Here is a 112628-nt window from a genome sequence, read left to right on the forward strand (position 1 = left end):
GCGGCCGATCAGCACATGATCCGCGCCGGCGATACCCTGTTCGGGCATCAGGTCGCGGGCGAGTGCACGCAGCCGGCGCTTCATGCGATTGCGCACCACGGCGTTGCCGATCTTCTTGGTGACGGTGAAGCCGACCCGAATCGTCTCGTCATCGTCGCTGCGCGGATGCACAAGCAGCACAAAGCCGGGCATCGGCACCCGACGCCCGGCGTTCGCGGCTAGAAATTCCGATCGCCTCGTCAGCCGCGCAAGCGGCCGGCGACTCAGGCCGACAGCTTCTTGCGGCCGCGCGCGCGACGCGCCCGGATCACCGCACGACCGCCCACCGTCGCCATCCGCGAACGGAAGCCGTGACGGCGTGCCCGCACCAGGTTGCTCGGCTGAAAGGTCCGCTTCATCGCTCATTCCCGAATCTGAAAAACTAAAGGCCGTCACGCAAGGACGGCCCGATTGGTGCGCCGCATAAGCCAATGACGGTTTCAAGTCAACGCGATCGCGTTTGCGGGTCACGGGCCTGCTGCGCGGCGCGGTTGCGGGCGTGGCGGCGCAGCGCGCTCGGCCGGCGCATCGCGCGGTCGACGAGATGCCCCGTGCGCGGCCATCGGCGCTTCAGCCGCGCCCAGCGCACCTGCGCCCAGCGCGAATTGCGCAGGATCAGGATCATTCCGCCCGCGAACAGGAAGACGCCGCCGGGCCCCGGCAGCGGCCCCAGCACCGCCGCGCCGATCAACAACAAGCCGCCAAGCGTAAGCTGGATAATCCGGGAGACGGGGTGGCGCTGTGGCATGGCGGGCATTTGGGGCAGGTCCGCCAAGAGCGCAAGCCGGTGGAAGGGAGGTTTTCGTTCGTGCGGAACCCGTTATGAGTGATGGCTTACGGGGGTAAGATGGCAGCATTGGTCGCGACGGTGGCGTATCTCGGGCTGGAGCGCGGGGAGTGGAGGTGCAGGTGCAGCTCATCCCGGGCCTGCCGGCGTTCAATCTCGTGGGATTGGCCGACAAGGCGGTAGGTGAAAGCCGCGAACGGGTGAGGGGGGCGATCGCCGCGATGGGACTGGCGCTGCCGCCCAAGCGGATCGCGGTTAACCTGTCGCCCGCCGATCTGCCCAAGGAAGGCTCGCACTTCGATCTGCCGATCGCGCTGGGGCTGCTCGCCGCGATGGGCGTGGTCGATGCGGAGGCGCTGGCGGATTATGTGATCGTCGGCGAACTCACGCTCGACGGTCGCCTCGCGCCGTCGCCCGGCGTGTTGCTTGCGGCGCTCCACGCGGCGGAGACGGGGAAGGGGCTGATCTGCCCCGCCGCGCAGGGGCCGGAAGCGGCGTGGAGCGGATCGATCGAGGTAATCGCCGCGACAGACCTCATCTCGCTTATCAATCATCTGAAGGGTCACCAGTTGCTGGCGGCGCCCGCGCCCGGCGACGTTGCCGAGGCGCGGCACGGGCCTGATCTGCGACAGGTGAAGGGGCAGGAAACGGCCAAGCGCGCGCTGGAGATCGCGGCGGCGGGCGGCCACAATCTGCTGTTCGTCGGCCCGCCGGGCGCTGGCAAGTCGCTGATGGCGGCGTGCCTGCCGGGTATCCTGCCGCCGCTCGATGCGGCCGAGGCGCTGGAGGTGAGCATGGTTCAGTCGGTGGCGGGCACGCTCACCGGCGGCAAACTGACCCGGATGCGTCCGTTCCGAAGCCCGCATCACAGCGCCTCGATGGCGGCGCTTACCGGCGGCGGGCTGCGCGTGAAGCCTGGGGAGGTGAGCCTCGCGCATCTCGGCGTGCTGTTTCTCGACGAACTGCCGGAGTTCCAGCGCGCGGTGCTCGATTCATTGCGGCAGCCGCTCGAATCGGGCACGGTCAGCGTCGCCCGCGCCAATGCGCACGTCACCTTTCCGGCCCGGGTTCAGCTTGTCGCGGCGATGAACCCGTGTCGCTGCGGTCATCTGGGCGACGCGAGCCTCGCTTGCGCCCGCGCGCCGAAATGCGCGGCGGATTATCAGGCGAAGGTTTCCGGCCCGCTGCTCGATCGCATCGATCTCCATGTCGAGGTTCAGGCGCTCACCGCGGCCGATCTCGTGATGCCCGCGCCGGCGGAAGGGTCGGCGGAGGTCGCCGGGCGCGTTGCCGCCGCGCGCGCAGTGCAGGCGGCGCGCTATCGCGAGGATGCGGCGCGCACCAATGCCGACGCTGACGGCGCGCCGCTGGACCTTCATGCGACGCCCGATGACGCGGGACGGGCGCTGCTCGCGCAGGCGGCGGAATCGATGCGGCTTTCCGCGCGCGGCTACACGCGCGTGCTGCGCGTGGCGCGGACGATCGCGGATCTTGCGGGCGCCGAGCAGGTGGGCCGCACGCATGTCGCGGAAGCGCTGAGCTATCGGCGGCGCGCGCCGGTGAACTGAGGCGTCAGGCGGCCGTTACCGGCTTGCCAACGCCCAGCTTCTCGCCGTGGGTGACGATCACCGTGTCACCAAGTTTGACGGCGTCGAACAGCTTTTTCGCAAACGGCCTGGGCACGCCGATGCAGCCATGGGTCATATAGCCATCGCGCACCTCGCTGGCATGGATCGAGATGCCGTCGTTGGTCAGGCGAAGCATATATGGCATCGGCGCATCATAGATGTTTGATACGTGATCTGCGTCTTTCTGCGTGATCGGATAGACGCCGGTTGGAGTCGGCTTGGCGTCGGCGCCGTAGAGCACGGCCGCGGTGCCGATTTCATAACCGTCGCGAAAGATGCTGATGACCTGTGCGACGAGATCGACCGTGATGACGATCCGCCCGTCCCTGGGCGCGCCGCTTTCGTCCCAGTGGAAATCGCCCATGCGCATCGCGCCCTTGATCGGCAGGACGTGCTTGATCGTATAGGCGGCTGGATCGCGCGACCGATCGGGCAGCGGCGCGATCGGCGGCACCGCCTGCGATATCAATATCCGCGGCGCCGGCGCGCGGGTTGTCGCCAGTGTCACCGACGTAGCGGCGCAGACCGCTGCAACACCGAGCGCGATATAGGAGGGGTGAACCATCGCGCCCGCCTTATCGCACAGGGGTTTCCATTCCGCTACCAGGGGCGAGGCGCGTCACGCCCCGGCGTTGGTGAGAAGGGCGAGCTGATCGGCCGAAAGCGCCAGCGTCGTCGCCGGCAACAGCTCGTTCAGTTGCGCGAGGTTTCGTGCGCTGGCGATCGGCGCGGTGACGCCCGGTTGCGCCATCAGCCACGCCAATGCGATCTGCGCGAGATTGGCGCCGGTTTCCGTCGCCACCGTATCCATCGCGGCAAGGACGGTCGCGCCTTTACCGTCAAGCAGGTCGCCCATGCGTCCGCCGCGCACGCTTTTGCCCAGATCGTCGCGCGTACGGTATTTGCCCGTCAGAAAGCCCGATGCGAGCCCGTAATAAGGCGTGACGCCGATATTGTGCTCGATGCAATAATCCTGAAGCTCGCCTTCAAACCTGTGGCGGCTGACGAGATTATATTCCGGCTCGAGCACGTGATAACGCGGCAATCCCGCTTCTGCCGCCGCCTCGTTTGCGGATTTCAGTCGCGCGGCCTGGAAATTGGATGCCCCGATCACCCGCACCTTGCCGGCGTCGACGAGCTTGCCGAAAGCCTCCATCACCGCAGCCTGCGGGGTCGCCTCATCGTCGCGATGCGCGAAATAAAGGTCGATGCGATCGGTGCCGAGCCGCTTCAGCGATGCCTCGCACGCGGCGACGATCCGAGCAGGAGCGAGCTTCTCGCCGCCCTCGCCCGAGAGCATGCCCACTTTCGTGGCTATCAATATGCGATCACGCTTGCCGCTGGCGCGCAACCAATCGCCGATAACCGTCTCGGATTCCCCTCCGACGTGGCCCGGCGCCCAGGCGGAGTAGGCGTCCGCCGTATCTATCATCGTGCCGCCCGCATCCACGAACGCGTCGAGCACTGCAAAGCTGGCCGTGCGATCCGCCGTCCAGCCAAACACGTTTCCGCCTAGCACCAGCGGAATGGTCTCAAGATCAGTCGAGCCGAGGCGACGTGGGGTCATTGTTGCCGATCCTCATTGCGGGCGACTTCCGCCGCACTGACGCTGTTAGCATCGAGCATCGCTGCTGCCTCATTCAACTGACGGTCTTCATCGATGCTCACCGCGCCGGGTGGGGCGGGTTGAGAGGAACAGGCGGCGAGCAACGCAAGCAGCGCGCCCGCCGCGAGCCGATCGATCATTGCTTCTCGATCGCGTTGCCAGCGTCCTTCAGCGCCTTGCCAGTGGCATCACGCGCTTTGTCGGCACCGTTCTCGATCGAATCGCCGGCCTTGTCGAGCTTGTGATCGAGCGAATGATCGGCCTTTTCAGCGCCGGCCTTCATCCTGTCACCGGCATTGTCCAGCGTGGCGCCCGCGCTGTCGAGCGCGTGATCGGTGGCGGCCTGCACGTCATCCACCGCGTTTCGCGTGGTGGCGGAAATATCCGCGCCAATCGCATTGGCGGCGTCCGCGCTTTGATCCTGCGCATTCTTGCTGCAGGCGCCGAGGCTCATGGCCATGCCGAGCGCGACCGCGCCTGAAAAGATAGTTTTCATGTGGTCATTCCCTTTCCCGGATCTGGAGCGGTAAACGTGGCGCAGCCTTCTTTGCTCCGCAAGACGGCTAAAACTGATCGTGCGTTGACCTGATATAAAGATATCTTTATATCTTAATCTCGATGATGGACGCACTCGAAATATTCCGTGCTCTGGCTGATTCCTCTCGGCTTCGTATCGTGCGGCTGTTGCGCACGATGGAGCTTTCCGTGGGCGAGCTGGCGCAGGTGCTGGGGCAGAGCCAGCCGCGTGTTTCGCGCCATGTGAAGATCCTGTGTGATGCGGGCCTTGCTGAACGTCGCAAGGAGGGAAGCTGGGTGTTCGTCGCGCTTGGCGCGGCGCAGGCGGTGGCGCCGATCGCGGCGGCACTGGACGCCTGGGAAGCGGCCAGCCCTGACCGGCAGACGGCGGCGGACGTGGCCCGGCTGGCCGCGGTGCGCGCGGATCGCGCGGCATCGGCGGCAGCGTGGTTCGAGGCGAATGCCGGGCAATGGGATGCGATCCGTTCGCTCCATGTCGCGGAGGAGCAGGTGGAGGCCGCGATGCTCGCCGCGCTCGAAGATGCGCCGATGCGGCGGCTCATCGATATCGGCACCGGGACCGGTCGGATGATCGAACTGTTCGCGCCGCGTGCCAAAACCGCGCTCGGCATCGATCGAAGCTCGGAAATGTTGCGGCTCGCCCGCGCCAAGCTGGGCGAGCAGGGGCTGGCCAATATCGAGCTGCGCCAGGCGGACCTGTATGCGTTGCCGATGGGCGATGGGGAGGCGGACGTCGCGATCGTTCATCACGTTCTCCATTTCGCGCAGCAGCCCGGGGCCGCCATCGCCGAGGCGGCGCGGGTGCTCGCGCCGGGCGGGCGGCTGCTGATCGCGGATTTCGCGCCACACGATCGCGAGGAGTTGCGGGCGCGGGATGCGCACACCCGCCTTGGCTTCTCCGACGCGCAGATCGAGCGCTGGTTCGCCGCAGCGGGATTGACGATGGCACGGATCGAGACGCTCGCGGGGGGTGAACTGACCGTGAAATTATGGCTCGGTGTCCGTCAGGGCGCGGCGTTACGTGAGGTGAAGGCGGCATGACTCTATCGCTCAACCAGCTCGAGGAGGCGCGCCGCGCGCTGGATGGCCCACTTTATGCCGATGTGGCGGGCGATATCGATGTGAGCTTCGAATTCTTCCCGCCCAAGACGGAAAAGATGGAGGAGACGCTGTGGCGATCGATCGATACGCTCGCGCCGCTCGGCCCGCGTTTCGTTTCGGTAACCTATGGCGCGGGCGGCTCTACCAGGGAGCGCACGCATGCCACCGTCGCGAGGATCGCGCGCGAAACGACTATTCCGGCGGCCGCGCATCTTACCTGTGTCGAGGCGACGCGCGAGGAGATCGATGCGGTAGCGCGGGAATATTGGGCGGCGGGCGTGCGTCATATCGTCGCGCTGCGCGGCGATCCGCCGGTGCAGGGCGCGCACTATCAGGCGCATCCGGGCGGCTATGAGAATGCCGCCGCACTGGTCGCCGGGCTGCGGCGATTGCATCCGTTCGAGCTGTCGGTGGCGGCTTATCCCGAAAGCCATCCCGATTCGGCCGATCCGGTCGCCGATCTCGACAATTTGAAGCGCAAGGTGGATGCCGGCGCGACGCGGGCGATCACGCAATTCTTCTTCGAGCCCGAGACGTTCTTCCGCTACCGCGACCGCGTGGCGGCGGCGGGGATTGGCGCGGAGATCGTGCCCGGCATCATGCCGGTGTCCAATTTCGCCGCAGTGCAGCGGATGAGCGCGCTGTGCGGCACCGAGGTGCCGCCATGGATGGGGCGCCTGTTCGCGGGGCTGGACGATCTGCCGGAGGCGCGCCAGCTCGTCGCCGCTACGCTGACGGCGGAGTTGTGCCGCAAGCTTTACGCGGGCGGGGTGAAGCAATTCCACTTCTACACGCTCAACCGCGCCGAACTCTCCTTCGCGATCTGCCATCTGCTCGGAGTACGTGCGAGAAATGATGCGCAAGCCGTTGCGGCATAGGGAATCGTCATGAACATCCGCGAAATCTTCAATGCCGAAGCCGCCAAACGAATCCTGATAACGGATGGCGCATTCGGCACCGAAATCCAGAGCTGGAAACTGTCCGAGGCGGATTACGCCGGCGATCTTGGCCTCGCCCGCGATCAGAAGGGCAACAACGACATCTTGGCGCTGACCAAGCCTGAAGTGCCCGAATCGATTCATCGCGCCTATTTCGCGGCCGGCGCGGATATCGCGGAGACCAACACCTTTTCCGCCAACCGCATCAGTCAGGCCGATTATGCCGCGGAGCATCTGGTGCGCGAGATCAATGTCGAAAGCGCGAAGATGGCGCGCCGTGTCGCGGACGAGTTTCAGGCGAAGGACGGGCGCCCGCGCTTCGTCGCCGGGGCGATCGGGCCGACCAACAAGACGCTCTCACTCAGCCCGGACGTCAACGACCCCGGCTATCGGGAGATCGACTTCGATCACCTTAAAGACGTGTATCGTGAGCAGATCGATGCACTGGTCGACGGCGGCGTGGACTTCGTACTGATCGAAACCGTGTTCGACACGCTCAACGCGAAGGCCGGGATCATGGCCGCGATCGAGGCGGGGGAAGCGCTTGGACGCGATCTGCCGGTCATGCTGTCGATGACGCTGACCGATCTGTCGGGGCGTAACCTGTCCGGCCACACGGTCGAGGCGTTCTGGCATGCGGTGCGCCACGCCAAGCCGATCACGATCGGGCTGAACTGTTCATTCGGGGCTGAGCAATTACGACCGCATGTCAAATCGTTGAGCGAGATAGCTGATACGCTTATCATGGTTTATCCCAATGCCGGGCTGCCCAACGAACTCGGCGCATATGACGAGGCGCCGATGACCACCGCCGGCCTGGTCGGCGAATGGGCGAATGCGGGGCAGGTCAACGTGCTGGGCGGCTGTTGCGGATCGACCCCGGCGCACATCAAGGCGATCGCGGATGCGGTCCACGGGCTCCCCGCGCGCGTGATCCCCACCCCGGCCGTGCGCACCAGGCTCGCCGGCCTTGAGCCGTTCACGATGGCCGCATGATGCCGGCCGCTCCCCCTCTTTCCAGTTCGGAACTTTCGTGACCACTCCATCCTCCACCTTCTTCGTCAACGTCGGCGAGCGTACGAACGTCACCGGGTCGGCGGCGTTCAAGAAACTCATCATGGCGGGCGACTACACTCGCGCCGTCGAGGTTGCGCGCCAGCAGGTGGAGAACGGGGCGCAGGTGATCGACGTCAACATGGACGAGGGTCTGCTTGACGCCGTGGAGGCCATGACGACCTTCCTCAAACTGATCGCCGCCGAGCCGGATATCGCGCGCGTGCCGATCATGATCGACAGCTCGAAATGGGAAGTGATCGAGGCCGGTCTGAAATGTGTCTCCGGCAAGCCGATCGTCAATTCGATCAGCATGAAGGAGGGGGAGGAGCCGTTCCTCGCCCATGCGCGCAAATGCATGGCTTATGGCGCGGCTGTCGTCGTGATGGCCTTCGACGAAAAAGGGCAGGCCGATACGCAGGCGCGCAAGATCGAGATCTGCGAGCGCGCGTATAAGCTGTTGACCGGGATCGGCTTCCCGCCCGAAGATATCATATTCGATCCCAATGTGTTCGCGGTGGCGACGGGGATCGAGGAGCACAACAATTACGGCGTCGATTTCATTGAGGCTACGCGCGAGATCAGGCGGCGCTGCCCGCACGTTCATATTTCGGGTGGCCTCTCAAACCTGAGCTTCTCGTTTCGCGGCAACGAGCCGGTGCGACGCGCGATGCATTCGGTCTTTCTGTACCATGCCATTCCGGCGGGGATGGACATGGCGATCGTGAACGCCGGACAGCTGGACGTTTACGATACGATAGACCCCGAACTTCGCACGGCATGTGAGGATGTGGTGCTCAACCGCGATCCCGATGCCGGGGATCGGCTGGTCACGCTGGCGGAGCGTTTTCGCGGCACCGATGCGGCGGCGGAAAAGGCGGCGGAGGAATGGCGCGGCTGGTCCGTCACCAAGCGGCTGGAACATGCGCTGGTGAAGGGCATCGACGCTTATGTGGTCGAGGATACGGAGGAAGCACGGCTTGCCGTCTCCCGCCCGATCGAGGTGATCGAAGGCCCGCTGATGGACGGGATGAACGTCGTCGGCGACCTCTTCGGATCCGGCAAGATGTTCTTGCCACAGGTGGTCAAATCCGCGCGCGTGATGAAGAAGGCGGTGGCACACCTCCTCCCTTTCATCGAGGCCGCGAAGGAGCCGGGAGCGAAGGGCAAGGGCAAGATCATCATGGCGACCGTGAAGGGCGACGTGCATGATATCGGAAAGAACATCGTCGGCGTCGTGCTTCAGTGCAACGGGTTCGAGGTGGTGGACCTTGGCGTGATGGTGCCCTGGTCGACCATTCTTCAGGCCGCGAATGAGAATGATGCGGACATGATCGGCCTGTCCGGGCTCATCACCCCCAGCCTGGACGAGATGGTGACGGTGGGCGAGGAAATGGAGCGGGCCGGCATGAAGATGCCGCTGCTGATCGGCGGCGCGACCACCTCGAAGGTCCACACCGCGCTGCGCATCGCCCCGGCCTATTCCGGGCCCGTGGTGCATGTGCTCGATGCGAGCCGGGCGGTGGGTGTCGCGACCACGCTGGTGAGCGATACGCAACGCGACGATTATGTGACGAAGATGGCCGACGAATATGCCGCCGTCCGCGCCGCGCGAGAGGGCAAGGGGCAGAATGATCTACTCCCGCTTGAAAAGGCGCGCGCCAACGAATTCAAGGCGGATATGGCGTTGAAACCGGCAACTCCGGTGAAACCGGGGGTCCATGTATTCCGCGACTGGGACCTGGCGGCGCTGCGCGACTATATCGACTGGACGCCGTTCTTCCGGGCCTGGGAACTGGCGGGCAATTTTCCCGCGATCCTGAACGATGAAGTGGTGGGCGAAAGCGCGCGTTCGCTTTATGACGACGCGCAGAAGATGCTCGATCGCATCGTCGCGGAGAAGTGGCTCTCCGCGCGCGCTGTCACCGGCCTGTGGTCATGCGCGCGAAACGAGGATGATGTGATCGTCGATCTGAAGGGCGATTTCAACGCGGAGGAATTGCGCGGGCTCGATCTTCTTGACCTTGTGGAGGGGACGGACGTGGTACGCCTGCCGTTCCTGCGCCAGCAGATCGTCAAGCGTGAGGGGAGGCCGAATATGTGCCTTGCCGATTTCGTCGATCCGAAGGGCGACTGGATCGGCGGTTTCGCCGTATCGATTCACGGGATCGAGCCGCATCTCGCGCGGTTCAAGGCGGCGATCGACGATTACAGCGATATCCTGCTCAAGGCGCTGGCAGATCGGCTGGCCGAGGCGCTCGCGGAGGCGCTGCACAAGCACGTCCGCACCACGTTATGGGGCTATGCGCCCGACGAGCAACTCGACAATGAGGCGCTGATCCGCGAAAAGTATCGCGGCATTCGCCCCGCGCCGGGCTATCCGGCCTGCCCGGAACACAGCCTCAAGACGCAATTGTTCGAGATGCTCGACGCGCACCGCGCGACCGGGATCAGCCTGACCGAAAGCTTCGCGATGCTCCCGACGGCGGCTGTATCGGGCTTCTATTTCGGGCATCCGCAGGCCGAATATTTCGGCGTGGCACGGATCGGGGACGATCAGGTCGCGGATTACGCAACGCGGCGCGGCGTCGACCTTGAACGGGCAAGGCGATTGCTGCGACCAAATCTGGACTAGATCAGCCCCTTCGAGCGCAGGCTCACATGCCCGCTCGCGCCAATGACGATATGATCGTGAACCGTGATCCCAAGCCCGCGGGCGGCGGAAGCGATCGCGCGCGTGATCTCAATATCGGCGCGGCTGGGCGAGGGATCGCCGGAAGGGTGGTTGTGGACGAGGATGATGGAGGCGGAGCCAAGGTCGATCGCGCGGCGGATCACCTCGCGCACATGCACCGGGGCGGTGTCGATCGACCCCTCGCTCATTACTTCGTCGCGGATCAGCATGTTTCGCGTGTTGAGATGCAGCACTCGAAACCGCTCGATCACATGATGCGTCATGTCGGCGTGAAGATAATCGAGCAACGCCTGCCAGTTCGCTAATACCGGGCGCGCGTTCACCTCGGCCTGGAGCAGGCGCAGCGCGGCGGCATGGGCGATCTTTATCGCGGCGGCGGAGGTTTCGCCCATGCCGGGCACGCGCGTCAGCGCCTCGGCGTCGGCGGTCAGCAAACCACCGATCCCGCCGAACTCTCTCAACAACGCCTTTGCCAGCGGCTTGGTGTCGCGGCGCGGAATGGCGAGCGTCAGAAGATATTCGATCAGTTCGTGATCGAGCAGGGCATCCCCGCCGCCGCGCGCCAGCAGCCGGCCGCGCAGGCGCGCGCGGTGGCCGGCGGCATCGGAAGCGGGAGGGTCGCCGTCGGCCATTGTGATCGAGCGTAAGGCCGCGCACGGCTCCATGCAATTGCTTGCGCGTTGTATCGGCGGCTATGGATCAACCATCGAACGAATGGAAAGGGTTGCGGGCGGCGGTGGAGGAAGGTGAAGCGCCACCCCCGCGCGCGTTGCGCGGCCGCAGCGTACGCCGCGTCGGCATCGCGCTGGGCGCGCTTGGCGTCACTCTGACGGGCGTTGTGTGGCTGGAACGCGTGCCGATCGCGACCGACTTCATCGATCGGGAATTAGCCCGCAGGAATGTTGCGGCAAGCTACCGGATCGCCGATCTGGGGCCGCGCACGCAGCGGCTGACGCATGTGGTGATCGGTGATCCGGCGAAGCCGGATCTCGTCGCCGACTGGGTGGAGACGCGGATCGCCGTCGGCATCGCGGGGCCGTATATTGCAGGGATTCGTGCTGGCCGGGTTCGAATGCGCGCGCGGCTGGCTGACGGCACATTCTCGCTGGGCGCGATCGATCGCTTGCTGCCGAGCGGGTCTGGCGGCGAAAAATTCGCGCTGCCTGACATCGATGCCCAAATCGAAGATGCGCGTGTCCGTCTGGAAACCGATCATGGCGTAATCGCCGCGAAGATCAGCGGAAACGGGAGGCTTAGCAATGGCTTCCGTGGAACTGTTGCCGCGCTTGGCGAAGAGATCTCTGCCAACGGCTGCGCGCTGACGCGCCCTACCGCCTTTGTGAAAATCGCGATCGGGCGCGCGGGGCCACGGTTCACCGGGCCGGTGCGGATCGCCCGGGCGCGTTGCGGTCCGGCGACCTTCAACCTGGCGCGCGCCAACGTCGATATGCTGCTGGGGCCATCGTTCGATCGCTGGTCTGGCCGCGTAGCCGTGCTCGTGGGCGCCGCCAGCGGTGCGGGCGTACATATCGCAAACCTTGGCGGAAACCTCGATTTTGCCGGCACCGCCCGCCGGACCGAGGGGCGTGCCGACCTGGCCAGCAGCGCATTTTCTTTGCCTTCGGCGATGGGGGAGCGGCTTGGCTTCAAGGGAAATTGGCGGATCGTCGATGGCCGGCCGGTAATTGCAGGCTCGGCCCAGGCGCGGGGGATGGCGCTGGATCGCGTGATGCTTACCCGGATTGCGAGCGGCGCTGCGGCGGCGAACGGCACGCCGCTCGGCCCGATCGCGCAAGCTCTGGCGTACGCGGGTGAGGTTGCGGCGCAGCGTTTTGATGTGAGGGCGGAGGCAGGGCTGGCGGGCGATGGCCTGCTGACGCTATCCAGTCTCGATGCGGAGGCGGCAAGCGGGGCGCGGCTGACGTTCGGGGATGGCGCCGGGATCGTACTGGGCGCTCCCGCCGGCATGCTGATCGACGGCGTGGCGAGCATTTCGGGCGGTGGTTTCCCCGCGATGCGGATCGCGGCGCGGCAGCAAGCTGCTGGCGCGACACTGACGGGCGACGCGACGATGGCGCCCTACGCCACGCGCGACGCGCGGCTGTCTGTCACCCCGATTGCGTTCACGCGGAGACGTGGCGGCCCGATCTCGATCCGCACGATCGCCACGCTCTCCGGCCCGCTGGGTGATGGGCGAGTGGAGAACCTGCGCATCCCACTGACAGCGCTCGTCAGCGCTGGGGACGTGGCTCTCAACCCGGACTGCTCCCCGCTTGCATTCGATCGACTTTCGACGGGCGGGCTGGCGCTCAACCAGACGCGGCTGACCTTGTGCCCAACCGGTACGGCGCTGTTCCGCTCGATTGGCGGGCGCGCCGCTTATGGTGCACGGATCGTCACCCCCCGGCTCGTGGGGCGCCTCGGCTCCAGCCCACTCGACCTGTCCGCGTCCGCGCTGACCGCAGGCACGACCGGCTTCGCGGCCGAAACGGTGCGAGTGAGGCTGGGTGAACCATCTGGCCAGACGACGCTGAATTTGGGCAGGCTGGCTGGCGGGTTCGCCGGAGGCGACTTTGCCGGCAGTTTCGCCAGCGGTAGCGGGCAGATCGGGAATGTCCCGCTGCGACTGACCGACGCGGTGGGCCGCTGGCGATTCGGCGGGAGCGTGCTGAATATAGCCGGGGGGCTGACGGTAAGTGACGAGGCGGCGAACGCTCGTTTCCGGCCGCTCGCCGCGCGCGACGTGGCGTTGCGGCTGGCCGACGGGGTTATCACCGCCACCGGTGCGCTGCGCGAACCGAAGAAGGGCGTGAAGGTCGCGGATGTGGCGATTCGCCACGTGCTGTCGAGTGGCGCCGGCGACGCTCGGCTGGTCGTGCCGGGGATCACTTTCGGCAAGGAGTTCCAACCGGAGGAACTCACACCGCTGACGTTCGGCGTGATCGCGGACGTGAACGGCGCGGTCAGCGGCGAGGGCGATATTTCGTGGAATGCCGGGGGCGTGGCGTCCACCGGAACCTTCCGCACGGCCGGAATCGATCTTGCCGCGGCGTTCGGTCCCGTCACGGGCATCAAAGGCGAAATCCGCTTTACGGATCTGCTCGCGCTGGAAAGCGCGCCGGGGCAGGTGATGACAGTGGCGTCGATCAATCCGGGCGTGCCGGTCAACGACGGGCGCGTCACCTATCAGACGCTCGCAAACACGCGCGTACGAATCGAGGGCGCGCGCTGGCCTTTCGCAGGCGGCGAACTGACGCTCGATCCCGGCCTGCTCGATTTTGCGGCGCCCGAGGCTCATCGCCTTACCTTTCGGGTGAAGGGCGCGGAGGCGGCGCAGTTTCTCCAGCAGTTCGATTTCAAGAACCTCGACGCGAGCGGCGTTTTCGACGGGGTGTTGCCGATCGCGTTCGACCAGTCCGGCGGCCGGATCGAGGGCGGGAAGCTCGTGGTGCGCGAGGGCGGCGGCGGTATCGCCTATGTCGGTGAACTGACCGAGAAGGATCTTGGCACCTGGGGAAATATCGCGTTCCAGGCGCTGAAATCGCTGCGCTACCGCAACCTCGATATCGTGATGAACGGCCCGCTCGCCGGCGAGATGGTGACCGAGGTGCGCTTCGCCGGGGTATCGCAGGGGCAGGGGGCGAAATCCAACTTCCTCGTCCGCCGTCTCCAAAAGCTGCCGTTCGTGTTCAACATCCACATCAAGGCGCCGTTCCGGGGATTGCTCGATTCGGTATCGTCCTTCTACGATCCCCGGCGGCTGATCGAACGCAACCTGCCCACCCTGCTCGAGGAACAGAAGAAACGCGCCAAACCGCCCATGCCCGTTCAGCCCCCCGCAAGCGAGAAACTGCCATGACGATGATGGAACTGACGAAGCAAAAGAGGCAATCGCGCTGGCGCACGATGAAGAGAGTGACGGTGATCCTGCTGGCCGGCGGCACCTGTGCGTGCGTCAATGTGTCCGCGCCGGACAAGCCGATCGTGATAAATCTGAACATCAATGTGACGCAGGAAGTGGTATATCGCCTCGATGGTGAGGCGAAATCACTCATTAAGCAGAATCCGGGGATATTCTGACCATGACCAAAATGGCTTTGCTGATGGTTGCCGGCGCACTTGCGCTGACCGGGTTTTCAGCGACCGCGTTCGCGCAGCGCGACCCCGCCTATGCTGCTGCTCGCGCCGCCGGGAAGGTGGGCGAACAGCCGGATGGCTATCTGGGCGTCGTGGGGGCCGGGACGCCGGATTTGCGGGCGCTGGTCAACTCCATCAACATCCAGCGCAAGGCGGCATACACGCAAAAGGCGCAGGCTTCCGGCGCCACCGTTGAGCAGATGGCGTTTACCTCGGGCTGCAATCTGATCCTGCAAACCTCCGCCGGGGAAAAGTACAGGACACCCGGCGGCGCCTGGGAGACGCGCGGATCCGGCGCACCCCAACGCGATTCTCGCTGCATCTGAATGCACAAGTGGTCGATGGTTCACATTGCCGGGGGCGTGACGAAGTGTTGACACCCCCGGACCCCCCGGCTAACCGGACCCGGCCTTGGCGGGCTCGCCTTTTGGCCTGACAGCGCCTGCCCGTCGCACGGGAGAGCGCAAATGGCCGAAAACGATTCCGCACCGGAAAACCTCGGCGAAGATGCACGCCTAAGGTCGCTCGACGAGCGGCTTCGAGCAGCGCGGAACGACGAGGCGCTTCGGACAGGGGCGGGCAAGGCGACGGCGACGAACGATGCGGGCTACCGTCTCGGCAATCGTGTGCTCGCCGAGCTTGTTGGGGGTATGGCGGGCGGCGCCTTGATCGGTTGGGTGATCGATCGGTTCGCCGGCACTTCCCCTTGGGCCCTGCTGGTGATGCTCGCCCTCGGGACGATCGTTGCCTTCAGGAACATCATTTGGATTTCACAGCGCCCGAAGTGACTTCGGGCGCTTTGTTCAAGGATTGAGCGTAGTGGCAGCCGGCGGCAAGATCGATCCGATGCACCAGTTTCTGGTGGAGCCGTTGTTCGGAACCCAGGACTGGTCGATCGCGGGCTACAATGTGGCCTTTACCAATTCTGCGGCGTGGATGTGCGTCGCGGTGGTGGCGCTGATCGCGTTCATGTCGATGGGTACGCGCGGCGCAATGATCCCGGGCCGCGGTCAGGTGATGGTGGAGGGCTTCGTGCGCTTCATCGATAACATGCTGTCGGCCAACGTCGGGCCGGAGGGGAAGCGTTACGTGCCGTACGTTTTCTCGCTGTTCATGTTCATCCTGTTCGCGAACGTGCTCGGCCTGTTGCCGCTTGGCCTGTTCGGCATCCATCCGTTCACGTTCACCAGTCATTTCACGATCACCGGCGTGCTGGCGATCATGAGCTTCTCGATCGTGCTGATCGTGGGCTTCTGGCGGCATGGTCTCCATTTCTTCAGCCTGTTCGTGCCGCACGGCACACCGATCTGGCTGCTGCCGCTGATCCCACTGATCGAGTTCGTCTCGTTCATGGTGCGTCCGTTCAGCCTCGGGCTGCGACTTTTCGTGGCGATGACGGCAGGCCACGTCCTCCTGAAGGTGCTGGCGGGCTTCATCATCAATTCCGGCACGGCGGGGCTGGCGCCCGGCCTGTTCGTCGGCATCCCGTCGTTCGTGCTGATGATCGGCATATCCGCGCTGGAGCTGCTGGTGGCCGGAATCCAGGCCTATGTTTTTGCGCTGCTGACCTCGCTCTACATCAATGACGCGGTCAACCTGCACTGAGTTTTCGTATAGTTATCAACCATTTCAAAACTGGAGTTAAAACTATGGATCCCGCAGCCGCCAAGCTCATCGGTGCTGGTCTCGCCGCAATCGGCGCCGGCATGGCCGCCATCGGCGTCGGCAACGTCTTCGGCTCATTCCTTGAGGGCGCGCTGCGCAATCCGGGCGCTGCCGACGGCCAGCAAGGCCGTCTGTTCATCGGCTTCGCCGCCGCCGAGCTTCTGGGCCTGCTGTCGTTCGTCGTCGCGATGATTCTGATCTTCGTCGCGTAACGAACCGGCTTTTCCTTGGGCGGCCCGGCGCGTTGTCTCACACGCGCCGGCCCGCCGAGGCAGGAAGAACATGCCACAGATATCCCAGCTCGCCGCTACATACGCATCACAGATCTTCTGGCTGTTGCTGACGTTCGGCATCATCTTCTTCGTCGTCGGTCGCGGAATGCTGCCGAAGGTGCAGAAGACGATCGACTCGCGCGACCGGTCGGTCGCTGACGATCTCGCCGCCGCGTCCCGTGCGCGTGACGAGGCCGACAAAGCGGAAGAAGCATGGCGCCAGCGCGACCATGCGAACCGTGAGAAAGCGCAGGCGCTCGTCGCCGAGGCGCGTGGCCGGGCCGCAAAGGCGACCGAGGCGACGCTCCATGCCGCCAATGCCGAGCAGGCGACGAGAATCGCGTCCGGCGAGGCCGACATCCGCGCAGCCACGGCGCGCGCGCTCGGGGAGATCGAGGCCGTCGCGGCCGAGGCCGCGCAGGAAATCGTCACCCGAGTGTCGGGCGCAAGTGTTACGGTGGACGAGGCGAAGGGGGCCGTGAAGACGGTGATGGCGAATGGCTGATCTGGTTCTTCTATCCGCCGCCGCAGCCGAAGGCGCCGAGCATGCTGCTGATCCGGCGCTGTTCGGCGTGCTGAACAGCACCGTGTGGGTTTCGATCGCGATGGCAGTGTTCATCGCCATCGTTCTTTGGAAGGGCGGCGCGCGCGTCGTGGTGGCGATGCTCGATCGGCAGATCGCCGAGATCCGCAAACAGCTTGCGGAAGCAAAGAAACTGCGCGCCGAGGCCGAGGCGTTGCGCGACGAATATGCCCGCAAGATCACCGATGCGGAGAAGAGCGCGGCGGAGATGGCGACGCAGGCCGAGCACGAGGCCGAGGCTCTCGTCAGCCAGGCCCGGGCCGATGCCGCCGAACTGGTGCAACGCCGCGCGAAGATGGCCGAGGACAAGATCGCCGCGGCAGAGCGCGCGGCGATCGCCGAGGTGCGCGCCAAGACCGCCGATGCGGCGGCAAAGGCAGCCGCAGCGCTGATCGCCCAGCGCCATGGCGCGGATACCGACAAGGCGCTCGTCGATCGGACGATCGCGGGACTTGGCCGGCCGCACTGAGCGCCACGGCCGGGCTGGATATGAATGCGGGGCGGCCTTGCTGGTCGCCCCGTGTCGTTTGGGCGAGCTTGGACCGGTAAGGACACCCCCATCGGATGAGGTTCCGGGCCAAGCCTGTGCATGCGCTACGCACGGCGCTAGACGGGGTGCATGACAGACCCACGCGAATCGGGCCTTGCCTTTGATCCGAAATATGATGGCAACGGGCTGGTCACGGCGCTTGTCACCGATCGTGTCAGCGGCGACGTGTTGATGGTCGGCCATATGAATGCCGAAGCGCTGGCAGCGACGCTGGCCAGTGGGGAAGCGACCTTCTGGTCGCGCAGCCGCGGCCGGCTGTGGAAAAAGGGCGAGACGTCCGGAAACGTGCTTCGCGTTGTCGAAATGCGGGTCGATTGCGATCAGGACGCGCTATGGCTGATCGCCGATCCGGCCGGGCCAGCCTGTCATACGGGCGCGACGAGTTGCTTCTATCGTCGTGTCGCGGGCGGTGCACTGGAGCGGATCGATTGAGACGGTCTGCGATGGTGCTGCTTTCGGCCTTTGCGATGCTGGGGTGTGGCCGCGCGAGGGATGAAGTTACAAGCGATCGCAACAGCGCGGGCGCTCGCCTCGAACAGGCGGCGGCTGCGGCTGGGATAGTGGCCGACCCGCAGCGGATCGATCCGGTTGGCGCTTATGGCTCCGAGACGGATCGCGCGTGCATTGTGCGCGCTGGCGCCGGTTATCGGATCGGGGCCAGCGTGGATTATGGCGAAGGCCATGGTTGTACCGCCCGGGGTATCGCGAAGGGTGCGGGAAGGCTCAAGGTGTCGCTTGGCCAAGGCTGCCGGTTCGAGGCCCGATCCGATGGCGGAAAGCTCGTCTTCCCGCCGATACTGCCCGATGGCTGCGACCGGATGTGCACCGGGCGCGCGTCGCTCACGGCGCTGGTGGCGGAACGGCTGAGCGGGGCTGAATCCGAGGCCGCTGCGCTGCGCGGACTGGATGGGAGACCATTGTGTTCGTGATTTGCCCAGTTGACGTTAACGTAAGGCGATTGTAGTTTCGCTCAATGTCGAGCGTTGCCGCCTATGCCACGATTCCGTCACTGCCCGATCGCACCAGCTTTACCATCGCCGATCTTGCGAGTGAATTCGACGTTACCGCGCGGGCACTCCGTTTTTACGAGGACGAAGGGCTGATTTCGCCGGAACGGCGCGGCACAGCGCGCATCTATTCGCATCGCGATCGTGCCCGGCTGGCGTGGATATTGCGCGGCAAGCGCGTGGGCTTCAGCCTGGGCGAAATCCGCGAGATGATCGACCTCTATGATATCGGCGACGGCCGTCACACGCAGCGCGCCGTCACCATCGAGCGTTGCCGTGCGCGAATGGCAGCGCTGGACGCGCAGAAAAAAGATATCGACGCAGCGATCGAGGAACTGGGCGAATTCGTTAGCCTGCTCGAATCGGGCGAAACCAAGGAAGCCTGAACAATGCCACAATATGTGCCCCCGGTGCGCGACACGCGCTTCGTGCTCGATCATGTCGTGAAGCTTAACGGCTACACCAATCTGCCCGGTTTCGAGGCTGCGACCCCTGATATGGTCGATGCAGTGCTGGAAGAAGGCGGCCGCTTTGTCGCCGAGGTGCTTTTCCCGATCAACCAGTCCGGCGATCTGGAAGGCTGCACCCGCCATCCGGACGGGTCGGTGACGACGCCGAAGGGTTTCAAGGAAGCCTATGCCAAGTTCGTGGAATCCGGCTGGGGCACGCTCGCCGCGCCGGGGGAGTTTGGCGGGCAGAATATGCCGCACGTCGTTTCCACCACGTTCCAGGAGTATATGATCTCCTCGAACATGGCTTTCGCGATGTATCCCGGGCTGGCGCACGGTGCGATCGCGGCGTTGCTGGTGAAAGGCTCGCCCGAGCAACAGCGGACCTATCTGCCGAAGATGATCGCCGGCGAGTGGGGCGGGACGATGAACCTGACGGAGCCGCAGTGCGGCACCGATCTCGGCCTCATCAAGACGAAGGCCGAGCCACAGGCAGACGGGTCGTACAGCATCACCGGCACGAAGATTTTCATCTCCGCAGGCGAGCATGACCTGACCGACAACATCATCCACCTCGTCCTGGCCAAGACGCCGGGCGCCCCGGACAGTTCGAAGGGCATCTCGCTGTTCGTGGTTCCCAAGGTTCTGGTCAACGCGGACGGCTCCCTCGGCGACCGCAACGCGGTGTCGTGCGGATCGATCGAGCACAAGATGGGCATCCACGCCAACGCCACGTGCGTGATGAATTATGACGGCGCGAAAGGCTGGCTGGTCGGCGAGGAGATGAAGGGCCTGGCCGCGATGTTCATCATGATGAACGCCGCGCGGCTGGGCGTGGGGCTGCAGGGCCTGGCGGTGGCCGAAACCGCTTATCAGAACGCGGTGCAATACGCTGCCGACCGCCGACAGGGTCGCGCGCTGACCGGTGCGGCCGAGCCGAGCGAGAAGGCTGATCCGCTTTTCGTCCACCCCGATGTTCGCCGGATGCTCATGCATGCCAAGGCCTGGACCGAGGGGCTGCGTGCGCTTTGTCTGTGGGGCGGCCTCCAGGTCGATCTGGAACATGCCGCGGGCACGGAGGAGGAGCGCCAGTCCGCCGCCGATCTGATCGGGCTGCTCACCCCCGTCATCAAGGGTGTCGGCACCGACAAGGGTTATGAAATCGCCACCAACGCGCAGCAGGTCTATGGCGGGCACGGCTACATCCAGGAATGGGGGATGGAGCAATATGTCCGCGATGCGCGGATTGCGATGATCTACGAAGGCACCAACGGCGTCCAGGCGATGGATCTCGTCGGTCGCAAGCTGGCGTCGAACGGGGGGCGCGCGGTGCAGGCCTTCTTCGCGCTGGTCGCGGGCGAGTGTGCGGCGGCGAAGGGGGATGCCGCTACCGCCGAATTCGCAACCCGGCTGGAAAAGGCGCTGGGCGAACTTCAGGCGGCGACGATGTGGTTCATGGGCAACCTCGCCAACCCGAACAACATCGGCGCGGGGGCGGTGCCCTATATGCACCTCACCGGGCTTGTCGCGGTCGGGTTGATGTGGCTGCGCATGGCGACCGCGGCGAGCGAGCTGAAGACGGCCGGGGAGGGCGACGCGGCGTTCCTCGACGCCAAGCTGGTTACCGCGCGATTCTTCGCGGAGCGCATGCTGCCTGAGGCTGGCTCGCTTCGCCGCCAGATCGAGGGCGGCGCGGACGCGGTGATGGCGTTGCCGCCGGAAATGTTCCGCGCGGCGTGAGTGCTGTGGCAAGAGGCGGCCGCTCTGCGGCTGCCTCCTGCCCAATGGTCGATGCACCGCGACCGGGTCGCAGGCATTATTTGCGCCCCGGCAGGTCAGCCGTTGTGTATCGATGCATGGCTTGTCATGCCTCGCGATGACGCGCGCCAACGTGTCACGCCACTCGCGCACGGCGTGGTGCCGGGGACGGGCAATTTTTCCAGCGTTTTCGTTCTCATGCGCGTCAGATGAGGCGCGTATCGTTTACCGTTATGCAGGATCGGCTGGCGCGTCCTTCACTTGGTCAAGCGGCACGAGCAGGGGCTTCCCACCCGCCGTTCCCCGCCATGCTGTAATGCCGTAAACCTTGGCCAGCATCGCATCGGTCAGGACATCGGCGGGTCGCCCGTCGCCGATCAGCCGCCCGTGATCGATCATCAGCAGCCGGTCGCAGAAGCGCGCCGCAACGCTCAGATCGTGGAGGACGACGATCACAAGCGCGCCGCTTTCGGCATGCGCGCGCAGAAGCGCCATGATCTCGAGCTGATGGCTGGGATCCAGCGAGGTCAGCGGCTCGTCCGCGATCAGCGCCTTCGCTTCCGTCGATAACGCCCGGGCCAGCATCACGCGGGCCAGTTCTCCGCCGGAAAGCTCGGTCGCCGTGCGGTTTGCCAGATGGGTCGTGCCGGTGTCTCGCATCGCCTGCTCGATCGCGGCCCGGTCGATTGCGGTGATCCTCGAGAAAGGGCCAAGATGGGGCAGCCGTCCCAGCCCGACCAGACGCGCCACCGTGATCGGCCAGTGGACGGCATAAGCTTGCGGAACGTAAGCTATTCGGCGGGCGAGGGCCGCGGCGGGGATGCCCTCGATATCCTGCGCATCGAGCGTCACGCGGCCGGCGGCGCGGGGAACGAGACCCACCAGCGACCGGGCGAACGTGGATTTGCCTGCGCCGTTGGGGCCGAGGACACCGATCATTTCGCCCCCCGTCATCGACAGGGTGATCCCCTCGATGACCGAAACGCCGCCAAGTCTTACAGACAGCCCCTCCGCCGTCAGCATCACCACAGCCTGCGCTCCCGCAGCAGATGATGAACGAAAACGGGCACGCCGAGAAAGGCCGTCAGTACGCCGAGCTTGAGTGGTGTCGCGGACGGGATGGTGCGGGTGCCGAGATCGGCAACAGTCAGAAGGACTGCTCCCGCCAGCGCAGACGGGATCAATATCGCCGACGGGCTGCGATCTGTAAGCGGACGGATCAGGTGCGGAACGATCAGCCCGACGAAACCGATGCTGCCCGCCACCGCCACCGCCCCGCCGATGCCGATAGCGATCCCCAGCATCAGACGTAGGCGCGTCCGCGCCAGATCGACGCCGAGCGTTTGCGCGGCATCCTCACCCAGAGACAGAGCGTCGAGCGCGCGGCCGTCCCACAACAGCAACGCGAGGCCCAAGATGACGCATGGCAAGGCGATCCACACATCTGCGTAGGACCGATCTTCAAGGCTGCCAAGCAGCCAGGTCGTGATCTCCATGGCGGCAAACGGATTGGGGGCAAGGTTCAGCGCCAGGCTGATCCCGGCGCTGCCCAGCGTACCCACCGCGACCCCGGCCAGAACAAGACTGAGCGTGCTTTCCCCGCGTCGAGACAACCAGGCCAGCGGGAGGAGCGCGATCAGCGCGCCCGCGATCGCGATCATTGGCAGCACGAGCGGGTGCGCGTCCGCAAGCCGCCAGTAGATCACGATCACCGCGCCCAGCGCTGCGACACTCGACACGCCGAGCACACCGGGATCCGCCAGGGGATTGCGGAGATAGCCCTGCATGGCGCCACCACTTGCCCCCAGCATCGCGCCGATCAGCAGCCCGAGCAGCGCGCGCGGCATGCGGAGTTGCAACAGGATCGCGCGGACGACCGGATCGCCGTGCCCGGTCAGGCCTGCCCACAAAGCCGTTGCGGAAAGGTGCGCCGGGCCGAACAGCAGCGAGAGAATTCCTGAGACGATCGTCGCTGCGATCAGCATGGGGATCAGCCACGCCGGATTGCGCGCAGGCGTCTGGTCGGGCACGTGCGGCCTCGTAAGATCGGTCATGCCCGTCACGTTCGTGTCCCGGGCGCATGAGCGAGCCGTAGCGGCGTTGCCGAAGGAAGCCTAGTGCGCATTGCCCATGTCCTGATCGCTGTCGGAGGCCTTGTCTCGATTGGTGCCGGCGCCCCGGCGCCAGTGCCCCAGCGCATCGTTTCGCTCAACATGTGTGCTGACCAGCTGCTGGTCGCACTTGCCGATCCGGGGCAGATCGCCGGTCTCACGGAATGGGCGCGCGATCCGGAGCTTTCGGCGGTCGCCGCGCAAGCCCGGTCGCTGCCGTTCACGCGCCACAGCGCGGAAGAGGTGATGGCGTTGCATCCCGATCTCGTCATCGGCGCGCCATTTCGCATCAAGGCCATTCTGTCTCCAGCGAAGGGGCGTGGCATCAGGATGGTGGAGTTCCCACAGACCGAGCAGGTCGGTGAGATCGAGGCGGCGATCCGTATCATCGCCGACGCCGTGGGCCATCCACAGCGAGGCGCGAGGCTGATCGCACAGATGCGTCGCGATCTTGCCGCGATCGGGCCGCCGCCCGGGCGCGGTCGTGTGGCGGCTTATTACCAGCGACAGGGTTATCTTACCGGAACCGGCACTCTCGTGGATGACATGATGCGACGCGTCGGCCTGGTCAATCTTGCCGGCAGGCTCGGGCGTCCGGCCCTGTCGAGATTGTCGCTTGAGGAATTGGTGCTCGCCAAGCCGGCGTTCGTCATCATGGATAGCGGCACCGGCGTTGCTGCCGACCGCGGTTCGGCTGCGTTGCATCATCCGTTGCTCAACGCTGCGATCCCCGCCGGGCGACGGCTGCACATCCCCGAGGCGTTGATCGTGTGCGGCGGACCGGCATACCCGCGCGCCGTCGCCTTGCTTGCCAGGCAGGTACGGGCTGCCGACCAGCTCGCTCGATGAGGTGAACGACAACGAAAGTCACGCGGGGCGAGCGCGGCAGGCATGATGACATGCATAACGCGACATCCAGAAAACGTGGCCGACCATGCAATCGCAAAAATGGTCGGCCACTGGGGGATCAGAAACGCACCTTCACGCCGCCGTATGCCGCACGGCGCGAGGCGTTGAACGTGAACACCTCCTGGTATTTCGTGTCGAGCAGGTTCTCGACCCGCCCGAACACCTGGATGTGGCTGTTCAGATCATAAGCAGCGTTGAAGTTGACCAGCGTGAACGCCTTCATCGATACCAGCAGCCGGCTGTAATTCGCGTTGAACGCATAGTCGCGCTGACTGCCATTATAACGCACCGTGAGCGTCGCCGTCAGTGGCAGGGCTTCCGGGGCATAGCTGACGTTGACCGAGGCGGTGTTCTTCGGCCGCCGAACCGCCTGCGTGGTAATCGGCACGGGCGATTGGAAGCCGCCGTTGGCGGGCGCCGGCCCGGCAAGCGCATTGATCGTCTGGGGCGCGTTCAGATATGTGTAAGCCGCATCTAAGCGGAAGTCGCGGACCCTGGCCGTGGCGTAAACCTCGACCCCCTCCTGCGTCGTCCTGACGTTATTGTTGTAGCTTTGCTGCAGATAGGCGCCCGTCGCCTGGACGAAAACATAAGTGGTGTCGATTTGATCGATGAAGCGGTTGCGGAAGTATGTGGCTCCGATTTTAGCCGCCGAACCGATAAAGCTCTGCTCGACGCCCGCCTCCCAGCCTTCGGATTTTTCAGGCCGGAGATTGGCATTGCCGATATAGATGCCGTCGGAATAGCCGAACAGTTCCGCCGCAGTCGGCGCCTTGATGCCGGTTCCGTACGCGCCGTGAAGGCGTGTTCCGGTGGGCAGAAGATAGCTGGCGGTGGCACGATAGGTCGCGGCATCCTGGAACAGGCTGTAATGATCGATGCGGGCCGATGCGCCCAGCGCGAGCCGCTCATCGATCGTGACATCATATTGCGCTACATAGCCGGTCGTATCCAGCGTGTGCTTGCTGTTATCGGAAAAGCCGCCCGGCGTCGTATTGCGGAATTCCTGCCGCTCCCAGTCGGCCGCCAGCGTGAAGCGGTTCTTCACCCGCTCATTGCCGAAGCGCACCGTGCTGTTGAACGAGGCGCGATACCGCCGGCCGACATCGCCAAAGGCACGACCGGAAAGTCCGTAGCTGTCTCGCGTGGTGTCGCTCAGCGCGCCGGAGAGTGAATTGCTCCATGCGTCGTCAAACAGCGACCAGCTCGCGCCGACCAATCCGTACCAGCCTTTGTTGCGATATCGGTTCCCCGGCGTGTCAACCGCGGTAATGACCGGATATCCCTGCACGATCGGGGAGGTGGGCGCAATCGCCTGATCATCCAGATCGGCTCTGGTGAGGCTATAACGGCCCACCGCCGTCAATTTGAAATTCGGTGCCGGGGTCCAGTTCACCTTGCCGGTTGCGCCAAGGCTGTCGGAGCCGAGATCGCGGTTGCCTCCGGGCGCGACAGGATAGCCGTCGGTTCGATAATAGGACGAGGATAGCGCATAATCGACGGTGTCACCGACGATTCCCGCAGCGCGACCGCCCGCGGAAATCGTCCCCATCGATCCCCCCTCAATGCGCGCGACGTAACCCGGCCTCTCGCGCCCGGAAAGAGTAGTGTAGCTGATGACGCCGCCGATCGCGTCCGATCCGTAGAGCGAACTCTGCTGGCCGCGCAGCACCTCGATGCGGGCGGCCTCGTCGTTCAGCAGCGTGCCGAAATCATATTCGCCGCTATATGGATCGTCCGCCTTGATCCCGTCGATGAAGACGAGCGTGTGATTGCTTTCCGCGCCCCGAATGCGGACCTGCGTGAGGCCGCCCACGGCGCCGTTGCGGTTAACCGCGACCCCGGGCACGTCGCGCAGTGCATCTGACAGGATCCGGGTTTGCCGGGCCTGCAGATCTGCATCGGTGATGACCGTGACGGACGAGCCGACAAGATCGAGCGGAATGGCATCGCCGGAGCGCGTTGCCGTCACTACGACATCGCCATCGCGCGTTATCGTATCGGTGGTGGAGCCTGCCGCATTATCGTCGGCTGGTGGCGTCTGTCCGCTCTGGGCGTTGGCCTGACCCGCGATGGCGAGCGCGAGCATGGAAACAAGAATGATCTTCATAGGATACCCCCGCGTCGAATTGGCGACGCGGCGGGGCCGTTCTCGCATGCGCGAACGCCGACGAACGCAGGGCGAACGGACGCTCTGTCCGACCTGCGCGCGCCGTTGCGGCCCCAGCCGCACGGTTCGTCGCTCGAACGGAGTAACATCCGTGCTCTGGCCAAACCTTGGACCACAGCATGAGCGACAGCGCCGGAAGGTCTCCTGGCTTGCGGGTCACCGCGCGATGCACGCCTTCCCAGGCTCGAAACCAGCCCAGTGGCTGTCCGGCATCGGCCGGACATGTGCGTCGCGCTATCCGCTCACAGTTGCAAGGACAGCCACGGATTTGGATGGCAGGCCACCCGCACCGCGTTCCGCTTTTTCAGCCTCTTTCAAGGCACCGGCGCGATCTCGGAAACCAGGCTTTCGCCGGGCTTCCGGGGCGCGCACTATCCTAATAGACAACGGGTGCCAATCGATTTCGCGGAAGGGCGCCGATCACGCGTGCAGCGCGATACGCCCGGCATCCGGCCCATCCTCAATAACTACGTGGAAGGCCCAGGACGTGTTCCGCCAGGAACGACAGGATGAGGTTCGTCGAGATCGGCGCGACCTGATAGAGACGCGTTTCGCGGAATTTGCGCTCCACGTCATATTCCTCGGCGAAGCCGAAGCCGCCGTGCGTCTGGATGCAGACGTTCCCCGCCTCGACCGAGGCATCGGCGGCGAGCATCTTCGCCATGTTCGCCTCCGCGCCGTTGGGCTTGCCCGCCTCGTACAGTCGCGCGGCCTCATGCACCATCAGCTCGGCCGCGCGCATGTTGGCATAGGCGCGCGCGATCGGGAAGGAGATGCCCTGGTTCTTGCCGATCGCGCGGCCGAACACATGCCGTTCGCCGGCATAATCGACCGATCTCGTCGTGAACCATTTCGCATCGCCGACGCATTCCGCCGCGATCAGCACGCGCTCCGCGTTCATGCCCGAGAGGATATAGCGAAATCCCTTGCCCTCCTCGCCGAGCAGATTGGCGGCCGGAATGCGCATATTGTCGAAGAACACTTCGGTCGTGGCGTGGTTCATCATCGTGCGGATCGGGCGGATGGTGAGCGATTTGCCGACCACCTCGCGCATGTCGACGATGAAGGTGGAGAGGCCGTCAGTTTTCTTGGCCACCTGATCGCGCGGCGTGGTGCGCGCCAGAAGCAGCATCAGATCGGAATGCTCGGCGCGGCTCGTCCAGATCTTCTGGCCGTTGACGATATACTCATCGCCGTCGCGCACCGCCGTGGTGCGCAGCGCGGTGGTGTCGGTTCCGCTGGTCGGCTCCGTCACCCCGAACGCCTGCAGGCGCAGCTCGCCGGTGGCGATCCTGGGGAGATAGGCGCGTTTCTGCTCCTCCGATCCATGGCGCAAAATCGTGCCCATCGTGTACATCTGCGCATGGCACGCGCCCCCGTTGCAGCCGGCGGCCTGAATCGTCTCCAGGATCGCCGCCGCTGCCGACAGTCCCAATCCGGAGCCGCCATATTCCTCCGGGATCAGCACCGAGAGATAGCCCGCCTCCGTCAGCGCGCGGACGAAGGCGGTCGGATATTCGCGCTTCTCGTCCAGCCCGCGCCAGTATTCGCCGGGAAAATCGGCGCAGAGCTTGCGGACGCCTTCGCGGATCTCAGGGAAGTTCTCTTCGTCAAAGGGGCTTAGGATCATGTGGCGTTATGGCTTTACGAACTTGTAGATGAACTGATCGGTCTTGCCGCGGATCGCGGGATCGAACACCGTCGCGGTGTGCGGATCGGCCGGATTGGCATAGAGCGAACTGCTGGCGGCGAGCCGGAAACCGACGCCGGTGATTTCCTTCTTCGTTGCCTCGGCATCGCCGCGATGCAGCGCTTCGGCAGCGGAGAACGGCGTCTTGCCCGCGCTGCCCACGTGATCCACCACGAGCAGCACCCCGCCTGGCTTCAACGCGTCGAAGAGTTTCTTCGCGATCGTCGCGCCGGCGCCGGCCGGCGATTTGGCAAGATGCAGATCGTGCCAGTTCTCGACGGTGATGATGGCGTCCAGATCCCTCGGAAGTGTAAAGCTCGCCAGCGACTCGCGCACCGCCACAGCATTGGCATAAGGCTTGACCGCGGCATCCTGATCGGTGCCGTAAGCCGCTTTGTAGGCGATGAATTCAGTGGGCTGATAGGCATAGACCTTGCCCTTATCGCCAACCGTCTTCGCCAGGATGCGGGTCCAGTAGCCGCCGCCCATGATGAAATCGGCCACCTTGTCGCCGGGCTTTATGCCCGTGAAGGCGAGCAGTTCGGCGGGATGGCGAGCGGCATCGCGCTCCACATCCTTGGCGGGCCGCGCGGGATCGGCGAGCGCGGCGTGCACCGCGTGATCGCCCATGTTGTGCGTCTCGTGCTGGGCGAAAGCGGGCGCGGCGAGCAGCAGCGCGGCGCAAGCGGTGGCAGTGGCGAATCGCATCGGGATTATCCTCTCCTGTCCTGAGCCCGCTCTATCACATTGCTGGCGACGGCAAGCGCCCCTAGATTCGGTGCGATGTCTTCTTATGGCCCCCCCGATCGCTTCAATGAGGAAAAGGCGACCTACGCCGTTCGCGGCGCGGATGCGCCCGATCTGGAGGGCGGCGTCGCGGCGATACGCAATGTGGTGCAGACGCTGCCGCAGAAATCCGGCGTCTATCGGATGCATGATGCGCGCGGCGACGTGCTCTACGTGGGCAAGGCCCGTGCGCTGAAGAACCGCGTGTCCAACTATACGCAGGTCGAGCGGCTGCCGCGCCGGTTGCAGCGGATGGTCGCGCTCACCCGGTCGATGACGATCGTGACCACGAATAACGAGGCTGAGGCGCTGCTGCTCGAGGCGCAGCTCATCAAGCGGTATCGCCCGGCCTATAACGTGCTGTTGCGCGACGATAAATCATTCCCGTTCATCCTTTTGCGTGCCGATCATGAGTTTCCGCGCATCCAGAAGCATCGCGGTGCGCGGCGCGCGAAGGGGGATTATTACGGCCCGTTCGCCAGCGCCGGCAGCGTCAACAACACGCTCAACGCGCTCCAGAAGTTGTTCCTTCTGCGAAGCTGCACCGACGGCTTCTTCAAGACGCGCGACCGTCCATGCCTCCTCTATCAGATCAAGCGCTGCTCGGCGCCGTGCGTGGGGCGGATCGATCCAGCAGGTTACGCCGAGCTGATGGCGGATGCGAAGAAGTTTCTCTCCGGCAAGACAACCGACGTTCAGGCCAAGCTCGGCGCGCAGATGACGGCCGCAGCGGAGGCGATGGACTTCGAGCAGGCCGCTGTACTGCGCGATCGGCTGAAGGCGCTTACCTTCATTCAGGGCAGCCAGTTCATCAACGCCGAGGGGGTGGGCGACGCGGATATATTCGCGTTAGCCAGTCATGAGGGGGTGATCGGCATCCAGGCGTTCTTCATTCGTGGCGGGCAGAACTGGGGCCACCGCAGTTTCTTCCCCACGCATACTGCCGACGTGCCCGAAGACGAGGTTCTCCAGCAGTTCCTGATGCAATTCTATGAGGAGGTGCCCCCGGCGCGCAATGTTCTGGTCGACCGGGCGGTGCCGGAAGCGGCACTCCTGGCGGAGGCGCTGACCGACGTCGCCGGCCGCAAGGTGGTGATCGAGGTGCCGCAGCGCGGCACCCGGCGACGGCTCATGGACCAGGCGAAGCGAAATGCGGAGGAGGCGCTCGAACGCCGGCTCGCGGAGAGCACGACGCAGGCGAAGCTCAACCGCGAGGTCGCCGAGCTGTTCGGGCTGGCCGAGCCGCCGCAGCGCATCGAGATCTACGATAACAGTCATATCCAGGGCACGAACGCGCTGGGCGCGATGGTGGTCGCGGGCCCGGAAGGCTTCCGCAAGGGGCAGTATCGCAAGTTCAACATCCGCGACAAGAATACCGTCCCCGGCGACGATTTCGCGATGATGCGCGAGGTGCTGACACGCCGCTTCGCCCGCGCGCTGGAGGAAGATCCCGATCGGGACGGCGAAACCTGGCCGGATCTCGTGCTGCTCGATGGCGGGCGCGGGCAACTCAATGCGGCGAAGGCGGTGCTGGAGGAACTCGGAATCGAGGATATCTGCATGGTCGGCATCGCCAAGGGGCCGCATCACGGGCGGGAGGGGCGCGAGGTTTTCCATCTTATGGACGGCCGGGAATTCACCCTGCCGGTGAATGCGCCGGTGCTATTCTATCTCCAGCGTCTCCGCGACGAGGTGCACCGTTTCGCGATCGGCGCACATCGCGAAAAACGCGCAAAGGCAATGGGCGCGAGCCCGTTGGATGAGGTGCCGGGCATCGGCCCGGCGCGGAAGAAGGCGCTGCTGATGCATTTCGGCACCGGGCGGGCCGTGCGCAACGCGAGCCTTGAGGATCTTCAGAAGGCGCCTGGTGTGTCAGCTGCCGTGGCGAGGCAGGTATATGATTTCTATCATGCGAAATAGCGCCGCCGCTGGCCACGCCATTGGGCCGGTGTGCACCTTTGCGGTTTGTTCATCCCCGGAACATATATCCCGCGCAGATGCACGTTTTCCTGACGATCGACACCGAGTTGAGCTGGCGGCATCACGCCGCCGGGCTATCGGCTGCCGGCGTCGTGATGCGCTCGCTCGAACCCGCCGATGTAGGCATCACGCACCAGCTCGATGTGCTGGCGCGGCACCGGCTGAAGGCGACATTCTTTGTCGATCCGATGCCGGCGCTGGTCTATGGCATCGAGCCAATCCGCACGGTGGTGAAGACGATCCTCGCCGCCGGGCAGGAAGTGCAGCTTCATCTTCACCCTAACTGGCGCGGCGCCTCGCTCGACGATCGTGAGCGGCACGGCGGCTTCGAGTTGAGTGGCTTTTCCCGCGAGGAGCAGCGCGCCCTGATTGTCCGCGCGATGGCGCTGCTGGTCGAGGCCGGCGCGCCGATGCCGATCGCCTTTCGTGGCGGCAGCTACGCCGCGAATGACAATACACTGGCGGCGCTGGCGTCCCTCGGGTTCGCTTATGACAGCAGCCACAATGGTGCCGAGCATCCGTGGCCAAGTGCGATCGATCTTCCGCCGATCCAGATCGCGCCGGTCGCCCGGCTCGGTATTGTCGAGGTGCCCGTCACGGTGATCGAGGATCAGCCGGATCAGCGCCGCCCGTTTCAGGTGTGTGCGCTGTCGATCCGCGAGCAGACCGCCGCGCTCGATCATGCGGTGGCGGCCGGGCATGTCGCCACAACCATCGTCGGCCATAGTTTCGAACTCGCGGTGCGCAATGGCACGCGGCCAAACATGATCCATGCGCGCCGGTTCGCGCAATTGTGCGAACTGCTGGATGCGCGCCGTTTGGAGGCGCCGACGGTGCATTTCCGTGATCGTCCTGACATGCCGCTCGGCCGGCCGGATCAGCCGCTTCCCCCGCATTACAGCCGTCGTCGCCTGCGACAGGTGGAGCAGGCGTGGTCGAACATCATCGAGGAGCGCGCGGTGTGAGCGCCAGTGCGCTCCGGCTCCAGATCGGTGCCCGCACCATTGCCGAAGTGCCGCGACGCTTGCGCCGGGTGGCGCTGTCGCTCGATCAGGCGCTCGGGGCGGAGCTGCCCGAACTTCCGCCGCTTGATAGCGCCGAGCATGGTTATCTGCTCACCTCACTGCCGGATGCGCTGTCACCTTCGTGGCCGGGCATCGCGTTCGTCCGCCAGCGCTACATCCGCTATTTTGTCGATCTCCGGGCGGGCGAGGCGGCGTGGCTGGCGGGACTGTCCGGCAACGCCCGCGCGACGATGAAGCGCAAGGAAAAGAAGCTCGCGGCCGCGAACGGCGGAACGCTGGACGTGCGCCGCTACCGTACGCCTGCCGAGCTGGCCGAATGTCATCCACTGGCGCGAGCCGTGTCCGAAACGACTTATCAGGAACGGTTGCTCGGTTCCGGGCTGCCCGCCGATCCGGCGCACGGGCAGGCGCTGGCGGCCGAAGACGGGGTCCGCGCGTGGCTGCTGTTCCTGCGTGACGTACCGATCGCGTATCTCTGGTGCGGCGCGGATGGGAATACGTTGCGCTACGATCATGTTGGGCACGATCCGGTGCACGGCGCACTTTCTCCCGGCAGCGTGCTGATGGCGGTCGCGCTGGCGGATCTGTTCGGCGATCGCTTCCGCCGGTTCGACTTCACCGAGGGCGAGGGGCAGCACAAGCGCGCGTTCGCGAGCGGCGGCATCCGCTGCCGCGATCTGCTGCTGCTGCGACCCACGCTCGCCAATCGCGCGGTGGTCGCAGCGGTTAGCGGGTTCGACACCACGATGCGGCTCGCCGCGCGCGCCGCGCGGACGCCGGCACTCGCCAGGATCGCGCGCCGCCTCCGACGCGCCTGAGCGATGGCGCGGTGCGCCGCGCCGTCTTACATATCGCTGATGCACCTGGTTGCCGATGCCATCGTTCTCGCCGTTCGTGCTCATGGCGAACATGGTGCGGTCGTACGTGCGCTCACCGCGTCGGATGGGGTTCAGCCCGGCTATGTGCGCGGCGGGCGCTCGCGGCGGATCGGGCCGGTGCTCCAGCCGGCGAACCTGATCCGTGGCGAATGGCGCGCGCGCAGCGATGACCAGCTTGCCGCGCTGACCGTGGAACTGCTGCACAGCCGCGCCGGATTGTTCGCCGCGCCGCTGCCCGCCGCCGCGATCGAGTGGCTGAGTGCGTTAACTGCGGTGACGCTGCCTGAGGCGCAACCCTTTCCCCGTCTTCACGATGCGCTTGCCGGGGTATTGGACGCGATCGAGGCGGCCCCGGCCGCGCGCGGTTGGGCGGGGAGCGTTGCACGGTATGAGCTATTGCTCCTCGCCGAGCTCGGCTTCGGCCTGGATCTCTATCGGTGCGCGGTGACGGGGGAGGCGGGTGATCTCGCCTTCGTCAGCCCGAAAAGCGGCGCGGCGGTGAGTCGTGCGGCGGCGACCGGCTACGAATCGCGGCTGTTCGCGCTGCCGCCATTTCTCCGCGAGGGCGGCGAGGCAGGGTGGAGCGATGTGCTCGCGGCACTTGACCTGACCGGCCATTTTCTGGCGCGCGACATTCTCGTCGATCGCCGCGCCGAGCTCCTCGTCGCACGCGGGCGCCTGCTCGATCGGCTGAAAAGGGTGGTTGCCTGATCGCACGCAGCGCCTAAGAGCACGCGCGAACGAAAGGGACATTCATGGCAGTGATCGCGATCCTCGCCGGCGACGGCATCGGCCCCGAAGTGACCATCGAGGCGAGGCGGGTGATCGAGGCACTCGGGCTCGGGCTTTCGTTTGAAGAGGCGCTGGTGGGCGGTGCCGCCTATCATGCGACCGGCCATCCGTTGCCGTCCGAAACGCTGGCGGTGGCGCGGCGCGCGGACGCGATCCTGTTCGGCGCGGTCGGCGATCCCGGCTGCGACGGGCTGGAACGTCATCTGCGCCCTGAACAGGCGATCCTCGGGCTGCGCAAGGAGCTCGCCCTGTTCGCCAATCTGCGCCCCGCCAAGCTGTTCGCCGGGCTGGAGGATGCGTCCGCGCTCCGCCCGGAAGTGGCGCGGGCGATCGATCTGCTGATCGTTCGCGAACTGAACGGCGATGTATATTTCGGCGAGAAGGGCATGCGCACCACGTCGGCCGGCCTGCGCCAGGGATATGACGTGATGAGTTACGACGAGGCAGAGGTGCGCCGTATCGCGATCGCGGGATTTGAAGCGGCGCGCCGGCGGCGCAACAGATTGTGCTCGGTGGACAAGGCCAATGTGCTCGAAACGTCGCAGCTCTGGCGCGATGTGGTGATCGAGACGGCGGCGGATTACGCGGATGTCGAGCTGACGCACATGTATGTCGATAACGCGGCGATGCAGCTTGTGCGCAATCCCGGACAGTTCGACGTGATCGTCACCGGCAACCTCTTTGGTGATATCCTGTCCGATCAGGCATCGATGTGCGTGGGGTCGATCGGGCTGCTGCCGTCGGCCTCCCTCGATGCAGCCGGCAAGGGGCTGTACGAGCCGATTCATGGCTCCGCGCCGGATATCGCGGGGCAGGGGAAGGCGAACCCCTGCGCGGCGATCCTTTCCGCCGCGATGATGCTGAGGCACTCGCTCAAACTGGCGGATGCGGCCGATCGCGTCGAGGCGGCGGTGGCGAAAGCGCTGGCGGCTGGCAAGCGCACCGGGGATATCGGGGGCGCCTGCTCCACGCGCGAAATGGGCGATGCGGTCGTGGCGGCGCTGTAACCGGGGTCAGATCCAGGACGGCAGCCATGTCCAGTAATGGAAGGCCGCCGGGCCGCTGAGCGCCGTCGCCGATAGCACGGGAAAGAAATAGACCGCCATCGCGAGCGCCGCCATTGCAAAACGCCGGTCCCACCGCGCGCGCTGCGATCGCCAGTGATCGAAGGCGGCGGCGATGGCGATGACGATGAAGATGCTCGAAGGGTAATAATAATAATAGAAGCCCAGCGATTTGGGAATGATCGCGAAGATCCCGACGCTAGCCACCCACAACGCGAAAGCGGCGAGCAGCCGGGTGTCACGCTTTTTCATCCAGCCCCACAGGCATGCCGCCACCGCGACCAGGCCGCCCCACATCACCACCGGATTGCCGATCATCAGGATGCCACGCTGCGCGCCATCTACCGGTTCGTAAAGATACCAGATCGGGCGGATCAACAGCGGCCACGTCCACCAGCTCGACTGGTATATGTGCGAAGGCAACACCTGAACCTGCTGCGCAAACATGTATTTCTGAAGCGGTAGCAGACCTCGCCACGACAGCGGCTCCACGGCGAAGTGGAAGAGCGGCAGGAAGGTCGCGAAATAAATGACGACCGAAATCGCGCCGAGCGTCGCGAGCGCGGGCAGCGCATGGAGCCCCGGCCAGCGCCGCGCATCCCCCCGCTTCAGCACCAGGAAAGCGATGCCGGCGAACGCGACATAGGGCGCAGCGGCCCATTTGCATGCGGTCGCCGCACCCAGCAGCGCGCTTCCCGCCATCCACTTTCCCCAGCCGCCGCGCCGCATCGCCCAAGCGATCATGGCGATCGCGGCGGTCAGAAATGCCGCCATGAAGCCGTCCAGCGTGGCGACTCTGGCCTGCACGAAGATGGTGAAGTTCAGCAGCGCCAGCACGCCTGCGAACAGGCTGGCACGCAGCCGTCCCGTCATCAACTGGACGATCGCGAAGACCGCCACCACCGTCGCCGTGCCGGCAAATGTGGACATGAAACGCCACCCGACCGGCGTATCGCCCAGCATGTGGATGCCGAGCGCGATCAGTTCCTTTGCGAGCGGCGGATGCTCCAAATTGAGCAAGCGCGACTGTTCGAGGAACGTCCGAGCCGCCGGCACATAATAGATTTCGTCGAACACCATCTTGTGCGGCACCGCGACACGCACGAGGAACAGCGCCTCCGCGACGGCGCCGAGCAGGATGGCGACCGGCACGGGGCTTCGGGGAAACCACGAAGGGCTTGCACTGCGGTTTTCGCTCATCGGCGCCGGTCTAACGCCGTGTATCGCATCGGCAAGCCCGTGGACCTTGCGGTGGCCAATGGTTGTCGGGCAAAGGGCTGGCCATGAAACGCCGCTCCGGACAAGACCGCTCGATCACCGCCAACTGGCGCCCCGCTACTCGCGCGATCCGTGGCGGCACGATGCGTTCGGAATTCGGCGAGACATCCGAAGCCTTGTTCCTCACCTCCGGCTACGCTTATGACTGCGCCGGGGATGCCGCCGCGCGTTTCGCCGGCGAGCAGGAGGGGATGACCTATTCCCGCTTGCAGAATCCCACCGTGCAGATGCTCGAAGAGCGCATCGCGCTGCTGGAAGGGGCAGAGGCGTGCCGCACGATGGCGACGGGCATGGCCGCGATGACGGCCGTTCTGCTCTGCCAGCTTCAGACCGGCGATCATGTCGTGGCCGGTCGGGCTGCGTTCGGCTCGTGCCGCTGGCTTGTCGATTCGCTCCTGCCGAAATTCGGCATCGCGACCACGGTGGTGGATGCGCGTGATCCGCAGGCGTTCGTCGATGCGGTGCGCCCGGAGACCAAGCTGTTCTTCTTCGAGACGCCCGCCAATCCGACAATGGATATCGTGGATCTGCGCGCGGTGTGCGGGATTGCGCGCGAAAGGGGGATCACCTCGGTGGTCGACAACGCTTTCGCCACTCCGGCGCTCCAGCGGCCGATGGAGTTCGGCGCGGACATCACCGCCTACTCCGCTACCAAGATGATGGATGGGCAGGGCCGCGTCCTGGCGGGTGCGGTATGCGGGACGAAGGATTTCGTCGAGAATACGCTGCTGTCCTTCACCCGCAACACGGGGCCGACGCTCTCCCCGTTCAACGCCTGGGTGGTATTGAAGGGGCTTGAGACGCTCGATCTGCGTATTCATCGCCAGTCCGAAAGCGCGGTGAAGGTTGGACGTTTCATGGAAGGGCGTGTGCCGCGTGTCCTGCATCCGGGGCTGAACAGTCACCCGCAGCATGATCTCGCCATGTCGCAGATGGACGCGACCGGCCCGATATTCGCGTTCGAGGTCGATGGCGGCCGCAAGCAGGCGCATGCCCTGCTGGATGCGCTGCAACTGATCGACATCTCGAACAACATCGGCGATTCGCGCTCGCTGATGACCCATCCGGCCTCGACCACGCACAGCGGCCTCGCTGAGGATCGCCGGGTGGAGATGGGCGTGACGGAAGGGATGCTCCGCGTGAATGTCGGGCTGGAGGATGTGGACGATCTGATCGAGGATCTCGATCAGGCGCTGAGAGCGGCCGGCCTGTGAAAGCGCTATTTCCCCATGACGAGACGACCGATGGGGTGACAGTGCGTGTCGCCGTCAGCTATCTGCCCGAACAGTCGGAGCCGTCGCGGGGGCGCTGGTTCTGGGCGTATCACATCCGCATCGAAAATGCCGGCGGGCGAAACGTGCAGCTTCTGTCGCGCCACTGGGTCATCACCGATGCGCGCGGCGCGCGCCACTCGGTTGAGGGGGAGGGTGTGGTCGGGGAGAAACCGGTGATCGCTCCCGGCGCCAGTTATAATTATGTCTCCGGCTGCCCGCTGGCCACCTCGTCTGGGGCGATGCAGGGCAGTTACCGTATGATCGGGGAGGATGGCGTGATGTTCGATGTCGCGATCCCGAAATTTGCGCTGCTGGCGCCGGCGGTGGGCGCATGAAGCGGACGCATCTGCCGTTGAACGGGCTGCGCGTGCTCGATGCGGCGGCGCGCCATCTGTCTTTCACCCGTGCGGCGGATGAACTCGCGGTCACGCCGGCGGCGGTAGGCCAGCAGATACGTGCGCTGGAGGATACGCTCGGCGTCGTCCTCTTCCGCCGCACCACCAAGGGCCTCGAACTCACCCCGGAGGGCGAGGCAGGGCTGGTGGCGCTGCGCGACGGCTTCCTCCATTTCGAGGAATCGGTGCGCGCGATGCAGGCGGGCCAATCGTCCAAATCGCTCACGATTGCCGCGCCACGCGACGTGACGCAGAAGTGGCTGATGCCGCGCCTTGCTGAAATCGCACGGAGCGATGGCGAGATGCGCTTTATCCTCGTCGCCGCCGATGATGTGATCGATTTCACCGAAGCCAATCTCGATCTCGCGGTGCGTTGGGGGGAAGGCCCCGGCGCGCATGAGGGAGAAGCGCTCGAAAGCGAAGGGATGATTACGGTCGAGCGTCCCGGCGGCGCGGCCAGTGATGTGCGTATCGGCTGGGCGGGCTGCGGCGCGGAGGATGCCTCCTCCCCGGTTCGCGTCGCTGATGCCGGGCTGGCGATCGATGCCGCCGCCGAGGGGCTGGGCCGTGCGACCGTGCCGGAATTGCTCGCGGCGCGGGATCTCGCCGCCGGGCGCGTGGTACGCGTGGGCGAGGCCAGATTGTCGCGGCTTGGTTATTGGCTCGTCGCGCCGTTGCCCCAATGGCGGCAGAGGAAGGTGCAGGCGCTCGTCGACGCGCTCACCGCCTGATGACCCCTCAAATTTGAAGCCGGCGCCGCGTTGGGCTATCGCGCGGGCAAACCCGGCACCTGAACGGATACCATGACACTTTATTCCCGCTTTGCCGCTCATATTGATGCGGCGCTCGACGCTTTGGTTGCTGCCGGCGCGTTGCCGGCCGATCTCGATCGCCGCAACGTGACCGTCGAGCCGCCCCGCGATCCCGGCCACGGCGATCTCGCGACCAATGCGGCGATGGTATTGGCCAAGGCCGCCACGGCAAATCCGCGCGCGCTGGCCGAGCGGATCGCGGGCGAATTGCGCCGGCTGGATGAAGTGGCGGCGGTCGAAATCGCCGGCCCCGGCTTCATCAATATGCGGCTTACCGACGACACGTGGCGCGCGGAGCTTTCCGCGATCCGCGATGCGGGTGGCGATTACGGCCGCTCGCAGCGCGGGCACGGCACGCGCGTCAACGTCGAGTATGTTTCCGCCAACCCTACCGGGCCGATGCACATGGGGCATTGCCGTGGCGCCGTGGTGGGCGACGCGCTGGCCGCGCTGCTGGAGTTCGCCGGTCACGAGGTGACGCGCGAATATTATGTCAACGACGCCGGCGGCCAGGTCGACGTGCTCGCCCGGTCCGCGCACCTGCGTTATCGCGAGGCGCTGGGCGAGGAGATCGGCGCGATCCCCGAGGGGCTGTATCCGGGCGATTATCTCATTCCGGTCGGGCGCAAATTGGCCGACGAATTCGGCGATCGTTTTGTAAACGCGCCGGAAAGCGACTGGCTGGCGTTGTTCCGCACCCGTGCGGTCGATGCGATGATGGCGCTCATCAAGGCGGATCTCGCGCTGCTCGGCATTCATCACGCGGTTTTCGCCTCCGAGGCGGCGTTGCAGGCGGCTGGCAAGCCGGAGGCGGCCGAGCAATGGCTGCGGGAACGCGATCTTGTTTACGACGGGGTGCTGGAAGCGCCGAAGGGCGAGACGCCGGAGGATTGGGAGCCGGTGGAACTGCCGCTGTTCCGCTCCTCGAAATTCGGCGACGATCAGGATCGCCCCATCAAGAAGTCGAATGGCCAATGGACTTATTTCGGTGCCGATCTCGCCTATCATTTCCAGAAGGCGCAATCGGCGGACGAACTGATTGACATCTGGGGCGCGGATCATGCTGGCACAGTCAAGCGGATCACCGCCGCCGTCGCTGCGCTTACCGAGGGCAAGACGCGCTTCGACGTGAAGCTCGTTCAAATGGTGCGCCTGTTGCGTGGCGGCGAGCCGGTGAAGATGTCCAAGCGCGCCGGAAATTTCGTAACGCTGGCGGATGTCGTGCGCGAGGTCGGGCGCGACGTCGTGCGGTTTACCATGCTCACGCGGCGTTCCGACGCGCAGATGGACTTCGATTTCGCCAAGGTGGTGGAAGCATCGAAGGACAATCCGGTCTTTTATGTCCAGTACGCCCATGCCCGGATCGCTTCGCTGCATCGCCGGGCGGCGGAAGCGGGGATCGACGCGTCCAGCCCCGATCTGTCCCGTCTTGATACGGAAGAGCTGGCCCTCGTGAAGCTGGCGGCCCAGTTTCCGCGCGTTGTGGAAACGGCGGCAACGGCGCGGGAACCGCACCGTGTTGCCTTCTATCTCTATGATTTGGCGGCCGCTTTCCATTCATTGTGGAATGTTGGTAATGATCGGCCCGATCGCCGCTTTCTCGTCCCGGAAGATGCGGAATCGAGCGCTGCACGACTGCTCTTGGCGGACGGGTGTGCGCAAATTATCCGGAACGGGTTGTCCATCATGGGGGTGGAGGCAGTCGCGGAGATGTAGGCCATGACGGGCATTGAGAAGGTCGATCACAGCAATCTCGATCGACTGCCATGGTTGGAGTCGGCAGAGCTTGAGGATGACGGTGGCCCGGGAGCTGTGCGGACCATCGGGTACGTCGCCCTGGGTCTTGTGCTGCTCGCGGCGCTGATCTTCGGCGTGTACAAGGTGCAGCATCGCGCAGCATCCGTTGATGGCAATGGCGCTCTCATCAAGGCCCCGGTCGGCGATTACAAAATCAAGCCGGAGGAGCCGGGTGGCCTGAAGGTGAGCGGCGAGGGCGATTCGGCGATTGCCACCAGCGCCGGCGCGAATTCGTCCGCGGCGATCGATCTGAAGGCTGTGCCCGAAACGCCGATCGATGGGCACCGGACCGAGGCCAGGCCCGTACCGGAATCGACTGGCGGCGCGCGCAAGATCGCCAGCGAGATTCCACGTTCCGCGCCGAAACTGAAAGCGGCCGAGCCGGTCTCGGCGCCGCGGGCCGCAGTGCCGGGCGAGGGTTCGGGCGGGGCGCTTGTCCAGCTGGGCGCTTTCCCGAGTGAGGCCGTGGCGAATGCGGCCTGGAGCGCGCTCGCCAAGCGGTTCGGCTATCTCGCGACGCTTGGCAAGTCGGTGCAGGCTGCGGATGTGAACGGGCGGAAGGTATACCGGCTGCGCGTCAACGCCGGCAGTGCGGATGCCGCTTCCGATATCTGCGGCCGGCTCAAGGTAGCGGGTGAGCGCTGTTTTGTGACGAGCTGAGGCGGGGTCGGCGCTATCGCCGCTTCCCCGGCACGGGTGGCGGCGGTATCGATCCATTATGAAGCCTGTGATCTTCGGCCTTTCAGGGCCGACCCTGACCGATGACGAGCGCGCCTTCTTCCGTGAGGCGCAGCCCGCCGGCTACATCCTGTTCAAGCGCAATGTGGTCGACCGACAGCAGCTGCGTGCGTTGACCGATTCGCTGCGCGGCCTGGAAGGGCGCGGCGATGTCGCAATTCTCGTCGATCAGGAGGGCGGCCGTGTCGCCCGGCTCGGCCCGCCGGAATGGCCGGCATTTCCCGCCGGGCCGCTGTTCGACGCGCTTTACGAGCGGGCGCCGATCTCCGCGATAGAGGCGGCGCGCGCCAATGCGCATGCGATCGGATTGATGCTGGCCGAAGTGGGGATCACCGTCGATTGCCTGCCGCTGCTTGATATCGCGCGTCAGGGGACGACGGAGGCGATCGCGTCGCGCGCCTATGGCCATGAGCCCAAGCGGGTCGCAGCGATGGGGCGCGCGACGCTGGAGGGGCTGGCGGCCGGCGGCGTCGTCGGTGTCGTCAAGCACATGCCGGGCCACGGGCGCGCGATCGTTGATTCGCATTATGATCTCCCGCGGGTCGCCGCGAGCGATGCAGAACTCGATGAGGATCTAGCCCCTTTTCGCGCGCTGGCCGGTGCGCCGATGGGGATGACCAGCCATATTGTGTTCGACGCATGGGATCACGAACGCCCGGCGACGCTTTCGCCGATCGTCATCGAAGAGGTTATCCGTCGCCGCATCGGCTTCGACGGGCTGCTGATGACCGACGATATCGATATGAAAGCGCTCTCCGGCACGGCGGCCGACAAGGCCGCGGGGGCGATCGCGGCGGGATGCGATATCGTGCTCGATTGCTGGGCGCGAATGGATGAAATGGTCGATATCGCCGGCCGGCTCGGCGAGATCGCGGACTCGTCACGCATCCGGCTAGACCGGGCTATGGCCAGCGTCGGAAGCGCTGAGGGCGACATACCGACGCTGCTGGCCAAGCGCGACGCATTGCTGGAAATCCTCGGCGCGGCGTAACGGCACGCGCCGTCGGTCAGATCGCTCCCGAGAACGTATCGCATTGCGCCGGATCGCCTGAATCCAGACCCCGCTTCAGCCAGGCCTGGCGTTGCGCGGACGTGCCGTGGGTGAAGCTGTCTGGCATCACGCGGCCTTGCGCTTCCTTTTGCAGCGTATCGTCACCGATCGCCTGCGCGGCCGTCATGCCTTCCTGCACGTCGCCGGGATCGAGCCGGTCGCGATTTTGCGCGGCCCACACGCCGGCATAGCAATCCGCCTGCAATTCAAGCCGAACCGACAGGCGGTTACCCTCCACGTCGCTCGCGCGCGCTTGCTGCTGGCGAACTTGCTCGGATGTGCCGAGCAATTTCTGGATATGGTGGCCAAATTCATGGGCGATCACATAATCCTGCGCGAAATCGCCCGCCGCGTGAAAGCGATCCTGCAATTCGCGGAAGAAGCTGGTGTCGAGGTAGATGCCCTGATCGGTCGGGCAGTAGAAAGGGCCCATCGCCGATTGCGCGGCCCCGCAGCCCGATTGGCCACGCCCCGAATAGAAGACCAGCGTGGGCTGCTGGAAACGCTCACCGGAGCGCGAGAAGATCGCCGCCCAGGTCTTGTCCGCCGAACTGAAGGCGTTGCAAGCCGAGCGGCTCGATTCGTCGAGCGAGCAGGCTGTGGTCGCGCTTCCCGAGCCGGAAGAGCGCGCGCCTGTCTGTATCTGGGCTGTGCCGCCGACCCCGCCGCCCAGCATCGAGCCGAGGTTGCCCAGCCCGCCAAACACCGCAAGCAGCAGCAGCACGACGACGATGCCGCCGCACCCGAAGCGGCTGCCGATCAGCGGCAGCAACCCCAGCAGCAGCCCGCCACCGCTACCGCCTCCGCCGCCGAAGCTCTGGCCGCGCTGATCCTCGACATTGATGTTCGGATCGAAATCGTCGAGCCGCATCGCGCCTTCCCCTTTTGTTTCGGCCTTCCGCGACCATGAATGCGCGAGATGGACGGGCGGTTGCAAGCGTCGCGCTTGATCGCGGGCGCGGGGCCGTGCAGGAACGTGGCATGGCCGATATGGAATCCCGCCGGCGCCGCGCGCGGGCATTGCCGCTGCCCGATACGGTGGCGCTGGTGCTTCAGGGCGGCGGCGCGCTCGGCAGCTATCAGGCCGGGGTGATCGAGGCCCTGTCCGCCGCCCAGATCGAGCCGGACTGGATCGCCGGTATCTCGATAGGCGCGGTTAACGCGGCGATCGTCGCGGGCAACCCGCCCGAACGGCGGGTGGAGCGGCTGCGGCAGTTCTGGGATCAGGCTACGAGCTGGCTGCCCAGTTTTCCGATCCTGCCCGATGACATGGTACGCGAGTTGATTCACGAATGGTCGGCCGGCTTCGTGGCGATGGCGGGCGTGCCGGGCTTTTTCGGCCCGCGCTTCCTGCCGCCCTTCATGGCGGTGCCAGGAACGCCGGAGGGGATGAGCTTCTACGATTCGACCCCGCTGAGGGACACGCTCGACGCGCTGGTCGATTGGGAACGCCTGAACGACGGCCCGATCCGGCTATCGGTGGGCGCGGTCGATGTTGAGAGCGGCAATTTCCGCTACTTCGACACGGAGGATGAGCGGCTCGACGCGCGTCACATAATGGCATCGGGCGCGTTGCCGCCGGGGTTGCCCCCCGTCGAGATCGACGGGCGCTGGTATTGGGATGGGGGCCTCGTATCGAATACTCCGCTTCAGCACGTGCTCGATAACCAGCGTGAGGAGATGGTCGTCTTTCAGGTCGATCTCTTTTCCGCTGCCGATAAACGGCCGCGCACCATCATGGATGTGCTCGCGCGCGCCAAGGAGATCACCTTCTCCAGCCGCACCCGCCAGATCACCGATCAGCTGATGAAGCTGCGCAAGGAACGCGAGCTGGTGCGGCGCGTGCTCGCCAAGCTGCCGGCGGAGCTGCGCGACGATGCCGAGGTGGAGGCGCTGACGGTGATGGCGGCCGAGCAGCCGGTGAGCCTCGTCCACCTGATCTATCGCGCGAATGCCTGGGAGGGCGGGGCGCGCGATTTTGAATTTTCCACCCGCACGATGCGCGAGCACTGGGCGGCGGGGCAGGCGGCAGTAGAGGCGACGATGGCCAATGCAGAGCTGGTCGCCGAGAACATTCTTACCGGCCGAACGGCGGCCTTCGATCTGGCGAGATAGGAGTAATCATGTTTCTGAAGGGCAAGAGCGCGATCGTCACCGGATCGACATCCGGCATCGGCCTCGCGATCGCCAAGGCGCTCGCGGGTGAGGGGGCAGCCGTGGTCATCAACGGTTTTGGTGATGCGGCGGCGATCGAGAAGGAGCGCGCCGGCCTGGAAGCGATCAGCGGTGCGCAGGCGCTCTACGACGCGGCCGACATGACAAAGCCCGACCAGATCGAGGCGATGATCCAGCGCGCGCATGAAAAGCTTGGCGGCCCGGACATCGTCGTCAACAATGCAGGCATCCAGCATGTCGCGCCGGTCGATGAGTTTCCGATCGAGAAATGGGATGCGATCATCGCGATCAACCTGACCAGCGCGTTTCACATGATGCGTGTTGCGGTGCCCCTCATGCGCGCAAGGAAATGGGGGCGGATCATCTCAACCGCATCGGCGCACAGCAAGGTCGCCAGCCCCAACAAGTCGGCCTATGTCGCCGCCAAGCACGGCATCGACGGGCTCACCAAGACGGTGGCGCTGGAAACCGCGACCAGCGGCATCACCGTCAATTGCATCTCCCCCGGCTATGTCTGGACCCCGCTGGTGGAAAACCAGATCCCCGATACGATGAAGGCGCGGAACATGACGCGTGAGCAGGTGATGAACGATGTGCTGCTTGCCGCTCAGCCGACCAAGCAATTCGTCACGCCCGAGCAGGTCGGCGCATTCGCGTTGTTTCTGTGTCGCGAAGAGGCCGCGCAGATAACCGGCGCGAACCTGTCGATCGACGGCGGCTGGACGGCGGCCTGAACAATGGGATTGCTGGTCGCTCTAGCTGCCGTCGCGGCTTGCCAAGCCGGTGCCGTCGGCGCGGTGCAAATCCCGCCGCAAGAAGCCGAAGCGGTAGTGCGGGAACATACCCTTCCCGATCGCGCTGCCAAGTGCGGAGGCGTGGAATCCGCCTGGCGGCAAGCATCGACGCAGCGCGATCGTGAGCGGCTGCGCAACTGGCGCACCACCTGGCTCGATGCGGTGGCACGCGCCAAAGCCGGTGGCGGGGGCGAGGCGATCGCGCGCGATGAAATGCTCTACGATCCGGATCGCGCGCTCGACAACCCGATCATCCCCGCCGGAAATTATCGTTGCCGCATCATAAAGCTTGGCGCGAAGCGGCCGGTGAACCGGAATTTCGTGGAGCTGCCAGCCGCACGTTGCACGGTTGGACAGGATGACGGCGAGACCTGGTTCACCGTCAATGATGGCACGCAGCGGCCGATCGGGCGCTTCTTCGCCGGGCCGCCCGGACGCGGCGTTTTCCTGGGCACGCTTGAGCTAGGCGACGAACGCCTGCCGCTCGAATATGGCGTCGATGCGAAACGCAACATGATCGCGTATCTCGATCGCATCGGCGAGGCGCGCTGGCGCCTGATCGTGCCGGAGCCGCAATTCGACGCAGTGGCCGAACTGGTGGAGATCACCCCGGAACGCTGAGCGATCGTGCCGCCGCCTGATCGGTGGCGGCGCGCTATTGCCCGAACCCGGCGGCGCTCGCCTCGGCGATCGCCTCGCGCGCGGCGGCGATCAGCGCGCCCGCCTTCGCCTCGCACTCGCGCTGCTCATAAACCGGATCGGAATCGGCGACGATCCCGGCACCAGCCTGCATGTGGATCGTCCCGTCCTTCACCACCGCCGTGCGTAGCACGATGCAGGAATCCATCGATCCGTCGGGGGAAAAATAGCCGACGCCACCGGCATAGGCGCCGCGCTTTTCCTGTTCCAATTCGGCGATGATCTGGCATGCGCGCACCTTGGGCGCGCCGCTGACCGTGCCGGCGGGAAAGCCGGCGAGCAACGCGTCGATCGCGTCATGCGCCGGATCGAGCCGGCCGACGACGTTCGAAACGATGTGCATCACATGGCTGTAGAACTCGACCATGTAGCTGTCGGTCACCGTCACGCTGCCGGCGGAGGCGACGCGGCCGACATCGTTGCGTCCCAGATCCAGCAACATCAGATGCTCGGCGCGTTCCTTGGGATCGGCGAGAAGGCCGGTGCGGTTCGCCTCGTCCTCACTCGCCGTCTTGCCGCGCGGTCGCGTGCCGGCGATCGGACGGATCGTGACCTCCCCGTCGCGTGCGCGGACAAGAATTTCCGGGCTTGATCCGGTCAGCGCGAAACCTGGCAGGTCGAGGTGATAGAGGAAGGGCGACGGATTGATCCGCCGGAGCGCGCGATAAAGCTCGAACGGCGGCAGCGCGAAGGGCGCCGTGAAGCGCTGCGCGAGCACGACCTGAAAGATGTCGCCCGCTGCGATATAATCCTTCGCGCGCGCCACCATCTCCCCATAGCGGCCCGGCGCGAGCACGGGGTTGAGCGCGATCGCCATCGGCTCGCCCGTCGCCCGCGCCGGCAGGGCGGCGGTGGACAGGCTCGCCTCCACCGCGTCGAGCCGTTCCTCTGCTTCCGCAATCAGCGTGGGAGCATCTCGGCTCGCATCTGGCCATACGGGGGCGACGAAGAACAGCGCATCGGCCAGTCGGTCGAACACCAGGATCACCGTCGGCCGCACGAACATCATGTCCGGTAGGCCGAGCGGATCGGCCTGGGGCACCGGCAGGTTTTCCGCCAGCGCCATCGTTTCATAACCAAAATAGCCGACCAGGCATGCCAGCGCGCGCGGAAGTTCGGCCGGCACTTCCGCACGACATTCCGCCACCAGTTTGCGCAACGCCGCCAGCGTCGGCTCAGCGCATGGCGTGAAGGCTTCCCGATCGGTCAGCCACTGCGCGTTGATCGCGGCGCGGTGGCCCTCTGCGCGAAAGACCAGATCGGGAGCGAGGCCGATCAGGCTGTGGCGCCCGCGAACGGAGCCGCCCTCGACCGACTCGAGCAGAAAATCGCCGCGCCCCGGCTCGATCAGCTTCAGCGCAGCGGCGACCGGCGTTTCGGTATCCGCGACGCGCCGACGCCATAGCAGCGCGGGGCGCCCGGCAGCGAGCGCGCTTTCGGCGGCGTTACTGATTTGACGCATCCTTGCCCAGAAGATCGGCCTTCACCCGCGCGATATCGGCCGCGTTGCGCTGCACCTTAAGCTCAGCCTTCACCGCGTTGGTGAACTGCATGGCATATTCGCGACCGACCAGCGTGCCCAGCTCTCGTTTTGTGGAGGCGACCAGCGGCGGCACCTTGCCGGCATCGCCCGCGGTGATCGTGGCGACCTTCACCACTATCCAGCCGGTGTTGTTCGCCGCCTCCAGCATCCGGGCCGCGCCTCCGGGCAGGCTGAACATCAGCGCCAGCGCCGGATCGGCGCCACGCTGCTGCGCGATCTGCCCGCGTACGCCGGCGAGCGGGCGGATCGCGACGCCGTTCACGCCGGCTGCAGCCTGTGCGAGCGGCGTGCCCTTCTGCACCTTGGCCAGCACTGCCGCCGCTGCCTGACGCGCTGCCTTGCGTGCGCGATCGGCGATAAAGTCCTTGGCCACAGCCTCGCGCACCTGCGTCAGCGGGCGCGGCGCGCTGTGGACGATGCGATCGAGCGCGACCAGCGCGAAGCTGCCGTCCGCCGCCGTCTGCACCAGCGTCGGCGAATCGCCTTCCTCGGCCGCGAAGCCGGCCTTGACGATCTCGGCCAGCGCGGGATCGGCTTTGGATGCGGGGTCGTCCGGATTGATGCCGGTGGCGGCCAGCGCGGGGCTTGTTTCCGCCGTCAGCTTGTTATCGGCTACCAGTTCGCTGAAATTGGCGTTCTCGGCGCTGGCGTCATCGAGCTTGTCATGGATCGAGCTCATCGCGGCGGTGGTCTTCTGAACGGTCAGCGCCTTGGCAATCTCATCGTGCACCTGCGCGAGCGTCTTGGCCGGCACCTGCTCGATCGCATCGACCTTGACGACGACAAAGCCGACACCACCCTTGATCGGGCCCACTACCGCGCCTTTGACCGCGCCGAACGCGGCGTCCGCGGCGGCGGCGGAGGTCTGCGTGGCATAGGCCGACTTCTCGACGCTGCTCAACGTGCGCGGTTCGAGCCCGGCGGCTCGCGCGGCGTCCGCGATCGAGCCGGATCTGGCCTTGGCGACGAGCGCGTCGGCCGCTTTCCGGTCAAGCACCACCACCTGGGTGAGCGAGCGCTTCTCCTTCGCCGCATATTTGGCCCGGTCCGCATTATAGGCCTGGGCAATCTCCGCCTCGGTCGGCTGCGCCTGCGCCTTCACCATTTCCGGGTTGACGCGCGCATAGCGGATCACGCGGCGCTCCGGCACGGTGTAGCGCGCGACGTTACGCTTGTAGAAATCGGCGAGTTCAGCGTCCGTTGGCGCCGGACCGGCGGCCGTCGCGGCGGCGGGAATGAACGCCGCCTCGCCGGTGCGTCGCTCGAGCAGCAGCGAGGCATAAGGCAGCGCCACCGAATCCGCCACCTGCGCCGCGCCCACCGTCGCGCCCAGCAGGAAGCGCGCCATCGCCTGCTGCGCGATCTCGGCCTGCACCTGCTTGTCGGTCATGCGGCGCTGCTGGAGGATGCGCTCATAGATTGCCTGATCGAACTTGCCGGTCGGCCCAATCAGCGCGGGGATGCTCTGCAACTCGCTGCCGACCAGCGCGCGGCTCACCGACATACCCTGATCCTGCCCGAACTTCTCCAGCGCGATGCCGCTGATAAGCTGGTCGAGAATACTCTCCACCCCGCCGTCCGCGATCAGCGTTGGCATGTCGATCGCCGGGTTCTGCTGGCGGATCTCATTGAGCTGATCGGTGACGCGCTGCTTGAGCTGCGCCTCACCGATTGCGGTGTTGCCGATGCGCGCGACCGTCGTCTTCGTCATGCCGCCGCTGCCCGAGCGCAGGCCGGTAACGTCCCCCGCGGCAAAGGCCAGCGCGATCATGCCCAGTATGACGAAGGTGATGACGAGCCCGACCTTGGAATTGATGAGCCGCCGAAAGAAACCGAGCATGCGCGTGAAAACCCGTAATGTTGCAGCGGAGGCTTTAGGGTCGGCTTCGGGTGGCATCAAGCGCCGAGCGCGGCTAACGAGCGGGCGGATGGAGATTGTTGCCGCCAAGGGGAGGAATATGCGTCGCAAGCTTGTTGCCGGAAACTGGAAGATGAACGGTTCGCTTGCGAGCCTCGCCGAGCTCGACGGGATCGGTGCGGCGCTCGATCCGCGCGTCGATGTCGCGATCGCGCTGCCCGCGACGCTGATCGCCCCGGCGGCGGCCCGCGCCGCCTTTCCGATCGGGGCGGAGGATGTGCATGCCGCGGACAGCGGCGCGCATACTGGCTGTATCTCGGCCACGATGGCCAGGGAGGCCGGTGCCACCTTCTCGATCGTCGGCCATTCGGAGCGCCGCCAGGGCCAGTGCGAAAGCGATGCGGATGTGAAGGCGAAGGCCGGGGCGCTGCGGCGCCATGGCATGGACGCGATCCTGTGCGTCGGCGAGACGCTGGAACAGCGCGAGGCCGGTAATGCCGAGGCGGTGGTGACGTCGCAGATTCGCGCTTCGCTGCCCGAAGGCGCGGCGGGGGACTGGCTCGCGATCGCCTATGAGCCGATCTGGGCGATCGGCACGGGCCGCACCGCGACGGTTGCGGACGTGGAAGCGATGCACGGCGCGATCCGCGCGACGCTGGCGGCGGTGCTGGGAGCCGAGGCGGCGGCAGCCGTGCGGTTGCTTTACGGGGGATCGGTGACGGCGGAGAATGCCGCCGCGCTGCTCCACGCGCGTGATGTCGATGGCGCGCTGGTCGGCGGCGCGAGCCTGACGGCGGCGAAGTTCGCGCCGATTATCGCCGCGGGTGCCTGAGCGCCCGCTCGGCGCACCGGGACCGATAGCGTGAGTTGCGTGATCTCGCCGGTCGCCGCGCCGGTTTTCTCACGCACCGCATTGCTGATTGGCACGAGATAGCCGCCGTCGCGCGGGAATAGCGAGGTAGTGAATGTGACGTCGCCTGGCGCCACGTTGACCGGGACGCCGCCACAGCTCGCGGTGCGTGCCGCGGATCGCGTCCGCATATTTCTCGGGCACCGGCGCGAAGAAGAAAGGTGCCGGCCCGCCCATTGGATGACCACCGCCGCGAAAGTGATTTCCACCGGCGGCGGGTCGCTCATGAATAGCGCGCCTTCAGCACCTCCCACGCCGCCCGCAGGCCGAGCGCGTCGCCGCCCTTGGGGCGCCCCGCCTTCGCCGCCGGCCGCCAGGCGAAGGTATCGACATGCGCCCACGGGATCGCTGCCGGCACGAAGCGCCGCAGGAACAACGCGGCTGTCACCGCGCCGGCGAACCCGCTGTCGGGCGCATTGACGATGTCGGCCACATCGGATTTCAGCATCTCGTCATATCCATCCCACAAGGGCATCCGCCACAGGGGGTCGCCGACGCGCGCCGCAGCCGACAGAAGCTCTTCCGCGAGCGGCTCGTCGTTGGCGAACAGCGGCGGCAGATCAGGCCCAAGTGCCACTCGCGCGGCGCCGGTGAGCGTGGCGAAATCGAGGATCAGCGCCGGTTCCCCCTCGACCGCCCTCGCCAGCGCGTCGCCAAGGATCAGCCGGCCCTCCGCGTCGGTGTTGGTGTTCTCGACCGTCAGGCCAAGCCGTGTCCTCAGCACGTCGCCGGGGCGGAACGCGTTGCCCGCGATGGCATTTTCGACGGCCGGGATCAGCAGGTGAAGCCGAACCTTGAGCCGTGCGCCCATCACCAGCCCCGCCAGTGCGAGCATGTGCGCTGCGCCGCCCATGTCCTTCTTCATCAGCCGCATCCCGGCGGCAGGCTTGATATCGAGACCGCCGGAATCGAAGCATACGCCCTTGCCGACGAGCGCGACGCGCGGATGCGTCGGGTCGCCCCATTCCAGCTCGATGAGGCGCGGGGCATTCTCCTTCGCCGCCGCCTGCCCGACCGCGTGGATCATCGGATAGCCGATCGCGAGCGCGTCGCCGCGCGTCACGCTGAAAAGCGCGCCGTGTTTCTTCGCCAGCGCCTCGGCGATGTCCTCGAGCTGCGCCGGGCCAAGATCGGATGCGCCGGTGTTCACGAGATCGCGCACCAGCGCGGTCGCCTCGGCAACGCGCAGCGCTTCCTCGATCTTCGCCGGTTCGCCGGATAGCAGCACGCGCGGCTCGCCAGGGTCGGCGCGGTACCGCTCGAAACGATATTGTCCCAGCAGCCAGCCGAGCATCGCCGCCCCCGGCTCGCCGGAGGCGAGCCGGTATGTGCCTTCCGGCAGCGAAGTGCCGAGCGAGGCGATCCGCCACGGCGAGCTTTCCGCTTCGTTGCATACCAAAAGGTACGACCAGTCCTCCGCCGCATCGCCCGGCAGCACCGCCCGCTCGCCCGCCTTGCCCGCGACCCTGTTGGCCGCAACGGCGCTCCGCACGCGCGGCGGCTGGCCGGCGAGCCAGTCCGTGAAGGCATCGGGATGGATGACATGGATCGCACGCGCCGTCTGCCCGCGATCGGGCTGCAACATGGGGGTAAAGTCCGTCATGCCGCCACCAAAGCAGGAGTTGCGCGTCCACGCAACGCGGGCGGTTTGCAACTGTCGAACGGCGTTCTACATCGCCGATATGACCACGCACACTACTCGCATGCTGATTCTCGGCTCTGGCCCGGCGGGCCTTTCGGCGGCCATTTATGGCGCGCGCGCCGGGATGCAGCCGATCGTCGTCCAGGGCATCCAGCCCGGCGGCCAGCTCACCATCACCACCGATGTGGAAAATTACCCCGGCTTCGCGGATGTGATCCAGGGCCCCTGGCTGATGGAGCAGATGCAGAAGCAGGCCGAGCATGTCGGCACGCGGCTGATGTGGGATACGATCGTCGAGGTGGACCTGACGAAGCGCCCGTTCCGGCTCGTCGGGGATGGCGGCGATATCTACGAGGGCGAGGTGCTGGTGATCGCGACCGGCGCGCAGGCCAAATGGCTCGGCATCGACAGCGAGGAGCCGATGAAGGGCAAGGGCGTCAGTGCCTGCGCCACGTGCGACGGCTTCTTCTATCGCGGCAAGCAGGTGGCGGTGATCGGCGGCGGCAATACCGCCGTGGAGGAGGCGCTGTACCTCACCAATCATTCCGATGACGTCACGCTGATCCACCGCCGCGATTCGCTACGCGCCGAGAAGATCCTGCAGGAGCGGCTCTTCGCCCATCCCAGCATCAAGGTGTTGTGGAACAAGGAAGTGCGCGAGTTTGTCGACGGCGGCGGCGCCGCCGGGCTGGTCGCGCTCGATCTGCGCGATACGGTGACGGGGGAGGCGTCGCGGCTCGACGTGCAGGGCGGTTTCGTCGCGATCGGGCATCACCCGGCGACCGAATTGTTCCGTGGGCATCTGGAGCTGGACGCCGACGGCTATGTCGCGGTGCACGCGGGATCGACACGCACCAGCGTGCCGGGCGTGTTCGCGTGCGGCGATGTGATGGACAAGGTCTATCGCCAGGCGGTGACAGCGGCCGGCACTGGCTGCATGGCCGCGCTGGACGCGGAACGCTTCCTTGCCGAGGCCGATTTCGAGAAGATCGCGGAAGCCGCCGAGTAGGGTTGCATGGCCCCCCTTCGTGGCGCAAACGTCTCGCCGGAAAGCCATAATTTGGGGGGAATGATGAAATTTCGGATCGCACTCGCTCTGTCTGCGGCGGGCATCATGCTGGCCGCGCCTGCCATCGCGCAGGACAGGAAGGGCGAGGAAAAGCCGCCGGTGGAAAAGGGCGGCGATCCGGCGATTCCTCCCCCGGTCGTCTCGGTCACGCATCATAACGGCACGTTCGGTGGCACGAAGATAGCGTTTCGTGCGGTCGCCGGTGACACCTATCTGAAAGACAAGGACGGCAAGCCGCTCGCCTCGATCACGTCATACAGCTACATCAAGGAAGGGCCGACCGATCCCAACCGCCCGGTGACGTTCCTGTGGAATGGCGGGCCGGGTTCGGGTTCGCTGTGGCTGCAGATGGGGGCGTTCGGGCCGAAACGCGTGGTGCTGCCGGATGCCAAGGATGATGGCGCGCCACCCTATCGGATCATCGACAACAATGCCTCGCTGCTGGACGTGACCGATCTGGTCTTCATCGATCCGGTCGGCACCGGATTCAGCCGCGCGCTCGGCAAGACCGATCCGAAGGATTATTGGGGCGTCACCGCCGACGCCAAATCGATGGCGCGCTTCATCCGGCTGTGGCTTGACGCAAACGGCCGCTGGAACGCGCCCAAGTTCATCGGTGGCGAAAGCTACGGCACCACGCGCTCTGCGGCGGTCATCAACGAGCTTGAGGGCAGCTACACCGATGTCGCGGTCAACGGGATCATCCTGATTTCCTCGATCATGGATTTCAGCCAGGCGGCGGAGGCGCCGGGCAACGAGCTTGGCTATGTCACCAACCTGCCGTCGATGGCGGCGACCGCCTGGTATCACGACAAGGTGCCGAACAAGCCGGCGACCGTGGAGGAATTCGTCGCGCAGGCCCGCGCCTTCGCGATCGGTCCCTATGCTTCGGCGCTGTTGAAGGGCAATGCGCTTACCGTTCAGGAGCGCGCGCAGATCCTGCCGCAGCTTTCCCGCTTCACCGGCGTATCGCAGACGTTTCTTCAGAACGCCGATCTTCGCCTGTCGCCGGGCCGGTTCTACAAGGAATTGTTGCGTGATCGCGGGCTGACGATCGGGCGGCTCGACACTCGCTACACCGGCAGGGACTATGACGCCGCCGGGGAAGAGCCGGATAACGATCCGAGCTTCTACGGCATCGACGGCTCCTATACGTCGGCGATGAACTGGTGGGCGCGAGAGGGTCTGAAATATTCGCCGGAGCTGGTCTATTCCTCGATCGGCGCCGTGCGTGACTGGGACTGGAAGATTCCCGGGCCCCGTGGCGGCGACATCTATGTCAATGTCGCGCCCTATATCGGCCGGGCGCTGCGCGAGAACAGCGGGCTGCGCGTGTTCGCGGGTCAGGGCTATTATGATTTCGCCACGCCGTTCTTCGGGGCGGAATATTCCTTTTCACGCACCGGAATGCCGACGGATGGCAGGATCGAGTGGCATTACTATCATGCCGGGCACATGATGTACGTGCGCGACGAGGATTTGCAGAAACTTTCGAACGATATCCGGGCGTTTATTCGCAAGCGGTGACAAGATCGCGGATCGCCGCCGTCAGCGCGGCGGCGTCCGCCGATCGCGCGAAGCTGTGTGAGGCGGTGGGGATCGTGATCGTGCGCGGCGCGATTCCAGCCCGCCGCGCCGCATCGGCATAGGCGATCGCGGTCGCATCCCGCGCGGCGAGCATGATGGTCACGTCAGCACCCCAGCGTGCGATCGCCGCCAACACGTCGTTGGCAAGGGTGTCCGTTTGGGGTTTTGGTAGAGATATGCGCCGCAAGCCACGGAGAAGCTTAGGGAACGAAACGCCTCCTCGTATCATGCGGCGCCACGTCGCCGGATCGCGGAGGCGCGCCGCGTAATGCGCGCGGATCGCCGCGGGCGGGGGAAGCTCGTCGGCCCGCGCTACGGTCCAGGGATTGGCGAGCATCGCCCGCTCGATCCCTGCGTCGCGGCCGTGGATCGCGATCGTCGTCGCCGCGTCGCAGTTCCCGAATGCCACGATTCGCGTCAGGTGCGGCGTGTGGGTCCGAAACGCAGCGCACGCCGCGATCAGATCATCGCGTGCCTCAAGAAACTGGCGATTGACCCCGCCAGAATCGCCGATCCCGCGGCGATCGTAGCGAAATACCGGCACTCCTTCGCTCGCCAGCGTCGCCGCCAGCGCCGCCATCCCGCGATGCGCGCCTGCGCGGATCTCGTTACCGCCCGATACTATCAGCAACCCGATCGCCCCGGCCGCCTCGTCCAGCGATCCAATCAGCGTATCGCCATCACAAGGGAAAGCGATCAGCCGGCGCATGTCGCGATCCATTGTAGAATATCGGATGCCACCGCTTCCTGTAGCACCGCGTCGACGGCCGGCTCGCTGCCACGCCATAATGCCCGGCCCGGCAGCCGGACGACGGCGTCGCGCGGATCGTCAGCCAGCCGGGCGGTGCGAACCATTCCGCGTGTCGATGGCAGCGCCGTGCCCAGCTCATCGACAAATGTCGGCGACAGGCGATTGCCGGCATAATCCTCGCCACCGCCAAGCTGGCGAACGCGCATCAGTTCGCGATGCTGTGCCGCGCCGCTCACGGGCGACAGGTGCCACCGCGCGGCAAGCGCCGCATCGCCATCGATCAGCGCGCCGCCGCGCCAGGCCATTGCGAACACCGCCTCGGGGAGTGTCGCGGCAGCGGCGGCGAACGCCGCCCGCCAGTCCGCGAGCGTGGCCTCTTCCGTCGGCACCAGGCTTTCATTCGTGCCGGGCAGATCGGGCAGCGCGCCGCCGATCCCCCGCGCCGCCAGCCGGCGCAGCACATCGACCATCGCGGCACGCGTGCGATTGGCCTCCTCGAACAGCGGTGCCGCCGCAATGACGACCGGGCCGTGATCCGGCCCGAAACGCAGCATCGCCTCGCGGCCGCCGCGCCATTCGTAATCGGTGACGCGCGGGGCGCTCAGGCAGCCACCTTTTCCGCCGCGAAGCGGGTGAGCGCGCCGAATGTCTCGAGAATGTCGCCATCCACATCATCATCGTCGATGGTGATGCCCAGGCGATCCTCCAATTCGGTCAGCATGCCCGCCACTGCCATCGAATCGAGCTCGGGCAGCGCACCGAACAGCGGGGTTTCGGCGTCAAAGCTCGCCACCTGCGCCTCCGGCAGCCCCAAAGCGTCACGCAAAACCTCGCGCACCGCGTGCTCGATCTCGTCCGTGCCTTCCCGGTTCATGCGCGATCCCTGTGCCTGCCTGCGACGCGCGTTAAGACGGGGGGATGAAATCCGCAACGGCTTCGGTCATGGAGGGGCATGGTTCCGCTCGATCCCGCCCCGCAACCGATCGATCATGTTCTCGCCGGGAATGGCGAGGCGCCCGCGCTGATCGAGCGGGGTGCAACGCTCACCTATCGCGAACTGGAGCAGGCGGTGGCGCGGCTGGCGGGCTGGCTTGCGGCATTCGGTTTCGCCCGCGGAGCGCGCGTCGCGAGCTGGTTGCCCAAAACGCGTATCGCCTGCCTGATGCCGCTTGCCGCCCCGCGCGCCGGATTGGTGCACGTGCCCATCAACCCGCTGCTGAAGCGCGCGCAGGTGGCCCACATCCTTGCCGATAGCGGCGCGCGGCTGTTGCTCACCCAGCCGCCCCGTGCCGCCACGCTGGAGCCGGGCGATCTCCCCGCCGGGGTGCGGCTGGAACTGGAAGCTGGCGATGGCGACGCGCTGGCCCCTTCGACGGCGGCGCCGGATGCACTGGCGGCGATCCTCTATACTTCGGGCTCGACGGGCCGGCCGAAAGGCGTGATGTTGAGCCACGCCAATCTCTGGCTTGGTGCGAACTCCGTTGGGCATTATCTTGAGATCGAACCGGAAGATCGCGTGCTGGGCGTATTGCCGCTGAGCTTCGATTATGGCCAGAGCCAGCTGCTGTCGACGTGGGCGGCCGGGGCTGCGGTCGCGCCGCTTGATTATCTCACCGCGCGCGATGTGGTGAAGGCGGTGGATCGTGTCGGCGCGACCACGCTCGCCGGGGTGCCGCCGCTGTGGGTGCAGCTTGTCGAGGCGGAATGGCCGGCGGAGACGGCCGCCCGGCTCAGCCGGATTACCAATTCCGGCGGCGCGCTGACGCCGCGGCTCGTGCGTGCGCTGCGGACGACTTTCCCGGCGGCGCGGCTTTACCCGATGTACGGGTTGACCGAGGCATTCCGCTCGACCTTTCTCGATCCCTCGCTCGTGGATAGCCACCCGGAGTCGATGGGCAGCGCCATTCCTCATGCGGAAGTGCTTGTGGTTCGTCCTGACGGCGCGCGTGCGGGAGCAGGAGAGGCCGGCGAACTCGTCCACGCCGGTCCGCTCGTCGCGCAGGGCTATTGGCGCGATGCGGTTCGGACAGCGCAGCGGTTTCGTCCTGCGCCGGCGTTTTCGCGCTATGGCGGAACGGCGGTATGGTCCGGCGATACGGTGGTGGCGGATGCGGAGGGGTTGCTGCGGTTTGTGGGGCGCAACGACGAGATGATCAAGAGCGCCGGTAACCGCATCAGCCCGGCGGAGCTCGAGGAAGCGGCGGTCGCCGGCGGCGAGGCACAGGAGGCGGTGGCGATCGGCGTGCCCGATGCGCGGCTGGGGCAGGCGATCGTGCTCGTCGTGCGCGGCGATTATGCGCGAGAGGCCGCGCTGCGCGAGCGGTTGAAGCGTGATCTGCCCAATTTCATGCAGCCGGCGCGGATCGAGTGGCGCGACGATCTGCCGCGCAATCCCAACGGAAAGCTTGATCGCGCGCGTCTCCGTGCGGAGTTGACGCCATGAAGCCGATGGGGCCGATCCCGCCTGAATTCGCCGGGCAGCACGGGCCGCTCACGATCGCGGGGCGCACCGCCGATATGTGGATCCGGGAGGCAGGCTCGCCCTGTTTCATATACGATCCGGCGATCGTGGCGTCGCGCATCGCGCGGTTCCGGGCCGGGCTGCCGGGGATCGATCTTCATTATGCGATGAAGGCGAATCCCAATCCGGCGATGCTGGCCGCGATTTCGCCGCTGGTGGATGGCATCGACGTCGCCTCCGCCGGCGAATTGTCGATGGCGCTGAAGGAGATGCCCGCCGCGCGCATCAGCTTCGCGGGACCGGGCAAGCGTGATGCCGAATTGCAGGCGGCGATCGCAGCCTGCGCCACGATCAACGTGGAATCGATCGGCGAGGCGCATCGCGCCCTCGCGATCGGCGACCGGCTTGGCATCCGCCCGCGCCTGGCGGTGCGGGTGAACCCGGATCTCGAGCTCAAAGGATCCGGCATGAAGATGGGCGGTCGGCCGTCCCCGTTCGGCATCGATGCGGAGCAGGCGGCGGCGGTGGTAAGGCTTATTCGCGATGCCGGGGCGGATTGGCGCGGCTTCCACATCTTCGCCGGCTCGCAGGCGCTTGATCCGGCCGCGATCATCGAGACGCAGGCCGCCACCATCGCGCTGGCAGCGCGATTGGCTGAAGAGGCGCAGGCTGCCCCGCCGCTCGTCAATCTGGGCGGGGGCTTCGGCGTGCCGTATTTCGCCGGAGACAGCCCGCTGGATATCGAACGGATCGGCGCGGCGCTGGGCGAGGCGCTGGCGCGGCGCCCCGCTATTCTCGCGTCCGCCCGCTTCGCGATCGAACTGGGCCGATGGCTGGTGGCGGAGGCGGGCGTTTACCTCACGCGCGTGATCGACCGGAAAGAGAGCCGCGGCGAGACGTTCCTGGTGGTCGATGGCGGGCTGCACCATCAACTGGCGGCAAGCGGCAATTTCGGCACGGTCGTGCGCCGGAACTATCCGATCGCGGTGGCGGGCGACATGGGGGCGTCGGAGACGGAGGCGGAGACGGTCTCGGTGGTCGGTTGCCTGTGCACCCCGCTGGATCGCCTGGCCGACCGGGTCGCATTGACGCATACGCAGCCCGGAGACATCATCGCGATCTTCCTCGCCGGTGCCTATGGGCTCACCGCGAGCCCCACGGCATTCCTCGGTCATCCCGCTCCGGCGGAGCGTGTCGCGAGTCTTTCCTAACGCTATCTTCACCTCTTCGCCTCATAGGCCGAAGGCAAGTGTCCTCGACGGGAAAGACGTTTCCTGCCGGTTCGGGCGCGCCAAGGAGATTATTATGCGTTTCGGCAATGGTTCCCGTGGCTTGGTGGCGGCAGCGATCGTATCGATGCTGCTCGCCGGATGCGCGGGAGACAAGGCGCGGCCCGCCGCGCTGCCGCCCGCCGCGTTTGTCGCCAAGGCGGAACAGCCGGGCGAGGAATATGTCATCGGCCCGCTCGATTCGCTCCAGATCTTCGTCTGGCGCAACCCGGAGCTGTCGGCGAAGGTGCAGGTGCGCCCGGACGGCCGCATCACCACGCCGCTCATCAACGACATGCCGGCGGTGGGCAAGACGCCCGCGAAGCTCGCCGACGACATGAAGGCGGCGCTGGGCGAATATATCAAGGATCCGATCGTCTCGGTGATCGTGGAGAATTTCTCCGGCACCTACAGCCAGCAGGTGCGCATCGTCGGTGCGACCGAAAAGCCGGCCTCCCTGCCGTTCCGGGCGAATATGACACTGCTTGATGCGATGATCGCGGTCGGCGGCCTGTCGCAATATGCCGCCGGCAACCGCGCGCGGCTGATCCGCTACGATCGGGCGACCGGCAAGCAGCACGAATATCAGCTCAAGATCAATCGCCTGCTCAAGAGCGGCGATCCTTCCGCGAACGTCAAGCTGGAGCCCGGCGACGTTATCATCATCCCCGAGAGCATGTTCTGAGGGCGCGGCGTGTCGGGATTGCTCGAAGAGATACGCATCGCCGCGCACATGATGTGGACCCGCCGCTGGCTTGCGCTGGCGGTGGCGTGGGGCATCTGCGTGATCGGCTGGCTGTTCGTCAGCCAGATACCGAGCCGCTATGAGAGCCACGCCCGCATTTTCGTGCAGGTGCGGCAGGTGTTGCCTACGGGCGCGAATGGCGGGGGCGCGGGCGATCAGGCGCGCGACATAGACACGGTGCGCCAGACGCTCACATCGGCGGTCAATCTCGAAAAGGTGGTGCGCGGCACCGATCTGGCGCAGGGTGCGACCACCGATCGCGCCGTCGCCGATCGGGTCGCGGGTTTGCAGAACGCGATCAAGATCACCGCGCAGCAGGACAATCTGTTCGAAATCGCCACCACCGCTTCTTCTCCGCGCACCGCGCGGCAGGTCACGCAGAAGCTGATCGACCTGTTTGTCGAGCAGAATTTGTCGGATGATCGCAGCCAGAGTTCGCAAACGCTGCAATTCCTCGATTCCCAGCTTCAGGCGCTTGGCGCGAAGCTGCAGGATTCGGAGGGCAAGCGCGCGGATTTCCAGAACCGCTATCTCGGGTCGCTGCCGGGCACCGGATCGGTGAGCGATCGCATCGGCGCGGCGCGTGCCCAGATGGGCCAGGTGGATAGCGATCTTGCCGCGGCGCAGGCGAACCTTGCCGCGCTCAACGGCCAGATGGCGGGCGTGCCGCGCAATGTTCCGGGTGCCGGGCCGGTGCCGGGAATGGGGCCGGCCCGCGCGCGGCTGGCGGCGATCCAGGGCCAGCTCGCCGATGCGCGAGCGCGCGGATATACCGACAACCACCCCGATGTCGTCGCCCTGCGCGCGCAACTCGCACAGGCACAGGCGGATGCCCGCAGCGAGCCGGCCGCCAGCGCCGCGACGGCTGACAACCCGGCGTTCCTCTCGCTCCAGTCGACGCGCGCGGATCGCCAGGCAGCGGTGACGGCGCTGCTGGTGCGCAAGCGCCAGCTGCAGGGTGATCTCGATACCTTGAATGCCAAGCTGGCGCAGGATCCGGCGGTCGCGGCGGAGCAGGGCGGGATCGATCGCAACTACAGCGTGCTCAAGGATCAGTACGACCAGCTTCTCGCCCAGCGCGAGCAGGTCGCGCTCCACAGCCAGGCGCAGACGCAGACCGATGCGGTGAAGTTCAGCGTGATCGATCCGCCGACCAGCCCACGCACGCCGACCGCTCCCAACCGCCCGCTGCTGTTGACGGGGGTGCTCGCTGCCGGCCTGCTTGGCGGGCTCGGCGCGGCCTTTGCGCTGGGGCAGGTGCAGGCGACATTCCCGACCGGGCAGCGGCTCGAAAAAGCCTCGGGCATGCCGGTGATCGGGTCGATCGGCGAGATGGTGACCCGCGTACAGGCAGAGGATCGCAGCAGAAAGCTGAAATGGCTGGCGGGGGGCACGGCGGCGCTGCTCGCGAGCTATGTGATCCTCCTGGGGGTCGAGATGCTGCAACGGGGGATGGCGGCATGACCAAGGCGCCCGTCTCCCGCGACGAATCGCTGATCGAGCGCGCCGCGCAGATCTATGATTTCGACGCGCAGTTCCGCGTGCGACGCGCCGCGTCGATCATCGCGCGGCCCGAAGGTGACGATCCGGCGCCGGCGCGCCTGCCGCCTGTCGAGGCGATGTCGCCGGAAGTGGCGGCGACGCTGGCGGCCATCCCGCTCGAACTGCGTGATTTCGCGGTATCTTCCGATGGTGAGGACGATCGGGGCGCGCCGGCGGGGATAGCGCATCTCGATCGCGCCATGCTCGCCGAGAAGGGCATGCTGGTGCCCGGCGCCCCGATCGGGGCGCTTGCGGAGGAATTCCGGCTGGTGAAGCGGCAGTTGCTGCTCAACGCGCGCGCCATCGCCGCCGGCACGCCGGAGCGCCGCGCGCGCACCGTATTGGTCGGATCGGGCAAGCCCGGCGAGGGCAAGACGTGGTGCGCGATCAATCTCGCGATCAGCCTCGCCGCCGAGAAGGACGTCGAGGTGCTGCTGGTCGATGCGGATTTCGCCAAGCCCGATGTGATGGCCTCGCTGGGGCTGGAGGATGCGACCGGGTTGCTCGATATCCTCGGCGATCATTCGATCGATCCGGAACTGTGCGTCATCAAAACCGATGTGCCGCAGCTGTCGTTGCTCCCGGCCGGCGCGCGCACGCATGCCGATACGGAGCTGCTGGCCAGCGCGCGCACCGCGCATGTCCTCGATCGCCTGCTCGCGGCCGACCCGCGCCGCATCATCGTGTTCGATTCGCCGCCCGCGCTCGCGGCGTCGCCCGCATCGGTGCTGGCGCTGCTGGTGGCGCAGGTGATGCTGGTGGTGCGCGCGGATCGCACGACCGAGCATGACGTGCGCGAAGCGGTGGCGCTGCTGGACGGCTGCGAACATATCAGTCTCGTGCTCAACGCCGTATCCTATGAGCCGCATCGCGGTCGGTTCGGCAGCTATTACGGTCAGGGGGACCGTCGATGAGGACAGTGATGTTCACCGCCGCGCTGGCGGGCGGGGCGCTCGCCGCCGCACCCGCGCTGGCCGATACGCGCTATGTCGCGCCCTATATCGAACTGGGGCAGGCGATCGGCGCCGATCTGACGCATGACGATGTGGTGACCTGGACGCAGGTGGCGGTCGGCGTGGATGCGGGCGTGTCCAACGGGCGGGCCGAAGGGCAGATCAGCGCGCGTTACGAGCGGCGCATCCCGTGGAACGGCTCACTGGCCGACGTGGACATGATTTCCGGTCTCGCGCGCGGCTCGGTGAAGCTGACGCCAAACTTCTCGATCGACGCGGGCGGCCTGGCGACGCGCACGCGTGCCGACATCAACGGCCCGGCGCCGGGGCTGTTCAGCGACAATTCCGCGAACGTCTCGAACGTCTATTCCGCCTATATCGGGCCGCAGTTCGCCGCCAATGCCGGGCCGGCTCAGGTGAGCGCCGCCTATCGCTTCGGCTACACGAAGGTCAGCGTTCCGGGTTTCTCCAGCCTCGCGCCCGGCGCACCGCGGCAGGATTATTTCGACGATTCCACCAGCCATCTCGCGATGGCCTCGATCGGGGTTGGCGCGGGCCGCATCGCGCCATTCGGCATCACGGTGAGCGGCGCGTTCGAGCGCGATTTCGCCAGCCAGCTTTCGCAGCGCTACGAGGGCGAGTTCGCCCGCGTCGACGTGATCCAGCCGGTCAGCCGCACCGTCGCGGTCCGCGCTGGGGTGGGCTATGAGAAGATCAGGGCGACTCAGCGCGATCCGCTGATCGACGGGAATGGCAATCCGGTGCTGGACGGGAATGGCCGGTTCGTCACCGATCCGAATTCACCGCGCCGGATCGCCTACAATACCGATGGCCTGATCTACGACGCGGGCGTGGTATGGCGCCCGTCGCCGCGGCTGGAGCTTCAGGCGAGTGCCGGCTATCGCTACGGCGGCGAGACGTACTTTGGCTCGCTCTCGTGGCGCCTGTCGCCCACCAGCGCGGTGCGCGCGGTCGTCTATGATGGCGTCACCACCTTCGGTCGTCAGCTTCGCGACGGCCTCTCGACACTGCCGACGAGCTTCCAGACGCAGAACGACGGCTTCGGCCAGCAGTTCGCCGGTTGTGTCTTTGCCGCGCAACCCGCGACCGGCGGGGCGGGCGGCTGCCTCAACAGCGCGTTCCAGTCGGTCAGCACCGCCGTCTATCGCACGCGCGGCATCGACGTGGTCTATAGCGAGACGCAGGGGCGCTCGCGCGTCGGGCTGGGCTTCGGCTATGCCAACCGCAGGCTTTATGCGCCGCCGGCCGCGCCGGGCATCGCCATCCTCGGCACCAACGATGAAAGCTATTACGCCCAGATATTCTACGCCCGCGCGCTTAGCCGCGTGTCGGAGGTCGATGCCAATCTGTTCGTGAACTATTACGACGGCGGTGTGCCGGGTGCGCAGGGCGTGCTTGGTGCGGGGTTGACGGGCAGTTACCAGCATCGCTTCGGCCGTCTGGGCACCATCGCGTCACTCGGCATCTACACCTATGATCAGCGCGGATTCGACAGCACCTGGTCCGCGCAGGGGCTCCTTGGCGCGAGGTATACGTTCCAGTGACGAGGCGGTGTGAAAGACAAGGGACATCGCAAGATGTATGAGGATCATTTCGGGTTGAGCGAGCGACCGTTCCAGCTCACGCCCGACCCGAAATACTGGTTCGACAGCGCCACGCATCGCAAGGCGATGGCGTATCTCGGCTATGGGCTGGCGCAGGGCGAGGGCTTCATCGTCATCACCGGCGATATCGGCGCGGGCAAGACGACGCTGGTGGGCCATCTCACCTCGCGCATCGATCCGGCGAACCTCAACGTGATCTCGCTCGTCTCCAGCGCGATCGAGGCGGACGATCTGCTGCGCATCGTGGCGAGCGGCCTGGGCGTCGCCGATGCGCCGCGCAACAAGGCGGAACTGCTCACCGTGATCGAGCGCGGGCTGAACGCCGTCGCGCGCACCGGGCGCCGCACGTTGTTGATCGTCGATGAGGCGCAGGCGCTGGATATCTCCGCGGTCGAAGAATTGCGGATGCTGTCCAATTTCCAGTCGGGCGGGCGGGCGCTGCTCCAGATTTTCCTGCTCGGCCAGCCCGAGTTCCGCGAACGGCTGCACGGTTCGCAAGCGCTGGAGCAATTGCGCCAGCGCGTGATCGCGATCCACCACCTCGATCCGATGGGGGAGGATGAGATCGCGGAATATGTCGGCCACCGCCTTCAGGTCGCCGGCTGGCAGGGAAAGCCCGATTTCGCCGAGGACGCGTTTCCCCTGCTTCACCGCATCACGAACGGGCTGCCGCGTCGTGTGAACCAGCTCATGGGCCGCGTCATGCTGCACGCCGCGATCGTCGGCGCGACGCTGATCGATGCGGCGCTCATCAACGATGTGCAGGCGGATGCGGTGCGTGATCTGCCGACCGCCTCGCCATCCGCCGCGACAGCGGCGATCACCGGCACGGACGCGGCGGCGCTGGCGCAACGCATCGCCGCGCTGGAGGCGCGGATCGAGGAGCAGGATGCGGCGCTGCGACGCGTGCTGACCTTGCTGGTCGACTGGGTGGAAAATGAGGTCGGCCCGCCGTCCTCGCGGCTGGAGGCGGTGCGCGGCGCCGCTGCCTGAGCCATGGCTGTGCTGAACGGCCTGTCGGTCGATATCGAGGAATGGTTCCAGGTCGGCGCGTTCGAGAAGACGATCGTTCGCGGCGATTGGGATGCGCTCCAATCGCGCGTCGAGCGCAACACCGGCATCGTGCTGGATCTCTTCGCGGAGGCAGCGGTGAAGGCGACGTTCTTCACCCTTGGCTGGGTCGCGGCGCGTCATCCCGCGCTGATCCGCCGCATCGTGGCGGAGGGGCATGAGCTGGCCAGCCACGGCTGGGATCACGCGCGCGTCTTCACGCTGGACGCGGCCGCCTTTCGCGATGATCTGCGCCGCACGCGCGCCACGCTGGAGGATGCCGGGGGCGTCGCCGTCACCGGCTATCGCGCGCCGAGCTTTTCGATCGACGCGCGCACGCCCTGGGCGCATCAGGTGCTGGCGGAGGAGGGCTATGCCTATTCCTCCAGCGTCGCGCCGATCGCGCACGATCATTATGGCTGGCGCGAAAGCCCGCGCTATGCCTGGCATCCGCTGAAGGACGCCGCGCTGGTCGAATTGCCGGTAACGGTCGCGCAGGTCGGCGGCCGCAGGCTGGCAACCGGCGGCGGCTTCTTTCGTCTCTTGCCCGCCGCGCTCACCGATTTCGCGGTGCGACAGGTCAACGCAGCCGGGCAGCCGGCGATCTTCTATTTTCATCCGTGGGAGGTCGATCCCGGCCAGCCGCGGGTCGCGAGCGCGCCGCTCCGCTCGAAATTGCGGCACTACAGCAGGCTTGGCGCGATGGCGGGCAAGCTGAGGGGGCTGGTCGGGCGTCACCAATGGGGGCGGATCGACGCGATCGCGGCAGGCCGATGAGCTGCGTCGTCGCGCGTCAGGCCGCGCGGTCGGATGATGCGGCGATCGCGGCATTCGTCCATGCGCAACCGGGGGCGACGCCGTTTCATCTCCCGGCCTGGAGCCGTGCGGTCGAGCGCGGCTGCGGCCAGCGCGCGCGTTATCTCGTGGCGCAGCGCGGCGACGCGATCGTCGGCCTGCTTCCGCTAACCGAGATGCGCTCGCCGCTGTTCGGCAATGCACTGGTCTCGGCCGGGTTTGCGGTCGATGGCGGATTGCTCGGCGAAGGGGCGGACGTTCTGATCGCGGCGGCGCGGTCGTTCGGCCTGCCGTCGATCGAATTGCGTGGCGGCCCGGCGCCCGATGGCTGGGCGATCGACGACACCACGTACCTCGGCTTCGTCCGCCCGCTCGCCAGTGACGATGATGCCGAACTCGCGGCGATTCCACGCAAGCAGCGCGCGGAAGTGCGCAGGGCGCTGGCGAACGATCTGCAAATCGCAAGCGGCGGCATCGAGTGCGCGGACGAGCATTATGCGGTCTATGCCGAATCGGTCCGCAATCTCGGCACCCCCGTATTCCCGCGCGCGCTATTCCGCGCGGTTCTGGAAACGATGGATGCCGACGTGGTGACCGTGCGCCACAAGGGGCGCCCCGTTGCCAGCGTTCTCAGCCTTTATCTCAACGATACGGTCTATCCTTACTGGGGTGGCGGCACCGTGGCGGCGAGAGACCTGCGCGCCAACGACCGAATGTATTTCGCGCTGATGTCGCACGCGCGCGCGCGCGGCTGCACCCGCTTCGATTTCGGCCGGTCGAAGGCGGGGACGGGCGCGGCGGCGTTCAAGCGGAACTGGGGCTTTGCGGGGGTGCCGCTGGTTTACGCGCGGTGGAGCGAGGGCGCGGCACGCGCGGTCAATCCGCTCAATCCGAAATATGCGCTGATGGTGCGGACGTGGCGGCGATTGCCATTGCCGCTCGCCAATCTGATCGGGCCATGGATCAGCCGGGGCCTGGGATGAGCGAGATATTGTTCCTGGCCCATCGCGTGCCGTTTCCGCCGGATCGCGGCGACAAGATCCGCAGCTTTCATGTGCTGCGTCATCTGGCGGCGCGCGCACGGGTGCATCTGGTGGCGTTCGCCGATGATCCGCGCGATCTGGCGCCCGCCCCGCCGCATCGCGCGCTGGTGGATGAATGCGTCATCGTCCCGCGCACCAAATCGCGGATCCGCGCGTCGGTAGAGGCGCTCGCGACCGCGCAGCCGGTGTCGCTGGCCGCCTTCGCGCATCCGCAGGTCGAACGCGCGGTGCGCGATATCCTCGCGCGGCGGCCGATCGACGCCATCTACGTCTTTTCCGGGCAGATGGCGCAGTATCTCCCCGTGTCCGGGCCGCGCACGATCATGGATTTCGTCGATCTCGATTCCGCGAAGTTCGCCGCCTACGCGCAGGATGCCGGCGGCGTGACGCGGCATATGATGCAACGCGAGGCCCGGTTGCTCGCCACGTTCGAGCGAGAGGTGGCGGGGCGTGTCGATGCCAGCCTGTTCGTGAGCGGTGCGGAGGCGGCGCTGCTGCCCGGCAGCCTCGCGGTCGAGAACGGCATCGATACCAAACGTTATGATCCCGCCGTGCCGCATGTGCCGGTGGTGGGGCAGGGGCCGCTGGTCGTCTTTACCGGGCAGATGGATTATCGGCCCAATATCGAGGCGGTATTGTGGTTCGCGCGCGAGATGCTGCCGCGCATCCCGGATGTGCGCTTCGCGATCGTCGGCCGCGCGCCGGATGCGGAGGTGCGCGCTCTGGCGCGCGATCGCGTGATCGTCACCGGCGAGGTGGCGGACGTGCGCGGCTGGCTTGCCGCGGCGAGCGTGGTGGTGGCGCCGCTGAAGCTCGCGCGCGGCGTGCAGAACAAGGTGCTGGAGGCGATGGCGATGGCCCGTCCGGTCGTCGCTTCCTCGGCGGCGGCGGAGGGCATCGATCATGACGGCACCATCCGCGTTGCAAGCGATGCCGATGCGTTCGTCGCGGCGGTGAATGCGCTGCTTACCGATCCGGCCGCCGCGCGCGCGCTGGGGGATGCCGCGCGCGCGCGGGTGATCGCCCGATACGATTGGGGCGCCGCGCTGGCGCCGCTCGATCGCCTGCTCGGCCTTTCGCCGGAGACGCGGGCGGCGGCATGATGCTGGCGCTCGCCCCAGCCGCCGCGCCGCGATCGGCCACGCCGGAATGGCGGCGATCATTGCTCGCGCTGGGATTGGTGACGGCGCTGATACTTGCGACCTTTCATCACGATCTGTTCCACCTCGTGTCGATCTGGTGGACCAGCACCACCTTCGGCCATTGCCTGTTCATCGGCCCGGTCATCGGCTGGCTGGTGTGGATCCGGCGGCGCGAGCTGGCGGCGTTGCAACCGCATGCCTGGTGGCCCGGGCTGGCGATCGTCGCGGCGGGCGGCTTCGGCTGGCTGGTCGGCGACGCGGCGGGTGTGGCGTTCGCGCGGCAATTCGGGCTGGTGATGATGCTGCAGGGCGCGGTCGTTACGCTGCTGGGCGCCAATGTCGCGCGCGGGCTGATGTTTCCCTTGTGCTACGCCCTGTTCCTCGTGCCGTTCGGCGAGATGCTGGAGCCGCCATTGCAGCGTGTGACGGTGGCGATCACCTTGCCGCTGCTCCATCTGGTCGGCGTGCCGGCGGTAGTCGACGGCGTGCTGATCCACGCCGGCCGCTATTACTTCGAGGTAGCGGAAGCCTGCTCCGGCGCTAAATTTGTTATCGCGATGCTCGCTTATGGCGTGCTGGTGGCCAACCTGTGCTTCACCGCGTGGCGGCGGCGGGCGATGTTTCTCATGGTCTGCATCATCGTACCGGTGATCGCCAACGGTGTCCGCGCATTCGGCACGATCTATGCCGCGAATCTCACATCGGTGGAGCGGGCGACGGGGTTCGATCACATCGTCTATGGCTGGTTGTTTTTCGGCGCGGTGATGGCCGTTGTGATGGCGATCGGCTGGCGGTGGTTCGATCGTGCGCCGGATGACCCCGCGTTCGATCCGGCCGCATTGTCGCACGCGTTCGGCCACAGGCTTGCGCTCGTTCCGGCGGCAGCGCTGGTATTGGCGACAGCGGGGCTGTTCGCGGGGTGGAGCGCCGCGATCGCTGCTCGCGCCGCGCCGCTTCCGGGCCGGATCACGCTTCCGCAGGTGCCGGGCTGGCAGCGCGCGCCGCTCAGCGTGGCGGCGCCGTGGCAACCTTATTATCCCGCTGCCGATCATTACCTTTTCGGCCGTTATGCAAACGGTGCCGGGGAGGTGGTGGACATGGCGGTCGCCGTCTTTGCGAGCCAGCGCGAAGGGCACAAGCTCGCCGCGTTCGGCACCGGCCCGCTGCGCGAGAATGATGTGTGGGTGCGCGTGTCGGACGAGCCGGCCGTGGCGGGCGGCAGCACGATGCGGATCACGGCGCCCGGCCCGGTGGAGCGGATGGTGGCGTCATGGTATCGCGCCGGCGGCATGGTCACCGGGGAAGAGACAATCGTGAAATTCGCCACGTTGAAGGCGCGGATGCTGGGCGGCGATCAGGCGGCGGTCGCGATTCATCTGTCGGCGGAGGGGCCGAACGCGCGCGCCGCGATCGAGCGCTTCCGTGCGGCGCTCGGCCCGATCGATGGGGTCGCCGATCGCGTGACGGCGCCGCGCTGATGTGCGGCATCGCCGGGCTCTACTATTCGGGTACGCCGAAGCCGGTTGATCCCGCCCGTGTGCGCGCGATGGCCGATGCGATGACACACCGCGGGCCGGATGGAGCTGGCGTGTGGACTGCGCCGGGCGTCGGTCTCGGCCATCGCCGGCTGTCGATCATTGATGTCGCGGGCTCGCCCCAGCCGATGGCGAGCGCAGACGGCGCGCTGACGATCAGCTTCAACGGCGAGATCTACAATTACCGCGAGCTTCGTCGCGAACTGGCCGCACGCGGCTGGGCCTTCCGCAGCGACGGGGATACCGAGGTGCTGCTCGCTGCCTGGGAGGCCTGGGGGCCGGCGATGCTCGATCGCCTGGTCGGCATGTTCGTCTTCGCGCTCCACGATGCGCGCGCGAACACGCTGTTCCTTGCGCGGGACCGGCTCGGCGTAAAGCCGCTTCACTATGCCGAACTGGCCGATGGGGCGCTGGCCTTTGCATCGGAATTGAAGGGGTTGCTCGCGCATCCGTTGGTGCGGCGCGTGCCGGATGTGCGCGCGGTCGAGGATTATCTGGCATTCGGCTATGTCCCGGATGATGCCTGCATCGTCGCCGGCGTGAAGAAGATGCCGGCGGGCCATTACCTGCTCGTCGAGCGCGGCAAGCCGGTGCCCGCCCCGCGCCGCTGGTGGGATATCTCCTTCGCCGATCGCGTGCCGGGCAACGCTGACGCGCTGGGGGCGCAATTGCTCGCGCACATGCGGGAGGGGGTTCGCTCGCGGATGGTGGCGGATGTGCCGCTAGGCGCTTTCCTGTCGGGCGGTGTCGATAGTTCCGCTGTCGTCGCGCTGATGGCAGAGGAGTCGCCGCACGCGGTGAAGACCTGCACGATCGGCTTCGACGCTTCCGACTATGACGAGCGTGCCCATGCGGCTGCCGTCGCCACGCGCTTCGCGACCGATCATCGCGAGCGGATCGTCGACGCGAATGATTTCGGCCTGATCGATACGCTCGCCCACGCTTTCGACGAGCCGTTCGCCGATGCGTCGGCGCTTGCGACGTGGCAGGTGTGCTCGCTGGCGCGGGAGCAGGTGACGGTCGCGCTGTCCGGCGACGGGGCTGATGAGGCGCTGGCCGGCTATCGTCGCTATCGGTTTCATGCCGCCGAGGAACGGGTGAGGGGGATGCTGCCGGCCGGGCTGCGCGCGGGCCTGTTCGGATCGCTGGGGCGGATGTATCCCAAGGCGGATTGGGCGCCCCGGCCGCTGCGCGCCAAGGCAACCCTGCTCGAGCTGGCGGCGGACGGGGGCGAGGCTTACGCCCGCGCCGTAGGCGTGACGACGCCCGAGTTGCGCGGCGCCTTGTTCAGCGACGTGGCGCGGCGCGCGCTGGCCGGTCATCGGGCGGAGGATCGCTATGTCATCGCGATGCGGGATGCACCTGCGCGTGACGGGCTGGATCGTGCGCAATATGCCGACATGAAGATCTGGCTGCCCGGCGATATCCTCACCAAGAGCGATCGCACCAGCATGGCGGTGAGCCTGGAGGTGCGAGAGCCGCTGCTCGATCACCGGCTGGTGGAATTCGCCGCCCGGCTGCCGGGCTCGATGCGGTTGCGGCACGGGCAGGGCAAATGGCTGATGAAGAGGGCGCTGGAGCGCTATTTGCCGCAGGATATACTCTATCGCCCGAAGATGGGCTTCGTCACGCCGGTCGGCGCGTGGTTTCGCGGCCCGCTGGCGGCGCAGGCGGCGGCGCTCGCCAGGTCACGCACGCTGTCCGATACCGGATGGTTCGATCTCGATCGCATCGCGCGGCTGGCGGAGGCGCACCGGGTCGGCCGTGAGGAACACGGCCGGACACTGTGGCAGTTCGTGATGCTGGAAAAAAGCCTGACGCGGCTGTTCGGCTGAGCGGAACGATATCCATCATTCCGCTCAGCCGATCGAATCAGGCGAACGACACCTTCGCCTTGCGATGGCGCATAGATCCGGCGATTCCGGCAAAACCGAAGATCAGCATGGCCCAGGTCGCCGGTTCGGGCACGGCGCCGCCCGCGACCACGGGCACGTAGGGAGCCTGATCGGTCACGGCGTTATTGCCGATGTTGATGTAGCCATTGACCAGGCTGTTGAAGCCGGGATTGCCCTGATTATCGAGCGCCACGACGGAAATACTGCCGCCCTGGATCTGCAACTGGTAATTCGCGCCCTGGAAGGCGAAATCGGAAATGTAGAAGAAGCCGTTGAAATTGCCGTTGTTATACTGAACGGCGGCCGGCGACGCTGCGTTGGCGGCGTTGAATGTCAACGGTCCGAAATTGAACGTGAACAGGTCCGCGGCGGGAATGTTTGCATAGTCCGGGAAACTGTTTCCGAAAACATTGACATAGCCCGAACCCGCGGCCGGAATAAGATTGTTGTCGAACACGAAGCTGCCGCTGAACGTCTGACCGGGAAAAAACCCGTTGCCGCTGAAGGGAGACTGGACGTTTGCGCCGCCCCCGAAAGTGCCGCCCGAGAAACTGGCTTTGGTATAGGTGTCGGCAAGGGCTGGCGTCGCGGCAGCAAGCGCGGCGATCGCGATGGATGGTGTCAACATGCGCAGCATTTCTATTCTCCCGGATCAGATTTATCAGTTTTACCTTCTGTCCCGGTAGTAGCTTTTGATTACAATATAAAGGTGAATGCCCGCCTGCCGACGGATGCCATCCCGTTTTGGAACAGCACCCGCCGGCTTTTGCCGGTTCAGGCGAAGAGCTTCGCCCAGCGGCGCTCCGGCCGATCCTTCCAGTGCCCGCGATGATAGGCGTCGGATGCGAGCAGCGGCATTACCGATCCGGCTTCGGCGAACACCATCTGTTCGATGCCGGTGTTCACCTTGCCCCAGCTCGCCGCCTCCTGCAGCGTTGAGGAGGAGCAGGCGCCGTCGCGCACATCGGCGACGGTGATCTGCACGGCGTATTTATGCACCTCGACATCCTCGTGGCCGAGGATTTCCGCGCACACCACGGTGTCCTGGATGAAATTCTTGGGCACGCCGCCGCCGATCATCAGCAGGCCGGTGGTACCGGCCTGGATCTTGATCTCGGTAAGTTCGCGGAAATCGGCCACCGCGTCGATCATCAGATAGGGCTTGCCGGCCCTGGCATTGTCCACTTGGTGCTTGACGAGGCCGAAGCCCGCCGACGAATCCACGAAAGCGGGGCAGAAGATCGGCACGTCATGCTCATAGGCGAGCTTGACGAGGCTGTTCTCCTTCTTGCCGTGCTCGGCGAGATACTTGCCCATCTCGCGGATGAAGGCCCGGCTCGAATATGCCTTCGGCTCCAGTTCGTTGGCGATCTTGTTGATCGTGAAGTCGCAATCCTGAAGCTGCTCCTCGTCGATATAGGTATCGTAGATGCGATCGATGTAGAGCGAGCGCAGCGTGTCGTCGTCGGGGATTTCCTGCGCCTGATAATGCTTGTGGCCGAGGCCTTCGAAGAAATCCATGTCCACGATCGTCGCCCCGGTGGCGACCACCACATCGACCATCTTGTTGCGGATCAGCTCCGCATACAGATCCATGCAGCCGCCCGCGGAGGTGGAGCCGGCGATCACGAGGCAGACGGTGCAATCCTTGTCCGCGAGCATCTCGTTGTAGATCTTGGTGGCGCGGCCGAGATCGCGGCTGGTGAAGCTCATATCGGCCATCGCGTCGACGATCGGGCGCGCGTCGAAGCTCTTGATGTCGATATGCTTCACCTGCTTCGAGAGCAGTTCCGCCTTGCGGGTGTCGTTGATCGGCGCGTTTGCCGCGGCGGTTTTGTTGAGTGTGTCGGTCATGGGAAACTCCCGCATGCGATACCGTCGTCATTGAAGGGGACGCGGAAACCCCAAGGGCGGCGGCGCGCCAAAAGCGCGCTGCCGCCCGAAACCCTGCCCTGCGGCTGTTACAGCGTTACGACGTTGTTCGCGACCTGCGGCTCGGCGAGCGTGTAGAGCGATACCATCGGCTCATCGAGCGCGACGATCGTCTCGTCCGATCCGAAGCCGTTGAACGCGGTGCGCATCGCCGCGCCATAGGCGCCGAGCATTCCGATCTCGATATAATCCCCGGCCTGCACGTCCGCCGGCAGCAGGAATGGCCCCGCCATATGATCCAGATCGTCACAGGTCGGGCCGTAGAAGGAGAACGGGTGATCGCGCACGGTCGATTCCGGCTCGCGCAGCAATATGACCGGAAAGCGCCAGCCGATATGCGCCGCGTCGAACAACGCGCCGTAAGCGCCGTCGTTGACATACAGCTCGTTGCCGCGACGCTTTTCCACGCGCACCACGACGGAGCTGTATTCGGCGCACAGCGCACGACCAGGCTCCGCCCACAGTTCCGCCGAATAGCTGATCGGCAGGCTTTCGAAGGCACGGTGAATCGTCTCGAAGAATCGCTCCAGCGGCGGCGGTTCCATTCCCGGATAGGAAGAGGGGAAACCCCCGCCCACATCCACCACGTCGACGGTGACCGCCGCATCGACGATCGCCTGCCGAACGCGTTCCATCGCCTCGGCATAGGCTTCCGGCGTCATCGCCTGGCTGCCGACATGGAAGCAGATGCCCAGCGCATCCGCCGCCTGCCGCGCTGCCATCAGCAGCGGCTTCGCTTCGTGCGCCGGCACGCCGAATTTCGATGCGAGGCTGAGCTTGGAATGTTCGGATGACACGCGCAGGCGCACGCACAGCGTGAGATCGCTTGCATTGCGGGTCGCGCGGGTGATCTTGTCCAGCTCTTCCAGGCTGTCCAGGCTGAATACGCGCACGCCATGCGTGAAATACGCCTCGGCGATCGCCTCCTCCGCCTTCACCGGATGCATGAAGCACAAGGTGGCATCGGGCGCGACACGGGCGACCAGCCGCACCTCGGCGATCGAGGCGACATCGAAATGCGTAATGCCGTTTTCGAACAGCGTTGCGATCAGCTCGGGGCTGGGGTTCGCCTTCACCGCATACATCGAGCGGCCCGGAAACTTCTCCGAAAAGAAGCGGGCGGCCCGCGCGGCGGCGTGCGGACGGATCAGCGTCACCGGCTGAACCGGCTTCCGCTTCGCAATGTCAATGGCTCCGCCGACGATGGTGGCGGAAACTATCGAGGGGGCAGCTAGCCCCAGCGCGCTATGATGCTGGTGCAACTCAAGGGACCTCCAATTGCCTTGCGGCGTCGAGCGAAAAAAGCTGCCTTGCGGTTGGAAGTCCCATGGGGCAGCGGACGGGCGAGTTAGGATCGCTGGCCCCGATTGTAAAGTGGATTTAGACAATGAGAGATCGATTGTGACGATTGTGCGACAGCCCACTCGGGCGGGGGTGCGCGATGCCGCCGCAAAGATCGCCGCGATCCTGCCGCCGACGCCGCTTTTCGTTCATGAAATCAATGGTGTGCCCGTTGCCTTCAAGGCCGAGTCGTTGCAGCCGATCGGCGCCTTCAAGATCCGCGGGGCATGGCACCGGCTGACGGCGCTGGATGCGGATTCGCGCGCGCGGGGGGTGGTGGCCTTTTCGTCCGGCAATCACGCGCAGGGAATCGCCTGGGCGGCACGGCGCCTCGGCATCGCCGCGACGATCGTGATGCCGGCCGATGCGCCGCGAGCGAAGCGCGAATCGACCCTCGCGCTGGGTGCGGAAGTGGTGGATTACGACCGCGCCACCGAAAGCCGCGAACTGATCGCCGCCCGCCTTGCCGAGGCGCGAGGCGCGACCTTGGTGCCCAGCTTCGATGATCCCTGGGTGATCGAGGGGCAGGGGAGCGCCGCGATCGAGGCTGTCAGGCAGATGGCGGAAGCAGGGCTGGGATCGCCTTCCCACGCGGTCATTCCGTGCGGGGGCGGGGGATTGGCGGCCGGGATCGCGCTCGCGCTGCCCGATGCGCGCATCACCATCGTGGAGCCGCAGGGGTGGGACGATATGGCGCGGAGCCTCGAGTCGAGCTGGATCGAGCCGGTCGGCCCCAATCCACCGCCGACTGCATGCGATGCGCTTCAGACGAAACAGGTGTCGTCGCTCACCTTCGACGTGCTGGCCCGCCGCGATGCGAAGGGGATCGCCGTCAGCGAGGAGGAGGTCGCGGCGGCGCAGCGCTGGGCGGCGGAGCGGTTGCGCCTGGTGGTCGAGCCGGGTGGCGCGGTGGCGCTGGCGGCGCTGCTGGCCGGGCGGGTCGCGGTCGAAGCCGGGATGCTCGTGATCCTCTCGGGCGGCAACGTCGATGTCGCGGCTTTCGGCGCGGTGCTTGCCCGCGGATAGAGAAAGGGCGACGAACCGATGGTTCGCCGCCCCTTCCGCTATTGAAGAACCTGAAGGATCAGGTGGCCTTCATGTTGCTCGACACGTTGTTGAACGTCGTCGTCAGCTTGTTGCCCAGCGCGCCCATCGCGCTGATGGCTGCAACGGCGATGAGCGCGGCGATCAGGCCGTATTCGATCGCGGTCGCGCCCTTCGAATTCTTCAGAAAGGTACGAATCTTCTGCATCTTCGATCTCCAGTGGTAGCCAAAGCTTCAGTCACCCGACTGGATCGAGGGTCCCCCTATCCAGTGAGCGAATCGATAGACTGGTCAGGTTGAGGAATGTTTAAGGACGGAATTTCTTTGCCGCCGGTCGCGGGCCGGTTATTGCGCGTTGACGACTTTCGACGCCACGTTGTTCCACATGCCGGTCGTCGTCGACGCGACTTCCACGATGCTGACGATCATCACCACCACGATCAGCGCGGCGATCAGGCCGTATTCGACCGCCGTCGCCCCGCGCCGGTCACGCCGCAGCCTCGCGCCGAACGCGCGAAATCCTGGCAGGCGAGATGGTCGCTGTCGGAACATGAGCCAAAAATGGCAGGACAGGTTTAACGAATTGTCGACATGACCATCCAGATCGAACTTTTTCCGGTTGTCGCCGTGGCGCTCACCGATCCGGCCGGTCGCGTGCTCATGCAGCGCCGGCCGGCCGGGAAGGCGCTGGCAGGGCTGTGGGAGTTTCCCGGCGGCAAGATCGAGCGCGGCGAATCGCCGGAGGACGCCTTGTGCCGGGAGCTGAAGGAGGAACTGGGCATCGTCGTGCACCCGGCCGATCTCGCGCCGGTGACCTTTGCGAGCCAGCGGCTCGATGCACGGCATCTTGTATTGATGCTGTTCCGCTGCCGTCGCTGGAGCGGCGAGCCGGATGCGCTGGAAGCCGCGGAATTGCGCTGGGCCGACGTGGAAGCGCTATCGGCGCTGCCAATGCCTGCCGCCGATGAGCCGCTGCTGGCTGCATTGCGGGCGGAGCAGGCTCGCTAGCGGGTTTCAGCCGCTCGTGAGGAGTCGGCGTCGTGCGCGGCCATGGGAAAATGCAGCGTCGCGATCGTCTGCCCGTCGCGGCGCGCCATCGCGATGTCCCCGCCCAGTTGCGAGGCGAGCGCCGCGATCAGGCGATGGCCCAGATGCGTGCCGTTGTCAGCCGCTGGCGTGAAGCCGACGCCGTCGTCGCTGACCGTCAGTTGCATCGCATCGGTTCGGAACGGATGTGGCCGCAGTTGCACGCTCACGTTACCCGGCCGATCGTCGGGATAGGAATGTTTGGAGATGTTGGTGAGCAGCTCGTTCGTGATCAGGCCCAGGATCACCGCCTGTGCGAGCGGAACCGCGCATCGATCAACATCGACCTTCAGCGAGATCGGCCGCATGCTGAAGCGGGTCTGCTGCATATCGTTGCAAAGGCTGCCCAGGAATGTGCTCAGTTCGACCTGCTCGCTGGTGGCTTCATCCACGCGCAGGCGCTGATAGACCCGGCTAAGCACGATGAGGCGAGACATCAGGCTCTCCATCGCGGTGACGGTTTCGGGATTGCTGGATTGGCGCGAAGCCAGCGAGGCGGTGGAAACCAGCATCGCGAGATCGTTGGCCAGCCGATGCGAAAGTTCGCGCAGCAGGGCGGTGGCGCGATCGCGGTCCGCCGTCGTTTTCTCGAGCTCCGCCGCAAGCAACTCGTAGCGTCTGGCCGAACGCGCGGCGAACCACACGACGAGCAAGCCAAGCGCCACCGTGGCGACCAGCGCTAGCGCATCATCGGGGTTCAGCACGGCCAGACCCTCACCCGGCAGCGCGAACGCTAGCGCAAGCGCCCCGAGGCCGACGCTCGCGAACCCCGCGTTTCGACCAGCCGTGATCGCGATGACGACGAAGCTCAGCGCCATGAAAACGAACAGGAGCCACGGGCGATCCGGCCACAGATGAAGCGACGCTGCGGTGACGCCCGCGATCAACAGAAAACAGCCGAGCAGCGAGGCGGCAGCGCGAGGGAGGGATGGAGACACGTCAGGCTTCTCCCGCCCGCGCGGGATACGGTGATGCGGGCCGATCGTGGGCATCGTGCGCATCGTTGCTTACGTCGGCCTTACTGCCGGATCGGTGCTATCCGCGCGTGGTGCTTAACGTAATGTCCATGTAAGCGACGTGGAATAGAGCGCGCCAATTAGGCTCGCCAATCCGGGGGGCGTGGCACCAGCTGGCTGCGGGTAGAGCATTTTGACCGACCATTCAGTTTCTCACTCACCATTGCCGCCGGCGCGCAAAATCGGCCGCGGCGGGCAGATCAGGCTTGTCGCGCTGGTGGCGGCGGCGGTGATCGCGATCCTGTTGCTGATCGCCGGCGTGCGTGCGCTGTTCACGACCACGCCGCCGCCTGCGGCCAGGTTGCCAGCCGGCGCTTTCCGGCCGACCCGCGAGCAGCTCGCGCAGCTCACGATCGCGCCGGTGACGGCCGGGGCGGACGCGCAGCTCGTCCGCGCGAGCGGCGCGATCGCGGTCGATGGCGATCGCAGCGCGCCGGTCCTGTTGCCTTTCTCCGGGCAGGTGCTGGCCGTCTATGTCGAGCCGGGGCAGCGCGTCGCGAAGGGGCAGCCGCTGCTCCGCATCGCCTCGCCGGAAATGGTGGACGCGCGCAACGCGCTGCTGACGGCCAGCGCACAGCGCGCGACCGCCGCCGAATCGCTCAGGGTGGCGCAGGCCAATGCTACGCGGCAGAAGGCGATCTACGAAACCGCCGGCGGCGCGCTGAAGGATTTCTCGCAGGCGCAGGCCGATCTGGTTGCGGCGCAATCGACGTTGCGTACCGCGGAATCGTCCGTGCGGGCGGCGCAGAATCATCTGGCGATCTTCGGCCGGCGCGGCGACGGAGACGGGCGGCCGGGGCAGCCCGCAACCGTCTATCGCGCGCCGGTCGCGGGGCTGATCGCAGACCGCAGCGTCGCGCCGGGGCAATACATTGCCGCCGGCAGCGGCACGCCCTTGATGACGATCACCGATCCAACCCGAGTGTGGCTGGTCGCCCAGGTGGCGGAAAGCGATGCCGCCGCCGTGCACGTCGGCGATCAGGTGCAGGTGACGACGCCGGCGCTCCCGGGCCGCAGTTTCGATGCGCGGATCGAGAATGTCGGCGCGGCGCTCGATCCGAACAGCCATCGGCTGCCGGTGCGCGCCTCGATCAGCAACCCCGATGGCGCGCTTAAGCCACAGATGTTCGCCTCGTTCACGATCCGCCGGCAACTCAGCGGTGACAATGCCGTGCTGGTGCCGGGATCGGCGATAATCCACGAGGGGGATAACGCCCGCGTCTGGGTGCTCGGTCGAGACGGGCTGCTGTATGCCCGGGCCGTGCGCGCCGGTGCCAGCGATGGCGGTTTTACTCGTATCCTTCAGGGGCTGAAGGCGGGCGATCGTGTGGTCACCCGGGGCGCGCTGTTCGTGAACGAGGCGGGTCTCGATCAATGAACCGGCTGGTGGAGCTGGCGCTGCGCCAGCGGATGCTTGTCCTCACGCTCCTGATCGGCCTTGTCATGGCGGGGGCGGTCGGCTTCGCGAACCTCAATATCGAGGCGTATCCGGATCCCGTGCCCCCGATGGTGGAGGTGTTGACGCAGAGCGACGGCACCTCGGCCGAGGAAATGGAACGCAATGTCACCACCCCGATCGAGGTGGCGATCGCGGGGCTGCCGCATGTGACGGCGGTGCGCTCGATCTCGTTGTTCGGCCTGTCCGACGTGAAGATCCAGTTCACCTACGACGTGACGTTCCGGGAGGCGGAGCAGCTCGTGCTCGGTCGCCTCTCCCAGATTCCGCCGATGCCGAATGGCGCGCAACCCACGCTGTCACCGACCAGCCCGATCGGCGAAATCTACCGCTACCAGGTGGTCGGGCCGCCCGGCTATTCGGTGATGGACCTCAAGACCCTTCAGGACTGGGTGCTCCAGCGCCGCTTCAAGCGCCTGCCGGGCGTCGTGGACGTTACCGGCTGGGGCGGGAAGCTGCGTACCTATGAGGTGCAGCTCGATCGAGACCGGCTGGTCGCGCACGGCGTGACGGTGCCGGCGGTGCTGGCGGCGCTCGGCAAGAGCGACGGCAATGTCGGCGGCCAGACGGTGAATTTCGGTGAGCAGGCGGCGATCGTGCGCGGCGTCGGGCTGATCCACTCGGTCGATGCGATCCGCGACACGATGGTCGGCATGGCCGGTTCGACGCCGGTGCTGTTGCGCGATGTGGGCACGGTGAAGATCGGCAACATGCCGCGCCTGGGCATCGCCGGGGATGGGGCCGACGACGATATCGTCATGGGCATCGTGCTGATGCAACGCGGCGCACAATCCATGCCGGCGATCCGCGCGGTCGAGCAGGAGGTGGAGACGATCAACGCGGGCGGCGTGCTGCCGCCGGGCGTCCACCTCGAACGCATCTACGACCGTTCGAACCTGATCGGCGTGACGACGCATACCGTGATGCACAACCTCGTCATGGGCGTGCTGCTGATCTTCGCCCTGCAATGGCTTTTCCTCGGCAATCTGCGCAGCGCGCTGATCGTGGCGGTGACGATCCCGTTCGCGCTGTCGGTCGCCGTGCTGGTGCTGATCCTGCAAGGGGAATCGGCGAACCTGCTGTCGCTGGGCGCGCTCGATTTCGGGCTGATCGTCGATGCCGCGGTCATCATGGTGGAGGCGATCTATCGCCGCATGGCCGAGCGTTCGCATGCGATCGGCAGCGGGCGGATCAACGCCAGCACGGCAAACCGCTTTTCCGCGATCCTCCATGCCTCCACCGATGTCAGCCGGGGCATCTTCTTCGCCGCGGCGATCATCATCGCCAGCTTCCTGCCGCTGTTCACGCTGACGGGGGTGGAGGGGCACATCTTCGGCCCGATGGCCAAGACCTATGCCTATGCCATCGCCGGCGGGCTGGTGGCGGCCTTTACCGTGGCGCCGGTGCTGTCGGCGTTGCTGCTGCCGGACAAGCTTGCCGAGGTCGATACCTGGGTGGTGCGGCAATTGCGGCGCGCATCCGAGCCGGCGGTGTCGTTCGCGCTGGCGAACCGCGTGCTGACGCTGGGGTTGACGGGCATCGCGCTGGCGGTGTCGCTGTTCGCGGTGCGTGCGCTTGGCGTGGAATTCCTGCCGCATCTGGAGGAGGGCAATCTCTATATCCGCGCGTCCCTCCCGGCGTCGATCTCGCTGGAGGCGGGCCAGCCGGTGGTGAACGGCATTCGCCGCATCGTCGCCGAGCGGCCGGAGGTGGAGCGCGTCGTCTCGACCCACGGCCGCCCCGATGACGGGACAGACGCGACCGGCTTCTTCAACGCCGAATTCTATGCGCCGCTGAAGCCTGCGGAGGATTGGCCCGCCGGGGCGAGCAAGGAGAAGCTCACCGCCGAACTGCAACAGAAACTGCAGGCGAAATATCCCGGCGTGGATTTCGAATTCTCGCAATATATCCAGGACAATGTCGACGAGGCGTCGTCGGGCGTGAAGGGGGCGAACTCGGTCAAGGTGTTCGGCAGCGATCTGGAGACGCTGGAAAAGGTGGCCGCCGAGATCAAGGCGCAGATGGCGCAGGTGCGCGGCATCGCCGATCTCGGCGTATCGGACTCGCTGGGCCAGCCGACCGTCCGCATCGATATCGATCGCAAGGCGGCGGCGCGCTATGGCCTCGCGCCGGACGACATCAATCAGACGATCGCGGCGGCGATCGGCGGTGGCTCCGTGGCGAACCTCTACGAAAAGGATACCGACCGCTATTTCCCGATCGTCGTCCGCCTCGATCCCGCGCAGCGCGGCGATATCGAGGCGCTGCGACGCATCACGGTGGGAGCGCCGTCGCCGGGTGGCAACGGGCTGGTCCAGGTGCCGCTGTCTGAGGTCGCGACGATCCGGCTGACGTCCGGCGCCTCCTTCATCTATCGCGAGCATCAGGAACGCTACGTCCCGATCAAGTTCAGCGTGCGCGGCCGCGATCTGGGAAGTACCGTGGACGAGGTGAAAGCCCGGATTGCCAGGCATGTCGTGCTGCCGCCCGGCTATCATCTCGAATGGGCGGGCGAGTTGGGCAACCTTGCCAATGCGGTGGCGCGGTTGCAGATCGTGGTGCCGATCAGCCTGTTGCTCATCATCGTGCTGCTGTTCGCGAATTTCGGTTCGATCCGCGATACGCTGCTGGCGTTCAGTGTGATTCCGATGGCGCTGATCGGTGGCGTGCTGGCGCTGGCGCTGACGGCAACGCCGTTCAGCATCTCCGCGGCGATCGGCTTTGTCGCGCTGTTCGGCATCGCGGTGATGGACGGCATTCTCGTCGTCGCGACGTTCAACAGCCACGTCAACGAAGGCTACGGGCATGAAGAGGCGATCGCGATCACGGTGCGCAATTGCCTGCGTCCGGTGGTGATGACGTGCCTTGCCGCCGCGATCGGGCTGCTGCCGGCCGCGATCTCCACCGGCATCGGCAGCCAGGTGCAAAAGCCGCTCGCGCTGGTGGTGGTGGGCGGCATGACGCTCGCGCCGGTGCTGATCCTGCTGGTGCTGCCGGTGCTCATCATGCGCTTCTCGCGTCACGAAAGCCTCGCCACGCGCGGGCCGTCGGCTGAGAGCCGGGGAGAGCCGGCATGACGCGCAACCTGTCCATTGCGGCATGCGCCGCGCTGCTCGTCGGCTGCACGGTTTCGCCGCGCCATCCATCTACCGAGGCCGCGCTGCCGCCCGCGCGCGCACAGGAAACGATCGTCTCGAACAGCGGCACCGCGCAGCGGCTGGATGTGGGCGCGCCCGCGCTCGCGGACTGGTGGCGCGCGTTCGGCAGCGTGAAGCTCGATGCGTTGGTGCAGATCGCGCTTGCGCATAACGAGGATCTCGCCAGCGCCGATGCCAGTCTCCGCCAGGCACGCGAACTCGCGCGCGCCGCGGCTGGCGCACAGGGGCCGCAGGTCGACGCCAACTATCAGGCGCAGCGCGCGCGCGTGTCCAATGCGTTGCAGACGCCGCTGAACGATCAGGGGCTGAATCCCTACACGCTGCATACCGCGCAGGTCACGGTGGCATATCCGCTCGATCTGTTCGGCGCAGGGCGAAACGCGGTTCGCTCCGCGCGGGCGGCGGCCGAGGTCGCGGCGCATCGGCTGGACGCGGCGCGCATCACCGCGGTTTCCAGCCTGGTCGTGGCCGTGATCCAGCATGCTGCGCTTGAAGCGCAGGTCGCCGCGACGCAAAAAGCGATCGCCGACAATCGCGCGCTCGTCGCGATGCTCGAACGCCGGCGCGCGCTCGGCGATGTGGGGCTGGTTGATGTCGCCGCGCAGCAGACCGTGCTCGCCAATGTCGAGGCGACGCTTCCGGGGCTGGAGCGCCAGCGCGATCATCAGGCGGGGTCGATCCTGTCGCTGATCGGCCGCCCTGCGGGGTCTGCGCTGCCCGATCTCCCCACGATCGACGAACTGCGCCTGCCGGCCGATCTGCCTGTGTCGCTACCCGCCGATATCGTTGCGCACCGCCCCGATGTCCGTGCGGCCGAGGCGCAGGTGCGCGGTGCGGCGGCGGACGTGGGCGCGGCGATCGCGGCGCGGCTGCCCTCGATCACGCTCAGCGGCAACGCCGGCGGCTCCGCCACGCGCTTCCTGGATATGTTCGCGAGCGGCAATCCGTTCTTCACGCTGCTCGGCAGCATCACCCAGCCGATCTTCCACTCCGGCGAATTGCGTCATCGCCAGCGCGCGGCAGAGGCAGCGCTGGACGCGGCCAAGGCGCAGTATCGCGCGGCCGCGCTCCAGGCGTTTCTCGATGTGGACGACGCCTTGTCGGGCCTGCGCACCGATGCCGCGGCGCTGGACGCCGCGACGCGTGCGGATACCGCCGCCAGCAGCACGCTGGCCATGACCCGGCGGCAGCTGGAGCTCGGCGCGGTCGGCACGCTGGGGCTGCTCAACGCCTCGTCTGCAGCATCGCAGGCACGCGCGCAGCGCATCCAGGCGGCGGCCGCGCGGCTTACCGATACGGTGGCGCTGTTCCAGGCATGCGGCACGCCGGTGACGGCGCGCTGATACCGGCTCACCGGGTCTGCAGCATGTAACCGACGCCGCGCACCGTTTGCACGGTCAGCGCCAGCCCGGCCTCTTTAAGATGCTTGCGGATACGGTGGATATAGACTTCCACCGCGTTCGATCCGAGCGTGTCGCCCGCGCCGAAAAGCTGATCTTCCAGCACGCGCTTCGGCACGACGCGATCGAGCTGGCGCATCAGCAGCTCCACCAGCTCTCCCTCACGGACGGAGAATTCCACCGGCGCGCCATCGACGCGAAACTGTCTCGCCTCCGTATCCAGCTCCAGCGCTCCGGCGCGCAAGAGGCGATCCTTGTAGCCGGATTCGCGCCGCAGGATCGCCAATACGCGCGCGTGCAGCTCGTCGAAGTGGAAGGGCTTCGACATGTAATCGTCGGCCCCGGCGCTCAGGCCGAGGATGCGGTTCTCCACCTCGCCGCGCGCCGTGACGACGAGGATCGGTTCGTTATGTCGCGCCGAACGCAGCCGCCGCAACAGATCGATCCCGTCTTCGTCGGGAAGCCCGAGATCGAGAATGACCAGTGCATAACGCGTCGTGCGGATCAGTATTTCCGCATCGCCCGCGTCATGCGCGATGTCGCAGTGCAGATGGCGCCGGCCGAACGCCTCGCTCATCGCCTCCGCAAGCTCGGCATTGTCCTCGACGATCAGCAATCTCATCGCGGTGCCATGGGGCGGGCGAGCCGTCGGTTCAACGCCGTTCAGCCATGCGGCCCTGCATATCCCGGCAGATAGGCGGCGTCGGCCCCGTGCGCGATCTTCAGCGCCCGTTCCACCGCGGTATCGAAATCCTTGTCGAGCAGCGCCGGCTTGAGCCGGGTGCGCAGGAAATCAGCCCACAGAAATTCGGAGAACGGCGTGTCGCTCTTGGCATAGCCGCCCGCCCGGCGCAGCTCCCCGGCCAGCGAACGGTAGGGGTCATCCGCCAGCTTGGTGATCTTTTTCGGCAGGTCGTCGATCGACTGCCGCGTGCCCCTCGCGTCATAGGGATGGAGCCAGTTGCGATTGTCCATGAACGTCAGGAAGGATTTCGGTGCGAGGTGGCTGAGATCGGCGACGACGCGCACCAGTACGCTTTCCTGACCCGCCTCGTGAAGCGCGAGCGCGAGATGATGGTTGTCGATCAGCCACGGGCGCTTTTTCGGGCCGATCACGGCGGGAACGAGATGATGCGACAGGAAATGCGCGTCCGCGTCCTTGGGGCGCTCCTGCCAGTCACGGCGCTTCCGCGCGACCTCTCGGTAGCCGACCGTCATCTGCGTCGGCCGCAGGTCCAGGATCGGGGTGGGTTGAAGCGCGGGGGTAAAATCCTGCATCGCCATTTCCTCTTATCGTCGCCACCGCATCCGCGACGCTGAAGCTGCTGCGCGCCACGAGCCTGTCCTGTCCCGCACGCAGGAACAGATCGCGGATATGATCGTGAACGCGCGCGAGTTGCAACCGGATGCCGTCGCGCGTCAGCCGGTCGTCGAATTCGATCAGGCAATCGAGCGCGGTACTGTCGAGGTCGGAGCTTTCCTCAAGACTGAGTACCAGCGCGTGATCGCCGTTCAGCCGCTTCGCGACATCGCCGAACACGCGCTCCGCATTGCCGAAGAACAGCGTCTGGGCGGGCCGCAGGATCGTCACGCCCGGCACGGGCCTTGCGTCCGGGTGGCGCCTCATATCGACGAAATCGTGCCCGCCGTCGAGCTGTCCGAGGTTCGCGATGTTCGGCGCGGCCATGCGCTGGATCAGCGCCGCGAGCGACAGGCCGATCGCGATCAGCATCCCATCCAGCACCCCGAACATCAGCACTGCCGCGGCGGCGGCGAAAGCGATGATCTCGTCACGACCGATCTTCCACAGATGCACGAATGGCGCGGGCGATAGCGCGTGGGTCAATGCGGCGATCACCACCGCCGCCAGCACCGCATCGGGCAGGTGCGCGATCGCCGGACGCCCGAACCATGCCAGCAATGCCAGCGCTACGCCCGCGACGACGGAGGTCCAGCGGGATGTGGCGCCCGCCGCCTCGCTTGCCGAGCCGCCCGAGAAACCCGCGCCCACCGGCATGCCCTGTACGAGCGCGGCGGCGAGATTCGCGCCGCCGATCGCCGCCAGCTCGCGATCGGGGTCGATCATATCGCCATGCCGCAGCGCGAGCGCGCGCATCGTGCCCCAGCTTTCCGCAAACAGGATCAGCGCCAGCGGCACGACAAGCTGGGCCAGCCGGGATGCCTGTCCGAACGAGAGGTTCGGCACCGTCGGCAGGCGCGGCGCCAGCGCAATGTCGCCGACGGTCTTTACGCCGTGTGCCGGCAGATCGAGCAGCACCGATGCCGCGATGCCGAGCGCCAGCACGACGAAGGCAACGGGCAGGCCGTGGAATCGCCGCAGCCCCAGCAGCAGCGCCAGCGCGAGCGCTCCCGCCGCCACGCTTGCGCCGTGCCATGCGCCGATATTGCCGCCGAGCGTGGTTATCAGCTTCAGCAGGTTGCCACCCGGCACCGCGATGCCGGTGATCGCCGGCAATTGTCGCAGGATGATCGTGATCGCCAGCCCGAGCGCGAAGCCGCGCAGCACGGGGCGGGCGATGAAGTTTGTCAGTGCGCCCAGCCGCAAGGCAGCGGCGGCGAGGAACACTATCCCCGCGAACGCCACCGCGATCGTTGTCAGCATCGCGCGGGTTGCGGCATCGCCGGGCATCGCGGCCAGCGCCGCGGCGAGGATCGCGGCGGAGGACGAAGTTGGCGATACGATCGCGAAACGGCTTCGCCCGATCGCGGCATAGGCGAGGCAGCCGGCGACGGCAGCGGTGATCGCGCGGGCAGGCTCCAGCCCGGCGATACTGGCATAGGCTACCGCCTCGGGCAGCAGCAGCCCGGCCACCGATATCCCTGCGACGATGTCCGCCCGCGCCATGTGCCGAACGCTACGCGCTTTCGCGCGCGGGGCAAGCCGCATCCGTCTGGATGTCAGCGCTGTTCGACCAGCGCCGCGATCGATTTCGCGATATGGGAAAGCGTGGCGTCGCGAGACCACATCGCGTGCGGGCGTGAATGATCCGCCAGTTCATTCTCTCGCGCGGCCATGATGCCGCCCAGCGCCGCGCCCATGAATACGAGGCGCTGGTTGAGCGATGCCGGGGAGACGTCGGCCATCAGCCGGCGAATATGCCGCAGGCACCGCTGATAGCCGGAATTCCACCGGTCGCCGAGCGCATCGGTCAGGATGTTGCGGTTCGACATCTGCACGCCGATCAGGAAGCGGTTATAGCATTCGCTGCACGTCGGCGCATCGAGCGAGACGGAGGTGCGGACGAGGCATTCCATTACTTCCAGCACCGTGCGGGGGCCGCCGCCCGCCTCCGCCTGATCGAGCCACGCGTTGCGGCGATCGTCGATCGCGCGCGCGCCATCGACGATCAGTTCGCGGATCAGCCGGTCCTTCGATCCGAAATGATAGGTGAGGGCGGCATGGTTCTTCTGCCCGGCGGCGGTCGCGATCTCGCGAACCGAAACGCCGTCGATCCCGCGTTCCGCGAACAGTTTCAGCGCGACCGCCTTGATCTGCGCGGCCGGCTCCGCGCGACCTGGTGTCACCGGGGTTTTCATCGCTGGCGGCGTGGCATTGACAGCCGACCGAGTCAAATGCTCTTATCCATATGGATAACCATGATGACGTGGGATAACCGGCGGCGCACGCGCCATCCCGGCAATGCCTTCGGGAGGGCTAGAGGATGAATTTCGAGTTTACCGAAAAGGTGGCCGATCTGCTGGCGCGGCTCGATTCCTTCATGGACGAGCATATCTATCCCAACGAGCGTGCCTATTACGATTTCGTCCACGACCAGGCGAACCTGTGGAAGGAATGGCCGGGGATGGAGGCGCTGAAGGCCAAGGCGCGCGAACAGGGCCTGTGGAACCTGTTCCTGCCGCACGAATATGGCGCGTTCTCGCCCGGGTTGTCCAATCTCGAATATGCGCCGCTGGCGGAGGCGATGGGGCGGGTGCCGTGGTCGAGCCAGGTGTTCAACTGTTCCGCGCCTGACACCGGGAACATGGAGGTGCTCGCCAGGTTCGGTTCGGCCGAGCAGCAGGAGCGATGGCTGAAGCCGCTGCTCGCGGGCGAGATTCGCTCGGCGTATGTGATGACCGAGCCGCAGGTCGCCTCCTCCGACGCCACCAATCTGGAGCTGTCGATCATCCCCGACGGCGGCTATTACCTCATAAACGGCCGCAAATGGTGGATCTCGAATGCGATGCACCCGCGGTGCGACATTTTCATCGTGATGGGCAAGACCCATTTCGACGCACCGCGCCACGCACAGCATTCGCAGATCCTCGTTCCGCGTGGCACCCCGGGCGTTGAGGTGGTGCGGCATCTCACCGTATTCGGCTCGCATAATTCACCGGGTGGCGAGGTGGAGCTGCGTTTTGACAACGTCCGCGTACCCAAGGAGAATCTTATCCTCGGCGAGGGTCGCGGGTTCGAGATCGCGCAGGGGCGGCTCGGGCCAGGCCGCATCCATCACTGCATGCGCTCGATCGGGCAGGCGCAGCGCGCGCTGGAATATATGGCGCGCCGCGTCGACAGCCGGGTCGCATTCGGCAAGAAGCTGGCCGATCAAAGCAGCATCCGTCAGGATGTGGCGCGCAGTTTCTGCGAGGTCGAGATGGCTCGATTGCTTACGCTGAAGGCAGCCGATGCGATGGATCGATATGGCAACAGGCGGGCGAAGGATCTGATTGCGGCCATCAAGGTGATTGCGCCGAAAATGGCGCAGACCGTTTCCGATCGCGCGATTCAGGCGCACGGCGGGATGGGAGTCAGTGACGACACGCCGATCGCATATTTCTTCACACTGAATCGTTACGTGCGGCTGACCGATGGGCCGGAAGAGGTGCATATGTCGCAGCTCGGCAAGCAGAAGATCGCCGAATATGTCGCCGCGAACGTGCGGTAAGCGTGCAGGGAGGTACGCGGGATGAAGGCTCTTCGCTATTACGGTGCGCGCGATGTCCGTTACGAGGGAATGGACGATCCCATCCCGCAATCGGATCGTGACGCCATCATCAAGGTGGAAGCGTGCTCAATCTGCGGCAGCGATCTTCATATCTACCATGGCCACGGCTTTTCCGAGGATATCGGCTTCTGCGTCGGTCACGAGGCGGTGGGCGAGGTGGTGGAAACAGGACGCGCGGTGAACCGGCTGAAGATTGGCGACAAGGTCATGATCCCGGCGGCGGCCGGTTGCGGCGCGTGCCGCTATTGCCTTGCAGGCGTGGTCAATCGCTGCGAGTTCGGGCTAGGCGGCTGCTACGGCTTGTCGGCGCGACTGCAGGGTTCTCAGGCGGAGGCGGTGCGGGTGCCCGCTGCCGACATGAACGCGGTGATAATCCCCGATGGCGTGTCTGCGGAACAGGCGCTGATGATGACTGATGCGATGGCGACGGCTTGGTTCGGCGCGCGCAACGCCGATATCGTGCCCGGTAGCAGTGTGGCGGTGATCGGGCTGGGGCCGATCGGGCTGATGACCGTGGACAGTGCCTTCGTCATGGGCGCGCATATCGTCTATGCAATCGATCCCGTGCCTGAGCGGCGCGCGCTCGCGGCGGACGCGGGCGCGATCGCGCTCCATCCGGAAGAGGCGTTGGAGAAAATTCGGGATGCCACCGCAGGTCGCAAGCTCGATTGCGCAGTCGAGGTGGTCGGCAGCGATGCGACGGTCGATCTGGCGCTTCGGCTGGTGCGCCCGCGCGGCACCGTCTCTGTGATCGGGGTACAGCAGTCGCGGCGTTTTCCCTTTCCGCTGGAGCGGGCGTTCGCGGCTGGGCTCACCTTCCGCACGGGAACCTGCTCGGTGCCGGAAGAACTGCCGGTGCTGTTTCCGCTAGTCCAATCTGGCCGTTTGCGACCGGAGAAATATATCACCCACCGCCTCCCGCTAAGTGAAGGCGCGGAGGCCTATGCGCTGTTCGAGCGGCGCGAGGCAGGCGCATTGAAGATGGTGCTTACGCCTGGTTAGAAGTGTCATAGCGATCCGCGCTTGGCTCAGCTACAGTATCGCATGGCCGAACGCTTTGAACGACACCGCCAGCCGTGGCGCCAAGACGAAATTCAGAAGCTCCACACGCTCGCCAAGAAGGGCATGGCGCTGAAGGCGATCGCCAAGGCGATGACACGCAGCGAGGAATCGGTGAAGGAGCGGGCGAAGCTCGATGGCCTTTCGATCGCCAAACTACACTGATCGATCCTGATGCCTAACAGAAGTTATGACGCGATCGTGCTTGGCGCGGGGGCGGCGGGGTTGATGTGTGCGGCGACGGCCGGGCAGCGCGGCCGGCGCGTGCTGCTGATCGACCATGCGGATCGGCCGGGCAAGAAAATCCTTATCTCCGGCGGCGGTCGCTGCAACTTCACCAATCTCGGAACGGCGCCCGATCGCTTCATTTCCGCGAACCCACATTTCGCGCGCTCGGCGCTGGCGCGTTATGGCCCGGCGGATTTTCTGGAGCTGGTCGGGCGGCATCGCATCGCATGGCATGAAAAGACGCTCGGGCAGCTTTTCTGCGATGGCTCCGCGCGGCAGATCGTCGACATGCTGCTAGAGGAATGTGATCGCGGCGCGGTCGACCTCACGCTGGGCGACAAGGTAGCTGGCATCGATCACGCCGATGCGCGTTTTTGCGTCAGCTTGGGGGAGCAGACGGCAAGCGCGCCAGCTCTGGTGATTGCGACGGGTGGTCCATCCATTCCTAAGATGGGCGCAACGGGCTTCGCCTATGACGTGGCGCGCCGATTTCGCCTGAAAGTGGTGGAGCCGCGCCCGGCGCTTGTACCGCTGACGCTGGGTGAGAACGAGCAATTGTTCCGCACGCTTTCCGGGGTGTCCGCCGATATCGTTGCGAAGGCTGGCAGGGCAGCCTTCCGGGAGGCGGCGCTGTTCACGCATCGGGGCCTCTCCGGTCCTGCGATTCTGCAGACGTCTTCCTATTGGCGGCATGGCGACGCGGTGGCGATCGATTTCCTGCCCGATCACGCGGCGGGCTGGCTCAAGCAAGCAAAGCGAACCTCGCCGCGAATGACGCTAGGCAAGACGCTGGCAGGCGTCTTGCCGGACCGGCTTGCGGCCACATTATCGGATCGGATCGGGCTGACCGGCGAGCTGGCCAACATTCCCGACGCCCGGCTGAACGATGCCGAGCAGATGCTCGCCGGATGGCGCTTCACACCCAACGGCACCGAAGGGTTCGCAAAGGCGGAGGTGACCGCTGGCGGCGTCAGCACGGCTGAGCTTTCATCGCAGACCATGGGAGCGCGCAGGATCCCCGGCCTGCATTTCATCGGTGAAGCGGTGGATGTGACGGGCTGGCTTGGCGGTTACAACTTCCAATGGGCGTGGGCGAGCGGCTGGGCGGCGGCACAGGCTTTGTAGCCCATCAACGCGAGCGGCCACGCGCAGAAACTGGCCAGATATCCACCAATGTATTGCCGCTTACCACATGATAGAAATCATATAGGTTGACGGTAGGATCACAATGCGGGGCGCCCAGCGTCACCGTGTCTCCAAGCTTCGGCAGAGCGCCATTGGGGTTTATAAGCGCGCCCTGCTCGTCTCCCATGAAGAAATAGACGGTTCCTTCCGCCACGCCGCCAACGGGAAGCGGCGGTCTCGCGTCGGTAGCCATGGATTTAATTCCGGCATCCAGCGTCACTAGCCCCTTTGTGTTGGCGCTGATGACGCGTGTGTCGATCAGCAGCGATGTCTCAAACGGTATTTCTCCCTCGTCTGGAGTCAGCGCGCAGGCCCGGTACTGATCGTCCATGAAAACATACGACCCGACCTGAAGCTCGGTGAACAGGTCCAGCGTCGCATCGATACGGTGCGTTCCGGTGCCGCCGCCCGAGACGATCGACGGTTTTCCTCCGGACGCGTCTAGCGCGGAGATGACGGTACGGAGATATGCGGCGCGATCGCGCATCGCGGCCTCTCGCTCAGCATAGCTTTCGATATGCTGCTGCGAGCCGCAATAATATTGAATGCCGGCGTAAACGAGTTCGGGTAAGCTCGCGATCGCGCGGTACAGCTCGGTCGCAGCTTCGCGTGTCGCAACCCCGGTCCGGTGAATGCCGGGATCGACGTCGATCAGCACGGTCAGCGGTTTCCCGCTCCGTGCATTGATCGCCGCCGCAATCGACCGCACGACATCTGGGTTGTCGACCGTGCACATCAGCCCGTCCGCTCGTTCGTTCAGCGCAACGAGTCGCGCGATCCCGGGCGCGGAAACCACCGGCGAGGTGATGAGCAACCCGGCGATTCCGAAATCCGCAAGCGCCTCCGCCTCGCCCAGCTTCGCGCAGCATTGCCCCACGGCACCGGCGGCGATCTGGCGCCGTGCGACATCGGCGCTCTTGTGCGTCTTCGCATGCGGGCGAAGCTTCAGCCCGTTGGCAGTTGTGAAAGCGGCCATCCGCGCAATGTTACGATCGAGCGCATCGCGATCGATCAGCAGCACGGGCGTGTTGAGATCGCGGCGCGATCCTTGCCGGCCAACCAGATGGCGATGGAGTTGTTCGTCGTTCATTATCCCAACTTTCTATGACGAACAGTCGGGCGAGATCGGCGTCGCGAGCAATGTGCCGGAGAACCATGCGCCCACGATTGCCGCCTCGCGGATCACCCGTCATCCCTCTGTTTTTGCGCCGTCAACCAACTGCCAAGTCGGCCGACGGCTTCCTCCAACATTTCATCTGGCTTCGCAAAACATAGGCGGATCAGACCGACGGGCGGCGGGCCGCGCATATAGAAGGGTGAGAATGGAATGCTGGCCACCCCCGCTTCGCTCAAGATGCGCCGAGCGAGGACGCCATCGTTACCGGATACACCAGAGGCGGCGAGGTCGACGGTTACAAAGTACGTGCCCTCGCTGGCCAACGTCGTGAATCCTGTCTTGGCCAAAAGATCCACGAGGCGGTCGCGCGAATGCTCCAGTGCAGCCTGCATGGTGGCGAAAAAGCCGTCGTCGAGTCCAAGACCGTGCGCGACGGCGATCTGGAGATTTGGCGGGGTGGTGAAGGTTAGAAATTGGTGCGCGCGACCAATCGCCTGCAGGAGGCTCGGCGCGGCAATGGCGAACCCGACCTTCCAGCCGGTGAGGCCGAAGATCTTGCCCGCTGATCCTATCTTGATCGCGCGCTCCGCCATGCCTGGCAGCGCGATCATCGGGACATGCGCGCTGCCGTCAAAAACGACATGTTCCCAGACCTCGTCGCAGACTGCGATCAGATCGCGTTCCACGCATATAATCGCAAGCGCCGCGAGTTCCTCATGCGAGAATACGCGCGCTGCCGGATTGTTCGGATTGTTTAGGACGATCGCGCGGGTGCGCGGCCCGATCGCGGCGGCAACTTCATCGATCGGAAGCCGCCAGTGCGGCGGCCTCAGCGTTACCGGTCGTGGCACGCCGCCTGCGCGCTGGATCAGTGGCGAATACGCATCGTACATCGGCTCGAACACGATCACCTCGTCGCCCTCGGAAATTACGGCGAGAAAAGCAGCGGCGATCGCTTCCGTCGCGCCCGAGGTGACGAGCACGTTGGCAAAGCCAATGTCGAGCGATTGGAAGCGACGATAGTGCGCGGCCACGGCCTCACGCAGCACAGGCAAGCCGACCGAAGGAGGGTATTGATTAGGCCCGGTCAGCACGGCATCGGCCGCTGCGCCTAACAACTCGGGTGGCCCGATCGTATCAGGAAAGCCCTGTCCGAGATTGATCGCCCCGCTCTCTCTGGCAAGGCCTGACATTTCCTCGAAAATCGTGGTCCTCATCGTGGCAAAGATGGGGTTCACTTGGGAGATCCTCGATGCGAGGGAGGGAGACTGTTGCGGGTCAGGCGTGGCCGAACAACGGCGCGAGTCGCGCCCGGATACGCTCGAGTACCGTTGCGCCTTCAAGGTCGGGGTCGAATATCCGACCGGTGATCGTCTCGAACGCGGTTACGTAGGTTTCCGTAGTACCTAGGATCAGTTCCGGTGGTATTTCGGGAATTGCATCCCTGTATGGATCGCAGCGGGCGGCGACCCATGAGCGGATGAAATCCTTGTCGAAGCTATCGGGTCGCTCTCCCGCCTCGAACCGCGTTTCATAAGTCGATTTCAGCCAATAGCGGCTGCTGTCGGGCGTGTGGATCTCGTCGGCGAGAACGATCTTGCCGTCGGTATCGATGCCGAATTCATACTTGGTATCTGCCAGGATCAGTCCGCGTTGTTCCGCGATCTTCTGCCCGCGCGCAAACAGCGCGAGTGCGACGGCGCTTACCTCTTCCCACTGCGCCGGGGTGAGCAGTTCGCGATCGAGTATCTCCGCAGGGGTGAGTGGCTCGTCATGTCCCCCATCGAACTCCTTGCTCGTTGGGGTGATGACAGGCGCGGTCAGACGCTGGTTATCGCGCATTCCGTCAGGCAAGGTAATGCCGTACATCTCGCGCTGCCCCGCCTTGTAGCGTTTGAGGATCGATGTATCGGTCGTTCCGGCAAGATAGGCGCGAACGACGATCTCCACTGGCAAAATGTCCAGGCGTCGGCAGATCAGAACGTTCGGGTCCGGATATTCCAGAACGTGATTGGTGCAGATATCGGCGGTTGCCTCGAACCAGAAACGCGCCGTCTGGGTAAGAAGTTCGCCCTTTAAAGGCACGGCGCACAGAATGCGATCGAACGCACTCAGCCGGTCCGACGCGATGATAATGCGCCGGCCGTCAAGCAAATCGTAATTGTCGCGTACCTTGCCGCGATAATGGTGCGGCAGCTCCGCAATCGTTGCGTCATTCAGCGTTCGCGAAGAGTAGCGAGAATAGTCGCGATCGGCCATACGCAAGTCCCTAATCGGCGAAAGACGCGCCTGATAGCCCGCGCGGCCGCCGCTGTCAGGAGCACATTCGCTTTTTCCGACAATCCGTGATCAGGCTGAATGCTATTATTCAGGCGTCCCCGGCCCGAGCGTCGAAGCGCCCGGACCGGGGCGATGTTAACTATCGGCAGCGGACCTGACCGCGATCGACCGACCGACCAAGCAGCGCGCCACCTGCGCCGCCCACAAGCGTACCAAGAGTGCTACCCGTCAGCGCATTGCCAAGTAACCCGCCAGCAACCCCGCCAATCACGAGGCCGGTGGTGCCGTCGTTGCGCTTGCAATAATAGCGGCCGTCGCGACCACGATAGATGCGATCGTCGCGGCTGAGCTGCCGTTCGCGATACCGCCCGGCGCGATACGAGCGCGACGCATCCCAATTGTCCCGATCACCGTTCCACCGATAGTCACGGTGCTGCGCCACCGCGGGCGCGGGCATCGCGACCGGCAGGGCGACGGCGGCCATGAGCATGGCGCTGGCTAGTTTCATACGCATCAACAATCTCCTTTTGCCGAGGCGAGAACACTTTCGAGGGGGATTTCGTTCAATCCCCCGCGTACGAGCGCCTATCTGCGCGCGATCCAGATGATATGCCGCGCGCCCTTTCCGCTGGCGCGCGCGCGGATCACCTCCTCCTCGACACCGAAGCCGGCGCGCACCAGCGCGCGCGCGAACGCCGGATCGGGCGCGGCGGACCAGATCGCGAGCAGCCCGCCGGGCCGCAACGCCGCTTTCGCCGCCGCCAGCCCCGCCGCCGAATAGAGACGGTCGTTACCCGCCCGCGTCAGCCCGTCCGGGCCATTGTCCACATCGAGCAATATCGCGTCGAACGTGCCGGGCGAGGCGGCGATCACCGCGCCGACATCGTCGAGCACCACATCGACGCGCGGATCGGCGAGACAGCCGGCGGCAACCTCTGCCATCGGCCCGTTGGCCCAGTCGATCACCGCCGGCACCAGCTCTGCCACCGTCACCCGCGCATCCGGCGCCAGCCGCGCCAGCGCGGCACGCAGCGTGAAGCCCATGCCATAGCCACCGATCAGCAGCCGGGCGTCGCCGCGCACGCGATCGCAGGCGAGCGTCGCCAGCGCCTCTTCCGATCCGCTCATGCGGCTGCTCATCAGCTCCTCGCGCCCCAGCATGATGAACCAGTCGCGTCCGCGCTGCACCAGCCGCATCTCGGCCCCGCCGGGCACGAGGGTCGTGTCGATCGTAATGCGCGGGAGCATCGAGGTTCCTTCTGCGACCAGGGCCGGATCGGCGGCGCGATAGGCGGAACCGTGAATTTCCGCAAACCGGGGCGGGGCGCGGGCCGGCCCGAGCGATATTCGCCTGACGCAATCCGCTTGCCCCCGCGTCCGTGCATTGCCATCGGACGGCGGATGACTGCCAAGATCGACATGGGATTCGATGGATCGGGGCGCCCGGTCGAGCTGGACCTGGAGGAACTGCTCGCCACGCGCCTGCTCGTTCAGGGCAATTCCGGCTCGGGCAAGTCGCATCTCCTGCGCCGCCTGCTCGAAGGGAGCGCCGGGCTGGTGCAGCAGGTCGTCATCGATCCCGAGGGCGATTTCGTCTCGCTGGCGGATTCGTTCAGCCATGTCGCCGTGGATGCCGCGCACTACAGCCTGATCGAGATCGAGCGGCTTGCGGCCCGCGCGCGTGAGCATCGTGCCTCGATCGTGCTCAACCTCGACGGGCTGGAGGTGGACGATCAACTGCGTTGCACGGCGGGCTTTCTGTCCACGCTGTTCGATGCGCCGCGCGAACAATGGTATCCGATCCTCGTGGTGGTCGATGAGGCGCAGCTTTTCGCGCCTGCCGCCGCGGGGGAGGTGGGCGAGGAAGCGCGCCGCGCCTCGCTGGCGGCGATGACGAACCTCATGTGCCGTGGCCGCAAGCGCGGGCTGGCCGGGGTGATCGCCACGCAGCGGCTGGCGAAACTGGCGAAGAATGTCGCGGCGGAGGCATCCAATTTCCTGATGGGGCGGACCTTCCTCGATATCGACATGGCGCGCGCCGCCGATCTGCTGGGGATGGAGCGGCGGCAGGCCGATCAGATCCGCGATCTGACGCGCGGCGAATTTCTCGCGCTCGGCCCGGCGATCTCGCGCCGCCCGATCAGCGTGAGGATCGGCAGCGTCACCACCTCGGCGCGCAACGTCAGCCCCAAGCTGATGCCGCTGCCGGAAGCGGATGTGGACGGCCTGCGCGAACGACTGTTCACCGCCGGCGCCGATGACGCGCCGCCGCCGCTTCCCGCGCCCCCGCCGCCGTCGATCTCGGAACTGATGCAAAGCGCGATGGCCGCGCCGGATCCGGTGGCCGTGCCCGATCTGCCCGAGCTGGACGAAGCGGCGCAGGAAGCCGTGCGCGCGGACGTGATGGCGCAGATGGCGGGGGAGGGGGCGCGGATGCCGCTGCCGCAACTGTATCAGGATTATCAGGTGCGCTGCCGGATGCGCGGCGTGATCGCGAACGAGCCGCTGGACCGTTTCCGCCGGCAGTTCGCGATCGCGCGCGCGGGGCTGGGCCCGGACGAGGACTGGGCCGATGTGCTGGCGCTCGGCGACGCGCTGCCGGAGGAGATGCTCGCGCCGTTCCTCGGGCTGGCGCGCGCGGCGCGCGCGGAGGAGCCATGCCCGGACAACGCGGCGCTCGCCATCCTCTACGACACGGCCTCGCCCAGCAGAGCCAGGCGGATGCTCGATTTCATCGAGGAGAAGGGTCTGATCGTCGTGCGTGTCGATCTGGTCGGCAAAAGATCGATCACCCTGCCGCATTTCGGATGGACCACGCGGCCGGCGATTCCCGAACCGCCACGCGCGCATGTGCCGCGCCGCGTCGCCACGACGCGGCGGCGGGCGTAGTCCGGCCGGGCGCCACTTCGGCACGCTTCCAAGGTCGTACGCCAGGCGCAGCGCCGCTCCCGGCCAGGTGCTCACCGTCTAGGAACCGGGCGTTCGGCCGGCCGGATCTCTTGAACGCCCTGGTCATTGTTCGCGCGGCGAGGCGGGCCGCCGTCGCGAGGGATTTTCCCGTCGCATCACGCTGGACAGCGCTCGCCGCCGGTCGCTATCCGCCCGCGATGCCGATCATCGCCACCATCATGAATTCGACCACCGGGCAGCCGATCCAGCGCTTCACGTTCGGCCGCGTGCCCAAGCCGTGGGTTTCATTCACGCTCGAAACCGGCGAACTGGTGACAGCGGATCGCGTCGATATCGGCAAGCCCGCGCCGGGCAAGGTCGTCGTGCCCGTTTCGGTCTGGGTCACGCCGAAACAATGAGCCGCGACGACGCGCTATATTGAGCGACGGACTGGCGCTGCCGCCGCGCGACCCTATCTACAGGTTCGACTATCCTGGAGGACCGCATGGCAGACGCCGACGACGCCGCTAACAACCAGCCGGCAGGCTATGTGCCACCCCGCGTGTGGACGTGGGACAAGGAAAGCGGCGGTCGGTTCGCCAATATCAACCGGCCGATCTCCGGCGCCACGCACGACAAGGAACTGCCGGTCGGCAAGCATCCGTTGCAGCTCTATTCGCTCGGCACGCCCAACGGGCAGAAGGTCACGATCCTGCTCGAAGAGCTGCTCGCCGCAGGCCATGCCGGCGCCGAATATGATGCGTGGCTGGTCGATATCGGGCAGGGCGATCAGTTCGGCAGCGGCTTTGTCGCGATCAATCCCAATTCGAAGATTCCCGCGCTTGCCGATCATTCCACCGATCCGGTCACGCATCTGTTCGAGAGCGGCTCGATCCTGTTCTATCTGGCGGAGAAGTTCGGGGCGTTCCTGCCGACCGAGCATCACGCACGGGCGCAGACGATGAACTGGCTGATGTGGCAGATGGGCTCGGCACCGTTCGTGGGCGGCGGCTTCGGCCATTTCTACGCCTATGCGCCGCTGAAGATCGAATATGCGATCAACCGCTATGCGATGGAAGCGAAGCGCCAGCTCCATGTGCTCGATACCCATCTCGCGACGCACGAATATCTGGCCGGAGACGTCTACACGATCGCCGATATGGCGGTGTGGCCGTGGTATGGCGGGCTGCTGACGGGAACTTACGACGCGAAGGAATTCCTGTCGGTTGACGAATATCCGCATCTGCGTCGCTGGGCGGAGCTGCTCGGCGCCCGTGAGGCGGTGCAGCGCGGGCGGATCGTCAATCGCACCTTTGGCGAGCGGCAATTGCGCGAGCGCCACGATGCCGCCGATTTTGAAGCTGGCGACGATCGATCCGACGGCGATTGACAGGATCGAGGCGGATCAGTCGCGCCTGGTCGCCAGCCAGATTACATGCGGCGCCTCGTCATCGCCGCCACCGGTCGGCTCCCGGACTTCTTCCACGTCAAATCCGGCGCCGGCCAGCCGTTCGGCAAACTCGTCGTCCCGGAATGCGGACCATATCGCCAGCACGCCACCGGGGCGCAGCGCGCGGTGCGATGCCTTCAGCCCCCAGTTGCAGTAGAGCCGCTCGTTGGCGAGGCTCACAAGCCCCTCCGGGCCATTGTCAACGTCGAGCAGGATCGCGTCGAACTCACCGCGCCGCTCAACGATAAGGTCATGAACGTCGCGGATTTCGATCGTGACACGCGGATCGGCGAGTGAATCCCCGAAGATGTGCGCAAGGTGGCCACGCGCCCAGGCTTCCACCTTGGGCACCAGCTCCGCCACGACGATCGTGGCGGCGGGCGATAGCGCGGCGCGGGCGGCGGCGAGGGTAAAACCCATGCCCAGCCCGCCGATCAGGACACTATTGGCACGCTCGCCAAGCCTGTCGACCACCAGCGTGGCGAGCGCCTTTTCCGAGCGATACGCCCAACTGCCCATCAATTGCTCTTCGCCGAACAGGATCTCATAATCCTGTTCGTGGCGATAGAGATGAAGGTGGCCACCGCCGGGGATGGCGGCTGAATCCAGAAGAGTGCCGAAGGGCCAGCAGTCATCCTCGCCGACGGCCTTGGTCGCAAGACCGGGCGCGCTCAAACGCCGGCCCCTGGATCAGATCGCGGATTGCAGGCGCCGCGCAACAACAGGTCGATAATGCCGGCCACCTCGTACAAACGAATTTTCTGTTCAAGCGCAGGGAGGATCCCCGGCGCCGACCGTTCAGGTCGCGGCGTGATTCAGTTCGGCGCCGTCACCGAGCCCGGCAAGCAGCTTTTCAGCGGCCGTTCGTATGCGGGAATTTTCCGCACGCTCGCTGCGGGCGGCCAACGCCGCCCAGGCATTGGATGCGCGCTGGCAGCGCTCACGCACATTATCAAGCGTTGCAGCATCCGCTGCCGCCTGCTGTTGCGCGGCCTGCTCGCGATAGAAGAACAGGGTGGACATGGCATTCTCCTGAAACGCGAGGAAACTGGCGGGGATCATCGACCCCCGCCCTTCAACCTGCTTCAGGCAGCCTGAAGATTGACCGCCGAGGTCTTTCCGCGACGATCGGTTTCAAGCTCGTACGTGACGCGCTGGTCCTTATCGAGCGTGCGCATCCCGGCGCGCTCGACCGCGGTCACATGCACAAAGGCATCGCCGCTGCCGTCTTCCGGCGCGATGAAGCCATAACCCTTGTCGGCGTTGAAAAATTTTACGGTTCCGGTGATCATATGGAATTCCTTGTCCCAATATGTGACGGGCATGCGCCAAAAGCAGCGCATCCCGGCGTCGTGAGGCTAGAAAGGGACAAAGGGGAGCATGAGTGCCCGATATCCGTCGCAGGCGACGTCAGCCCCAGGAACATAGGGGTTCCCGCGAGGAAAGATAGTGCCGCCCCGGCGAATTATCGGCCGCGCCGGGTAAATAGGGCGTGAATCCGTCAACCGCGGTAGCCGGGCGCGGGCGTGTCACCAGAAGGCGACGTGGAGCATTAGCCAGATCACTCCACCGAAATAGGGCCTAGAGCGTCGAAGACGGCGGAAAAAGAAACCGCCGCCCGGCATCCCGGGCGGCGGTTCCTCGTGTCACGAAGGATCCGTCGATCAGTCGTTCAGATACTCGCCCGCAGCTTCGTCGCTGCCGTCGCCGGAGGCGACTACCGCGGCGAGCGGATCGGGCCCGGTGCCCTGCGAATCACGCGCGGAGCGGGCCATTTCGGCGGCATGCTCCTGCGCCGCACTGGTCGGCGCGGTGATCGCCATCGCTTCCGACAGCTTGCGCTGCTGGACGCGGAGCGCCGCATCGCGACTGGAGGCCGCGACGCGCAGGCGGTTCATGCCTGCGCCTGTGCCAGCCGGGATCAGGCGGCCGACGATCACATTCTCCTTCAGGCCCATCAGCGTATCCTGCTTGCCCTGGACGGCCGCCTCGGTGAGGACGCGGGTCGTTTCCTGGAACGACGCGGCCGAGATGAACGACCGGGTCTGCAGGCTTGCCTTGGTGATGCCGAGCAGGACAGGCTTGCCCTGCGCGGGCGCCTGGTTCTTTTCCAGCCGGTCGTTCGTCGCGTCCATCTCCTCGCGATCGACCTGCTCGCCCTTGAGCAACGTCGTATCGCCGCCGTCGGTGATTTCCACCTTCTGCAGCATCTGGCGAACGATCGTCTCGATGTGCTTGTCGTTGATCTTCACGCCCTGGAGACGATAGACCTCCTGGATTTCCGAGACGAGATATTCGGCCAGCGGCTCGATCCCCATCGTTTCCAGAATGTCGTGCGGATTGGGCGAACCGCCGATCAGGTTGTCGCCACGCTTGACGTAGTCGCCTTCCTGAACGTCGATAACCTTGGACTTCGGCACGAGATATTCGACGACCTCGCCGCCATCCTCCGGCTGGATGCCGATCTTGCGCTTCGCCTTGTAATCCTTGCCGAACACGACCCGGCCGGAAACCTTGGCGATGATCGCCGCTTCCTTGGGAATACGCGCCTCGAACAGTTCGGCGACACGCGGCAGACCGCCGGTGATGTCACGCGTCTTGGCGCTTTCGCGCGCGACACGCGCCAGCACGTCACCAGCCTGCACAGTGGCGCCATCCTCGACCGAGAGCACCGCGCCCGGCGCCAGCATGTAGCGCGCGGACTCGCCCGAGCCTTCGTCGAGCAGGGTGATGCGCGGACGCAGATCCTCCTTCGACTTGGTTCCGGCGCGGAATTCGGTGACGACGCGCTGGGTGATGCCCGTCGCCTCGTCCACCTGCTCCGCGAGCGTCTTGTTCTCGACGAGATCCTGGAATTTCACCGAGCCGCCGGTTTCCGTAATCACCGGCATGGTGAACGGATCCCATTCGGCCATGCGATCGCCCTTGGAGACGATATGGCCGTCGTCGAACATCACATAGGCGCCATAAGGGATGCGATCGACCGCCAGTTCACGGCCGTCCATATCCTTGATGACCATCTCGCCCGACCGGCTCAGCACGACGCGACGGCCGCGCTGATCCTCGATCACGCGCAGATCGCGGAATTCCACCGTGCCGTCGGCGTGCGCCTCGAGGTTCGATGTCTCGTTGAGCTGCGCCGCGCCGCCGATGTGGAAGGTACGCATCGTGAGCTGCGTGCCCGGTTCGCCGATCGACTGCGCCGCGATCACGCCGACCGCCTCGCCGATGTTGACCGGCGTGCCGCGCGCCAGATCACGCCCGTAGCACTTGCCACAGACGCCGACCTTGGATTCGCAGACCAGCGGGCTGCGGATCTTGACCGATTGCGTGCCGATGCCCTCGATCAGCGCGACCGTCGGCTCGTCCAGCAGCGTGCCGGTCGGGACGACGACATCGTTGGTCTTGGCATCGACGATATCCTCCGCCGTGGTGCGGCCGAGGATGCGCTCGCCCAGCGACGCGATCACCGTGCCGCCCTGCACGATCGCCTTCATCTCCAGCGCGCGCTCCGTGCCGCAATCCTCTTCGACGATCACGCAATCCTGCGACACGTCGACGAGGCGGCGGGTGAGATACCCCGAGTTCGCGGTCTTCAACGCCGTATCCGCGAGACCCTTGCGGGCGCCGTGGGTGGAGTTGAAATATTCAAGAACGGTCAGGCCTTCCTTGAAGTTCGAGATGATCGGCGTTTCGATGATCTCGCCCGACGGCTTGGCCATCAGGCCGCGCATGCCCGCAAGCTGCTTGATCTGCGCCTGCGAACCACGCGCACCGGAATGCGCCATCATGTAGATCGAGTTGATCGGCTTCTCGCGACCCGTCTCGGGATCGACCTTTACCGCCTTGATCTCGTTCATCATCGAGTTCGCGACCTGATCGCCGCAACGGCTCCAGGCGTCGATCACCTTGTTGTACTTCTCCTGCTGCGTGATCAGGCCGTCCTGATACTGCTGCTCGAAGTCCTTCACCTGGTCGCGCGTCTCGTCGACAAGCTTCTCCTTGTCGCCGGGGATGACCATGTCGTCCTTGCCGAACGAGATGCCGGCGCGGAACGCATGACGGAAGCCAAGCGCCATGATCGCATCGGCGAACAGCACGGTCTCCTTCTGCCCGGTGTGACGATAGACCTCGTCGATAACGTCGGTGACGTCCTTCTTGGTCAGCAGCCGGTTGACCGTTTCGAACGGCACCTTGTGGCTCCGGGGCAGGCACTCGCCGAGCAGCATGCGGCCCGGGGTCGTTTCATATCGCTTGAGATACTGGTTGCCGGCTTCGTCGGTCTGCGGAACGCGGCTGATGATCTTCGTGTGCAGGGTCACCGCGCCGGCATTCAGCGCCTGATGCACCTCCGACATGTCGGAGATCATCATGCCTTCGCCCGGCTCGTTTTCCTTGAGCATCGACAGATAATACAGGCCAAGCACCATGTCCTGCGACGGCACGATGATCGGCTTGCCGTTCGCCGGGGACAGGATGTTGTTGGTCGACATCATCAGGACGCGCGCTTCCAGCTGCGCCTCGAGGCTCAGCGGGACGTGCACGGCCATCTGGTCACCGTCGAAGTCGGCGTTGAATGCCGAGCAGACGAGCGGGTGAAGCTGGATCGCCTTCCCCTCGATCAGCACCGGCTCGAACGCCTGGATGCCGAGGCGGTGGAGCGTCGGCGCGCGGTTCAGCAGCACCGGATGCTCGCGGATCACCTCGTCAAGGATGTCCCAGACTTCCTTGCGCTCCTTCTCGACCCACTTCTTCGCCTGCTTCAGGGTCATGGAAAGACCCTTGGCGTCGAGACGGGCGTAGATGAACGGCTTGAACAGCTCGAGCGCCATCTTCTTCGGCAGGCCGCACTGGTGCAGCTTGAGTTCCGGCCCGGTCACGATGACCGAGCGGCCCGAATAATCGACGCGCTTGCCGAGCAGGTTCTGGCGGAAGCGGCCCTGCTTGCCCTTGAGCATGTCGGACAGCGACTTGAGCGGGCGCTTGTTCGCGCCGGTGATCGTGCGGCCGCGGCGGCCGTTGTCGAACAGCGCATCGACGGCTTCCTGCAACATGCGCTTTTCGTTGCGGACGATGATGTCCGGCGCGCGCAGCTCCATCAGCCGCTTGAGGCGGTTGTTGCGGTTGATGACGCGGCGATACAGATCGTTCAGATCCGACGTCGCGAAGCGGCCGCCGTCCAGCGGCACCAGCGGGCGCAGCTCGGGCGGGATGACCGGGATCACCTCGAGGATCATCCACTCCGGCCGGTTGCCGGATTCAAGGAAGCTTTCGACGACCTTCAGGCGCTTGATGATCTTCTTCGGCTTCAGCTCGGACTTGGTGGTGGCAAGCTCTTCCAGAAGCTGGGTCTTCTCGCCCTCCAGATCGAGGCTTTCGAGCATGATGCGCACGGCTTCCGCGCCGATCCCGGCGGAGAAGGCGTCCTCGCCATATTCGTCCTGCGCCTCGAGCAGCTCGTCCTCGGTGAGGAGCTGATATTTCTCAAGCGGGGTCAGGCCCGGCTCGATGACGATATAGGCTTCGAAATACAGCACGCGCTCGAGCTGCTTGAGCTGCATGTCGAGCAGCAGGCCGATGCGGCTCGGCAGCGACTTCAGGAACCAGATGTGCGCGACCGGGGCGGCCAGCTCGATATGGCCCATGCGCTCGCGGCGGACCTTGGAGACGGTAACCTCCACGCCGCACTTCTCGCAGACGATGCCCTTGTATTTCATGCGCTTGTACTTGCCGCACAAGCATTCGTAATCCTTGATCGGGCCGAAGATGCGCGCGCAGAACAGGCCGTCACGCTCGGGCTTGAACGTGCGGTAGTTGATCGTCTCGGGCTTCTTGATCTCGCCGAACGACCAGGAGCGGATGCGATCCGGGGAGGCAATGCCGATCTGGATCTGGTCGAAGGTTTCGGGCTTCGCGATCGGGTTCGCGAAAGGTGTCATCTCGTTCATATCTTCATCCCTCTAGAGGGTAAATCTGCTGGGTGGAGAGGGGGCAGGGCGCCGCCATCGACGGCGCCCGTTCCCTGTTACTCCGCCGCTTCGGCGAGACCGTCGTCCTCGTCCATCGACTTCAGATCGACGTTGAGGCCGAGCGAGCGCATTTCCTTGACGAGCACGTTGAAGCTCTCCGGGATGCCGGCCTCGAACGTATCGTCACCCTTGACGATCGCCTCATAGACCTTGGTGCGGCCGACCACGTCGTCGGACTTCACCGTCAGCATTTCCTGGAGCGTGTATGCCGCGCCATAAGCCTGCAGCGCCCACACTTCCATTTCGCCGAAGCGCTGGCCACCGAACTGGGCCTTGCCGCCGAGCGGCTGCTGGGTGACGAGGCTGTACGGGCCGATCGAACGCGCGTGGATCTTGTCGTCAACAAGATGGTGGAGCTTCAGCATGTAGATGATGCCCACGGTCACCTTGCGATCGAACTGATCGCCGGTGCGCCCGTCGAACAGGTCCGACTGGCCGGACGAATCCAGACCCGCCAGCGCCAGCATATCGGCGACGTCGGCTTCCACCGCGCCGTCGAACACCGGGGTGCCCATCGGAACACCGGCTTTCAGGTTCTGCGCCAGCTCGACGATCCCGTCGCCATCGCGTGAATCGATGTCGGCAAGATAATGCTCGCCATAGATCGTCTTGAGGCGTTCCTTCACCGCTTCCGGCATTGCACCGGCCTTGGCATCGGGATTTGCCTCGCGCCAATCCTCCAGCGCCTGCGAAACCTGCTGGCCAAGGCCGCGCGCGGCCCAGCCGAGATGCGTTTCGAAGATCTGCCCGACGTTCATGCGCGAAGGCACGCCCAGCGGATTGAGCACCAGATCAACCGGCGTGCCGTCGGCGAGGAACGGCATATCCTCCACCGGCAGGATGCGGCTGATGACGCCCTTGTTGCCGTGGCGGCCGGCCATCTTGTCGCCCGGCTGCAGCTTGCGCTTCACCGCGACGAACACCTTGACCATCTTCAGCACGCCCGGCGGCAGCTCGTCGCCACGTTCCAGCTTCTCGCGCCGGTCGTGGAACTTGTCGGTGATCCGCTTTGCGGCCTCGTCATACTGTGCCTTGACGGTCTCCAGGTCGCCCTGGACCTTGTCGTCCTGCACGGCGAACTTCCACCATTCGTGGCGGTCCACCGAATCGAGCAGGTCGGCGTCGATGGTCACACCCTTCTTGATGCCCTTGGGGGCCGCGGTGGCGACCTGATCCAGCAGCATCTCGCGCAGGCGGCTCCAGGTCGCCCGGTTGAGGATCGTGCGCTCGTCGTCCGAGTCCTTCTTCAGGCGCTCGATCTCCTCGCGCTCGATCGCCATCGCGCGCTCGTCCTTGTCGATGCCGTGGCGATTGAAGACGCGAACGTCCACGATCGTGCCGGCAACGCCCGGCGGCAGACGCAGCGACGTATCGCGCACGTCCGATGCCTTCTCGCCGAAGATGGCGCGCAGCAGCTTCTCTTCCGGCGTCATCGGCGATTCACCCTTGGGGGTGATCTTCCCGACCAGGATGTCGCCCGGTTCCACCTCGGCACCGATATAGACGATGCCCGCCTCGTCGAGGTTGCGCAGCGCTTCCTCGCCGACGTTCGGGATGTCGCGGGTGATATCCTCCGGCCCAAGCTTCGTGTCGCGGGCGGCCACTTCGAACTCGTCGATGTGGATCGACGTGAACACGTCGTCCTTCACGATCCGCTCGGAGATGAGGATCGAATCCTCGTAATTGTAGCCGTTCCACGGCATGAACGCGACGAGCGCATTGCGGCCCAGCGCCAGCTCGCCGAATTCGGTCGACGGGCCGTCCGCGATGATGTCGCCGGCGCGCACCACGTCGCCCACCTTCACCAGCGGGCGCTGGTTGATGCAGGTCGACTGGTTGGAGCGCTGGAACTTCATCAGCGTGTAGATGTCGACACCCGATTCCTCGGCCGAAACCTCGCCCGTAGCGCGGATGACGATGCGGCTGGCATCAACCTGATCGATGATGCCGGCGCGCTTGGCGGCGATCGCGGCGCCCGAATCGCGCGCCACGGTCTCCTCCATGCCGGTGCCGACGAACGGCGCCTCCGCCTTCACCAGCGGAACGGCCTGCCGCTGCATGTTCGAACCCATCAAAGCGCGGTTCGCGTCGTCGTTCTCCAGGAACGGGATGAGCGAGGCGGCGACGGATACGAGCTGCTTGGGCGAGACGTCCATCAGCGTGATCTGATCGGGCAACGCCATCAGGAACTCGCCCGCCTGACGCGAGGAAACAAGCTCCTCGGTGAAGCGGTTGTCCGCGTCCAGATCGGCGGAGGCCTGCGCGATCGTGTGCTTGGCCTCCTCCATCGCCGACAGATAGACGACCTCGTTGGTCACCTTGCCATCGATGATCTTGCGGTACGGGGTTTCGATAAAGCCGTATTTGTTGACGCGGCTGAACGAGGCCAGGCTGTTGATGAGGCCGATGTTCGGGCCTTCCGGCGTCTCGATCGGGCAGATGCGGCCATAGTGCGTCGGGTGAACGTCGCGGACTTCGAAGCCCGCGCGCTCGCGGGTGAGACCGCCCGGCCCGAGCGCCGAAACGCGGCGCTTGTGCGTCACTTCGGAGAGCGGGTTGGTCTGGTCCATGAACTGCGAGAGCTGCGACGAACCGAAGAACTCGCGCACCGCGGCCACCGCCGGCTTCGCGTTGATAAGGTCGTTCGGCATCACCGTCGACACGTCGACCGATGACATACGCTCCTTAACCGCGCGCTCCATGCGGAGCAGGCCGACGCGATACTGGTTCTCCAGAAGCTCGCCCACCGAACGGACGCGGCGGTTGCCGAGATTGTCGATATCGTCGATCTCGCCCTTGCCGTCCTTCAGATCGACGAGCGTTTTGACGACCGCGAGAATATCCTCGGTGCGCAGCGTGGTCACCGTGTCCTCGGCGTCCAGCTCCAGTCGCATGTTGAGCTTCACGCGGCCGACGGCGCTAAGATCATAGCGGTCGGGATCGAAGAACAGGCCGCCGAACAGCGCCTCCGCCGTTTCCAGCGTCGGCGGCTCGCCCGGGCGCATCACGCGATAGATGTCGCTCAGCGCCTGCTCGCGCTCCTCGGCCTTGTCGGCCTTCAGCGTGTTGCGAATCCACGGACCGGTCGTGACGTGGTCGATATCGAGCAGCTCGATGCGCTCGATGCCAGCCTTGTCCAGCTTTTCGAGGTTTTCGGGCGAAATCTCATCGCCCGCCTCGACATAGATTTCGCCGGTGGTCTCGTTGATGAGATCGAACGCGGAATAGCGGCCGAAGATTTCCTCGGTCGGGATCAGCAGATCGGTCAGGCCGTCCTTCGCCGCCTTGTTCGCGGCGCGCGGGCTGATCTTCTGGCCGGCGGGGAACACCACCTCGCCGGAATTGCCGTCGACGATGTCGAACATCGGCTTCACGCCGCGCCAGCTTTCCGCCTGGAACGGAATCTTCCAGCCGCCATCGCCACGCACGAAGGTGAGACGGTTGTAGAAGTGGTTGAGGATCTCTTCCGAATTGAGGCCGAGCGCATAGAGCAGCGCCGTGACCGGCAGCTTGCGCTTACGGTCGATACGGACGTTGACGATATCCTTCGCGTCGAACTCGAAATCGAGCCACGAGCCGCGATACGGGATCACGCGCGCGGCGAAGAGATACTTGCCGCTCGCATGGGTCTTGCCGCGATCGTGATCGAACAGCACGCCTGGCGACCGGTGCATCTGGCTGACGATGACGCGCTCGGTGCCGTTGATGAAGAAGGTGCCGTTCTCGGTCATGAGCGGCATGTCGCCCATGTACACGTCCTGCTCCTTGATATCGAGCACGGAGCGGGTTTCCGTATCGGGATCCACCTCGAACACGATCAGGCGCAGCGTGACGCGCATCGGCGCGGCATAGGTGATGCCACGCTGGCGGCATTCCTCGACGTCGAACTTGGGATGCTCAAGCTCGTAATTCACGAAATCAAGCTCGGCGGTGCCGGCGAAATCGCGGATCGGGAAAACGCTGCGCAGCGTCTTTTCCAGGCCGGAGACATAGCCGATCGACGGATCGGAGCGCAGGAACTGTTCGTAGCTTTCGCGCTGAACCTCGATGAGGTTCGGCATCTGCACCACTTCGTGGATATTGCCGAACACCTTGCGGATGCGCCGCTTGGGCGTGGTCGCGCCCTCGATCGCCTTGGATGCCATGTAGCTGTCAGCCCTCAGTAAAAAACATTAGAGCGCGATAAAGACGCGAAAAGGCCGCGATCATCCCCACGATCGGAGCGATTGCAGCCTGAAGCGTCTTATGAACCGGAAGCCTCCATTCGTGCGATACGGTGCGCGACGCCGCATCATGTCCCGAAGCTCCAGCGAAGACGGCGATATAGGAGCCATGTCCGGCAACGTCAATCTACGAGGGACAGGTTGATCGACGCGCGCCACTGCGCATAACGGGCAACAGTCAAACAGGAATATTCATGACCCGCAAGACGCTTGCCCTGGCCTGCCTCGCACTGTCCGCCGCTCCGCTCGCCGCGCAAGAGCAGGGAGTCGTGCGACCCGGGGGCGATATTCCGGCGCACTTCGCCTATTCCACCGACGCGAATGACTATGTGCGGCGCGAGGTGATGATCCCGATGCGCGACGGGGCGAGGCTCCACACCGTCATCGTCATCCCGAAGGGCGCCAGGAATGCGCCGATCCTGCTGACCCGAACGCCCTACAATGCGTCTGGCCGGGTGGCGCGAATGGCGAGCCCGAAAATGCTCTCGATCCTGCCGCAGGGCGACGAACCGTTCGTGCGCGCCGGATATATTCGCGTGTTTCAGGATATCCGGGGCAAATATGGCTCGGAAGGGGAGTATGTCGTCACCCGGCCAGTGATCGGCCCGCTGAACCCGACCAAGGTAGATCACACCACCGATGCGTGGGACACGATCGACTGGCTGGTGAAGAAGGCGAACCTGCCCGAATCGAACGGTCGCGTCGGCATGCTCGGCTCCTCTTACGAGGGGTTCACGGTCGTGATGGCGCTGCTGCACCCGCACCCTGCGCTGAAGGTCGCTGCGCCGGAAAGCCCGATGATCGACGGCTGGATGGGGGACGACTGGTTCCATTACGGCGCGTTCCGGCTTGCGAACATCGGCTGGCTCGGCGAACAGACCGGCTTCAAGGCGGCGGGCGACGAGCCGGCTTCCGGGTTCTACGACGATTACGAGCAGTTCAGGCGCGTCGGCTCGGCAGGCGCCTGGGCGGAGAAATCCGGCTATGCCGCCTTACCTTTTTGGCAGCGCATGGCCGCGCATCCCGCTTATGACGCTTTCTGGCAGGGGCAGGCACTCGACAAGCTGGTCGCCGCCAATCCCTCGAACGTGCCGACGATGTGGGAGCAGGGGCTGTGGGATCAGGAGGACATGTATGGCGCGATCCACGCCTGGGAGGCGCTGAAGGCAAAAGGCAAACTGGCCAGCAATTTCCTCGTCATGGGCCCGTGGCGCCATAGCCAGGCGAATTACGACGGCTCTTCGCTGGGTGACTTCAAGTGGAACGGCGACACCGCCACGCAATGGCGCGACAAATATCTGTTTCCGTTCTTCGATCAGTATCTGCGCGATGGCCGGCCGGCGTTCACCCCGCCGCAGGCGCTGATCTACAACACCGGCGCGAACCATTGGGACAGCTTGGCGCAATGGCCGATGGCGTGCGAGGCGGGATGCGCCGCGCCGCTGAAGCCGATCTATCTGGAAGCCGACGGCGGGCTCGGCTTCGACAAGGGCGGGGAGGGGGGTGACAGCTACGTCTCCGATCCCGCAAAGCCGGTGCCGCATCTGCCGCGCCCGGTTAATTTCGGCGATGACGAGCGCTGGAAGACGTGGCTGGTGCAGGATCAGCGCTTTGTCGATGGTCGGCCGGATGTGATGACCTATCAGACCGCGCCCTTGACGCAGCCGATGCGTGTTTCCGGCGCGCCCATCGCGGACCTGTTCGCCAAGACCACCGGCACGGATGGCGATTTCGTGGTGAAAGTGATCGATGTCTATCCCGATCAAATTGCGAACGATCCGAAGAAAGGCGGCTATCAGCTTTCGATCAGCCAGGACATTTTCCGGGGACGGTATCGCGACGGCTTCGACAAGCCGGCCGCCATCCCGGCGAACAGTGTTCAGCGCTATCGTTTTCGGCTGCCGACCGTGAACCATGTATTTCAGCCAGGGCATCGCATCATGGTGCAGGTGCAGTCGTCGCAATTCCCGCTCTACGATCGCAACCCGCAGAAATATGTCCCCAATATCTTCTTCGCGAAGCCCGAGGATTATCAGAAGGCGACGATCACGCTCGTGCGAGGGGGAACGAAGGCGAGCGCTGTATGGCTGCCAGTCGTGCCGGCGACGGGCCCGGCCGAGCAGTGACGATAGGGTGCGGTTCAGCTTCGACGGGATAACGCGCAGGGAATGAAAATAGGCATCACAGGGCTGACGCTGGCCGGGGCGGCGTTGGCCGGAGGATCGGGAATCGCGCAGACGATCCCGAAAACAGCACCGGAAGATCTGACGCCGGCGCCGATCATCGCGCCGACGCCGACCGCGACGAATGCCGCGCTGCCGGCCAGCGAGCAGCCGATCGCGCTGATCCCGGTAGAGCCGTCCAGCGCGCCACAGGCCGCGCCGCGCGCGCGCTCGACCCCGCGCGCAATTTCGCTGCCGGCGGTGCCGGGACCGCAACCGCGCCCCTCATCATCGCCTTCCGCCCGCGTCACGCCAGTGCCTGTCGTGGCGGCGCCAGCACCCGCGCCCGCACCCGCACCCGCACCCGCGCCCACAGGGTCGCCCTCGACGCCGGTGGCCAGCCCGGTTCCTGTTGCCGCGACGCCCGCGTCGTCGCCGGACGTTGGCGAAGGTTTGCCTGGCTGGCTGGTGCCGGCAGGGCTTGGCGGGCTTGCTGCGCTCGCGGCCGGCTTCGTGGCGTGGCGGCGGCGGTTGCTGCCGGGCGAGGATCGCGGCACGGACGAGCCGATCGAGAATGTTTCACTGCCGGCGGCAGCGCCCGATCCGCCGGTCGCGCGGAGCGCTACCGGTGCAGCACCGCCTGCGCCGGAGCCGCCGCAATTTCTCGAACGCCCTGCGCCGAGCGAGCGCGCCTGGATCGATGTTGCCCTGCCGGTGGTGCATCGCGCGGGCATCAACCTTGTCACCGCCACCGCCGATGTGGGGCTGACGGTGCGCAATGAAGGGATCGCGATCGCACGCGGGGTGCGCGTCGCGATCCGGCTCACGAGTGCGCAGCAGGGTCAGGATACGGTGCTCGCCGGCCTTTATGCGGAGCCGGTCGACCGGCCGGTCGTGCCCCCGTTCGATCTCGCGCCTGGTGAGGAGCGGCCGGTGCGCGGGATCGCGACGCTGCGGCGGGAGGATATTGTCGCGCTGGAGGCGGCCGGTCGCCCGATGTTCGTGCCCGTGGTGGCGCTCAACCTGCTGTATGACGCGGCCGCGGGATCGCCGGGGCAGACGACTGCGGCTTTCGCGGTTGGCGTGGATCGCGGCGACGGCGGCAAGCTGGGCCCGATGTGGCTGGACGAACCCGCCCGGATGCACGATGCGATCGCTATCCGCGCGCACGGGGCCACGGTGAAACGGTAACAGCAAAAAAAAGAGGCGGCTCCCACGCGGAAGCCGCCTCCTTCTGTTTTGCTCGCGCCACCACTGACAGGCTTGTTAAAGCTGGCCGCGGAGGCGGGATCGAGCGCGGATCATGCCCGCGCTCGACGTGAGGCTTACTTGAGTTCGACGGTCGCGCCGGCTTCTTCAAGCTGCTTCTTGACCTTCTCGGCCTCGTCCTTCGACACGCCTTCCTTGACGGCCTTCGGAGCGGACTCGACGAGCGCCTTGGCTTCGGTCAGGCCGAGGCCGGTGATCGCGCGGACCTCCTTGATGACGTTGATCTTCTTGCCACCGTCGCCGGTGAGGATCACGTCGAACTCGGTCTTCTCTTCGGCGGCCGGAGCCGCTGCACCGGCGCCGCCGGCTGCAGGAGCCGCAACCGCCGCAGCGGCCGAAACGCCCCACTTCTCTTCGAGAAGCTTCGAAAGCTCAGCCGCCTCGAGGACGGTCAGTTCGGAAAGCTGGTCAACCAGCGCGTTCAGGTCTGCCATTGTTACTTCCTTCAAATCGCAAGCCCCGGTGGGGCTTTGAGTTTCGTTTGATAAAACCGCCGGAAATCAGGCGGCTTCCTTCTCCGAATATGCCTTGAGCGCGCGGGCAAGCTGCCCGGCGGGCGCCTGGGTGATGGTCGCCAGCTTCGTGGCGGGTGCCACGATAAGGCCGACGATCTTCGCCCGGAGCTCGTCCAGCGACGGCAGCGTGGCGAGCGCCTTCACGCCCTCCACGTCGAGCGCATTCGCGCCCATCGCCCCG

The 112628-nt window shown here is 65.7% G+C and carries 103 protein-coding genes, 2 pseudogenes and 1 riboswitch (2 of these 106 only partly in view); of the genes and pseudogenes, 61 read left to right on the forward strand and 44 right to left on the reverse strand.

All coding sequences use genetic code 11. The features are described 5' to 3' along the window. The 3 genes from rnpA to ACM61V_RS08855 all read right to left on the reverse strand — a co-directional run. On the reverse strand, positions 1 to 267 hold the 5' portion of the coding sequence (gene rnpA / locus ACM61V_RS08845) for a ribonuclease P protein component (protein ID WP_137785962.1). The gene continues 78 nt to the left of window position 1, outside the view; 267 of the gene's 345 nt are visible here — the first part of the coding sequence; it begins with the start codon at positions 265 to 267; its stop codon lies beyond the left edge, outside the window. After that, positions 264 to 398 (reverse strand): 50S ribosomal protein L34, encoded by a 135-nt coding sequence (gene rpmH, locus ACM61V_RS08850; protein WP_017978410.1) that lies wholly within the window; start codon positions 396 to 398, stop codon positions 264 to 266. The genes rnpA and rpmH overlap by 4 nt, the downstream gene beginning before the upstream one ends. 86 nt (positions 399 to 484) lie before the next feature. Further along, complete coding sequence (locus tag ACM61V_RS08855; RefSeq protein ID WP_249341439.1) at positions 485 to 796, reverse strand: hypothetical protein; 312 nt, start codon at positions 794 to 796, stop codon at positions 485 to 487. A 90-nt stretch (positions 797 to 886) separates the two neighbouring features. Between ACM61V_RS08855 and ACM61V_RS08860 the strand changes: the two are divergent. Then, positions 887 to 2394: pseudogene (locus ACM61V_RS08860) on the forward strand (YifB family Mg chelatase-like AAA ATPase). 4 nt (positions 2395 to 2398) lie between these two features. On the opposite strand, the gene ACM61V_RS08865 reads toward ACM61V_RS08860, so the two are convergent. From ACM61V_RS08865 to ACM61V_RS08880, 4 genes are read right to left on the reverse strand one after another with little or no spacing between them, the layout of a single operon-like run. Continuing rightward, entirely contained in the window at positions 2399 to 3019 is a 621-nt protein-coding gene (locus ACM61V_RS08865) for a L,D-transpeptidase family protein (RefSeq protein WP_137785832.1), read from the reverse strand. Positions 3020 to 3073: 54 nt separating this feature from the next. After that, a complete protein-coding gene (locus ACM61V_RS08870; RefSeq protein WP_137785831.1) occupies positions 3074 to 4021 on the reverse strand; it encodes an aldo/keto reductase in 948 nt (315 codons plus the stop codon). Continuing rightward, the gene (locus tag ACM61V_RS08875) at positions 4018 to 4200 is read right to left on the reverse strand and encodes a hypothetical protein (protein ID WP_137785830.1); all 183 of its coding nucleotides are present in this window, start codon (positions 4198 to 4200) and stop codon (positions 4018 to 4020) included. The genes ACM61V_RS08870 and ACM61V_RS08875 overlap by 4 nt, the downstream gene beginning before the upstream one ends. After that, positions 4197 to 4556 carry a hypothetical protein gene (locus ACM61V_RS08880; protein WP_137785829.1) on the reverse strand — a complete coding sequence of 120 codons (360 nt, stop codon included), beginning with the start codon at positions 4554 to 4556 and terminating at the stop codon, positions 4197 to 4199. The genes ACM61V_RS08875 and ACM61V_RS08880 overlap by 4 nt, the downstream gene beginning before the upstream one ends. A gap of 122 nt (positions 4557 to 4678) precedes the next feature. On the opposite strand from ACM61V_RS08880, the gene ACM61V_RS08885 reads away from it, so the two are divergent. The 4 genes from ACM61V_RS08885 to metH are packed head-to-tail and all read left to right on the forward strand — an operon-like array spanning position 4679 to position 10324. After that, positions 4679 to 5638 (forward strand): ArsR/SmtB family transcription factor, encoded by a 960-nt coding sequence (locus tag ACM61V_RS08885; protein WP_137785828.1) that lies wholly within the window; start codon positions 4679 to 4681, stop codon positions 5636 to 5638. After that, a complete protein-coding gene (gene metF, locus ACM61V_RS08890; protein WP_137785827.1) occupies positions 5635 to 6576 on the forward strand; it encodes a methylenetetrahydrofolate reductase [NAD(P)H] in 942 nt (313 codons plus the stop codon). Before ACM61V_RS08885 ends, metF begins: the two co-directional genes overlap by 4 nt. A gap of 9 nt (positions 6577 to 6585) precedes the next feature. Then, the gene (locus ACM61V_RS08895) at positions 6586 to 7632 is read left to right on the forward strand and encodes a homocysteine S-methyltransferase family protein (RefSeq protein ID WP_137785826.1); all 1047 of its coding nucleotides are present in this window, start codon (positions 6586 to 6588) and stop codon (positions 7630 to 7632) included. Between the two features lie 37 nt (positions 7633 to 7669). After that, the gene (gene metH / locus ACM61V_RS08900; protein WP_419713951.1) at positions 7670 to 10324 is read left to right on the forward strand and encodes a methionine synthase; all 2655 of its coding nucleotides are present in this window, start codon (positions 7670 to 7672) and stop codon (positions 10322 to 10324) included. On the opposite strand, the gene radC is transcribed toward metH, so the two are convergent. Next, positions 10321 to 11016 carry a RadC family protein gene (gene radC, locus ACM61V_RS08905; protein ID WP_137785824.1) on the reverse strand — a complete coding sequence of 232 codons (696 nt, stop codon included), beginning with the start codon at positions 11014 to 11016 and terminating at the stop codon, positions 10321 to 10323. The two genes, metH and radC, sit on opposite strands and share 4 nt — an antisense overlap. A 62-nt stretch (positions 11017 to 11078) precedes the next feature. Between radC and ACM61V_RS08910 the strand changes: the two genes are divergently transcribed. The 12 genes from ACM61V_RS08910 to ACM61V_RS08965 all read left to right on the forward strand — a co-directional run bounded on the left by ACM61V_RS08910 (position 11079) and on the right by ACM61V_RS08965 (position 20787). Then, on the forward strand, positions 11079 to 14243 hold the full coding sequence (locus ACM61V_RS08910; protein ID WP_137785823.1) for a YdbH domain-containing protein: 3165 nt from the start codon (positions 11079 to 11081) through the stop codon (positions 14241 to 14243). Continuing rightward, positions 14240 to 14464 (forward strand): YnbE family lipoprotein, encoded by a 225-nt coding sequence (locus ACM61V_RS08915; RefSeq protein ID WP_171007495.1) that lies wholly within the window; start codon positions 14240 to 14242, stop codon positions 14462 to 14464. Before ACM61V_RS08910 ends, ACM61V_RS08915 begins: the two co-directional genes overlap by 4 nt. 23 nt (positions 14465 to 14487) lie before the next feature. Then, on the forward strand, positions 14488 to 14847 hold the full coding sequence (locus ACM61V_RS08920; RefSeq protein ID WP_249341438.1) for a YdbL family protein: 360 nt from the start codon (positions 14488 to 14490) through the stop codon (positions 14845 to 14847). A gap of 141 nt (positions 14848 to 14988) precedes the next feature. Next, the gene (locus ACM61V_RS08925) at positions 14989 to 15309 is read left to right on the forward strand and encodes an AtpZ/AtpI family protein (RefSeq protein WP_137785821.1); all 321 of its coding nucleotides are present in this window, start codon (positions 14989 to 14991) and stop codon (positions 15307 to 15309) included. Between the two features lie 58 nt (positions 15310 to 15367). Next, on the forward strand, positions 15368 to 16126 hold the full coding sequence (locus ACM61V_RS08930; protein ID WP_171007505.1) for a F0F1 ATP synthase subunit A: 759 nt from the start codon (positions 15368 to 15370) through the stop codon (positions 16124 to 16126). Positions 16127 to 16170: 44 nt separating this feature from the next. Next, positions 16171 to 16398 (forward strand): F0F1 ATP synthase subunit C, encoded by a 228-nt coding sequence (locus tag ACM61V_RS08935; RefSeq protein ID WP_137785819.1) that lies wholly within the window; start codon positions 16171 to 16173, stop codon positions 16396 to 16398. Between the two features lie 70 nt (positions 16399 to 16468). After that, positions 16469 to 16963: an ATPase gene (locus ACM61V_RS08940; RefSeq protein ID WP_137785818.1), complete on the forward strand. Its 495-nt coding sequence runs from the start codon at positions 16469 to 16471 to the stop codon at positions 16961 to 16963. Then, positions 16956 to 17510 (forward strand): F0F1 ATP synthase subunit B, encoded by a 555-nt coding sequence (locus ACM61V_RS08945; RefSeq protein WP_137785817.1) that lies wholly within the window; start codon positions 16956 to 16958, stop codon positions 17508 to 17510. Before ACM61V_RS08940 ends, ACM61V_RS08945 begins: the two co-directional genes overlap by 8 nt. 150 nt (positions 17511 to 17660) lie before the next feature. Beyond that, complete coding sequence (hisI, locus tag ACM61V_RS08950) at positions 17661 to 18023, forward strand: phosphoribosyl-AMP cyclohydrolase (RefSeq protein ID WP_137785816.1); 363 nt, start codon at positions 17661 to 17663, stop codon at positions 18021 to 18023. Continuing rightward, a complete protein-coding gene (locus ACM61V_RS08955) occupies positions 18020 to 18520 on the forward strand; it encodes a hypothetical protein (protein WP_249341437.1) in 501 nt (166 codons plus the stop codon). The genes hisI and ACM61V_RS08955 overlap by 4 nt, the downstream gene beginning before the upstream one ends. A gap of 44 nt (positions 18521 to 18564) precedes the next feature. Beyond that, complete coding sequence (locus ACM61V_RS08960; RefSeq protein WP_137785815.1) at positions 18565 to 18984, forward strand: MerR family transcriptional regulator; 420 nt, start codon at positions 18565 to 18567, stop codon at positions 18982 to 18984. A gap of 3 nt (positions 18985 to 18987) precedes the next feature. After that, complete coding sequence (locus ACM61V_RS08965) at positions 18988 to 20787, forward strand: acyl-CoA dehydrogenase C-terminal domain-containing protein (RefSeq protein WP_419713952.1); 1800 nt, start codon at positions 18988 to 18990, stop codon at positions 20785 to 20787. A gap of 249 nt (positions 20788 to 21036) precedes the next feature. Here ACM61V_RS08965 and ACM61V_RS08970 read toward each other — a convergent pair whose 3' ends face one another. Together ACM61V_RS08970 and ACM61V_RS08975 are read right to left on the reverse strand one after the other, a co-directional pair. After that, positions 21037 to 21834, reverse strand: a complete 798-nt coding sequence (locus ACM61V_RS08970; RefSeq protein ID WP_137785813.1) for an ABC transporter ATP-binding protein — start codon at positions 21832 to 21834, stop codon at positions 21037 to 21039. Next, on the reverse strand, positions 21828 to 22859 hold the full coding sequence (locus ACM61V_RS08975) for a FecCD family ABC transporter permease (RefSeq protein WP_137785812.1): 1032 nt from the start codon (positions 22857 to 22859) through the stop codon (positions 21828 to 21830). Before ACM61V_RS08975 ends, ACM61V_RS08970 begins: the two co-directional genes overlap by 7 nt. Before the next feature lie 63 nt (positions 22860 to 22922). Here ACM61V_RS08975 and ACM61V_RS08980 point away from each other — a divergent pair, with 63 nt between their 5' ends. Then, entirely contained in the window at positions 22923 to 23765 is an 843-nt protein-coding gene (locus ACM61V_RS08980; RefSeq protein WP_137785811.1) for an ABC transporter substrate-binding protein, read from the forward strand. Between the two features lie 118 nt (positions 23766 to 23883). On the opposite strand, the gene ACM61V_RS08985 is transcribed toward ACM61V_RS08980, so the two are convergent. The 3 genes from ACM61V_RS08985 to ACM61V_RS08995 all read right to left on the reverse strand — a co-directional run bounded on the left by ACM61V_RS08985 (position 23884) and on the right by ACM61V_RS08995 (position 28393). After that, entirely contained in the window at positions 23884 to 25935 is a 2052-nt protein-coding gene (locus ACM61V_RS08985; protein WP_137785810.1) for a TonB-dependent receptor plug domain-containing protein, read from the reverse strand. 176 nt (positions 25936 to 26111) lie between these two features. Further along, positions 26112 to 26337: riboswitch (cobalamin riboswitch) on the reverse strand. Between the two features lie 118 nt (positions 26338 to 26455). Beyond that, positions 26456 to 27625 (reverse strand): acyl-CoA dehydrogenase family protein, encoded by a 1170-nt coding sequence (locus ACM61V_RS08990; RefSeq protein ID WP_137785809.1) that lies wholly within the window; start codon positions 27623 to 27625, stop codon positions 26456 to 26458. A 6-nt stretch (positions 27626 to 27631) separates the two neighbouring features. After that, positions 27632 to 28393 (reverse strand): class I SAM-dependent methyltransferase, encoded by a 762-nt coding sequence (locus tag ACM61V_RS08995; protein WP_137785808.1) that lies wholly within the window; start codon positions 28391 to 28393, stop codon positions 27632 to 27634. 75 nt (positions 28394 to 28468) lie between these two features. On the opposite strand from ACM61V_RS08995, the gene uvrC reads away from it, so the two are divergent. The 5 genes from uvrC (at position 28469) to leuB (ending at position 34153) form a co-directional block, all read left to right on the forward strand. Next, positions 28469 to 30391: an excinuclease ABC subunit UvrC gene (uvrC, locus tag ACM61V_RS09000; RefSeq protein ID WP_419713953.1), complete on the forward strand. Its 1923-nt coding sequence runs from the start codon at positions 28469 to 28471 to the stop codon at positions 30389 to 30391. A 77-nt stretch (positions 30392 to 30468) separates the two neighbouring features. Next, positions 30469 to 31416, forward strand: coding sequence for a polysaccharide deacetylase family protein (locus tag ACM61V_RS09005; RefSeq protein ID WP_137785806.1), 948 nt, complete (start codon positions 30469 to 30471; stop codon positions 31414 to 31416). Next, complete coding sequence (locus tag ACM61V_RS09010) at positions 31413 to 32294, forward strand: GNAT family N-acetyltransferase (protein WP_249341436.1); 882 nt, start codon at positions 31413 to 31415, stop codon at positions 32292 to 32294. The genes ACM61V_RS09005 and ACM61V_RS09010 overlap by 4 nt, the downstream gene beginning before the upstream one ends. 39 nt (positions 32295 to 32333) lie before the next feature. Next, positions 32334 to 33065, forward strand: a complete 732-nt coding sequence (recO, locus tag ACM61V_RS09015; protein WP_137785804.1) for a DNA repair protein RecO — start codon at positions 32334 to 32336, stop codon at positions 33063 to 33065. 44 nt (positions 33066 to 33109) lie between these two features. Then, the gene (gene leuB, locus ACM61V_RS09020; protein ID WP_137785803.1) at positions 33110 to 34153 is read left to right on the forward strand and encodes a 3-isopropylmalate dehydrogenase; all 1044 of its coding nucleotides are present in this window, start codon (positions 33110 to 33112) and stop codon (positions 34151 to 34153) included. Positions 34154 to 34159: 6 nt separating this feature from the next. Here the strand turns inward: leuB and ACM61V_RS09025 are convergent, their stop codons facing one another. After that, on the reverse strand, positions 34160 to 35362 hold the full coding sequence (locus ACM61V_RS09025; protein ID WP_249341435.1) for a phospholipid carrier-dependent glycosyltransferase: 1203 nt from the start codon (positions 35360 to 35362) through the stop codon (positions 34160 to 34162). 131 nt (positions 35363 to 35493) lie between these two features. On the opposite strand from ACM61V_RS09025, the gene ACM61V_RS09030 reads away from it, so the two are divergent. The 6 genes from ACM61V_RS09030 to ACM61V_RS09055 all read left to right on the forward strand — a co-directional run bounded on the left by ACM61V_RS09030 (position 35494) and on the right by ACM61V_RS09055 (position 41495). Further along, positions 35494 to 36702 (forward strand): trans-sulfuration enzyme family protein, encoded by a 1209-nt coding sequence (locus ACM61V_RS09030; protein ID WP_137785801.1) that lies wholly within the window; start codon positions 35494 to 35496, stop codon positions 36700 to 36702. Next, positions 36699 to 37097, forward strand: coding sequence for a Co2+/Mg2+ efflux protein ApaG (gene apaG, locus ACM61V_RS09035; RefSeq protein WP_137785800.1), 399 nt, complete (start codon positions 36699 to 36701; stop codon positions 37095 to 37097). Before ACM61V_RS09030 ends, apaG begins: the two co-directional genes overlap by 4 nt. Further along, the gene (locus tag ACM61V_RS09040) at positions 37094 to 37888 is read left to right on the forward strand and encodes a LysR family transcriptional regulator (protein ID WP_137785799.1); all 795 of its coding nucleotides are present in this window, start codon (positions 37094 to 37096) and stop codon (positions 37886 to 37888) included. Before apaG ends, ACM61V_RS09040 begins: the two co-directional genes overlap by 4 nt. Positions 37889 to 37960: 72 nt before the next feature. Next, a complete protein-coding gene (argS, locus tag ACM61V_RS09045; protein ID WP_137785798.1) occupies positions 37961 to 39685 on the forward strand; it encodes an arginine--tRNA ligase in 1725 nt (574 codons plus the stop codon). A 3-nt stretch (positions 39686 to 39688) separates the two neighbouring features. Next, a complete protein-coding gene (locus tag ACM61V_RS09050; RefSeq protein WP_137785797.1) occupies positions 39689 to 40426 on the forward strand; it encodes an SPOR domain-containing protein in 738 nt (245 codons plus the stop codon). 58 nt (positions 40427 to 40484) lie between these two features. Next, the gene (locus tag ACM61V_RS09055; protein ID WP_137785796.1) at positions 40485 to 41495 is read left to right on the forward strand and encodes a glycoside hydrolase family 3 N-terminal domain-containing protein; all 1011 of its coding nucleotides are present in this window, start codon (positions 40485 to 40487) and stop codon (positions 41493 to 41495) included. A gap of 16 nt (positions 41496 to 41511) precedes the next feature. Here ACM61V_RS09055 and ACM61V_RS09060 read toward each other — a convergent pair whose 3' ends face one another. After that, the gene (locus ACM61V_RS09060; protein WP_137785795.1) at positions 41512 to 42426 is read right to left on the reverse strand and encodes a neutral zinc metallopeptidase; all 915 of its coding nucleotides are present in this window, start codon (positions 42424 to 42426) and stop codon (positions 41512 to 41514) included. A gap of 110 nt (positions 42427 to 42536) precedes the next feature. Here ACM61V_RS09060 and ACM61V_RS09065 point away from each other — a divergent pair, with 110 nt between their 5' ends. From ACM61V_RS09065 to ACM61V_RS09075, 3 genes are all read left to right on the forward strand, one after another. Next, complete coding sequence (locus ACM61V_RS09065; RefSeq protein WP_137785794.1) at positions 42537 to 43670, forward strand: patatin-like phospholipase family protein; 1134 nt, start codon at positions 42537 to 42539, stop codon at positions 43668 to 43670. 8 nt (positions 43671 to 43678) lie between these two features. Then, complete coding sequence (locus ACM61V_RS09070) at positions 43679 to 44464, forward strand: 3-hydroxybutyrate dehydrogenase (protein WP_137785793.1); 786 nt, start codon at positions 43679 to 43681, stop codon at positions 44462 to 44464. Positions 44465 to 44605: 141 nt separating this feature from the next. Next, complete coding sequence (locus ACM61V_RS09075) at positions 44606 to 45145, forward strand: DUF4893 domain-containing protein (RefSeq protein WP_419713954.1); 540 nt, start codon at positions 44606 to 44608, stop codon at positions 45143 to 45145. Between the two features lie 34 nt (positions 45146 to 45179). On the opposite strand, the gene trpE is transcribed toward ACM61V_RS09075, so the two are convergent. Then, on the reverse strand, positions 45180 to 46685 hold the full coding sequence (gene trpE / locus ACM61V_RS09080) for an anthranilate synthase component I (RefSeq protein ID WP_137785791.1): 1506 nt from the start codon (positions 46683 to 46685) through the stop codon (positions 45180 to 45182). Continuing rightward, positions 46669 to 48606 (reverse strand): peptidylprolyl isomerase, encoded by a 1938-nt coding sequence (locus tag ACM61V_RS09085; RefSeq protein WP_137785790.1) that lies wholly within the window; start codon positions 48604 to 48606, stop codon positions 46669 to 46671. The genes trpE and ACM61V_RS09085 overlap by 17 nt, the downstream gene beginning before the upstream one ends. 118 nt (positions 48607 to 48724) lie before the next feature. Between ACM61V_RS09085 and tpiA the strand changes: the two genes are divergently transcribed. After that, entirely contained in the window at positions 48725 to 49456 is a 732-nt protein-coding gene (gene tpiA / locus ACM61V_RS09090; RefSeq protein ID WP_137785789.1) for a triose-phosphate isomerase, read from the forward strand. A 38-nt stretch (positions 49457 to 49494) separates the two neighbouring features. Here the strand turns inward: tpiA and ACM61V_RS09095 are convergent. Both ACM61V_RS09095 and ACM61V_RS09100 read right to left on the reverse strand, forming a co-directional pair. Continuing rightward, positions 49495 to 49761 (reverse strand): annotated as a pseudogene (locus ACM61V_RS09095) (DUF1905 domain-containing protein); the annotation flags it as partial. Beyond that, positions 49758 to 51137: a leucyl aminopeptidase family protein gene (locus ACM61V_RS09100; RefSeq protein ID WP_137785787.1), complete on the reverse strand. Its 1380-nt coding sequence runs from the start codon at positions 51135 to 51137 to the stop codon at positions 49758 to 49760. The pseudogene ACM61V_RS09095 and the gene ACM61V_RS09100, both read right to left, overlap by 4 nt. A 79-nt stretch (positions 51138 to 51216) precedes the next feature. Here ACM61V_RS09100 and trxB point away from each other — a divergent pair, with 79 nt between their 5' ends. Both trxB and ACM61V_RS09110 read left to right on the forward strand, forming a co-directional pair. Beyond that, positions 51217 to 52185, forward strand: a complete 969-nt coding sequence (trxB, locus tag ACM61V_RS09105) for a thioredoxin-disulfide reductase (protein ID WP_137785786.1) — start codon at positions 51217 to 51219, stop codon at positions 52183 to 52185. A gap of 63 nt (positions 52186 to 52248) precedes the next feature. Beyond that, complete coding sequence (locus ACM61V_RS09110; RefSeq protein WP_137785785.1) at positions 52249 to 53772, forward strand: S10 family peptidase; 1524 nt, start codon at positions 52249 to 52251, stop codon at positions 53770 to 53772. On the opposite strand, the gene ACM61V_RS09115 is transcribed toward ACM61V_RS09110, so the two are convergent. From ACM61V_RS09115 to ACM61V_RS09125, 3 genes are read right to left on the reverse strand one after another with little or no spacing between them, the layout of a single operon-like run. Continuing rightward, positions 53756 to 54541 carry a hydrolase 1, exosortase A system-associated gene (locus ACM61V_RS09115; RefSeq protein ID WP_137785784.1) on the reverse strand — a complete coding sequence of 262 codons (786 nt, stop codon included), beginning with the start codon at positions 54539 to 54541 and terminating at the stop codon, positions 53756 to 53758. The two genes, ACM61V_RS09110 and ACM61V_RS09115, sit on opposite strands and share 17 nt — an antisense overlap. Then, positions 54529 to 55137 (reverse strand): hypothetical protein, encoded by a 609-nt coding sequence (locus ACM61V_RS09120; protein WP_137785783.1) that lies wholly within the window; start codon positions 55135 to 55137, stop codon positions 54529 to 54531. The genes ACM61V_RS09115 and ACM61V_RS09120 overlap by 13 nt, the downstream gene beginning before the upstream one ends. 47 nt (positions 55138 to 55184) lie before the next feature. Next, on the reverse strand, positions 55185 to 55457 hold the full coding sequence (locus ACM61V_RS09125) for an acyl carrier protein (RefSeq protein WP_137785782.1): 273 nt from the start codon (positions 55455 to 55457) through the stop codon (positions 55185 to 55187). A 78-nt stretch (positions 55458 to 55535) separates the two neighbouring features. Here ACM61V_RS09125 and ACM61V_RS09130 point away from each other — a divergent pair, with 78 nt between their 5' ends. The 12 genes from ACM61V_RS09130 to ACM61V_RS09185 all read left to right on the forward strand — a co-directional run bounded on the left by ACM61V_RS09130 (position 55536) and on the right by ACM61V_RS09185 (position 70577). Beyond that, positions 55536 to 57026 (forward strand): acyl-CoA ligase (AMP-forming), exosortase A system-associated, encoded by a 1491-nt coding sequence (locus ACM61V_RS09130; protein ID WP_137785781.1) that lies wholly within the window; start codon positions 55536 to 55538, stop codon positions 57024 to 57026. After that, positions 57023 to 58255, forward strand: coding sequence for a pyridoxal-dependent decarboxylase, exosortase A system-associated (locus ACM61V_RS09135; protein WP_137785780.1), 1233 nt, complete (start codon positions 57023 to 57025; stop codon positions 58253 to 58255). The genes ACM61V_RS09130 and ACM61V_RS09135 overlap by 4 nt, the downstream gene beginning before the upstream one ends. A 94-nt stretch (positions 58256 to 58349) precedes the next feature. Further along, a complete protein-coding gene (locus ACM61V_RS09140) occupies positions 58350 to 58997 on the forward strand; it encodes an XrtA/PEP-CTERM system exopolysaccharide export protein (protein WP_137785779.1) in 648 nt (215 codons plus the stop codon). Between the two features lie 9 nt (positions 58998 to 59006). After that, positions 59007 to 60521, forward strand: coding sequence for an XrtA system polysaccharide chain length determinant (locus ACM61V_RS09145; RefSeq protein WP_137785778.1), 1515 nt, complete (start codon positions 59007 to 59009; stop codon positions 60519 to 60521). Further along, positions 60518 to 61513, forward strand: coding sequence for an AAA family ATPase (locus ACM61V_RS09150; protein WP_137785777.1), 996 nt, complete (start codon positions 60518 to 60520; stop codon positions 61511 to 61513). Before ACM61V_RS09145 ends, ACM61V_RS09150 begins: the two co-directional genes overlap by 4 nt. Then, positions 61510 to 63117, forward strand: a complete 1608-nt coding sequence (locus ACM61V_RS09155; protein ID WP_249341434.1) for a hypothetical protein — start codon at positions 61510 to 61512, stop codon at positions 63115 to 63117. The genes ACM61V_RS09150 and ACM61V_RS09155 overlap by 4 nt, the downstream gene beginning before the upstream one ends. 33 nt (positions 63118 to 63150) lie before the next feature. Next, positions 63151 to 64170, forward strand: a complete 1020-nt coding sequence (locus ACM61V_RS09160; protein ID WP_137785957.1) for an ExeA family protein — start codon at positions 63151 to 63153, stop codon at positions 64168 to 64170. Positions 64171 to 64173: 3 nt separating this feature from the next. Then, on the forward strand, positions 64174 to 65004 hold the full coding sequence (locus ACM61V_RS09165; RefSeq protein WP_137785776.1) for an XrtA system polysaccharide deacetylase: 831 nt from the start codon (positions 64174 to 64176) through the stop codon (positions 65002 to 65004). After that, a complete protein-coding gene (locus ACM61V_RS09170) occupies positions 65001 to 66005 on the forward strand; it encodes a FemAB family XrtA/PEP-CTERM system-associated protein (protein WP_137785775.1) in 1005 nt (334 codons plus the stop codon). The genes ACM61V_RS09165 and ACM61V_RS09170 overlap by 4 nt, the downstream gene beginning before the upstream one ends. Continuing rightward, positions 66002 to 67168 (forward strand): TIGR03087 family PEP-CTERM/XrtA system glycosyltransferase, encoded by a 1167-nt coding sequence (locus ACM61V_RS09175; protein WP_419713955.1) that lies wholly within the window; start codon positions 66002 to 66004, stop codon positions 67166 to 67168. Before ACM61V_RS09170 ends, ACM61V_RS09175 begins: the two co-directional genes overlap by 4 nt. Next, positions 67165 to 68685, forward strand: a complete 1521-nt coding sequence (gene xrtA, locus ACM61V_RS09180; RefSeq protein WP_419713956.1) for an exosortase A — start codon at positions 67165 to 67167, stop codon at positions 68683 to 68685. Before ACM61V_RS09175 ends, xrtA begins: the two co-directional genes overlap by 4 nt. After that, positions 68685 to 70577: an XrtA/PEP-CTERM system amidotransferase gene (locus ACM61V_RS09185; RefSeq protein WP_419713957.1), complete on the forward strand. Its 1893-nt coding sequence runs from the start codon at positions 68685 to 68687 to the stop codon at positions 70575 to 70577. Before xrtA ends, ACM61V_RS09185 begins: the two co-directional genes overlap by 1 nt. 37 nt (positions 70578 to 70614) lie before the next feature. On the opposite strand, the gene ACM61V_RS09190 is transcribed toward ACM61V_RS09185, so the two are convergent. The 3 genes from ACM61V_RS09190 to ACM61V_RS09200 all read right to left on the reverse strand — a co-directional run bounded on the left by ACM61V_RS09190 (position 70615) and on the right by ACM61V_RS09200 (position 73831). Further along, positions 70615 to 71274, reverse strand: coding sequence for a PEPxxWA-CTERM sorting domain-containing protein (locus tag ACM61V_RS09190; RefSeq protein ID WP_137785772.1), 660 nt, complete (start codon positions 71272 to 71274; stop codon positions 70615 to 70617). Between the two features lie 137 nt (positions 71275 to 71411). Next, positions 71412 to 72491, reverse strand: coding sequence for a 1,9-bis(guanidino)-5-aza-nonane synthase (locus tag ACM61V_RS09195; RefSeq protein WP_137785771.1), 1080 nt, complete (start codon positions 72489 to 72491; stop codon positions 71412 to 71414). 107 nt (positions 72492 to 72598) lie between these two features. Then, complete coding sequence (locus tag ACM61V_RS09200) at positions 72599 to 73831, reverse strand: alanine racemase (RefSeq protein ID WP_137785770.1); 1233 nt, start codon at positions 73829 to 73831, stop codon at positions 72599 to 72601. Positions 73832 to 73970: 139 nt separating this feature from the next. Here ACM61V_RS09200 and ACM61V_RS09205 point away from each other — a divergent pair, with 139 nt between their 5' ends. Beyond that, positions 73971 to 74936: a threonine ammonia-lyase gene (locus tag ACM61V_RS09205; RefSeq protein ID WP_171007494.1), complete on the forward strand. Its 966-nt coding sequence runs from the start codon at positions 73971 to 73973 to the stop codon at positions 74934 to 74936. Positions 74937 to 74994: 58 nt separating this feature from the next. Here the strand turns inward: ACM61V_RS09205 and ACM61V_RS09210 are convergent, their stop codons facing one another. Both ACM61V_RS09210 and ACM61V_RS09215 read right to left on the reverse strand, forming a co-directional pair. Continuing rightward, entirely contained in the window at positions 74995 to 75162 is a 168-nt protein-coding gene (locus tag ACM61V_RS09210; protein ID WP_137785769.1) for a Flp family type IVb pilin, read from the reverse strand. Positions 75163 to 75300: 138 nt separating this feature from the next. Then, complete coding sequence (locus ACM61V_RS09215; RefSeq protein ID WP_137785768.1) at positions 75301 to 75507, reverse strand: Flp family type IVb pilin; 207 nt, start codon at positions 75505 to 75507, stop codon at positions 75301 to 75303. Between the two features lie 39 nt (positions 75508 to 75546). Between ACM61V_RS09215 and ACM61V_RS09220 the strand changes: the two genes are divergently transcribed. Next, positions 75547 to 75963: a (deoxy)nucleoside triphosphate pyrophosphohydrolase gene (locus ACM61V_RS09220; protein WP_137785767.1), complete on the forward strand. Its 417-nt coding sequence runs from the start codon at positions 75547 to 75549 to the stop codon at positions 75961 to 75963. Here ACM61V_RS09220 and ACM61V_RS09225 read toward each other — a convergent pair. Then, entirely contained in the window at positions 75960 to 77033 is a 1074-nt protein-coding gene (locus tag ACM61V_RS09225; protein ID WP_171007493.1) for a sensor histidine kinase, read from the reverse strand. The two genes, ACM61V_RS09220 and ACM61V_RS09225, sit on opposite strands and share 4 nt — an antisense overlap. Before the next feature lie 157 nt (positions 77034 to 77190). Here ACM61V_RS09225 and ACM61V_RS09230 point away from each other — a divergent pair, with 157 nt between their 5' ends. From ACM61V_RS09230 to ACM61V_RS09240, 3 genes are read left to right on the forward strand one after another with little or no spacing between them, the layout of a single operon-like run. Further along, positions 77191 to 78435 (forward strand): efflux RND transporter periplasmic adaptor subunit, encoded by a 1245-nt coding sequence (locus ACM61V_RS09230; RefSeq protein WP_249341433.1) that lies wholly within the window; start codon positions 77191 to 77193, stop codon positions 78433 to 78435. After that, the gene (locus ACM61V_RS09235) at positions 78432 to 81590 is read left to right on the forward strand and encodes an efflux RND transporter permease subunit (protein ID WP_137785765.1); all 3159 of its coding nucleotides are present in this window, start codon (positions 78432 to 78434) and stop codon (positions 81588 to 81590) included. The genes ACM61V_RS09230 and ACM61V_RS09235 overlap by 4 nt, the downstream gene beginning before the upstream one ends. Further along, positions 81587 to 83014, forward strand: a complete 1428-nt coding sequence (locus ACM61V_RS09240; RefSeq protein ID WP_137785764.1) for an efflux transporter outer membrane subunit — start codon at positions 81587 to 81589, stop codon at positions 83012 to 83014. The genes ACM61V_RS09235 and ACM61V_RS09240 overlap by 4 nt, the downstream gene beginning before the upstream one ends. A gap of 7 nt (positions 83015 to 83021) precedes the next feature. Here the strand turns inward: ACM61V_RS09240 and ACM61V_RS09245 are convergent, their stop codons facing one another. The 4 genes from ACM61V_RS09245 to ACM61V_RS09260 are packed head-to-tail and all read right to left on the reverse strand — an operon-like array spanning position 83022 to position 86665. After that, complete coding sequence (locus tag ACM61V_RS09245; protein WP_137785763.1) at positions 83022 to 83693, reverse strand: response regulator transcription factor; 672 nt, start codon at positions 83691 to 83693, stop codon at positions 83022 to 83024. A 41-nt stretch (positions 83694 to 83734) separates the two neighbouring features. Further along, positions 83735 to 84289, reverse strand: coding sequence for a ParB-like protein (locus ACM61V_RS09250; RefSeq protein ID WP_249341432.1), 555 nt, complete (start codon positions 84287 to 84289; stop codon positions 83735 to 83737). Then, the gene (locus ACM61V_RS09255; protein WP_137785761.1) at positions 84249 to 85937 is read right to left on the reverse strand and encodes a SulP family inorganic anion transporter; all 1689 of its coding nucleotides are present in this window, start codon (positions 85935 to 85937) and stop codon (positions 84249 to 84251) included. Before ACM61V_RS09255 ends, ACM61V_RS09250 begins: the two co-directional genes overlap by 41 nt. 53 nt (positions 85938 to 85990) lie before the next feature. After that, complete coding sequence (locus tag ACM61V_RS09260; protein ID WP_212742162.1) at positions 85991 to 86665, reverse strand: TetR/AcrR family transcriptional regulator; 675 nt, start codon at positions 86663 to 86665, stop codon at positions 85991 to 85993. Between the two features lie 89 nt (positions 86666 to 86754). Between ACM61V_RS09260 and ACM61V_RS09265 the strand changes: the two genes are divergently transcribed. Genes ACM61V_RS09265 through ACM61V_RS09280 form a run of 4 tightly spaced genes read left to right on the forward strand, consistent with a single transcriptional unit; the run spans position 86755 to position 90453 of the window. Then, a complete protein-coding gene (locus ACM61V_RS09265; protein ID WP_137785760.1) occupies positions 86755 to 87981 on the forward strand; it encodes an acyl-CoA dehydrogenase family protein in 1227 nt (408 codons plus the stop codon). Positions 87982 to 88002: 21 nt separating this feature from the next. Continuing rightward, positions 88003 to 89043 carry an alcohol dehydrogenase family protein gene (locus ACM61V_RS09270; RefSeq protein WP_137785759.1) on the forward strand — a complete coding sequence of 347 codons (1041 nt, stop codon included), beginning with the start codon at positions 88003 to 88005 and terminating at the stop codon, positions 89041 to 89043. A 42-nt stretch (positions 89044 to 89085) separates the two neighbouring features. Continuing rightward, positions 89086 to 89265 carry a hypothetical protein gene (locus tag ACM61V_RS09275; RefSeq protein ID WP_137785952.1) on the forward strand — a complete coding sequence of 60 codons (180 nt, stop codon included), beginning with the start codon at positions 89086 to 89088 and terminating at the stop codon, positions 89263 to 89265. A 9-nt stretch (positions 89266 to 89274) separates the two neighbouring features. Next, positions 89275 to 90453: an NAD(P)/FAD-dependent oxidoreductase gene (locus tag ACM61V_RS09280; protein ID WP_137785758.1), complete on the forward strand. Its 1179-nt coding sequence runs from the start codon at positions 89275 to 89277 to the stop codon at positions 90451 to 90453. A 4-nt stretch (positions 90454 to 90457) separates the two neighbouring features. Here the strand turns inward: ACM61V_RS09280 and ACM61V_RS09285 are convergent, their stop codons facing one another. From ACM61V_RS09285 to ACM61V_RS09305, 5 genes are all read right to left on the reverse strand, one after another. Then, positions 90458 to 91603, reverse strand: a complete 1146-nt coding sequence (locus ACM61V_RS09285) for a DSD1 family PLP-dependent enzyme (RefSeq protein WP_137785757.1) — start codon at positions 91601 to 91603, stop codon at positions 90458 to 90460. A 92-nt stretch (positions 91604 to 91695) separates the two neighbouring features. After that, a complete protein-coding gene (locus tag ACM61V_RS09290) occupies positions 91696 to 92868 on the reverse strand; it encodes an aminotransferase (RefSeq protein WP_137785951.1) in 1173 nt (390 codons plus the stop codon). Between the two features lie 40 nt (positions 92869 to 92908). Then, entirely contained in the window at positions 92909 to 93889 is a 981-nt protein-coding gene (locus ACM61V_RS09295; protein ID WP_137785756.1) for a phosphoribosylaminoimidazolesuccinocarboxamide synthase, read from the reverse strand. A gap of 160 nt (positions 93890 to 94049) precedes the next feature. After that, entirely contained in the window at positions 94050 to 94424 is a 375-nt protein-coding gene (locus ACM61V_RS09300) for a glycine zipper 2TM domain-containing protein (RefSeq protein WP_137785755.1), read from the reverse strand. Positions 94425 to 94495: 71 nt separating this feature from the next. Then, positions 94496 to 95158, reverse strand: a complete 663-nt coding sequence (locus ACM61V_RS09305; protein WP_137785754.1) for a spermidine synthase — start codon at positions 95156 to 95158, stop codon at positions 94496 to 94498. A gap of 153 nt (positions 95159 to 95311) precedes the next feature. On the opposite strand from ACM61V_RS09305, the gene ACM61V_RS09310 reads away from it, so the two are divergent. The 3 genes from ACM61V_RS09310 (at position 95312) to yghU (ending at position 98189) form a co-directional block, all read left to right on the forward strand. Beyond that, positions 95312 to 96799, forward strand: a complete 1488-nt coding sequence (locus ACM61V_RS09310; RefSeq protein WP_137785753.1) for an ATP-binding protein — start codon at positions 95312 to 95314, stop codon at positions 96797 to 96799. Between the two features lie 218 nt (positions 96800 to 97017). Further along, positions 97018 to 97218, forward strand: coding sequence for a hypothetical protein (locus tag ACM61V_RS09315; RefSeq protein WP_137785950.1), 201 nt, complete (start codon positions 97018 to 97020; stop codon positions 97216 to 97218). Between the two features lie 86 nt (positions 97219 to 97304). Beyond that, complete coding sequence (gene yghU, locus ACM61V_RS09320; protein ID WP_137785752.1) at positions 97305 to 98189, forward strand: glutathione-dependent disulfide-bond oxidoreductase; 885 nt, start codon at positions 97305 to 97307, stop codon at positions 98187 to 98189. 15 nt (positions 98190 to 98204) lie between these two features. Here yghU and ACM61V_RS09325 read toward each other — a convergent pair whose 3' ends face one another. From ACM61V_RS09325 to rpoB, 5 genes are all read right to left on the reverse strand, one after another. After that, the gene (locus ACM61V_RS09325; protein ID WP_137785751.1) at positions 98205 to 98924 is read right to left on the reverse strand and encodes a spermidine synthase; all 720 of its coding nucleotides are present in this window, start codon (positions 98922 to 98924) and stop codon (positions 98205 to 98207) included. 123 nt (positions 98925 to 99047) lie between these two features. Continuing rightward, complete coding sequence (locus ACM61V_RS09330; protein WP_137785750.1) at positions 99048 to 99311, reverse strand: hypothetical protein; 264 nt, start codon at positions 99309 to 99311, stop codon at positions 99048 to 99050. Between the two features lie 23 nt (positions 99312 to 99334). After that, positions 99335 to 99541, reverse strand: coding sequence for a cold-shock protein (locus tag ACM61V_RS09335; protein WP_137785749.1), 207 nt, complete (start codon positions 99539 to 99541; stop codon positions 99335 to 99337). Between the two features lie 372 nt (positions 99542 to 99913). Then, positions 99914 to 104197, reverse strand: coding sequence for a DNA-directed RNA polymerase subunit beta' (gene rpoC, locus ACM61V_RS09340; RefSeq protein ID WP_137785748.1), 4284 nt, complete (start codon positions 104195 to 104197; stop codon positions 99914 to 99916). Positions 104198 to 104274: 77 nt separating this feature from the next. Further along, entirely contained in the window at positions 104275 to 108423 is a 4149-nt protein-coding gene (gene rpoB, locus ACM61V_RS09345) for a DNA-directed RNA polymerase subunit beta (protein WP_137785747.1), read from the reverse strand. 272 nt (positions 108424 to 108695) lie between these two features. On the opposite strand from rpoB, the gene ACM61V_RS09350 reads away from it, so the two are divergent. Further along, positions 108696 to 110627, forward strand: coding sequence for a CocE/NonD family hydrolase (locus ACM61V_RS09350; protein WP_137785746.1), 1932 nt, complete (start codon positions 108696 to 108698; stop codon positions 110625 to 110627). A 42-nt stretch (positions 110628 to 110669) separates the two neighbouring features. Further along, positions 110670 to 111854 (forward strand): hypothetical protein, encoded by a 1185-nt coding sequence (locus ACM61V_RS09355; RefSeq protein WP_137785745.1) that lies wholly within the window; start codon positions 110670 to 110672, stop codon positions 111852 to 111854. 134 nt (positions 111855 to 111988) lie between these two features. Here ACM61V_RS09355 and rplL read toward each other — a convergent pair whose 3' ends face one another. Both rplL and rplJ read right to left on the reverse strand, forming a co-directional pair. Next, the gene (gene rplL, locus ACM61V_RS09360; RefSeq protein ID WP_137785744.1) at positions 111989 to 112366 is read right to left on the reverse strand and encodes a 50S ribosomal protein L7/L12; all 378 of its coding nucleotides are present in this window, start codon (positions 112364 to 112366) and stop codon (positions 111989 to 111991) included. Positions 112367 to 112432: 66 nt separating this feature from the next. Beyond that, on the reverse strand, positions 112433 to 112628 hold the final stretch of the coding sequence (gene rplJ / locus ACM61V_RS09365) for a 50S ribosomal protein L10 (protein WP_137785743.1). The gene runs 320 nt beyond the window's last position; 196 of the gene's 516 nt are visible here — the last part of the coding sequence; its start codon lies off the right edge, out of view; its stop codon occupies positions 112433 to 112435.

The sequence above is a fragment of the Sphingomonas sp. TX0543 genome, from assembly GCF_048565505.1.
Taxonomy (GTDB): Bacteria; Pseudomonadota; Alphaproteobacteria; order Sphingomonadales; family Sphingomonadaceae; genus Sphingomonas.

What these genes read in the sequence shown, in the direction of transcription:
- ACM61V_RS09355 (WP_137785745.1), top strand. Translation starts at nt 110,670, where the DNA reads ATGAAAATAGGCATCACAGGGCTGACGCTGGCCGGGGCGGCGTTGGCC.
- ACM61V_RS09160 (WP_137785957.1), top strand. Translation starts at nt 63,151, where the DNA reads ATGTATGAGGATCATTTCGGGTTGAGCGAGCGACCGTTCCAGCTCACG.
- trxB (WP_137785786.1), top strand. Translation starts at nt 51,217, where the DNA reads ATGACCACGCACACTACTCGCATGCTGATTCTCGGCTCTGGCCCGGCG.
- ACM61V_RS08915 (WP_171007495.1), top strand. Translation starts at nt 14,240, where the DNA reads ATGACGATGATGGAACTGACGAAGCAAAAGAGGCAATCGCGCTGGCGC.
- ACM61V_RS09175 (WP_419713955.1), top strand. Translation starts at nt 66,002, where the DNA reads ATGAGCGAGATATTGTTCCTGGCCCATCGCGTGCCGTTTCCGCCGGAT.
- ACM61V_RS09350 (WP_137785746.1), top strand. Translation starts at nt 108,696, where the DNA reads ATGACCCGCAAGACGCTTGCCCTGGCCTGCCTCGCACTGTCCGCCGCT.
- ACM61V_RS09305 (WP_137785754.1), bottom strand. Translation starts at nt 95,158, where the DNA reads ATGCTCCCGCGCATTACGATCGACACGACCCTCGTGCCCGGCGGGGCC.
- ACM61V_RS09050 (WP_137785797.1), top strand. Translation starts at nt 39,689, where the DNA reads ATGACGGGCATTGAGAAGGTCGATCACAGCAATCTCGATCGACTGCCA.
- ACM61V_RS09110 (WP_137785785.1), top strand. Translation starts at nt 52,249, where the DNA reads ATGAAATTTCGGATCGCACTCGCTCTGTCTGCGGCGGGCATCATGCTG.
- ACM61V_RS09195 (WP_137785771.1), bottom strand. Translation starts at nt 72,491, where the DNA reads ATGACCGACACACTCAACAAAACCGCCGCGGCAAACGCGCCGATCAAC.
- ACM61V_RS09210 (WP_137785769.1), bottom strand. Translation starts at nt 75,162, where the DNA reads ATGCAGAAGATTCGTACCTTTCTGAAGAATTCGAAGGGCGCGACCGCG.
- ACM61V_RS09030 (WP_137785801.1), top strand. Translation starts at nt 35,494, where the DNA reads ATGAAACGCCGCTCCGGACAAGACCGCTCGATCACCGCCAACTGGCGC.
- ACM61V_RS09215 (WP_137785768.1), bottom strand. Translation starts at nt 75,507, where the DNA reads ATGTTCCGACAGCGACCATCTCGCCTGCCAGGATTTCGCGCGTTCGGC.
- ACM61V_RS09040 (WP_137785799.1), top strand. Translation starts at nt 37,094, where the DNA reads ATGAAGCGGACGCATCTGCCGTTGAACGGGCTGCGCGTGCTCGATGCG.
- radC (WP_137785824.1), bottom strand. Translation starts at nt 11,016, where the DNA reads ATGGCCGACGGCGACCCTCCCGCTTCCGATGCCGCCGGCCACCGCGCG.
- ACM61V_RS09335 (WP_137785749.1), bottom strand. Translation starts at nt 99,541, where the DNA reads ATGATCACCGGAACCGTAAAATTTTTCAACGCCGACAAGGGTTATGGC.
- xrtA (WP_419713956.1), top strand. Translation starts at nt 67,165, where the DNA reads ATGATGCTGGCGCTCGCCCCAGCCGCCGCGCCGCGATCGGCCACGCCG.
- ACM61V_RS09235 (WP_137785765.1), top strand. Translation starts at nt 78,432, where the DNA reads ATGAACCGGCTGGTGGAGCTGGCGCTGCGCCAGCGGATGCTTGTCCTC.
- metF (WP_137785827.1), top strand. Translation starts at nt 5,635, where the DNA reads ATGACTCTATCGCTCAACCAGCTCGAGGAGGCGCGCCGCGCGCTGGAT.
- ACM61V_RS09100 (WP_137785787.1), bottom strand. Translation starts at nt 51,137, where the DNA reads ATGACGGACTTTACCCCCATGTTGCAGCCCGATCGCGGGCAGACGGCG.
- ACM61V_RS09005 (WP_137785806.1), top strand. Translation starts at nt 30,469, where the DNA reads ATGCACGTTTTCCTGACGATCGACACCGAGTTGAGCTGGCGGCATCAC.
- ACM61V_RS08960 (WP_137785815.1), top strand. Translation starts at nt 18,565, where the DNA reads ATGTCGAGCGTTGCCGCCTATGCCACGATTCCGTCACTGCCCGATCGC.
- ACM61V_RS09310 (WP_137785753.1), top strand. Translation starts at nt 95,312, where the DNA reads ATGACTGCCAAGATCGACATGGGATTCGATGGATCGGGGCGCCCGGTC.
- ACM61V_RS08945 (WP_137785817.1), top strand. Translation starts at nt 16,956, where the DNA reads ATGGCTGATCTGGTTCTTCTATCCGCCGCCGCAGCCGAAGGCGCCGAG.
- ACM61V_RS09190 (WP_137785772.1), bottom strand. Translation starts at nt 71,274, where the DNA reads ATGCTGCGCATGTTGACACCATCCATCGCGATCGCCGCGCTTGCTGCC.
- ACM61V_RS08885 (WP_137785828.1), top strand. Translation starts at nt 4,679, where the DNA reads ATGATGGACGCACTCGAAATATTCCGTGCTCTGGCTGATTCCTCTCGG.
- ACM61V_RS08975 (WP_137785812.1), bottom strand. Translation starts at nt 22,859, where the DNA reads ATGACCGATCTTACGAGGCCGCACGTGCCCGACCAGACGCCTGCGCGC.
- ACM61V_RS08910 (WP_137785823.1), top strand. Translation starts at nt 11,079, where the DNA reads ATGGATCAACCATCGAACGAATGGAAAGGGTTGCGGGCGGCGGTGGAG.
- ACM61V_RS08965 (WP_419713952.1), top strand. Translation starts at nt 18,988, where the DNA reads ATGCCACAATATGTGCCCCCGGTGCGCGACACGCGCTTCGTGCTCGAT.
- tpiA (WP_137785789.1), top strand. Translation starts at nt 48,725, where the DNA reads ATGCGTCGCAAGCTTGTTGCCGGAAACTGGAAGATGAACGGTTCGCTT.
- ACM61V_RS09165 (WP_137785776.1), top strand. Translation starts at nt 64,174, where the DNA reads ATGGCTGTGCTGAACGGCCTGTCGGTCGATATCGAGGAATGGTTCCAG.
- ACM61V_RS08870 (WP_137785831.1), bottom strand. Translation starts at nt 4,021, where the DNA reads ATGACCCCACGTCGCCTCGGCTCGACTGATCTTGAGACCATTCCGCTG.
- ACM61V_RS09065 (WP_137785794.1), top strand. Translation starts at nt 42,537, where the DNA reads ATGGCCGATATGGAATCCCGCCGGCGCCGCGCGCGGGCATTGCCGCTG.
- ACM61V_RS08925 (WP_137785821.1), top strand. Translation starts at nt 14,989, where the DNA reads ATGGCCGAAAACGATTCCGCACCGGAAAACCTCGGCGAAGATGCACGC.
- rpoC (WP_137785748.1), bottom strand. Translation starts at nt 104,197, where the DNA reads ATGAACGAGATGACACCTTTCGCGAACCCGATCGCGAAGCCCGAAACC.
- ACM61V_RS09285 (WP_137785757.1), bottom strand. Translation starts at nt 91,603, where the DNA reads ATGAACGACGAACAACTCCATCGCCATCTGGTTGGCCGGCAAGGATCG.
- ACM61V_RS09140 (WP_137785779.1), top strand. Translation starts at nt 58,350, where the DNA reads ATGCGTTTCGGCAATGGTTCCCGTGGCTTGGTGGCGGCAGCGATCGTA.
- trpE (WP_137785791.1), bottom strand. Translation starts at nt 46,685, where the DNA reads ATGCGTCAAATCAGTAACGCCGCCGAAAGCGCGCTCGCTGCCGGGCGC.
- ACM61V_RS09085 (WP_137785790.1), bottom strand. Translation starts at nt 48,606, where the DNA reads ATGCTCGGTTTCTTTCGGCGGCTCATCAATTCCAAGGTCGGGCTCGTC.
- hisI (WP_137785816.1), top strand. Translation starts at nt 17,661, where the DNA reads ATGACAGACCCACGCGAATCGGGCCTTGCCTTTGATCCGAAATATGAT.
- ACM61V_RS09280 (WP_137785758.1), top strand. Translation starts at nt 89,275, where the DNA reads ATGCCTAACAGAAGTTATGACGCGATCGTGCTTGGCGCGGGGGCGGCG.
- ACM61V_RS09055 (WP_137785796.1), top strand. Translation starts at nt 40,485, where the DNA reads ATGAAGCCTGTGATCTTCGGCCTTTCAGGGCCGACCCTGACCGATGAC.
- ACM61V_RS09250 (WP_249341432.1), bottom strand. Translation starts at nt 84,289, where the DNA reads ATGACGGTCGGCTACCGAGAGGTCGCGCGGAAGCGCCGTGACTGGCAG.
- rpoB (WP_137785747.1), bottom strand. Translation starts at nt 108,423, where the DNA reads ATGGCATCCAAGGCGATCGAGGGCGCGACCACGCCCAAGCGGCGCATC.
- uvrC (WP_419713953.1), top strand. Translation starts at nt 28,469, where the DNA reads ATGTCTTCTTATGGCCCCCCCGATCGCTTCAATGAGGAAAAGGCGACC.
- ACM61V_RS08880 (WP_137785829.1), bottom strand. Translation starts at nt 4,556, where the DNA reads ATGAAAACTATCTTTTCAGGCGCGGTCGCGCTCGGCATGGCCATGAGC.
- rplL (WP_137785744.1), bottom strand. Translation starts at nt 112,366, where the DNA reads ATGGCAGACCTGAACGCGCTGGTTGACCAGCTTTCCGAACTGACCGTC.
- ACM61V_RS09120 (WP_137785783.1), bottom strand. Translation starts at nt 55,137, where the DNA reads ATGCTGCGTTTCGGGCCGGATCACGGCCCGGTCGTCATTGCGGCGGCA.
- leuB (WP_137785803.1), top strand. Translation starts at nt 33,110, where the DNA reads ATGGCAGTGATCGCGATCCTCGCCGGCGACGGCATCGGCCCCGAAGTG.
- ACM61V_RS09300 (WP_137785755.1), bottom strand. Translation starts at nt 94,424, where the DNA reads ATGCGTATGAAACTAGCCAGCGCCATGCTCATGGCCGCCGTCGCCCTG.
- ACM61V_RS08855 (WP_249341439.1), bottom strand. Translation starts at nt 796, where the DNA reads ATGCCCGCCATGCCACAGCGCCACCCCGTCTCCCGGATTATCCAGCTT.
- ACM61V_RS08935 (WP_137785819.1), top strand. Translation starts at nt 16,171, where the DNA reads ATGGATCCCGCAGCCGCCAAGCTCATCGGTGCTGGTCTCGCCGCAATC.
- ACM61V_RS09270 (WP_137785759.1), top strand. Translation starts at nt 88,003, where the DNA reads ATGAAGGCTCTTCGCTATTACGGTGCGCGCGATGTCCGTTACGAGGGA.
- ACM61V_RS08985 (WP_137785810.1), bottom strand. Translation starts at nt 25,935, where the DNA reads ATGAAGATCATTCTTGTTTCCATGCTCGCGCTCGCCATCGCGGGTCAG.
- ACM61V_RS08875 (WP_137785830.1), bottom strand. Translation starts at nt 4,200, where the DNA reads ATGATCGATCGGCTCGCGGCGGGCGCGCTGCTTGCGTTGCTCGCCGCC.
- ACM61V_RS09315 (WP_137785950.1), top strand. Translation starts at nt 97,018, where the DNA reads ATGCCGATCATCGCCACCATCATGAATTCGACCACCGGGCAGCCGATC.
- ACM61V_RS08920 (WP_249341438.1), top strand. Translation starts at nt 14,488, where the DNA reads ATGGTTGCCGGCGCACTTGCGCTGACCGGGTTTTCAGCGACCGCGTTC.
- argS (WP_137785798.1), top strand. Translation starts at nt 37,961, where the DNA reads ATGACACTTTATTCCCGCTTTGCCGCTCATATTGATGCGGCGCTCGAC.
- ACM61V_RS09240 (WP_137785764.1), top strand. Translation starts at nt 81,587, where the DNA reads ATGACGCGCAACCTGTCCATTGCGGCATGCGCCGCGCTGCTCGTCGGC.
- ACM61V_RS09115 (WP_137785784.1), bottom strand. Translation starts at nt 54,541, where the DNA reads ATGCGCCGGCTGATCGCTTTCCCTTGTGATGGCGATACGCTGATTGGA.
- ACM61V_RS09060 (WP_137785795.1), bottom strand. Translation starts at nt 42,426, where the DNA reads ATGCGGCTCGACGATTTCGATCCGAACATCAATGTCGAGGATCAGCGC.
- ACM61V_RS08990 (WP_137785809.1), bottom strand. Translation starts at nt 27,625, where the DNA reads ATGATCCTAAGCCCCTTTGACGAAGAGAACTTCCCTGAGATCCGCGAA.
- ACM61V_RS09150 (WP_137785777.1), top strand. Translation starts at nt 60,518, where the DNA reads ATGACCAAGGCGCCCGTCTCCCGCGACGAATCGCTGATCGAGCGCGCC.
- ACM61V_RS09185 (WP_419713957.1), top strand. Translation starts at nt 68,685, where the DNA reads ATGTGCGGCATCGCCGGGCTCTACTATTCGGGTACGCCGAAGCCGGTT.
- ACM61V_RS09275 (WP_137785952.1), top strand. Translation starts at nt 89,086, where the DNA reads ATGGCCGAACGCTTTGAACGACACCGCCAGCCGTGGCGCCAAGACGAA.
- ACM61V_RS09245 (WP_137785763.1), bottom strand. Translation starts at nt 83,693, where the DNA reads ATGAGATTGCTGATCGTCGAGGACAATGCCGAGCTTGCGGAGGCGATG.
- ACM61V_RS09220 (WP_137785767.1), top strand. Translation starts at nt 75,547, where the DNA reads ATGACCATCCAGATCGAACTTTTTCCGGTTGTCGCCGTGGCGCTCACC.
- ACM61V_RS09330 (WP_137785750.1), bottom strand. Translation starts at nt 99,311, where the DNA reads ATGATCCCCGCCAGTTTCCTCGCGTTTCAGGAGAATGCCATGTCCACC.
- ACM61V_RS09125 (WP_137785782.1), bottom strand. Translation starts at nt 55,457, where the DNA reads ATGAACCGGGAAGGCACGGACGAGATCGAGCACGCGGTGCGCGAGGTT.
- ACM61V_RS08930 (WP_171007505.1), top strand. Translation starts at nt 15,368, where the DNA reads ATGCACCAGTTTCTGGTGGAGCCGTTGTTCGGAACCCAGGACTGGTCG.
- ACM61V_RS09295 (WP_137785756.1), bottom strand. Translation starts at nt 93,889, where the DNA reads ATGGCCGATCGCGACTATTCTCGCTACTCTTCGCGAACGCTGAATGAC.
- ACM61V_RS09265 (WP_137785760.1), top strand. Translation starts at nt 86,755, where the DNA reads ATGAATTTCGAGTTTACCGAAAAGGTGGCCGATCTGCTGGCGCGGCTC.
- ACM61V_RS08995 (WP_137785808.1), bottom strand. Translation starts at nt 28,393, where the DNA reads ATGCGATTCGCCACTGCCACCGCTTGCGCCGCGCTGCTGCTCGCCGCG.
- ACM61V_RS09225 (WP_171007493.1), bottom strand. Translation starts at nt 77,033, where the DNA reads ATGCCCACGATCGGCCCGCATCACCGTATCCCGCGCGGGCGGGAGAAG.
- rpmH (WP_017978410.1), bottom strand. Translation starts at nt 398, where the DNA reads ATGAAGCGGACCTTTCAGCCGAGCAACCTGGTGCGGGCACGCCGTCAC.
- ACM61V_RS09255 (WP_137785761.1), bottom strand. Translation starts at nt 85,937, where the DNA reads ATGGCGCGGGCGGACATCGTCGCAGGGATATCGGTGGCCGGGCTGCTG.
- ACM61V_RS09155 (WP_249341434.1), top strand. Translation starts at nt 61,510, where the DNA reads ATGAGGACAGTGATGTTCACCGCCGCGCTGGCGGGCGGGGCGCTCGCC.
- ACM61V_RS08865 (WP_137785832.1), bottom strand. Translation starts at nt 3,019, where the DNA reads ATGGTTCACCCCTCCTATATCGCGCTCGGTGTTGCAGCGGTCTGCGCC.
- ACM61V_RS09130 (WP_137785781.1), top strand. Translation starts at nt 55,536, where the DNA reads ATGGTTCCGCTCGATCCCGCCCCGCAACCGATCGATCATGTTCTCGCC.
- ACM61V_RS09170 (WP_137785775.1), top strand. Translation starts at nt 65,001, where the DNA reads ATGAGCTGCGTCGTCGCGCGTCAGGCCGCGCGGTCGGATGATGCGGCG.
- recO (WP_137785804.1), top strand. Translation starts at nt 32,334, where the DNA reads ATGCACCTGGTTGCCGATGCCATCGTTCTCGCCGTTCGTGCTCATGGC.
- ACM61V_RS08940 (WP_137785818.1), top strand. Translation starts at nt 16,469, where the DNA reads ATGCCACAGATATCCCAGCTCGCCGCTACATACGCATCACAGATCTTC.
- ACM61V_RS09135 (WP_137785780.1), top strand. Translation starts at nt 57,023, where the DNA reads ATGAAGCCGATGGGGCCGATCCCGCCTGAATTCGCCGGGCAGCACGGG.
- yghU (WP_137785752.1), top strand. Translation starts at nt 97,305, where the DNA reads ATGGCAGACGCCGACGACGCCGCTAACAACCAGCCGGCAGGCTATGTG.
- ACM61V_RS09070 (WP_137785793.1), top strand. Translation starts at nt 43,679, where the DNA reads ATGTTTCTGAAGGGCAAGAGCGCGATCGTCACCGGATCGACATCCGGC.
- ACM61V_RS08895 (WP_137785826.1), top strand. Translation starts at nt 6,586, where the DNA reads ATGAACATCCGCGAAATCTTCAATGCCGAAGCCGCCAAACGAATCCTG.